Source organism: Nocardia cyriacigeorgica (assembly GCF_010858045.1).
Classification (GTDB): Bacteria; Actinomycetota; Actinomycetes; order Mycobacteriales; family Mycobacteriaceae; genus Nocardia; species Nocardia cyriacigeorgica_E.
In genome coordinates this window covers 350,885-462,198 of record NZ_JAAGVC010000001.1, presented here as the reverse complement: position 1 = coordinate 462,198, position 111,314 = coordinate 350,885, and the positions used below count along the sequence as shown (strand labels likewise).

Here is a 111,314-nt window from a genome sequence, read left to right as displayed (position 1 = left end):
CTGCCCGACGGCACCGCCGTCACCATCCGGCTCACGAACGAATCGGTCAACATCAGTCCGTCGATGGGCTCGACTCCGCTGCACCGCAACGTCTGGGCATCCGGTCGGGCCGAGGTGCAGATCCACGGCTCGCACCAGTACTCCAAGATCTACCCCGGCTACGTGGTCGGCTGCCAGGTCGACATCAGCGGCGGCACCGGAACCGGCGGCGCCAACGGAGCCACCACCTGGGAAGGCAAGGGCAGCGGCGGCGTCACCTCCGGTGCCAACCTCACCCTCGGACCCGGACAGGCCGAAACCTTCTGGCTGCTCGACCTGGAAGGTCCCGACGCCTACGGCGAGAAGAGCTACCTGCGCGGCTACAGCTTCAAGGAGCAGCAGGCCTCGGTCACCTGGGCCGATTCCACCCTCGGCCTCGACGGCTGTGCCGGCTACGCTCAGGCCCGCGCCTTCGTCGGCGTCGAAGTCACCACCAAGACCGGGCGTTCCGAACTGCGCCTGTGGGGCCAGCCCTTCAGCCTCGGCTGATCGCGCGAGCGCACCGCGAACTCGGCCCGCCGGCCGAGTCCGCGGCGACCCGCAAGATGCGCACCACTTCTGTTCAAGGGCCGTGCTGGGTCTGATCGAGACACTTGGCTGAGCCAGGGACCGGGCTCGCCGGTCTGTCACGCGATGACCAAGGAGTGTGAGTGGTGTCCGCAGAGGCCAACAAGGCAATCATCCGAAGGGTTTTCGACGAATTCGTCAACCAGGGCGATTTCTCGGTGGTGGACGAGATCTATCGCGAGGACATGATCGACCATCAGCCGTTGCCGGGAGCACCGGAGGGGCTGGCGGGCGTCAAGTACACCATCGCCGGATTGCGCGGCGGATTCCCGGACCTGAAGGTGACGATCGAGGACATGAGCGCCCACGCCGACCATGTCGTCATCCACAACACCTGGCGCGGTACGCATTCGGGTGAATTCCTCGGACTGGCGCCGACCGGCAAGCAGATCAGCGCCAAAGGGGTTGTGGTGTGGCGGCTGCAGGACGGACTGATCGCCGAGCGCTGGGGCATCGGGGTCGACACCAGCATCCTCGCCCAGCTCGGTGTCGGGAAGATGGGTCCGCGCAGCCGCGCCAGGGTGCGCTCCGTCGACGTGCCGTTGGTTCGCACCCTGCCGATCCTGCCCGGCCGGCTCGACCAGTGGCGGCAGGCGCACAAGGAGCTCAACGAGCAGCACGGCGAGCAGTACCGCGCCGCGCGGCGAGCGGCGGAGATTTCGCGGGAACTGGCCTGGTGTCGGTCCGGCCCGGACGGCGATGTGGCCATCTACCACATGGAGTCACCCGACCCGGCGCGGTCGCTGCGCGCGCTCGCGAATTCGACCGCCCCGGTCGACACCTGGCTGCGCACCACGTTGACCGAGGTGCACGGTCGCGATCCGTGGATCGAAACCTCCGTGGCCGCAGCGGAACTGGCGCACGGCTGGCAACGCTGATCCGGTCACGGAAACGGAGCCCATGGCTCGGCCATGGGCTCCGGGCTCGACCCGCTCTGCTGGCGGCTACTTGCGTGCCACCCCGAGATACAGCGCCGACGTGTCGGAGGTCAGCTTGGCCTTGAGGCTTCCGTCCTTGTTCTGCCCACGGATGGCAATGCCCTTGGGGGCGCCGATCGGGGTGAACCCGGTCGCCCGCAGGTAGTTGTCCATCTCCTCCGGGGTGATGAAATCCGCCCAATCGTGGGCACCCTTTGGCACGATGCCGAGTACCCGCTCCGGAAGCCAGATCATCATCACCCGCGACCGCATCGTCCGGTTGATGGTGTCGTAGAAGAAGATTCCACCCGGCTTCAGCACTCGATGGATCTCGCGCACCGAATCCGCCGGGCTCTTGACATGCTCGAGCACGTCGACGCAGGTCACCACGTCGAAGGTGGCGTCGTCGAACGGCAGTGCCTCGGCCGCCCCCACCTTGTACTCGATCTCCTTGCCCGTCTCCGCGGCGTGCCTGGTGGCCGCTTCCACCAGCTTCGGTGAGACGTCGACACCGGAGACCTTCGCGCCGCGTCCGTGCAGGAATTCGGTGGTGTAGCCGCCGCCGCAGCCGACATCGAGAATGCGCACACCCTCCCACCCCGAGGACAGGTACCGATCGAAGTAGGCGAACCGTAGTGGGTTGAACGATTTCAGCGGGTTCATCATCGAATCGTTGTCCCACCAGCTGTTCGCCCAGGCGGAGAAGAAGTGGTTGTCCTGCTGGACGCTGTCGGTCATGTCAGCTCCTGTCGGTTCGTTCGATTGGATCGGTCGATGTCGGCGCGATAGCGGGTGGCGTACGCGACTTGCTCCTGCTCGGCCGCGCGGAAGGCGAAACGATCCCAGGACGCCTTCATGAACCGCTCTCTGAGCCAGATGGCGGCGGGGTTCTCCCATGCGCCCATCCGCCCGATCCGCCACGCCATCCGCTGCATCCGTGCCGTGCGTGGAATGCGTTCGCGCTCATAGGAACGCAGGGCGGCGATCGGGTCGGTGGTGCCGTCGAGATGCTCGGCCAGGATCAGCGCGTCCTCGATCGCCTGGCACGCACCCTGTCCGATATTGAAGGTGATCGGATGCGCCGCGTCGCCGAGCAGGCTGACCCGGCCCCGGCCCCAGCGGCGGATGGGTGCCCGGTCGATGACGTCGTGGCGCAGCACCTGTTCGGCCGGCGTCGCGGTGAGCAGCTGGGCGACGGGTTCGGGCCATCCGCGGTGGCGGTCGGCGAGCATGTCGATCACATCGCCGCGGTCGACGCCGTGCGGCGCACCGTTCGCCACGCTCATCCAGTAGGTCCGGCCCGGCGCGACGTCGTAGTAGGTGAATCGGGTACCAGGACCGAACAATGCGCAGAACGTGCCTGGCGCCACGACCTCGGGGCCGACGCTCGCCTCACCGCGCCAGGCGATGTAGCCGGTGTAGCGCGGCGGACGATCGCCGACGAGGGTTCGCCGCACCGCGGAGTGCACGCCGTCGGCGCCGATGAGCAGTTCGCCGCGTTCGCTGCCGCCGTCGGCGAAGCGCACCGTCACGCCGTCGCCGTCCTGCTGGAATCCGGTCACCTCGGCACCGGTGCGGATCTCGGTATCGGTCAAGGCACGCAACAGGATCCGATGTAGCTCCGAGCGCCCGATCGCCACCGTTGGCCTGCCGTACTTGGCGGCGAATTCGCCCACCGGCCAGGAGCCGATGCGCTCGCCGCGCGCGGTGCGGAACTCGCAGACGGTCTGCACGGGCGCGATCCGCAGCACCTCCTCGGCGACGCCGAGCGCATCCAGTGCCAGCATGCCGTTGCTCCAGATATGCAGTCCCGCACCGCCGTCGCGCAGGTGTCGCGCGCTTTCGAAGACCACCGCGTCGATGCCTCGGCGCCGCAAGGCGAGCGCGGCGGACAACCCGCCGATCCCGCCGCCTGCGATCATGACCCGCCGAACCGCTGTGCTCATGCGAAACTCCCTGTCCCCGCGTCGGCCGGTAACGTCCGGTTCCACCCTGGCGGCAGGTGCACGAGGAAACCTCGAGCGCAGCATGATCCGAACTGGCGCAACGGGACTCGATGGTGCACTGCGGTCCAGGCCGAGGAAAGGTCGGCACAAGACACTGGTGGCCGATCACCGCTACCCATCGGAGGACAACGTGAACCACCTCAGTTACGCACTGGCCACCATGGCGATCCTCGGTTGCGCCGTCACCTACGGCACCGACACCTTCGCCGCCGTCGTCTGGCGCACCTCGCTGCGGCACCTCGACGAGCGGGCACTGACCCATCTGGTCGGCTGGGTCCACTACTACGGCGATCGGCGTCTGCCGGTGCCCGGCGGACTCGGCATGGGCCTGGCCGTACTGAGTGTCATCGCCAGCGCGCTGGCCGGACGGACCGAGGCCGCCATCGCCGGCGGTGTGGCCGTGCTGGCGCTGGCGGCGTGGATGGGCATCTACCTGACCATCGCCAAGCCGGTCAACGAAAAGTTCAGCGCCGCCGCGCGGGCCGAGCAGACGCTGCCCGACGCGCGCGAGCTACAGGCCCGCTGGGACAGCGTGATCAACCTGCGGGTGGCGATCCAGCTCGTCGCGCTCACCGGCCTCTGCGCGCAACTGTTCCTGCCATGAGAAACGGCCGGTCGGCACCTGGGTGCCGACCGGCCGTCGCGGCGTTCGTGCGGTTCAATCCCGCTTGCGGATCAGCGAGAGCCCGTCGCCGATGGTGAGCACGACCACGTCGACGCGGTCGTCGCGGCGCACATGGTCGTTGAATTCCCTGATGGCGGTGGTGGATTCGTCGAACGGCGGCTGCACCACGGTGCCGAACCACAGCACGTTGTCCACCAGCATCGCACCGCCGGGGCGCAGCCGCGGCAGCAGTTCCTCGTAGTAGTCGAGATAACCGGTCTTGTCGGCGTCGACGAACGCCAGATCGATCGAGATGCCTGGGTCGAGGGCGCGAATGGTGTCGATGGCCGGACCCATACGCAGGTCCACCCGGTCGGCCACGCCGGCCTCCCGCCAGGCCGCCGTCGCGATCGGCGCCCAGGCCGGATTCACCTCGCAGGTGATCAATCGGCCGCCGGGAGCCAATCCCCTGGCGATCGACAGGGCCGAATAGCCGGTGAAGGTGCCGATCTCGATCGCGGTATGCACACCCATCAGCCGGGTCAGCACCGTCAGGAAGGCGCCCTGATCCGGTCCGACCTGCATGATGGCCGGGCCGCCGAGCCGGGCCGTCTCGGCGACCAGCTCGTGCTGGACGGTGTCGTACAGATTGGTGTGCTCGGTGACGTAGGACAGCAGATCCTCGGTCATCCGGAGTGTCTTCATCGCAGCCTTTCAGGCATCGGTGGTGGGAATCCAGCTGCCGTGAAAACCATTGGGCACCCGGTCCGGCAAATGGACGGTGGCCATCGTCGACATCGTCTGCGCATCCAGGATCAGCAGATCACTGCGCCGCGTGGCCTCGTTGTACTGGTAGCCCATGAGCACGCCCTCGTCCTCGGCCGCGTCCGGGCGGCTCGGGACGAAGCTGAACTCGCTCGGCTGGATACCCGGGCCGAGCCGCTTCTCGATCGTGGTGCCAGCGACCAGGTCGTGTTTGAACAGCGCACCCGCCGGGCTGCCGCCGCCGAGCGCCTCCATGGTGTAGCCGTACCGGTGCTTGCGGCCGACCAGTCGTTCGTCGATACGTGGGAACTCCTGTGAGCGGTCGTCCAGGCGCGATTCGCGGACCGCGCCGGCGCGCGGATCGACGATCCAGCGATCGAGCGTGGTCGGGCCCTCGTCCGGTCCGTTGCGATCGGTGACGAACATGCGCGGATGCCGGACCACATCCAGCACCACCGTGTCACCGTCGTCGTAGGCGTTGAGCGGGTGGAACACATAGCACGGCGACACATCGAACCAGCGGATATCGGCGGCGGTGCCCTCGCGCGGCAGCAGACCGACCCGGGCGGGGTGGGCCGGATTCCACCGGGCGGGCAGCCGGTCGTTGGGCCGCATCCGGCGTCCGACCATGGCGGTGATCGGATCGGGCACCCGCACCCGGCCGATGAGGGCCGACAGCAGAAGTCGCGTGGGATAGCGCAGCGGCCGTGGCATCGTCATCGCGGCCGCCGCCTGCGGATCGAAGGTCACCGGCAGGTCGTAGAGCACGACATACTTCTCGGTCAACGAGAAGTCGTGCATCATCGGCACTCCGCGGATCGGGATGTCGACGATGCGCCGGGCGCGCCCCCGCACATCGATCACCGAGTACTGCACGATGTCGCCGCGGCCGAAGAAATGGGTGATCGCATGCAATTCGCCGGTCACCGGGTCACGGTGCGGATGCGCGGTGTAGCCGCCGGGCAGGGTGCCGTCGAAATCGCAGGGACCGACGGTGTCGAGTTCCTCGTCGAGCTCGTAGTTGGCCATACCGCCCTCGATCAGAGCCAGCGTCTTGCCCGCGTGCCCGATGACATTGGTGTTCGCGCCGAACAACTCGATGCCCGCCCGATGCTTCGGCGGGTTCGCCGGATCCGAGACGCGCACCCAGCGATTGCGGTACCAGCGTGCGTTCCCCTCCGCCAGACGCACGCCGTGCACCATGCCATCGCCCATGAACCAGTGGTAGGTCTGCGGATCGACCTCGCCGATCGGATTCGGGCCGTTGCGGACATATCGGCCGTCGAGGAAGTCGGGGATCGTGCCGGTCACCTCGAGATCGAAAGCGGTGAGTTCCTGCTGGACGGGGGCGAAATTCCCCTCCAGATACATATTCGCCATAGCGTCGTCGTCCCTCCGCGGATCAGCGGCCGAGCTGCGCCATCGCGGGCGCCGGGTAGCGCTCGCCCGCCGCGACTCCGGTGGGCGCGACGGCTTCGATGGCGGCGAGTTCCTCGGGTTCGAGCACGATCTGCTCCACCGCGACGTTCTGCACCACATGCTCCGGTTTGGTGGTTCCGGGTATCGCGACGACGTCATCCCCGCGCGAGAGCACCCAGCTCAGCGCCAACTGGGCGGGGGTGACGCCCTTGGCGTCGGCCAGCTCGCGCAGTTTGTCGACCACGGCGAGATTCTTGGCGAAGTTCTCGCCTTGGAATCGCGGTGAGACGCGGCGGAAGTCGTCGGCGGCGAGGTCGTCGATCGAGCGGATCGCGCCGGAGAGGAAGCCGCGGCCGAGCGGACTGTAGGCGACGAAGCCGATACCGAGTTCGCGTGCGGTGTCCAGCACGCCGTTGTCCTCGACATCCCTGGTGAACAAGGAGTATTCGGTCTGGATCGCGCTGAGCGGATGGACCGCGTCGGCCCGGCGCAGCGTCTCGGCGGAGGCCTCGGAGATGCCGAGATAGCGCACCTTGCCCGCGGCCACCAGCTCCGCCATCGCGCCGAAGGTTTCCTCCACCGGCACCTCCGGATCCACCCGGTGCTGGTAGTACAGGTCGAGGTAGTCGGTGCCGAGGCGGCGCAGGGTGCCGTCGATGCTCTTGCGGACATACTCGGGGCGGCCGTTGATCCGCCAGGTGAGGTTGCCGTCGTCGTCGATCTCGTTGCCGAACTTGGAGGCGAGCACCACGTCGCGGCGGCGATCGCCCAGCGCGGTGGCGATCAGTTCCTCGTTGCGGTGCGGGCCGTACATGTCCGCGGTGTCGAGCATCAGCACGCCGAGATCCAGCGCGGTGTGTATCGCGGCGATGCTCTCGGACTCCTCGGCCGGCCCGTAGGCCACGCTCATGCCCATACAGCCGAGCCCCTGCGCGGAGACGACCAGACCCTGTGTGCCCAAAGTGCGCGTGCGCATGTGAATCTCCTACCGATCAGGCCGCGACGGCACTGATGAACAGCGATATGACCGCGATGCCCTGCAGCGCGGCGCGAACGTTGATGACCGAATCCCAGGTGCGCTGCAGGTCTCTGGCTTCGGCCGGGGTGCGGCCGGCCACCGCGGCGGCGGTGAGCGCGGTGTTCACCGGCACGCTCACCCGGCCGTAGATCACGAACCAGATGCCGAGGGCGACGACGGCGACGATGCTCGCCGCGATGGCGGCCCCGCCCTGGCCGAGCACGATCGCGGTGATCGCGGTGGCCACCGAGGCGATCAGGCCCAGCGCCCCGGGGAATTTCAGGCGTTGATCGCCGTAGAGGTGGATGTAGCCCATCGCCGAGGTCAGCACCTCGTCGGAGACCTGGGCCATCGCTGATCGCTGCACCACAGCGCAGAACACGTCGGTCCCATAGATGATGCCGACCGCCAAGACGGCGATTCCGGCCAGCACTTGATGTGCCACAACAGCTCCCTCACATCGGAATGAGTGTCCGCTAGCAACGATAGATCTCCGAGCGGCGATATGTCCATGGCAGAAACTAGTGCTGCTATCTTCGCTAGCACTATGACTGTGCAAGAGCGCCGTCAGCGGGAACGGGCCCGCAGGCACCGGTTGATCGTCGACACCGCACGGCAGCTCGCCGAGGCCGAGGGCTGGGAAGCGGTGACGACGCGGCGGCTCGCCGCCCTCATCGAATACAGCCAGCCGGTGCTCTACAGCCATTTCGCGAACATGGAGGCCATCGCCAACGCGGTGGCGATGGAGGGCTTCGCCGAATTGGCGGCCACCCTGGCCGAGGCGCGCGCCGGCGCGGCGCCCGAGCAGATCGCGCACCGGGTCGCGCGGGCCTACGTGGATTTCGGCGTCCGGCAGCCGGCCGTCTACGACGCGATGTTCGTGCGGGCCACCGATCTCGCCTTCGGCAGCCCGCAGACGCCGGAACCGCTGCAGCGCGCCTTCGCCGAACTGCTGGCCGCGGTCGAACAGCTGTCCGGCCCTTACGATCCCGAGACGGACGCGGAAGTGTTCTGGAGCGCGCTGCACGGTCTGGTGATGCTCGCGCGCAGCCGTCGCCTGCGTCCGGATATGGCGGGTGAGCGATTGCGGATACTGCTGGAGCGCTTCAGCCGGATGTGGCCGCCGCGTTAGCGGTGAACAGACCGGTCAGATCCACCAAGAGATGCCTGCCGCGCTCGGCGCCACCCTTGATCCGACCGTCGAGCACCAGCCCGACCAGCCCGTGCAGATGCGCCCACAGCAGGTCGGCGGCCGCTTCCGCGTCATAGGCGGAGGCGCACAGATGCGGCGCTCCTTCGGCGATGGCCGCGCGTAGCACCTCGAAGCAGGCACGGGCGGAATCCGGTGCCTCGGAGGTGCCGAAGGCCAGGCCGGGCAGCGTATGCATCAATCGGTACAGGTGCGGATCGGCCATGGCGAAATCCCAGTACGCCACCGCCACCGCCAGCAGCGGCCCACCGCGCTCGCGCTGCACCTGCGGGCACAGCGCAGCGCCCAGTTGCTCGGCCAGATCGGCGAATCCGACGTCGACCAGCTCGAGCAGCAGCGCACCCTTGTTGGCGAAGTACTCGTACACGATCGGCACGGTGTAACCCACCCGATCGGCGACCGAGCGCACCGTGACGCTGTCGAATCCGCCGGTCTCCGAGGCGATCGAACGGGCCGCCGCCAGCAGCTCGCCACGCAGCCGCTCGCGTGCCTCGGCGCGCTCGCACGCCGTGCCCTTGATCCGCTTACCCGCTCGTGGCACTGCTCCTCCTCGGTCGCCGCCAATTTCTAACAACGGTAGACAATCGCGCGGCGCCGCGTCTAAAGTCAATTTCTAACGTTGATAGAAATCAACGTGTACAGGGGACAAGGAGTTTGCGATGCGAGTTCTGGTAACCGGAGCGTCCGGCACGATCGGCAGCGCGGTGGCGCGGGCCCTGATCGGCCGCGGCCACACCGTGATCGGCACCGTCACCGCGGCCGACCGACCGGTGCCCGCCGGGGTCGAACCGCTGGTGGCCGATCTGTTCGATCCCGCAGCGCTCACCGCTGCGGCCGCATCCGTCGACGCGGCGGTGCACACGGCCTCCAGCAATGACGAACGGGCGGGCGAGCTCGACAACACGGTCGTCACCGCCCTCATCGAGGCCTTCGCCGGCACCGGCAAGGCCTTCGCCTACACCAGCGGTCTCTGGTTGCACGGCAACAGCGGCGACAGCGTCATCACGGAGGAATCGCCGTTCGCCCCGCCGCTGGTGGTCTCGTGGCGGCCCGCGGTGGAGAAGCTGCTCGAGGAAGCGGTCGCGCGCGACGTGCGCACCATCCGCATCCGCCCGGGTCTGGTCTACGGCGGCGGGCGCGGCTATGTGCCGATGCTGCTGAGCCCGCAGAACGACGACGACGGCGCGGTGGTGCGCCACTTCGCCGACGGCAGCAACCGGTGGTCGGTGATCCACGCCGACGACCTGGGCGAGCTGTACGCCCTCGCCGTCGAGTCCGCGCCCGCCGGTTCGGTGTACCTGGGCACGCTCGACAATTCGGTGCAGGTCAAGGCGGCAGCGCAGGTTGTCGCGGCCAAGCACGACGCGCGAGTGCAGGACTGGGATCCCGCCGACGCGCAGCAGTACTGGAGCGTCATGGTCGAGGCGTTCCTGCTCGACCAGGTGGCCACCAGTGCCAAGGCACGCAAGGAACTGGGCTGGACGCCGTCGCAGCCCGGCCTGCTCGAAGAGCTCGCCGCGCTCTGACCTTCGCTCGAAAGCACGTGATATGAGCCAGAACCAGGCCACGGCCCTGGAATTCGACTATGTGGTTGTCGGCGCGGGATCGGCGGGCTGCGTCGTCGCCGCTCGGCTCGGCGCCGACCCCACGGTGACGGTCGCGCTGATCGAGGCAGGACCATCGGACGACGATCCCGAACTGCGAGTGCCACTGCATTCGGTGCATCAGTTCGGATCCGCACGGGATTGGGGTTTCGCCACGGTCGCGCAGCCGGGCCTGGACGGCCGCGTGGTGTATTGGCCGCGCGGTAAGGGAATCGGCGGCTCGTCGACGATGAACTTCCAGATGTGGGTGCCGGGGTTCCGGGCCGACTTCCACGACTGGCAGGCCGCAGCGGGACCGTCCTGGTCCTGGGAGCTCATGTCACGCCATCTGCGCCGTGCGGAACGGTGGGCGGGGACCACCGGCCAGGGCTTCGGTACCGCCGGGCCACAATGGATCTCCCCGCCCGCCGACCCCGACCCCAGCACCCGCGCCTTCCTCGACGCCTGCGCCGCGGCCGGGCTGCCGGAGCCGGCCGGCGGTCTCGCCGACCCAGCGGGCGCGGGGTCGGCACCGACCCCACTGACCCAGCGCGACGGATCCAGGTTCAGCGTCGCCGATGCCTACCTGCATCCCGCGGTGGCGCGCGGCGAGGTCACCGTGATCACCGACCGGCTCGCCCATCGAATCCTGCTGGACCACAACGGTGATGCGGTGGCGGTCGAGCTCGGTGACCGCACGGTGGCCGCCCGCCGTGAAGTCGTGCTGTGCGCGGGCACGATCGGCACGCCACAGCTGCTGTTGCGTTCGGGCATCGGGCCGGGCGAACGCCTGGCCGCCGCCGGAGTGCGGCCGGTGGTGGAACTGCCGGGTGTCGGTGCGAACCTGCACGATCACGTCATCGTCCATCTGCCCTACTCGGTCCGCGGCCCTGATCGGTTCGCCGATATCGGCACGGCGCGAGCGCGACGACTGTACGACGAGCAGCGGCTTGGGCCGCTCACCTCGAATATCGGTGAGGCGGTGGCGTTCCTCGGACCGGACGGGGCACCGGATCTGGAGCTCATCTGGTCGCCGATCGCCCTCGACGAGCAGGGGTTCGTCAGTGGACGAACGCTCAGCGTGGTGCTGCTGCGGCCGGACAGCCGCGGCAGGCTCGATCTGATCGACGCCGATCCCGCGACGCCACCGCGCCTCGACCCGGCCTATCTGTCGGCCGCCACCGATCTGTCCCGGCTGATCGACGGCTACCAGGCGGCCCGCACCATCGCCCGCACCGCGCCGCTGGCGTCGATGATCGGCGAGCCGTTGCTCCCACTACCGCGGACGCGCACCGAGATCGCCGATTTCCTGCGCGCCACCGCGACAACGGTGTTCCATCCCGTCGGCACCTGCCGGATCGGTCGCGCCGACGATGAGATGGCGGTGGTCGACGAAGCGCTTCGGGTGCGTGGAGTCGGTCGCCTGCGGGTCGCGGACGCCTCGGTGATCCCGCGCAGCCCGCGCGGGCACACCAACGCGCACGCGGTGATGATCGGTGAACGCGCCGCGGACTTGATCAGCGGTGCGGGCGATGCCGGATTCGCCCGCACCGCCGTTTCAGAAGCCGACCACGCCGAGATTGGGCACCGGAAGGGTCCTGACATGGGCTGAGACCGAGCGGGCGAACAATCGGTGCAGCTTGGGCAGCAGGTAGATTTCGGCTCCGGGCTCGCCCCCCGGCGCCGAATCCACCAGGTGCACGTCGAGCAGATGCTCCAGATGTTCCTCGGCCTCGGCTTCGGTGAGGTCGAGGGCACGGGCCACCGTCCGCGCCGACCACTGGGTGGCGGGCAGTGCGGCCAGTTCCACGAAGAACCGCTGTGTCGCCGAGCCGATCGTCAGGTAGCTCTCGGCGATTCGCGCGCGCACGTCGTGCCTGCCGTCGGTGAGTTCGGCGAGCAGGCGGTCGTCGTCGCGCAGCCGGGTGAGCAGCCGCCCCAGCGGCCAGTTCGGCCGGATCATCAGCCGGTTGCCGACCACCCGTAGCAACAACGGCGATCCGCCGCACAGGTCGAGCAGTTCCCGAGCCGCGGCCGGCTCGCGGTCCACCCGGTCCCCGGCAAGGCGGCGCAGCAGGGCCATGGACTCAGCGGCGGACATCGGATCGACCCGGATCACCGGAACACCCTGTGGCACAACGGGTCGCACCCGACAGGTGACAATGACGCCGCAATGCCCGGTGCCCGGCAGCAGCGGCGCGACCTGGGGCTCGTCGACGGCATTGTCGAGCACCACCAATGTGCGCGAACGGGCCAGCCGCCCCCGATACATTTCCGCTCGTTCGGTGAATCGCGCCGGAATCTCGTCCTTCGGGACTCCGAGGGCACGAAGCAGCCGCTCCAGCACATCGTGCGGATCGGCGGGCGATGCACCGTTGCCCTCGAGGTCGACATACAGCCGCCCCGACGGGTAGTGAGAGCGTAGCTGGTAGGCCGCGTGCACGGCGATGGTCGTCTTGCCGAAGCCCGCGGGTCCGTAGAGAACCACCACCGAGGGGATCAGCGGACCGGGGCCGGGGGTCAACGTGTCACGCACCAGTCGCACGTGGCCGTCGCGTCCGGTGAAATCGGGCAGGTCGATCGGCAGCATGTCCGGCGGGCCGGATTCCGGTGCGGTGTCGACAGGGTCCGCGGACACGGCGGGGACCGGAGCGAGCGCAGGCGGCGTCGTGGCATGGCCCTGGAGAATCGTATTGTGCGCGTCGCGCAACGCCGGACCGGGATCGGCGCCGATCTCGGTGGACAGATGGCGCCGGACGTTGTCGAACAGTTGCAACGCCTCGGAGCTGCGGCCGTCGGTGTGCAGTGCCAGCATCAGTTGTGTCGCAATCGATTCCGACAGCGGGCTCTCCACGTACGCCTGGCGGAGCGGATCGATCACCACCCGCGGCCTGCCGAGGCGCACCTCGACGTCGGCCCATTCCACCAGCGCCTCGTGCCGTAGCTGCTGCAAGCTGTGCCGCATGGCCGAGGCCCACCGCCCGCCGATACCGGACAGCGGGATGCCGCGCCACATCGAATTCGCCTGTGTCAGAAGGGCACTGCGGTCGGCTTCGGTGCCGCCCGGCTGCCTGGACCGGTCCAGCAGATGCCGGAACACGTAGAGATCGACCGTCTCCGGCGGAGTCTGGAGGCAGTAGCCGCCGACCACCCGCTTGAGTACGGGATCGCCGGCCTCGCCATTGCAGACCGCCGCGAGCTTCCGCCGCAGCCGTGCGATGTAGGTGTACACCAGATTTCGCACATCCGCGGGCGGGGTATCACCCCATACCCGATCGACCAGGACCTCGAGTGGCACCGGCCGATCCCGGTCGATGAGCAGCGCCGACAGAATTGCGCGCTGCTTCGCCGGGCCGAGATCTATCGGCGTATCCTCGACACGAAGATCGACCGGGCCGAGAATGCTGAACAACATGCGTCCCCCACACTTCTCGCGGAATAATACAGAAATATCCCGCTACGACAATGGTCTGACGATTCATCGTGCAGTGTTACCGAAACGTGAACGATTCGAAAACGTAGTGCGGCAAACCCTCCGATTTTCGATTTCGCCGCCGTCGGATCGGCGATGCACGAATTGACCATCCGCGACCGCCATGGTCACGGCAACAGTCTACCGGACATCCCGACAATGGCACGGCAGCGAACAGATGGCCACTGCGCCGAACACCACATAGTTGCCGTCTTGCACTGGTGAACACGGCCGTGATATTTCCGCAATCGTTGCCGGCGGGTTGCCCTGGGCGTCAGCGGGATTCGGGCAGATCATTTCCATCGTCCTGCCCCCTTTTCAATCGTCTTGACATCCCATGTATTTCGAATTGACCGAAAGAACTCACCTCCCGGCGACATGTCATGAGAGGTTCACCGGCACGCTCGAGACCAACGCTGAGAAAAATTCAAGGTCGCTCGATGAGCATCGACGGCGACCAAGAATCCGACAGGGGTGACCAATGGTTCTGCGTGACGAGATCCTCGTGCAGCATGTCGATCGGGTACCACCGGACACCGGCCGCATCAACGGCCACCGAGCCCGGCCACACGCCGGCACCGCGCCGAGCACCATGCGCGCGGCGATCGACGCCCTGGCCGAGCGCCGGGCCGCCGCACTGGCACCCGCGGACGTGGCGGCCGATCGTCGCCACCGCGGACAAGGCAAACTCGACCCACGCAGCCGGTTGGAGCGGCTGCTCGATGCCGGAAGCTTCACCGAGATAGGGCTTTTCGCCGAGCATCGGGCCGTCGGATTCGGTATGGAGGATTCCCATCCGGCCGGTGACGGCGTGATCACGGGGTGGGGCACCATCGATGGCCGCACCGTCTTCGTCTTCGCCCATGACGCCCGGGTCCGCGGCGGAGCGCTGGGCGCGGTGTACGCCCGCAAACTGCACCAGCTGCTGGATCTGGCCGATTCCTGCGGCGCCCCGGTCATCGGGCTCAACGACGGCGGCGGCGCCCGTATCCAGGAGGGCATCGACGCGCTGGCCGGCTTCGGCGGGCTGTTCGCCCGCAATGTCCGTGCCTCCGGGGTGGTTCCGCAGCTCAGCGTGATCCTCGGTTCCTGCGCGGGCGGTGCGGTCTACTCCCCCGCGCTGACCGACTTCACGTTCATGGTCGAGGGCATCGGCAATATGTTCATCACCGGACCCGACGTCGTGCGCGAGGTGACCGGGGAGGAGGTGAGCAGGGAGGAGCTCGGCGGCGCCCGCCGCCACGCCGACACCACCGGCGTCGCCGCCTTCATCGCTCCCGACGAACAGAGTTGCTTCGACGAGGTCCGCGAACTGCTGTCGTATCTGCCGTCGAACAACCAGGAGCTGCCGCCGCGCCAGTGGACCGGCGATCCGGCGGACCGCCGATGCGAGACCCTCTGCGACATCGTGCCCGTGGACAACCGCATGCCCTACGACATGCGGCGCGTCGTCGCCGAGATCGTCGACGACGGGGAGTACCTGGAGGTCCACGAGTCGTGGGCACGCAATATCGTCTGCGCACTGGCCCGGTTGGACGGCAACGTCGTCGGCATCGTCGGCAATCAGCCCGCCGTCCTGGCCGGCGTGCTCGACATCGACGCCTCGGAGAAGGCCGCTCGCTTCGTGCGGATGTGCGATTCGTTCAACATCCCGCTGGTCACACTGGTCGACGTGCCGGGTTTCCTGCCCGGCGTCGACCAGGAACACGACGCGATCATCCGGCGTGGCGCGAAGCTGCTCTACGCCTACTGTGAAGCGACGGTCCCACGGATCCAGGTGATCGTGCGCAAGGCGTTCGGCGGTGCGTACATCGTGATGGACTCCAAGTCGATCGGCGCCGACCTGTCGTTCGCCTGGCCGTCGAATCAGACCGCGGTGATGGGAGCCGAGGCGGCGGCCAACATCATCTTCCGCAAGCAGATCGCCGCGGCCGCCGATCCGGTGCGACGGCGGCAGGAGCTGGTGCGCGACTACGAGCGCGACCTGATGAACCCGTTCGTCGCCGCGCAGCGCGGCCACGTCGACGACATCATCGATCCGGCCGAGACCCGCTCGGTCCTGATCCGTTCGCTGGCCTTGCTGGCGGCCAAACGCGCGGCCGGACCGGTGCGCAAGCACGGAAACATCCCGCTGTGACCGCGATCCGCATCGTCGCGGGCAATCCCACCGACGCCGACCTCGCGGTGCTCGTGCTGCTTCTCTCGGCATCGACCCCCGCCGAACCGCCCGCCGCACCGACCGCTCCCGGCCCGGCCACCGCGTGGCGCACCAGCCGGGCGATTCGCTACCGGCGTTCGCCGGCCGCGTGGGGGCCGGCCCCACGTCAGCACCGGCAACCGCAGCCGGTGGCATAGAGGAGGACCCGAACCATGACTGCGATCACCGCACCACTCGACGGAACCGAGCAGATCCGCACCGGCCGGGCACCGACGATGGCGATGTTTCCCGGACAGGGCTCCCAGCGGGCCGGGATGGCCGCGCATCTGATCGACAACCATGCCGCGACAGTGAAACCCATCTTCGCGGCGGCCGACGAAGCCGCAGGATTCGAGCTCACCGAGTTGTGTGTCTCGGGCACCAAGGAACAGTTGACCCGGACCGAGGTGACTCAGCTGGCCGTCGTTGCCACCAGCCTCGCCACCTGGGAAGTGTTGCGGGCGAACGACTTCCGTCCTGCCATGGTCGCCGGGCACAGCCTCGGCGAGTTCTCCGCCCTGGTCGCCGCCGGCGTCCTCGACCCGGCGGATGCCTTCGCGCTGGTCCGCCGGCGCGGTGAACTGATGGCCGAGGTCGCGGGCAGCACCGACGGCGGCATGCTCGCTGTGGTCGGCGTGCCGTCGGCCACCGTCGAACGCCTTTGCGCCGAACGTGACGGCAGCGGCGTGGCCGAGGTGGCCAACTACAACGATCCGAACCAGACCGTCGTCTCCGGTCACACCGCCGCGCTCGAGCAGGTCGCCGCCGCGGCCACCGACGCGGGCGCGCAGAAGGTCGTGTTCCTCGAGGTCGGCGCGGCCTTCCACTGCTCCCTCATGGCCGGCATCGAGGACGAGTTCGCCGAAGAACTCGCCGCACGCCCCTTCGCCACCCCGCAGATCCCGGTGATCAGTTCGGTCACCGGCGAATTCCTGACCGACTCGGCCGACATCAGAACCATGCTGCGCCGCCAGCTGTCGCGTCCGGTGCGCTGGACCGACGTGTTGCGCAGCGCGGAGCACGCGGGCCCGGTGCGTTTCGCGGAGATCGGGCCGGGCCGGGTACTGACCGGCTTCGTCAAGAACACCTTCGATGACCGTCCGGTGTTCAGCACCGGAGACGCTCGCCGCATCGGCGCGGCGATCGCGCAGTTCACCACCAAGGAGAGGAACCAGCCATGACCGAGATCACCGCGCAGACCCTGCAGGCCGTCCGGGAAGCCGTCGCCGAGGCTGTCGGCATCGAGGTCGACGAGGCCGAGCCCGACGCCACCGTGCTCGGCGAACTGGGCGCGGAGTCGATCGACCTGCTCGACATCCTGTTCCGGATCGAGCGCAAGGTCGGGGTGAAGATCCAGGCCGCCGAGATCGCGGAACTGCTGCAGGGCGAGCTGTCCGATGAGGAGTTCGAGGATGCCGACGGCCGCATCACTCCGGCGGGTCGCGCGCAGTTGGCGCGGGCGCTGCCCCAGCTCGACCCGTCCACGCTGCCGTCGACCCTGACGGCCGACCAGGTCATGACGCTGTTCACGGTGCGGAACCTGGCCGAGATGGCCACCGCCCGCGCCGCGATGGCCGCGGACGCGAGCTGAGATGGGACCCGTACCGCCGGCGCGCAGCGACGCCACCATCTTCGTCGGCGTCGATATCGCGGGCGTCGATCAGGTCGCCTCTCGGATGAGCGAGCAGCCCGGTCTGGCCGAGCAGGTCTTCACCGAGCGCGAACTCGGCTACGCCGGCGGACGCGGGCGCCACGCCGAACACCTGGCCGCCCGCTTCGCGGCCAAGGAAGCGGTGTTCAAGGCCCTCGGCGGCGCGCTGCCCTGGCGCGACGTCGAGGTGATCAACGGTGCGAGCGGACGGCCACGGCTGCGCTTGCACGGTGCGGCGCTGGCCGCCGCCGAACGGAAAGGCATACGGGATATGGAGATCTCGCTCTCCCACACCGACGGGGTGGCGATCGCCTTCGTCGTGCTGACCACGGCATCGGCCACCGCGCGCGATGCCATCGAGCTGGTACAGGAGGCCGCACGATGAGGCTGGCCGATCGCGTCGCGCTGGTCACCGGCGCCTCGCGCGGAATCGGGCGCGCTGCGGCGCTGCTGCTCGCCGAGCAGGGGGCGGCGGTGGCGGTCAACTTCCGCAGTGGCGCCGAGGAGGCCGAGGCGGTGGTCGCGGAGATCACCGCGGCGGGCGGCGAGGCCGTCGCGCTCGGCGCCGACGTGTCCGATCCCGAGGCCGCCGCCGCCCTGATCGAGCAGACCATCGGGGCGCTCGGCGGGCTGCACGTTCTGGTCAACAATGCCGGAATCGCCCGTGACGGCCTGATCTTCGATATGAACCCCGGCGATTGGGTCGAGGTGATGCGCACCAACTTCGGCGGTGTGTTCAACTGCACCCGCTCCGCGATGGGTCACTTCATGGCCCAGCACGACGGCGTCATCGTGAACGTGTCGTCGGTGATGGGCCAGCGCGGCTGGATCGGGCAGGCGAACTATTCGGCGTCCAAGGCGGCCATCAATGCCTTCACCCAGTGCAGCGCCATCGAATTGGCGCGGTTCGGGGTGCGGGTCAATGCGGTGCTGCCCGGTTTCACCCCGACCGAGCTGATCGGCCCGGTCGTCGCGGGCGGGGCCGGGAAGAAGCTGGAGAAGCAGATACCGCTGCGCTCGCTGGCCGAGGTCGAGCAGATCGCCGAGGTGATCGCCTTCCTGGCCGGGCCGGGCTCGGCCTATATGACCGGTGAACTGGTGCGGGCCGACGGCGGTTTCGCCGCCCAGCTCGGCATCGGCCGGCTGGCATGAGGGCGAAAGGATCCGGCGCTGTGCGATTTCATCTGGTGGATCGAATCGATGCCTGGGAGGTCGGCCGGTCGGCGACCGGGCGCAAGCTCACCTCGCATCAGGAAACCTATTGGGTCCCTGATGATTCCGGACGTCCGGCGATGCCGTCGGCCCTGGTGCTCGAAAGCGTCTGCCAGACGGCGACCTGGCTGATCCTGCTGGGCAGCGAGCTGTCGCAGCGGGCGACGTTGCTCGCGGTCGAGGAGGTGCGGCAGCTGCGCACGGTGCGGCCGGGCGATGTGCTCGACATCGAGGTGCGGGTGGAGTCCATGGCCGACACCGCCGCCGTCGTCAACGGTGTGGTGCGTGTCGACGGCGAGCAGACGCTGACCGCTACCCGGATCATGTGCGGCCTCATGCCCGCCGACGAGCTGGACGATCCCACCGAAACCCGCCGCCTCGCGCGGTTGCTGAGCCGAAAGGAGCTGGTCCGATGAGACGCGTCGTGATCACCGGAATCGGAGCCGTCACCCCGCTCGGCAACGACGCCGCGGCCACCTGGTCCGCGCTGGCCGCCGGGCGCAGCGGAATCGGCGAACTGACGACCTTCGACGCGTCCGGGTTTCCGGTCCGGATAGCGGGTCTGGTGCGCGGATTCGATCCGGCGCGCGATCTGCCCGCGACCACCCGGTGGCGGCATCTGTCGCGGGCGGGGCAGTTCGGTGTGGCCGCCGCCGCGCAGGCCATCGCCCAGGCCGGGCTCGAGACGACCGAGCCGGACGGGTCGCGTGGCGTCGCGATGGGTGCGAGCGTTGGCCGTCCGGATCTGCAACTGCTGGTCGACGTCGGCCATGAGCGCGCCACCACCGGAAAGGCCGACGCGTTCCGCCGTCAGCCGCCCAGCCTGACCCTGCAGGGTAACCAGAACCTGCCGACGGCGGAGATGGCACGGCTGCTCGGTGCGAGCGGACCGATGGCAGGTATCAGTACCGCTTGCTCGGGTTCGGGACATGCTGTCGGCGAAGCGTATCGGCTGATCCAGGAGGGCGACGCCGACCTCATGCTGGCCGGCGGCTACGACTCGCTGACCACCTGGCTGGACGCGCTCGGCTTCAGTCTGCTCGGCGCGCTCACCACCGAATACAACGACGACCCCGAACACGCATCGCGGCCTTTCGACGCAGGCCGGTCCGGGTTCGTCCTCGGCGAGGGTGCGGTGGCGTTCGTCCTCGAGGAACGTCAGGCGGCGTTGGCGCGCGGTGCGACGGTGCTCGCCGAGATCCTCGGCTACGCGTCCACGCTCAATGCCTGGCGCATCACCGACTCGCCGCCCGACGGCACCGGCGCGATCCAGGTGATGGAGGGCGCGATCGCCGAGTCCGGTCTCGGCGTCGAGGGCATCGACTACGTCGTCGCACACGGCACCAGCACCCCGGGTAACGACGAATCCGAAACCGTCGCGATCAAGCAGGTCTTCGGCGAGCACGCGGCCCGCGTCATGGTGAGCGCGCCGAAGTCGATGGCGGGGCATCTCACCGCGGCGGGCGCCGGCCTCAACATGGTGGCGGCCATCGGTGCGCTCCGGCACGGCGTGGTGCCGCCGACACTCAATCTCGACAACCCCGGACGCGGCCTGGATCTGGACTATGTGCCGCACACCGCGCGCACCGCGACGGTGCGGGCGGCGCTGGTGAATGCCTTCGCCTTCGGTGGCACCAACACCGGACTGGTACTCGGAGCGGCGTCGTGATCGCGCCACCGGCGGCGGTGGACCGCATCGTCGACGTCGTACCGGGGGTGCGTGCGGTCGCGATGGTGAACGTGCCGGTCACCCTCACCGTGTTCGACACGCACTTCCCGCGCTTTCCGGTGCTGCCGGGTGTGCTGCTTCTCGACCACATCGGCGCCACCGCCCGCCTGCTCGCGCCGCCAGGACTGCACTGCCAGCACGCCGTGGGTGGTGTGCGCTTCCGGCGCTACGTGCAGCCGGGCGACCAGATCCAGATCACCGTCGAGGTGGTATCGACCGCGCCGGACGTCATCGAGTTTCGCGCCGTCGCCGAGGTGGACGGCCGCACCGCCGCCACCGTGCGATCGCTGCGACTCGGTGCTGACCTCGGCGCACCGGGCACGACAGGGGAAACCGATGACTGAACAACGACGGGTCGTGGTGACCGGTATCGGCCTGCTCACCGCGATCGGCAGCGACGCGGCTGCCACCTGGGACGCACTGCTGGCGGGCCACAGCGGCATCCGCACGATCACCGCCTACGACCCCGCGCCGCTGCGCACGCGGTTGGGCGCGGAGATCGACGGTTTCGAACCGGAGCGTTTCGCCTCCCGCAAGGCGCTGCGCATGCTCAACCGCGGCGATCAGCTCGGCCTCGCGGGGGCGACGCTGGCACTGGCCGATGCGGGCATCGAACCGGCGGGCGGACTCGGCCCCCGGTGCGGACTGTATCTCGGTGGCAACAAGGAGATCTCACGCCTGGACGACCTGATCGGCAGCATCACCAGGATTCGCCGCGAGGACGGCACGCTCGATATGCGCGTGCTCGGCGAACAGGGCGGATCGATCATGGCGCCGCTGTTCTTCGTCGAGGGGCTCCAGCCCGCGGCCGTCTTCCACGTCTCGCAGAAGTTCGGTATCCGCGGCCCGAATGCCTTCTACGCCGGTACCGCCGACAGCGGTGCCACGGCCATCGGCCGGGCCATGCGGGCCATCCGCCGCGGCGAGGCCGATCTGGCCTTGGCGGGTGGCTACGACGATGCGACGAACTGGTGGCCGATGTCGAAAATGGACGGCGTCGGGGTGCTCTCGACCGCGAACGAGCGGGGACCCGCCGCGTTCCGGCCGTTCGACCGGGAGCGCTCCGGTTCCATCCTCGGTGAGGGCGCGGCGATTCTGGTGCTGGAAGAGCTCGCCGCCGCACGAGCGCGTGGTGCCCGGATCTACGCGGAGATCGCCGGATTCGGCGCGGGCAACGAATGCCATCCCCCACCCGCACCGCATCCGAGCGGGCGCGGACTCGCGCGGGCGATCGGCCGTTCCCTCGAGGACGCCGCGATCGACCGCGACCAGGTGTCCTATGTCGCGGCCCACGGGTGTGCCACCGGCAGCGGCGATCTCAGTGAGACCCGTGCCCTGCACACCGTCTTCGGCGAGCACGCGGCCGCGGTGCCGGTCAGCAGCGTGAAGCCGCAGACCGGGCACCTGGTCGGTGGCGCGGGTGCGGTGAATGCCGCGGTGGCGGCGCTGGCCGTGCACCACGGCGTCATCCCCGGTACCGCCCATCTGGACGACCCGGACCCGGGATGCGATCTGGACTACGTCCCCGACGGACCACGCGAGGCGCCGGTGACCACCGCCCTCGCCCTGGCCAGGGGTTTCGAAGGCCAAGCGGTGTCGCTGGCCCTGACCGAGGTGAGGTGAACAGGCTGTGAGCAGCCCGAAACGAATCGTGGTCGCGGGTATCGGCGCCGTGACCTCACAGGGCCGGGGCGCGGACCGGATGTGGCAGGGGTTCCTCGACGGCCACGTCGCCATCGAGGAGGTGCGATCGCTCGACCTGACCGGGCACTCGACCGCCATCGGCGGTGAGGTCCGGCCCTGGCGCGGCGAGGCGGGGCACGCCGAATCCCTGGACCCGGCAGTCCAATTCGCGCTCGCGGCGGCCGCCGAGGCGATCGCCGACGCGCGCCTGCGCCCACCCGATGACGTCGGCGCCGCTGCCGTCCCCGCCACCCGCTGGGGCGTGGCCGTCGGCACCTGCAATGGCGGGCTCGGCACCGTGGAAAAGACCTGGCTGGCTGATCGCGACGGCCGGGCCGCCGACTGGCAGCAGTACCTGATGATCCAGCCACAGATCATCGCCGAAGCGCTCAGCGCCGAATTCGGCCTCCGCGGACCGGTGCTCTCGGTGAATACCGCCTGCGCGGCCGGTGCGCACGCGATCGCGCACGCGGTCGAGATGATCAGGATCGGCCGAGCCGACGCCATGCTCGTCGGCGGCACGGACGCCTTCAACGCGACCGTGTTCGCGGGCTTCCACAGCCTGGAATCGCTGTCGCCGATCCCGCCCGCACCGTACTCCAAGGATCGCCGGGGGCTCTCGCTCGGCGAGGGCAGCGGAATGCTGGTGCTGGTGGAACATTCGGTTGCCGTCGCCGCCGGCGCCCCTATCCTGGCCGAGGTGCTCGGCTACGGGCTGTCGGCCGACGGTCATCACCCGACCGCACCACACCCCGAAGGGGCGGGCGCCGCGCGGGCCCTGACCGCCGCATTCGCCGCTACCGGTGTGACACCCGCCGACGTGTCCTACGTCAACGGCCACGGGACCGGAACCCCGAAAAACGATTCGGCCGAAAGCAGCGCTGTGCGCCGGGCTTTCGGGCCCGCCGCCGAGAAGATCGCGCTCACCAGCGTCAAATCCATGATCGGCCATCTGCTCGGAGCGGCGGGCGCGGTGGAGGGCATCGCGACGGTCCTCGCCCTGCACGACCAGATCGCCCCACCCACCGCGGGCTTCACCGGGCCCGATCCGAAGTGCGGATTGGACGCGGTGCCCAATTCGGCGCGGTCACTGCCCATGGATGTGGCCATGTCGAACAACTTCGCCTTCGCCGGCGCCAACGCCACCGTGGTGTTCGGCCGGGAGGGCCGGCCGGCGAGCCCGATACCGGAACCGGCGATCGATCGCGTCGTCATCACCGGCGTCGGGATCATCCTGCCCGGCGCCACCACCGCAGGTGAGCTACTCGACGCCTATCGCTCCGGAACGCCTGCGGGCTATGACAACCCCGAACTCGTGCTCAGCACACTGGATTTCGACGCCGCGGCGGTCCTCACCGCGAAGCAGCGGCGGCGAATGGACCGGCTCGGCATTCTCGCCGTCGCGTCCAGCCGGATGGCACTCGACGACGGCCGGCTGGACCCCGAAGCAGTCGACGCCGACCGTATCGGCGTCATCGTCGGCACCGGCCTCGGCCCGGTGGAGAGCCTGGAGCAGTTCACCGTACCGGTCCTCGAATCCGGTGTGACGTCCGCGAATCCGGCGGTCTTCCCCAACACCGTGTACAACGCCGCCGCCGGGCAGGTCTCGATGGTGCTCGGTGTCCGTGGACCCACTTCCACCCTCACCGCGGCGCATGCGGCGGGCGCTACCGCGCTCGGTGTCGCGCACGACCTGCTCCGCATCGGTGCGGCCGACGCGGCGCTGTGCCCGGCGGTCGACGCGCTGTCCCCGTATGCGATGCGCGCCTACCGCCGCATGCCGGTGTTCGCGGACGCGCCGAGCCAGGGCTACCGCCTCGCCGAGGGAGCAGTCACCCTCCTGCTGGAACGGGAGTCGGTGGCACGGGCCAGGGGCGCTCGCATCTCGGCCGTGGTCAGCGGGTACGGCAATGCCGGCGATGGCGTCGGGATCGGCCGCTGGGACCGCGCGGGGCACGGGATCGAACGCGCGATGCGTGGCGCGCTCGACGAGGCCGGGCTCACGCCCGGCGATATCAGCGCGATCTGGGCCAATGCTGCGGGCCTTGCCACGGTCGACGATCCGGAACGCGCTGCCATCGCCCGCCTCACCGGTGGCTCGACGCCGCGCATCGAAACGCCCAAACAGATCCTCGGCGAACCGGTGGGCGCCGGCGCGCACCTGTGCGCCGCACTCGCCGTACACGATCCGGCCGGCTTCGACGGTCCGGTACTGGTCAACAGTTCGTCACTGGGCGGGACGCACACCTGCCTGGTGCTGACCCCGGATAGCCACTCTTCGACATCGGAGCACCATGACTGAATCGACCAACGTCGCGATCCTGGGTACCGGATCGTTCCTCCCCGGTGACCCCATCGACAACGACCAGCTGGAGAAACTGGTCGGGCCGTTGCCCGCCGATGTGCTCGACGGCATCCAGGTGCGGCGCAGGCATTGGCTGATCGACCCCGTCGACGGCTCGCACCGCATCGGCAACAGCCGCATGGCCGAGGCCGCGGCCCGCACCGCGCTCGACCGTGCCGGGGTCGAGCCGGCGGAGGTGGACCTGATCGTGGTGTCCACCGCGAGTCCCGAGTTCCATCTGCCCACCGTCGGCAGTTATGTGCAGCAGCATCTCGGGCTGGAACGCTGTGCCGTCATCGAGGTGCGCGCCGGCTGCGTCGGCGCGATCCAGGCCCTCGACATCGCCTACCGGCAGCTCGCCGACGGCACTCACCGCACCGCGCTGGTGATCGGCACCGAAGCCATCTCGCCCATCCTCGCGCCGATGTTCCTCGGTCGCGAGCCCGACGCGGTCCGAATGCGGGATCGGCTGACGCTCTACAACTTCGGCGACGGTGCCGCCGCCGTCGTGCTGCGCGGGGCCGCCTCCGGCCCGGTGGCACACCGATTCGGCTACGTCAACGCCTGCATGGGTGGGGCGCGCAAACCCGGCATGGTCGTCGTCGGCGGCGGCACCGACCTGCCCGTGCACGAGCAGCTGAAACGCAAACGGCTGATGGACATCACGCTCGACGCGGTGGGTGTCGCGGAATTCGGGCCGCGGATCTTCGTCACCGCCCTGCGGGAGCTCCTCGACCGCTCCGGGCTACGGCTCGACCAGATCGACGCCTGCGTGCTCCCCGAGGGCAACGCCGAGTACTTCAGCCGTGAATTCGAGGAGGCGGGACTCACGCGGGCGGACTACGACCTGCTGCAATCCCGGATCGTCGAGAATCTGACCGATGTCGGCGCCACCGGCTCCCCCGCCGTGCTGCTCGCGCTCGACGCCGGGCTCGCCGAAGGCCGGATCACTCCCGGTAGCACCGTGCTGCTGGTCGCGATCGAAGCCAGCCGCTACGTATACGCCGGCCTTGCCTTGCGCTGGCCGGGCGACGAAAGCTGAGGAATGCCATGACCACAACCTCGATTCCGGCCCGCCGATTGTTCACCAGCGAGTCGGTGACCGAAGGCCATCCGGACAAGATCTGCGACGCCATCAGCGACGCGGTGCTCGACGCGCTGATCGCGCTCGACCCGGCCGCGCGGGTGGCGGTGGAAACCATGGTGACCACCGGCCAGGTGCATGTGGCCGGCGAGGTCGGCACCGCCGCGCAGGTCGACATCACGGCGATCGTGCGCGAGAAGCTGCTCGAGATCGGCTACGACAGCTCGCTGAAGGGCTTCGACGGCGCCACCTGCGGGGTGAATATCGCGATCGGCGCCCAATCCCCCGATATCGCCCAGGGTGTGGATCACGCCTATGAGGCGCGCGTCGACGGCGCCGGCGATCCCGTGGACCAGCAGGGCGCGGGCGACCAGGGCCTGATGTTCGGCTACGCCACCTCCGACACCCCCGAGTTCATGCCGCTGCCGATCGCCTTGGCGCACCGGCTGTCTCGGCGCCTGGCGCAGGTGCGCAAGGACGGCACCCTGCCGTACCTGCGCCCCGACGGCAAAACTCAGGTGACCGTCGAATACGACGGGGACCGGCCGGTGCGCCTGGACACGGTGGTGATCTCGACCCAGCACGCGCCCGATATCGATCCGGATTCCCTGCTCGCCGCGGACGTGCGGGAGTTCGTGATGGATGCGGTGTTATCCGAACTGCCCGGTGGTTCGCTGGATACCGGCGATGTTCGGCTGCTGGTGAACCCGACCGGAAAGTTCGTCGTCGGCGGGCCGATGGGCGATGCCGGGCTGACCGGCCGCAAGATCATCGTCGACACCTACGGCGGTATGGCCCGGCACGGCGGCGGCGCGTTCTCCGGTAAGGACCCGTCGAAGGTCGACCGCAGCGCCGCCTATGCCATGCGCTGGGTCGCCAAGAACGCCGTAGCCGCTGGTCTCGCCGATCGCCTCGAGGTCCAGGTGGCCTATGCGATCGGGCGGGCGGCACCGGTCGGCCTTTTCGTGGAGACCTTCGGTACCGAGAAAACCGACCCGGCCAGGATCCAGGCCGCCATCGGTAAGGTGTTCGACCTGCGCCCCGCCGCGATCATCCGCGATCTGGACCTGCTGCGCCCGCTGTACGCGGGCACCGCGGCCTACGGGCACTTCGGCCGGACCGATCTCGACCTGCCGTGGGAGCGCTGCGACCGCGTCGATGAGCTGAAGGCGGCGGTGGCGTAACCGATCACTCCCCCACGACGGCCGCGAGCCATTCCACCAACGGCCGCTGTGTCTCCCACGCCGCGCGGATCTCCGTCGCGGCGCGCGGTGTGGGCAGCCAGTCCGGCGCGCCGAAATCGCGGTGGGCGGTGAGGGATTTGTGGCGCAGCAGCTCGATGCGTGGATGGTCGGCGGGGTAGCCCTTCGGTGTGGTTTTCAGCCGGTCCCCGCCGATCTCGTATCCGGCACGCCCGAGTTCGGCGAGGATGGCGGCCAGCTCCGCGCCGCGCACCTCGTCGTCGATGGTGGCGCGCAGCCGGGCCAGCTTGTCCGGTGTTCCGCTGTAGTACCCGGCCGCGACGAACAGGCCTGCCGCCCCGATCTGCACGTACCAGCCGACCCCGGGTGCCGCGCCGACGACCACGCCCTGGTGGGTCTTGTACGGCGATTTGTCCTTGGAGAAGCGCACGTCGCGGTAGGGCCGGAAGAGTTTCGCGGACCCGAAGTCGGCCTCCAGCTCCTCGATCAGCGCCAGCATCGGCGCCTTCACGGATTCGTCGTAGACCTGCTTGTGCGCGGCCCAGAACGTCTTCGAATTATCCGCCTCCAGATCTTCGTAGAAGTCCAGACCGGCGAACGGGAACCCACCGAAACGACCCATGGCTAGACGATATGCCCCGGGTCCGACATCGGCTCTCAGAACTTGCCGCTGTGGTGCTCGACGCGGTGGCCGAGCCGCGCGGCGAACTCCGCCACGAACTCGTCGGTCAGCGGCGGCCAGCCCCAGAAGTCGAAAGCCAGTGCGCCGAGCGCGAAGCCGGACGGCCACCGCCATTCGGTGACCGAGCTCCTGACATCGCACCGGCCGCAGCGAGCACGTCCGATGCCGGTTCGCTTCCACTGCTCGATCGCCTCGCCGAAGGGACGCCATACCTCGGGGTCGGCCTCCCACCGCTGCGGATAGTCGATGATCACGGTGGTGGCGCCGCAGCTCGGGCAGGTCGCCGATTCCGGCTCGAGCTCACCCTGCCCACCGTGGTGATCCTCGCGTCCGACGACAACGGCGACCGGGCCCGGCTGCCAGTCATCGCCCCATTCCTGAGCGATCTGCCGCCACTCCGGCCCGGGAAGGTACCCCGCGTCGACGTTCCTGCTGTACACGCCGTCACCGGACAGCTCCCGAGACAGCAGCCCGCGCGAAACCATCCAATCGACCATGCGGCCCGCCACGGCTCCCGCCTCGTCGGCGCTCACCTGCACATCGACGATCCGCTCGAAATATTCACCCATCAGCTTCGTCCCGACATTCTCATCGCCGACGAAGCTACCTAACGAACCGGCCGCGCGCCGCGTGGATCACCGGGCTCAGTGGGCACCCAGTGCGTCGAGGATCATCGGGCGCGCGGTGGCGAGGGCCTGCTGCCAGTAGGCCCAGGTGTGGGTGCCGTTGACGATGTCGACGCGCGCCGGGACGCCGAGGGCGTTGGCCCGGTCGCGGAAGATCTGCGCGGCGATCATGGTCAGCACTTCCAGGCCCATCGCGTTCACCGTATTGCCCACCCCGTACGGCAGGTCCGGTGCGCCGGGTACGCCGTTGCCGCTGGTGACGTAGATCGGCAGCCCGCGCAATCGGCCGGCCTGCACGGTGGCGTCGTTGCGGGCCCAGGCCGGATCACCCGGCGGACCCCACATGTCGTCCGGGTTGTACTGCCCTTCGTCCCACATGGCGGCGCGCATCGCCTCACTCCACATCGGGAAGGTCGGGTTGATGAAGCCGGAGAACGATCCGGCGAAACGGAACTGGTTGCGGTGGTAGGCGGCGAGGATCAGCGCCGCGTTGCCGCCCATGGAGGCGCCGACGACGGCATTGTTGCTGCGTGAGACCCCGTAACCGGCGAGAAAGTCGGGCAGTTCCCTGGTCAGGAAGGTTTCCCATTTGTAGGTGATCTGCTGGCCGTTGGTGTGGCTCGGCCGATACCAGTCGGTGTAGAAGCTCGACCGGCCGCCGACCGGGAACACCAGCGTGACATTGTCGCCGGCGAATTGCCGCAGCGCGTCGGTGTCGCTGGTCCATTGGCTGTGATCGTGTGGTGCCCGCAGGCCGTCGAGGACATAGAGCGCCGCACTCCCGCCGCGCGCTGCCCATTGCACCTGCACCTTGATCGGGCCCATGCTCGACGGCACGAACAGTTCTTCGAATCCGCCGGCCGGTGCCCGTAGCGCGGGCGAGCGGACCGGTGCGGCCGCGGCGACCGCCGCCACCGACGACATCACCAGCATTGCTATGAGCATGACGGCGGCTCTGCGAACCCATCCGCCGGCTATCCGTTCGTCTGCTGATCGCGCCACCCCGGCCACTCGCATACCTCCCACCGCATCGACTGGAAGTTACCGAAGATAACCAATTTACGCTGTCAGAGCTGGTAGAGGTGTCGCCGACGCGCCGCGGGCGTGTCGGTAATCGTCCTGGCCCGCGGACGCGGTCGGGTGCTGTCACGCAATGACACACCTCCACACTCGCCAAAGTATTTGAACGATGGTACAACTTGTACTATCGTTCAAATATCTGGTGCGAAGGATGCTGTGTCGGAAGTCGTCACCGGGACCGCACGTGCCCGCGAGTGGGCAGGTCTGGCCGTGTTGGCCGTGCCCACGGTGCTGCTCGGGCTCGATGTCACCGTGCTGTACCTGGTCCTGCCGAGCCTGGCCGAGGCGCTGAATCCCTCAGCGACACAGACGTTGTGGATCATGGACGCCTACGGGTTCTGCATCGCCGGGTTCCTGCTCACCATGGGAACACTCGGTGACCGGATCGGCAGGCGGCGCCTGCTGTTGATCGGCATGACGGCTTTCGCCGCGGTGTCGGTACTGGCCGCCTTCGCCCCGAACGCCGGGCTGCTGATCCTGGCACGCGCCCTGCTCGGGATCGCCGGGGCAACGCTGATGCCCTCGACGCTGTCGTTGATCTCCACCCTGTTCCGCGATGCGCGCGAGCGCGCGGTCGCGATCGGGATCTGGGCGACGATGTTCGCACTCGGCATGGCCGCCGGCCCGGTGATCGGCGGCGCGCTCGTCGATGCGTTCTGGTGGGGCGCGGCGTTCCTGCCTGCCGTTCCGGTCGCCGCCATCGTGCTCGGCCTCGGCCCGGCACTGCTCCCCGAGCGCGCGGATCCGGATGGCGGCGCGCTCGATCCGGCGAGCGTCGCGCTGTCGCTGGCTGCGATCGTGCCGGTGATCTACGCGGTCAAACACGCAGCCGCGGATCGGCCCGGCCCTGGCACACTGATCCTCGCGCTCATCGGCCTGGTGGCCGGCGCTGTTTTCGTGCACCGTCAACGCGGCCTGACGGCTCCGCTGTTGGATGTCACGCTCTTCGCGAACCGGACGTTCTCGGCCGCTCTGGCGGTCCTGTTGATCGGGCTCATCGGAGTCGGCGGGACCATGTACCTGGTCACCCAGTACCTTCAGTTCGTCGAGGGTATGACGCCGTTCGCGGCGGGACTGTGGATGGGCCCGCCGGCGCTGGCGATGTTCGGCGCGGCAATCGGAGCGCCGCTACTGGCCAGGCGGATACGTCCCGGTCTGATCATGGCGAGCACGCTCGGCCTGTCGGCCATCGGCTACGCGCTGCTGGCAGTCGCGGGCACCGGCGATCCCGTGCTGGTGGTCGCCGGGTTCGCCTTCGTCTATCTCGGTCTCGGCGCGATCGCCGCCCTCGGCACCGAGATGGTCGTCGGCGCCGCTCCGGCGGCGAAATCCGGTTCGGCCGCGGCGATGTCGGAAACCGTCCAAGAACTCGGCCTCGCCGTCGGCGTCGCGGCCCTCGGCAGCCTCACCACCGCGCTCTACACCGCCCGCATGATCACGCCGCCGGACGTCGCGCCGGTGGTCGCACACCGCGTCACCGACAGCCTCGCCGGCGCGCTGTCCGTCGCCGATCAGGTTCCGGCCGAGACGGTGCGGACGGCGCGGGAGGTGTTCACCAGCGGTGTGAATGCCGCCGCCGCCGTCGCCGGTATCGCCATCATCGCGGCGACCGTAATCTGTCTGGCGACACTCGGTCGGATCCGTCCGCTCGGAGATGATCAGGACGACGAAGCCGCCGGGACGATGTGCCCGATCGGCCCGGAGCCCGCAGGAGGGGAGTATGAACCAGGCGAGCGAGCCCATCGACGGGCGCAGGGCCAGGGGCAGTAGGCGGCGCGCGGAAATCATCGACGCCACCCTTGCCGTCGTCACCCGGGACGGCGCCGCCGGCGTCACCCACCGCACCGTCGCCAAACAGGCGGGCATCACCACCAGCCTCAGTACCTACTACTTCGCCACCCTCGACGACCTGCTCGTGGCGGCCCTGTCCACCGTCGCCGACACCTACACCGCGCGGATCCGCGAGATCATCGACGGCCCGGGCGACAAGCTGCGCGGGCTGGCCGAGCTGATCGTCGAATCCGCCGGTCCCGGCCGCGAACGGGCGCTCGCCGAACGCGAACTTTCCACCCTCGCCGCCCGCCGCCCCGCTCTCGCTCCGGTCGCGCTGCGCTGGCGCACCGACGTCGCCGAGCTCGCCGCGACCCTCACCGACGACCCCGACGCCATCGCGGCCGTCGTCGCCGCCACCGACGGACTGTGCACGGCCCTGCTGCTCGACAACACCGCGGCCGATGCCGATGTCATCCACCGCATCCTCAATCGCGCACTGGCGCTGCGGTGAGTGCGCACCGGCCATTTCCCTGCGAGCTCACACGCCTGGGAACCCCGGCTCCCGGCGGCGCCGGGTACGGTGTCAAAGCCCCCGATCACGGTGCGGTGTTCCTGCTGAAAAAAACTGGATGATTATCGATGAGTACAACCGCCGACAAGCTCGCCGACCTGCGCAAGAAGCTCGAGATCGCGCAGGAACCGGCCGGAGAGGCGGGGGCCGCCAAACGCGCACGTAAGGGTATTCCGTCCGCCCGCGACCGCATCGACATGCTGCTGGACCCGGGCACCTTCGTGGAGCTCGGCGCACTCGTGCGCAACCCCAACGACAAGAACGCCCTTTACGGCGACGGCGTGGTCACCGGTCGCGGCCTGGTCGACGGTCGCCCGGTGGCGGTGTTCTCCCATGATCAGACCGTGTACGGCGGCACCATCGGCGAGATGTTCGGCCGCAAGGTCGCCGCGATCATGGAGCTGGCGGGCAAGATGGGCTGCCCGCTGATCGGCATCAACGACTCCGGCGGCGCACGCGTCCAGGAGGCGGTCACCTCGCTGCGCTGGTACGGCGAGCTGGCGACCAAGATGGAGCCGCTCTCGGGTGCGGTGCCGATGGTCTCGCTCATCCTCGGCAACTGCGCCGCCGGTGCGGTGTACCAGCCGATCTGCACCGACGTCGTGGTCGCCACCGAGAGCGCGCACATGTTCGTCACCGGGCCCAAGATCATCGAGGACGCCCTCGGCGAAAAGGTCGATATGGAGGAGCTGGGCGGCGCCTACAACCAGGCCGCGTACGGCAATATCCACCACGTCGCCAAGGACGAGGCCGCCGCCTTCGCGTGGGTGCGCAACTACCTGAGCTACCTGCCGTCGAGCGCGGTCGAGCAGCCACCGATCGTGAACCCCGGCCTCGAGCCCGAGATCACCGAATCCGATCTGTCGCTGAACACGCTCGTTCCCGACTCCGACAACTCCGTCTACGACATGCACGATGTGCTGGTCCGCATCTTCGACGACGGCGAATTCCACGAGATCGGCGCGGCCGCGACCAAGAACCTCATCACCGGCTTCGCCCGCGTCGACGGACGTCCGGTCGGCGTGGTCGCCAACCAGCCGACCGTGCTCGCCGGCGCCCTCGACGCCAAGGCCAGCGACAAGGCCGCGCACTTCATCCACATCTGCAACGCCTTCGAGATCCCGCTGGTGCTGGTGGTCGACACCCCCGGCTTCCTGCCCGGCGTGGAACAGGAGAAGGTGGGCGTCATCAAGCGCGGCGGCCGCTTCCTGTTCGCCTACGTGGAGGCCACCGTGCCCAAGGTGACGGTGGTCGTGCGCAAGGCCTACGGCGGCGGCTGGGCCGTGATGGGCGCCAAGGCGCTGGGCTGCGACGTCTACCTGGCCTGGCCCACCGCCCGCATCGCGGTCATGGGCGCCGAGAGCGCCGTCGGGCTGACCCAGCGCAAGATTCTCGACGCCACCCCCGACGAGCAGCGCGCTGGGGTCCGTCAGCAGATGATCGATTTCTACAACGCGACCATCGCGACGCCGTGGATCGCCGCCGAACGCGGCTACATCGACGCCGTGATCGAGCCGTCGGCCACCCGGCTCGAGCTCCGTAAGGCGCTGCATCTGCTGCGGGACAAGCAGGTCATCCGATACCCGCGCAAGCATCACCTGTTGCCGCTGTGACCAGCGATCCGCCGGTGCCCTCCGGATGGATGCGGCACCGGCGGATCAGGCTTCGAGCCTGGCTCGGACGGCCTCGAGGCGCTGCTGGAGTTCCGCCTCGTCGATGACACCGCGAGCGACGAGGGTGTGTGCCAGCGCGACGAGCTGGTTTTCCGGGTAGGGCAGATCGGCGTAGAGGGTGGAGGTCAGCCGGTCCTCGTCGTCCCGACGCTCCTCGAGGTCGGGCACGCCCGCTGCGCCCTCGGCGCGATCGAGTGCATCGCACATCCCGTCCAGACTCGTCTTCCACGGGGGAACCAGATTGGTGACGCCATATTCGGCCGCCATGCGCGGCCATACCTGATTGCGCGCCACGATCTTTCGCAAGGGCGCGATCTCGGACTCCGCTGCCGTACTCACGCTCGGGCTCCCCTCAGTCGCCCGGATGGATGGCAGGCCGGGTGTCGGTGATGACATTGCTGGTGACGCCCGGTGTGGGCAACGCCACCCCGATCAGGCAATCGCGGGTGACGATCTCGGCGAGCTGATCCTCATCCCATCCCTCGGTGCCTTCCGGACGCACCGGCATCACCATGAACCGGTGCTTCTGGTTGGAGTCCTGCACCCGGATGGCCACATCGTCGCTCAGATACAGCCCGAATTCGGCGAGGACCTGGCGTGGCCAACGCACCATGCGCCGCCGATAGTTCGGGGTGCGATACCACTCGGGCGAATTACCGAGGATCGGTCGCGGATAGCAGGAGCACAAAGCGCAGACGATCACGTGATGCAGGGTGGGGGTGTCTTCGAGAATCTCGAATGCCGTGAAATCGCTGGGTGTTCCGAATCCGGTGGGTTCGAGCCAATCCACCCCGACTTCCTTGCTTGCCGTCATCGGTTCGGTCAGGGCGAGCGTTCTGAAGTCGGGATCGAGCCAGGCCCGCGCGACCAGATGCGCGGCCGGAGTCGGGCCGATCTGCTCGGCGAACTCGGTGAACCGGCGATGTTCTTCGGCGGTGAAAATGCCCTTCTCGATACATAATTCGCGTAGCGCGATCTCCAGCACTTCGAAGTCGGTGACTTCTTCGACCATGGGCGCCACCGTGCGTTCGTGGTCGTGATCGTGCTCGGCCATGGAATCCCTTTCTGGCACACGGTTGTTTATGCTGCGCGCTTCAACCAGCGCTCCGGGAGTTCGGTCTGGAGGGTGTCGTTCGTCGTACCGGTGTAGCCGTCCCACAATTCGGCGAGATCGAAACGGACGACATAGAACCATTCGGGTGTCGCGTCCGGGCGGTCCCACGTCTCGTCTTCGGCAGCCGGACTTTCATAGGCCACCGAGGTGATCTCTCCGGTGGCGCCGCGGACGTATTCCGGGGTCCGGGTGTACAGCAACGCGGGCATATCGCGCACGGTGACCGAATCGCCGACCCGGAAACCGGGTTCTCCCGCTCGCCCCGCGAACACCTGCGGATCACCCTTACCGACGGCACGAATATGGTGCTCGTTGCGCGCCACCTGCGAGCCGTCACCTTCGAATTTCGGCTGCGCCGCCAACGACTTTCCGGCGAGGCCGCCGTCGTAGCGCGCCCGCACCTCCTCCATCCGTTCACTCAATTCGCCGAGCGCGATGTGATGCTTCTCGACGAGAACGCGCGCGACGGCGAGCAGCCAGCGCCCGTAATACGGCAACCCCAGGTAGATGGCCCGCCCGACGTCGACGTTGCCCATCCGGCGCCGCTCCTCCGACAGCCAGATCCCACGCCAGGCGAGCACCTCACAGATCACGTAGGTGTTGTGCTCCCACACCTCGTACTGCTTGTTCTCGAACTTCATCGGCGCGTCCGGCTCCCCGCCGACGTCGTGCACTGTCTTCATATACGCCTTGAAACGCTCGTGATCGATGAGATCGGGCGGCGGCGCATCGGGAAGTTCCGGATAGGACGAATGGAGCCGAGCCACCAGATCGAGCTGGGCGGCCCGCTCCGCGGCGGTACTCATGAAGGCTCCCTTCGTAGCGGCCATGTCGAACTACTGGGCGGCGCACCTCACACGGTCGAATGTATGCCTCGTCGTTGCTGGTGGGAAGCATTCTCGGGGATTTCCCGGTACGGCCGGGACAGCTGACGAGAGCGGCGGCTGCTGATTCGACAACTCAGGAATGTTCGCGGCCGTGTCGCACCGGGATGTTTGGGCCGGACACAGCGAGAAAATCCCACCGTAAGCAACGTCGACGAACACGCCGGCCGGCCCCGGCGGAAAGGAATCAGCCATGCCGAGCACAGATGATTGGCCGGTACCCGCGAGTGGGTTGCTCGTCACCCATTTCCTCACGGTGCGCGATGTGGCGGTTTCTCGGCAGTTCTATGCCGACATCTTCGGCGGGGAGGTGGTGCTGGAGGAGAATCCGGGCATCGTGAAGGTGGCCAACAGCTGGATCATCATGAACCCCGGCGGCGGGCCCACTCCGGATAAGCCCGATATCACGCTGACACCACCCGAGCCCGATGATCCGGTATCGGCGTTCCTCAATGTGCGCGTCGCCGATATCGCCGATTTCCATGCGACCGCATCGGCCAAGGGTGCGCGGTTCCTGACCGATCCCATCGACCGCAAGGCCGAACTGCGCTGCTATATGAAGGATCCGGACGGATACCTCATCGAAATCGGTCAAGCCACCGGAATGCTGCAAGGGATATTCGCCGATCGCCCCGGGCCGCAGGGCTGAACCGGAAACCTCCCGCGAAACGCCGCGCCGCTCAGCCGACCGGCAGCGAACTCAGGACCGGCAGAAAGCCCCAGTCCATGATGCGCGCGGCATCGGCGGTAGCGGCATCCAGATCGAAGGGTGAACTGTGCAGCACCACACCCAGCAGCCGCTGCGCACCCCGGCGCGCTTCGAACATCAAGCAGGTTCCGGCGGCATTCGTGGACCCGGTCTTGATCCCCGTGGTGCCCGGGTACCGGTGCAGCAGGTCGTTGGTGTTCTCCCAGACATGCGCGCGGTTCGCCGGCCCGGCGGGCTGGTGCAGGACCCGCGTACCGACGATGTCGCGGAACACCGGGTTGCCCATCGCATGATGCCCGAGCCGCACCAGATCCACGGGTGTGGAGTAGGTGGCGAAATCGTCGGGCACGGGCAACCCGCTGGGATCGGTGAAACGCGTGTTGACCATCCCCAGGCGGTGCGCCGTGGCGTTCATCTTGCCGATGAAGGCCTCCCGCCCCGGGCCGAACGCCTCGGCCAGCGCATACGCCGCATCGCAACCCGACGGCAGCATCATCGCGTACAGCAGCTGCCGTGCCGTGAGCACCTCACCGGCGACCAACCCGGCAGAACTCCCACCATGCGCGGCCGAGGCATCGATCGCCGATTGCGGCACCGTCACCGGCCGCTCCAGATCACCCGACTCCAGCACGACCACCGCCGTCATGATCTTGGTCAGGCTGGCCACCGGAACCCGCACATCGGCCTCCCGCGACCACACGATCACCCCCGTATTCCCCTCCGCGAGCGCCGCCCCCCGTGCCTGAATACCCTCGGGTTGCATCGCGACCGGAAACGGAGCCTGACCATTCGAGCCGCCGGCAACCGGAGCCGCCGCGACAGTAGGCGCGAAAACGACGAGCACCCCGGCAATAGCCGCCGGCAGCGCGCGGACATAGGTTCGCATCGGGTCATTGTGCGGCCTGGTACTGCCCGATGGTGGGATTTCAGGCCATGACGCGATGGCTTCGCCGCTGGTCCGGGCATTATCGACTGCGATCGGCGTCCGGTTTCCGATCTCCGGGACGGCGGTCAGATGTCGATGATGATCTCGCCGTTCTCGTCCAAGCGCGACCGACGGCCGCCCGCTCGGGCACGATCAGCTTGCTGCGTCCCGGGATCCGAACATTGAGCACCTGAGTCAGGTGATCGAGCTCATCGGTCTCGAATTCCGACCGGCCGGATAGGTCACCGTGCGCGATAAATCCGGTGACGATGGTGCTCGTTCTCACGACAATGATCCGTGTGGAGAACCGAGGGGTGGAAGTCGTGGTCGCCCATCATGATTGCGCGACGCTGCGGGTCGGCGAGGTGTTTCTGAAGATCGACGCCGATCAGGCGCGTACCGATATCGAGGTCGATGCGATGGCGCGGGCACCGATCCCGACCCCGGAGGTCCTGTGGCGTGAGCCTCCTGTGCTCGCGCTCGCCGCGCTGCCCGGAGCGGCGCTCGGGCGCCTCGGGGAGCCGTCGTCGGCGTCGCCGTCGGCGTGGGTCGCGGCCGGGGCCGCCGTGCGGAGCCTGCATGCGGCGCCGCTGCCGCCCGGGCCAGGTCGCAGCGTCGACGAGTTGACGGCGCAGCTCGATGCCGAATGCGCGTGGCTCGAGGCGAACGAGGTGCTTCCCACGGCGGTGATCACCCGCAACCGTGAATCGGCCGAGGCCGTGCTCCGGCCGTGGACACCGGTGTTCACGCACGGCGATCTCCAGGTCGCCCACGTGTTCGTCGACGGCGACGACGTCACCGGCGTGATCGATTGGACCGAGGCGGCCCAGGGCGATTCCATGCACGACCTCGCCACCTTGACGCTCGGACACCCGGAGCACCTGGACCACGTCGTCGCCGGTTACGGCACAACCGTCGACTTCGAGGCCATCCGTGGATGGTGGTCGTTGCGGTGTCTGCGCGGAATCCGCTGGCTGATCGAGCACGGCTTCGACCCGTACTCACCCGGTTGCGAGGTAGACATCTTGCGAAAACTGGCGTTATGCCGGGAAATGTAGGCCACCAGCCACTTTCGGTCAGCACAATCCGTGCCGACGATCGCCCACAGGGCGCACCCGGATGAGGAAGATGCCTCAACGCCTCGCACACCGACACCGAACCTGTGGCGCCCGACCGATCGTGCGCGCCTACTGCACCGGGATCGGCGCGCCAGATTGCGAGACCGGTTTACCGCTCCCTGCGACCAGCACCCGAATGCACGAACCAGGGCAGGACCCTTCATCACCATCGGTGAGCGCGTGACTTCTTACGGCGGCGGGCTGCCCGGAGCGTACTGCCCCACGATCCACCGGCAGATCGCTTCCACGACATACCCCCGCTCGCCCTCATCGAGCGGCCGCCCCGCCGGAATGCCATGCCACCGCTCCAAGCAGGTGCGACAGCACGTCGCCGTGGCGTGCTGGGCGACGAACACCGGGTGCCCGCGATAGGGCGTCTGACGCCCGTCGTTGCGTGGTTCGGCCGGGGCCAGCCTGCGCTCGATCAGCTCCTCGGCATGTTTCCGGACGGTCGCCATACCGCGCAGATCCACCACCGCGCGATCTCGCCCACGCAGCCGGAACTTCGCGCGGAAGTGATGCTGCCCGATCCGCCGCAGCCTCGCATCCAGCTCGTCCATCACAGGTACAGACGTCCGATCACACCACCATGCTCCTCGCACGAGCATCGAGCGATCAACCCGCAACAGGCCGTGGGGACGTGCGCGAAGCACAGTGCCCCCAGGAACCCGGATTGCACCTCAGACCACTGCCTCGCTGGTCGATCGATCCTGAACGGTGATGTTGAACATCCAGCTGATCCCGAATCGGTCCACGAGCGAGCCGGCCTCGTCACCCCACACCTGTTCTGCCAAAGCCAACGTAACGGTGCCACCAACCGCCAGCTTCGCGAGGTAGCTGCGGAGTTCCTCGGCATCCTCCCCACCCAGGAAGAGCGCCACATTGTTCCCCGGCCGGTAGAACGGATGATCCGCCCTGTCCTCCGGATAGTCCCAACCCATCAACGTGTACCCGGCCGGCGTATCGAGCCGCGCGTGCATGACCTTGTCAGCCCCCACGGACTCCGCCGACCCGAAGTCCGCAGCCGTCCCCACTTCCAGTTCCCCACCGAAGACCTCTCGATAGAACTCCATCGCCTCCCGCGCATTACCGTCGAACGTGATGCACGGGTTGAGCTGAGACAGCACTTCATACTCCTTCGGTACCGACCATCGTGTGTTCGATCGGTCGTCACGTCAGGATTTCAAGGAATCGCGACACCTGGTGTCGTGATTATCGGAGTTGTTTCCTACGCGGAGATGGACCCGCTGGACCACCGCCAACAGGACCCCGAGCCGAAATTCAAGCATCGCTCGAGTCTCGACGCGTCGGAGAGATGCGTACCATGACGGCCGTGAATCGGGCTGTCGCTGAGCTGTTGGCCCCGCTGGCTGAGTCGCGTCGGACTCATTCGGTCGCGGTGGGGCGCCGGATGGCGTCTGTAGCGAAGCTGCTGCCTGGCGACCTTCGCGGGGATGCGGTTACGGCTGCCTACCTGCATGACGTCGGTTACGGCCATCCTGACCTCGGATTTCATCCGATAGACGGGGCCCGGTTGCTGCGATCACTCGGGTACTCACCAGTTGTGTGTCATCTGGTCGCGTTTCATACGGCAGCCGAGGTCGAGGCTGAAGTGAGAGGTCTGGACTCGGCCATATTCGACGAGTTCCAACTCTCTGGTGTGGCCGGGCTCGAGAAGGCCGAAGACTTCCTGTGGTGGTCCGACCTGTCGACGGGTCCGAACGGGGAGGATTTCACGGTGGATGAGCGCCTGGCTGAGATCCTGGAACGCTATGAACCGGGCGACATCGTTCATACCGCGATCACGAAGGCGGAACCTCGACTGCGAGCAGCTGCTCAGCGCGCATCGGGATCGATGTAGGGCTCGCTCTCGTTCAGCGCCCAGTCGATCCGCTTGCGCTGGCTGCGGTCCATCGCCAGGGCAGGGATCCGATCGACCGGAACCCACTCGACGCGCGTGCTCTCGCTGCTGGTCATAGGTCGGCCACCGATCGGCTCGCCGCGATATACGACGGTGAATTCCTGACGGACCTCGTCGTTGCTCGTGTAATGGATGACGTGGGTGGGATCGGTGAAGATGCCGACGATTCCGGTGACCTGGATATCCACCCCCGTCTCTTCCCGAGTCTCGCGAACAGCGGTACGAGTGAGCGATTCGCCTGGGTCGTGCGCGCCACCCGGCATGGACCAGTTGCCGTTGTCCGACCTGCAGATCAGCAGGACTTCCCCACCCTTCTGGACAAACGCGGCTGCGCTCGGGCGGACACTGTTCGCGGCCGGTGCGTTGGGGTCCTGGTGATAGTCGATTCGCCGTCCCATGACGTCAGGTTACGGTGCGGCCTGTCTTCCAGACAGCCTCGAATGAGTCCATGTAGTAGGCGAAGAGTCGTCCGCCGGGGACCTTTTGAAGATGTTGAACCGGAGATTTCGCCGCGTACGCACCGTAGCTGTGAGTGTTGACCAACAGCGAGTCGCCGAATCGGTAGATGCTGTTGTAGAGCGTGGTGCGATGCGTCCGGATATCCACCATCGGCAGGTCCATCGTTTCCCGAAGGTACTCCAGCGTCGACGCACACCGCTGCGACAACGAGGGCAAGCCTTCTTCACGTCCCCGTGCCACGATCTGCGGGGAGTCGCTTTCGCCCAGAAGGATCCGGACCTGGACGCCGGCACCGGCTTTGGTACGGACGACGCTCACGAAGTCCAGTGACTCGACGAGAAATCCTCCGGCGTAGACCAATACGTCGATGTGGTCTTCGGCTTGTTTCATCAGCGAGCGCCATACCTCCTGCGGCACCTCGGGCCGGGTCGGCCAAACCTGCACCAGTTCCGAGAGCGAAGCAGCTGCGGACCTGCTGCCGGCCAGCAACACGGGCCACAGGTAGGTTTCGTCCCGGTCGAGGACTCGAGCCGCTTTCAGGCGTAGTCCGGGGTGTGGACACCGGCCCTGCGTGATCCACCGTTCAACGGTTTTCGTGCTGACGCCAAGTCGCTCCGCCAGAGCGTGTTTCGTAAGGTTCGCGCTTGCCATTGCACCCCGCAGCCGCTCATTCGTCATAGCTACGTTCTAACCCAAAGCGTCCCTATGTGTCCCAAATCTTGGGTTATTCCGTCCCTATATGTCGCGGGATTCTTGTCGTGTCGGGGGGCAACTTCGCTCTCCGAGCCAAACAATCCAAGGCCAACACAAGGGGTTTCAATGCCAACCCTCCTCGAGCAGATCACTGCTGGACAACGCGCCCACTCGACAGCCGCATCCTGGGGCGACCATTTGGACTGTAGCCACTCGCAGCCCGGCCAGGCGGCGCCATGAACCACTCGATCGCCTTCGGCTGGATCGACGCCGACATCAGCCGTGCACCCGAATGGGATCGCGCCCAGATACACCGCCTCGCCCGCCACCTCGGGTACCGCCTCGTGTGGTCGGACGGGCGGTCGGTGCTCCGGGTAGCAGACCAGGCACGCAACGCCGCCGCAGATGTGGTGATAGTGCCCGCGCCCGATCACCTCGGCCCACTAGAACTCAACGCCGTCATGAACGTAGCCGACGTGGAAACTGTCTCCCCTCGTCTCAGCTTCGCTCGCTGGGCGTATGCGGAAGGGACGCGATGAGTACCTTCGTCGTCGCCGGTTTCGTGATCGCGATCGCCCTACCGCTACTGGTCATCGCTGCGACGATCTGGTGGCCGCGATGATCGGGGCACCGATCACCTCGCGTGCGAGTACAAGGCCGCGGAAGACATCTCCGTTCGGATACGACCGAGAGCCAGCAGGGCGGAGCTCTCCAATAACCCCCTACAGCATCGCTGCCGACGAAACGGTGATCAACCCGCCGTCCACAAGCAGATCCTGCCCGTTGATATACGCCGCTTCGTCAGAAGCCAGAAACGCCACTGCCGCCGCTACATCCTCCGGTGTGCCGAGGCGCCCGGCGGAGACCGTGGTGGCTATGGCGGATTCGAGCCCTGGTGCGGCTTCGGCGCGGAAGGCCGGGGTGTCGATGTAGCCGGGGCTTACCGAGTTCACGCGGATACGCCGATCGGTGAGCTCGGCGGCGAGGGTTCGAGACAGGCTTTGCACGGCCGCCTTGGAGGCAGTGTAGAGGGCTGCGGCGGGGGCGCCGCGATACGGGGCGAAGGATGCGTTGATCACGATCGAGGCACCGTCGGGCAGCAGGGGCAGTGTTTTCTGAACTGTGAAGTAGGCGGCCTTGAGGTTGCTGTCGAGGACACGATAGAACTCGGTCTCGTCGACCTCCGTGATGGTGTGGAACGCGCCGATGCCGGAGTTCGCGAATACCACGTCCAACCGTCCGAAACGGGCGCCGGCTTCGGCCGTGAGTGCTTCGAGATCGGGCAGGGCGGTGGCGTCACCGGCGATACCGATCGCGCGCTCGCCGAGCTCGGCGACCGCGCGATCCAGCCGCGCCTTGTCACGCCCGGTCACGATCACCGTGGCGCCCTCGGCGATGAGCCGGTGGGCGGTGGCGAGGCCCATACCACTGGAACCACCGGTGATGAGCGCGATCTTGTCTGTGAAGCGAGAGTTGTTGTGCGTCATGCCTCCACAGTGCTCGGCCGCCCGCGCGGGGAACAGTGCGCGTTTATGGTGGGTGTGGCACCACCACCCTGCGAAGGTCAGGCGGGCATCGGCACGGCGGTCCGGTGCAGCTGCCGGAGACGTTCGGTAGTCGGTGTGCCAGGGCGGGGGTTGTACAGCACCAGTTGCCATTCGGCCCGGTCGGCCACTGTCAACGTCGTGACGTCGAAGAACAACGGCCCGGCATCCGGATGACGCAGCGCGTTCACCGCCTGCTCCGGCGCACCGACCTCCTGCCGCGCCCAGAGTTCGGCGAATTCGGGGCTCACCGCACCGAGTTCGTCCACCACCCGGCGGAGTTCGGGATCCCCCGGGCAGACCGCCGCGTCGGCCCGGAACGCGGCCACCACGGCGGCCGCGTTGGCGGCCCAGAGCTCGTTCATCGCGCGATAGCGTGGACTGGTGAAGTAGGTGATCAGGCAGTTGTGGTCGCCATCGCGGTAGTCGAAGACCGCCCGCGCGGTGTCGTTGAACGCCCGCACATTCCAGTATCGATCGCGGAGTACGGCGGGCCGGCCCTCCCACCCGTCGACCAACTGCCGAATCTCCGGTGGCACCGCCGAGCGGGGCGCACAGTCCACCGGCGGTGGGTTCGACCCGGCCAACAGGTAGAGGTGCGCGCGTTCGGGTTCGCTCAGCTGCAGCGCCCGGGCGACCGCGTCGAGCACGCCGGCGGAGACCGTGATCTCGCGCCCCTGCTCCAACCAGGTGTACCAGGACACCCCGACCCCGGCGAGCACCGCGACCTCCTCCCGGCGCAGCCCGGGTGTGCGCCGCCTGCCGGACGCGATGATCCCGGCATCCTGGGGACTCAGGCGGGCGCGTCTGGTGCGCAGGAAGTCACGTAACAGTTCGCGACGGGACGGCTCGAACTCGCTGGTCATAAGCCACGACAACGCCGGTCGCGGTGGGCCTGTTCCCGGTGCGGGCGGGCGGGGCACAGTGCGGCGACCGGTAGCTTGCTCCGTGCCCCGCCGACCCGACAGCGATCCAGGTCGACCTCACGCGGGCCCGCCGAGTGGCGGGTGCTCCAGCACGCGGGGCTTGTATTCGACCAGCTGGGTGCGGCCGTCGAAGGTGCGGTGGTCGGTCATCTCGAGGGCGACGTCCGGATAGCCGTCATAGATGCGTTCTTCACCCGTGGCGCCGGTGATGACGGGGAACATCACGACGCGGAAGCGGTCGACGAGTCCGGCTCGAAGCAGGGAACGGCTCAGGCTGAGGCTGCCGATCGTGCTACGGGTCAGCCGGTTCGGGCTCATCAACTATGGAAAGGAGGCAGCGGATCGTACTGGATTTCCTGACCGACCTCACGCGCGTGGCTGCTGCCGTGCAGCCTGCTCACGAGCCATAATGCGCCGTCGATTCCCGCCGACACTCCTTGAGTACTCAGGACTTTGCCGTCTATGACGAATCGCGCGTCACGGACTACCGTGACATCGCCGCGCGCTTCGAGGGCGTCCTCGTACTTCCAGTGGGTTGCGAGCCGACGGCCCCGCCCAGGACCCGCGGCATGCAGTAAGAACGCTCCGGTGCAGACGCTCGCCACCCACTCGGCCGTGGCCGCCGTCCGAGCGATCCACTCGGTGACGACGGTGTTGTGCGGCTCCGTTTCCCGAGCCGCGCGACCACCAGGAATGAGCAGCACGTCCAGAGGCGGGTGGTCGTCGAGTGTGTGATCCGGCAGCACGCGAAGACCTTTGCTGAAACGCACCGGTTCCGGCCGTTCGGCGATCGAGACGACGCTACCGCCTGCGTTTCGCAAGATGGCCGAGGTGGTGAATACCTCCCAGGGGCCTGCGAAATCGAGTTCTTCAGCTTCGGCAAAGATGAGAATTCCGTACGTTGTCATGTTCCCCTCTACTGATCTCACGCCGCCACACCGTCCCCCGCAGGTCGCCGTCCTCCACGACCCGCGCCCTGGTGAACACGCCGCCCTCCTGCTCCAGTTGCCGGATCAGTCGGTGATGCGTGACGCATGGTCTGTTCCCGGTGATCCCGGCGGCGGACAACAGCATCGCACCGACGCAGACCGATCACCTTCGCCGGCTCACGCGCGTGAAAGGTAGGCGCGCGCAGTGGTTGTAGACCAACGGTGGCGAAACTTCGGCCACCAGTGCGTCCGCAGCGACGGCCAGCTCCGAGGTGGGGAGACCGAGCTGCGCCTCAGCGGCTGGTTTGTCTGTCATCTTTGCTCCTTCCGGGATGTGCGCACTCATTGTGTGCGTGGAAGGAGCAGCGCCCCAGTGGCGAGTTGGCCAGTACATGACAAATTCTGGCCAGCCTCTGTGCTCGACGAGGCCGGAATGATCCGCTCAATCCCTGGAGGGGCCCGTCCTCGTGATCAGGAATGGCGGCGGTGCCGCGATGGTGGCACTGCTTGCCATTCGACTGTCGAGACGTCCGTGCCGAGCGCGGGAAGTGGTAGCGCACTCTGATCACCCCGTAGGCGGCGATAGCATCGAGAGCCAGCGGACGGTGCAGATTGTTCCGCATCCAGTCGAGGATCGGGCCGCAACGAGTTATCCGCGCTCTGCGAATCGGTGTAGGTGATGAATGGCGCCTGACCTCCGTCTCGATGCGGCGGCATCACAAGACGACAATCGGTATCCGCGGCTACCTTGGCGGTGTCGCCGGGGCACATGGCCGCACCGCTCAGATCAGATCAGTTCCATCACCGGTCCTTCGTGCACCGCTCGGTAGATCGCATTTCGGATCGTATTGGCCTGCTCCGAGGTGAGAGTCCGGTCGACGGGACGCAAGACGATCCGCAGCAAGAGGTTGGCTTGGCCGTCCTTCGTGCCGAGCCGCGAACGGGCGGAGTCGGGTAGTTCGCGGTGCGGGGTCCGGCTGAGCACTTCGACGGACTCGATGACGTCGGCGTCGTCGCCGAGGGCCGTCCTGATGCGATCGCCCAGGGTTTCGGCGTCTTCCTCCTCGGCCGCGACCACGGAGATGTCTCGTCGCGCCGCCGGAAGCGGGGAGACGTGCTGCCACGGCTCCAGCGTTCGCATCTGAGTGCCGATGCGCGGGTCCTCTGCCCTGATGTAGCGGATATCAGGAATGGATTTCCGCAGCATCAGCGCCCGTTCCAGACCCATCCCGAGCGCAAGGCCGGACCATTGCTCGGGGTCGAGACCCGATCCACGCAACACGTCAGGGTGAATACGCCCGCACTCGGCGAGTTCCAGCCACTCGCCACGGTGGAGCACATCGATCTGCCGTCCACCCACCGTGTACGGGTGTTCGACCTCGGTCACGGTCCACTCGGCGCCGGGTAGGACAGTCTCGACCAGACGGCCGATCATCGAGAGCAGGTGACCATCGTCGGTGTCGCGGGTGGCGCGAATGCGCCAGAGGTCCACCTGATGCGGCTCGGCCACATGGCTGCGGTCGACGACATCGCGCCGGTAGACGAGGCCGGGAGCCACGATCAGCTCATCTATACCGGTCTGGCCTGCGTAGGCTTCGAGCGCGGTCGGGAGTTGGGCGCTTGTGTGGCTGCGGAGCATGACCGTCGGGCTGATGTACCGGGTGTAGCGGCGCGCTCGCGTGACATCGTCGGGTGCGTAGCCGAGCCGGTCGTAGTTTTCGCGCACTGGCACGATGGGCGAGTCACGGACGTATCGGACCGTACAGTCCCACTCGGTATGCAGCCCGATCACAACGGCATCGAGAAGGACTTGCATCGCGTGCTCACCCTGTGCAGGGTCGGTGAGGTCACGGATGCTCAGTGCACGGGAAAGCTGGTCAGAAGTCAGATAGTTGGCGTGCGACATGAGGAGATCTCCGGAACGGGATGCGGACTGTCGAAGGAAGGGAACTCCCCCGGCCGCGCCTGCGGAGATCTAGGCGCTACGCATGCGCATCGATGCCCCGCGGCCATGTGCCGGCCGGGGGCTACGAAATCGCTGCTGCCTGAGCACGACACCACAGTACATGACAGACGGCGGGCGCGCGAGGTGCGGGATCGGCGGCGGAAGAACCGAGATCTCGGTCACGCCAACGAATTCCGAATTCGACATCGACTTCTCTGCACGACTTCACTACTGCCATTCGCCCGGGTTCGCCGCCGCCGCGCCGGCACCAGCAACCCGCCGACATCAGATCTTCGGCACACCGAACGCGGACACCAGTCTCAGCAAGCGAGCGGAGGTTTCGGCGCACAGCCCTCCCCCGCCCGCGCAACCTCGAAACACCGCACAGCGAACAGGTAGAACCGCCCGTCCGGACGATGAACGCCGGGCGCGACCCGCGATTCGCGCTCCCGGCCGGCTGTGCGAAAAGACCGTCGGGCAGAGGAAGCCCTGCGAGGAATGAACACGGCTCGGCTGAGCTGACCGCGATTACCTTGCCGCCCGGGCTCGCTCGCGCTCCTGCACCTGCTCACGGGCCCAGCCATACCAGTCGCGGCGGAAGGCGATGAACCTTTTGCTGTATTCGAGCACCAGATGTCCGTAGAAGGAGAAGTCGTCCTCACCCCACGCGATCGCATCCTCCATCTCCACGGTTTCGGTCATCGCCTTCCCGAGGGTTTCGACCTGGTGGTCGAGGAAGCGAACAGCTGCCTCCGGCCCGAGCCGGCCGAGCAGGAACATCCGCATCATCGCTTCGTCGCGGCGCGCGGGCTTGGGATCGGTCTCGGTCAGCCAGCGCAGCAGCTCGGCGTTGCCACGATCGGTGATGGCGTACTCCTTGCGGCCTCGCGGCCCTTCCGCGGCGATCTCGACCAGGCGATCGTCGGTAAGTCGGGCGAGTTCGCCGTAGATCTGACTCTGGGTGGCGGCCCAGACATTGCCCAGCGAGGCATCGAACAGCCTTACCAGGTCGTATCCACTGGCGCCGTCCAACTCCGCGACCAGTCCCAGCACGGCGTAGCGCAGACTCATACCGCGATCCTACGACCCTTCCTTGACATGTCGAAATAGGACGGTTTATTTTCGACATGTCGCAAGTGGAATATCGAAGGTTTCACTGTGTGCGAACTCCTGTGACGATGAAGCCCGAGACTCCCGAACTCGGCGCCAATGGCGGCGATTGTGCCCAAAGGTGCAGACACCACGCCTCTCCCGCACACCAGCGAGATCATGGAGAACAACGATGCCCCCTACCAGACCAGCCTGGCTGACCGGCCACCTCGCGCCTGTGCCCGATGAGATCGACGCGTTGGACCTCGAGGTGACCGGCACCCTGCCCGACGAGCTGACCGGCCGCTATTTCCGCAACGGACCCAATCCGGCACCGGGGCAACCTAACGGGCACTGGTTCGCCGGAGCCGGCATGATCCATGGGGTGCGCCTGCGCGGAGGCCACGCCGAGTGGTATCGGAACCGCTGGGTACGCACGACCGCCTTCACCGATCGCGCGCCATTCATTCGCGAGGATGCCACCATCGACCGGGCAGCAGTGAGCGCCAATACCCACGTCATCCCCCACGGCGATCGTATCTTCGCCTTGGTCGAAGCGGGATTCCCCTACGAAGTGACTCCCGAGTTGCAGACCGTCGGCCCCTGCGACTTCGGCGGACGCCTCGACACGGCCATGACTGCTCATCCGAAACTGGACCCGAGCACCGGCGACCTGCTGTTTTTCGGCTACGGATTCCAACCGCCCTACCTGACCTATCACCGGCTGTCGGCAGCGGGACAGCTGGTCGAGAGCCGCGAGGTCGAGGTGCGGGGCCCGACCATGATGCACGACTTCGCGATCACCGAGAATTACGTCATCTGGCTGGACCTGCCGGTTACCTTCGATCACGAAATGGCAATCGGCGGTGTGACGATGCCCTACCGCTGGGACGACGAGTACGGGGCTCGACTCGGCGTCATGCCGCGCGGAGCCGGGCCCGTCCAGTGGTTCGATATCGAGCCCTGCTACATATTCCACATCGGCAATGCCTACGAACGCGACGGCGCGATCGTCATCGACGGCGCCCGCTATCGCCCCGAGGATTTCGCTGCCGTCTGGACCACGATCGGCGGCATATCATCCGCCTCCGCGGACACCCCGGCCGCCGGAGCGCGATTGCACCGGTGGACGCTGCACCCGGCCACCGGCGTGGTCTCCGAGGACAGCCTCGATGACCGCGCGATCGAGTTCCCGACGCACGACCTCGCCGTCACCGGTCGTGGCTACCGCTACCTCTACACGGTGAGCTCGGGGGCGATCGTGAAGTACGACCTCGATACCGGTCGAGCGATCATGCGCCGCGCCGAGCACCCCGGCGAGGCCGTCTTCGTTCCCGCTGAAGGCCGCCGGGCCGAGGACGAGGGTTGGCTGCTCTCGCTCGTCGGTGCCGAGCTCGTCATCCTGGATGCCCACGAGCTATCCCAGGTGGGGTCCGTGCGCCTCCCGCGCCGGGTACCCGCTGGTTTCCACGGCAGCTGGGTTCCCGACCCGGACTGAACCTTCCGCGCACAGCACGGCGACGGGCCACGCGTGGTGACGCACCCAACCCCTGGACTTCAAGCCGACTTGAAGTTGCACGATGGTTGCGACACCGTCTTCGAGACGGGGAGCCAATTGTGCCGAAACTAGATCGGATCATCGAGTCCGCGCTGTACGTCGACGACCTCGATCGTGCCCGCGAGTTCTATACCGGGATGTTGCATCTGAAACCGATACTCGACGCGGATCCGTTGTGCGCGTTCGATATCGGTGGCGACAACGTGCTGCTGCTGTTCCGCCGCGCGGGATCGCTCCAACCGAAGGTGCTGCCCGGACCGGACCTGCCGAACGGCGAAATCCCGCCCCACGATGGCAGCGGTCGGCTCCATGTGTGCTTCGCCGTCTCCGAGGACCAATTGGGCGAATGGGAAGCTCATCTGATCGCGCACGACATCCCGATCGAAGGCCGGACCAACTGGGCACGTGGCGGACGCAGCATCTACTTTCGCGACCCCGACGAGCACCTCCTCGAGCTCATGACACCGGGCAACTGGCCGACCTACTGAATCTCCCGCGTCGGAGCGGATCGCGAACCCGGGAAACCGGCCCGGACGTTCCCGGCCGGCGGCCGCCAGACCTCACGCGGGCCCGCCGAGTGGCGGGTGCTCCAGCACGCGGGGCTTGTATTCGACCAGCTGGGTGCGGCCGTCGAAGGTGCGGTGGTCGGTCATCTCGAGGGCGACGTCCGGATAGCCGTCGTAGATGCGTTCTTCACCCGTGGCGCCGGTGATGACGGGGAACATCACGACGCGGAAGCGGTCGACGAGTCCGGCGCGGAGCAGGGAGCGGCTCAGGCTGAGGCTGCCGATCGTGCTGAGGATGCCCGAGCCGTTCGCCTTCATGGCGCGGACCGCCTCGACGGCGTCGTCGCGCACCAGTGTGGAGTTGGCCCAGGTCAGTGGCTCCTCGAGGGTGGAGGAGAATACCACCTTGGGCGCTTGGGTGAGCTCGTCGACGGAGGCCTCTTCTTCGGGCCTGAACTCGTCTTGACCGTCCGGGACCTGGCCGGCGGCGAAGCCCGACATCAGGCGGTAGGTGTTCGCTCCCATCAGGTAGGTGACCTTGGGCTGCTCGCCGAGCCACGCGAGGTATTCGGGGCCCTCGAGGCCCCAGAAACCGGGCCATCCCTGGCCCGAGGCGTAGCCGTCGAGAGAGGTGATGAAGTCGACGAGAAGCTCCGACATGGTGGTGTCCTTTCTACGGTGTCACCAGCTCTGACCGATCGAGAACCACAAACTCATCGGTGGCGCCGCGAGGCAGTCGGCAACGCCGAAATCCGGAGTGGTTGCTTCCGGTCACAGCAGCTCACGAACGAGTGGTGCTCGATCGACTGCCGAGTCGACCGAGGGCGATAGTCGATTACGCACGTCCACCTGGCGGTCAGCGGCGTCACCGCTCGACTCGGCTGACGCAGCTGGAGACGGGCCTGCGGCGTGGCCGTCGAAACACCTCGCCCGCAGGCGTTTACACCACGGCCACGGCATCGATCTCGACAAGGCACCCCGGGTTCAGGCCGGCCACCACGTGGACGGTGATGGCCGGCGGCGGGTCCGCCCGGTTCCATACTTCTTGAAAGGCGGCCACGCCCTCGTCGAACGTGTGACCGTCCACCACCGCGATTCGCCAGTGCACGATGTTCGCCAGGCTCGCTCCCTCACTGTCCAGGATGGCGATCAAGTTGCGGAAGGCCTGCCGGGACTGCTCGCCGACCGTGGAGCCGACAACCTTGCCGTCGGCGTCTACGCCGTTCTGGCCGCCGATATAGATCGTCTTCGTGAGCTGTTCCACCACGACGGCCTGGCTGAAGGCCGGGCTGCGATGCAGGCCCTCGGGGTTGATGTGCCGTACGGCCATGAGTTTCCTCCTCGATCGACGAAACCTGTTAAAGCGGTTTCGGTACGACACCAGTTATAGTGGGTTCATGCGAGCGAATGCAACCGGACGGGTGCTGCGCGACCCCAAGGGCGGGTCGTTCCGGTTCGACGCCGGCGCCGTCTGCCTGGACTTCGCCCATACCGGCGGTGAGGGCGAATACGCGAAGTTCGAAAGCCTCCACGAGCCCGACGACCTCGCCGAATGGTTGGCAGCGCCGCCCCTGTTCGCGCTCCCGACGGCTCCCGTGACCGCCCGCGAGCTGACCGCGGCGAAGGCCCTGCGACAAGCGATCTGGGAGGCCGCCCATGCCCGCGCGGACGGCCGACCACTCCCCGCGAGCGCGGTCGAAACCATCAACCGCGCCGCGGCCGCGACGCCGCTGACGCCCGCGCTGGCCACGGACGGTGCCAGTGCCGAATGGGCGGCCCCGGTGCGAGCCACACAGGCACTGTCGACGCTCGCCCGCGAAATGATCGAACTACTGACCGGCCCGCTCGCGGGACGAATCCGCGAATGCGCGGGAGACAACTGCCCCCTGGTTTTCGTGGACACCTCCCGCCCCGGCGCCCGCCGTTGGTGCGCCATGGAACGCTGCGGCAACCGGCACAAGCTTCGCGCCCTACGCGCCCGCCAGGCCGAACAGCGGTGATCAGGATCGAACACCGCCGATCGCGGCGGACCGGGAACAAGTGTTACTCGATCTGAGGGTCGGTCCAGGGAGTCGATTTCGGCGGTCATCAGACAGCACGAGAGCATTGAAGCGTTGAGCCCGCAGCACTGGCGCCTGTTTCATCCGACTCGGAGACCGGCGGGGCCGCCCTTCCGACCGCCCCGCAGCGGCGCGCCGACGTGATGCATATGCCTCAGCGCCTCACGGTAGGAGGCGATCAACCCCGTCTCGTGGTATGGCACACCGATTTCCGCGCAGTAATCGCGCACGATGACTTGGGCGTGGCGCAGGTTCGGGGTCGGCATGCTGGGGAACAAGTGGTGCTCGATCTGGTAGTTCAGACCACCGAGCGCGATGTCGGTCAGTGTGCCGCCCTTGACGTTTCGGGAGGTCAGTACCTGACGCCGCAGGTAGTCGGGGCGTTCGTCGCCGGTCAAGGTCGGCATGCCCTTGTGGTTCGGCGCGAAGATGCAGCCCATGTACACCCCGAACAGCGCTTGGTGGACGACGAAGAACGCGAAGGCCTTGTCCACGGGCAGGACGACGAACAGGGCCGTCAGGTAGACGGCGAAGTGGCCGAACAGCAGCGCGCCCTCGAGGACACGGTGTTTGACCGATCGGTTTCTGAGCGCGCGCACGCCCGCGACGTGCAGGTTCAGGCCTTCCAGCAGCAGCAGCGGGAAGAACAGGTACGCCTGCGCCCTGCCGATGAGGCGCGGCAGCCCTCGGCTGGCCTTCGCTTGCTGTTGCGACCAGACGAGAATGTCGGGCGCTACATCGGGGTCGAGTTCCTCGTGATTCGGGTTGGCGTGGTGGCGGGTGTGTTTGTCCTGCCACCAGCCGTAACCCAACCCGATTCCGGCATTGCCGACGACTCGGCCGACGATTTCCGTCGGGCGACGCAGCCGGAAGACCTGCCGGTGCGCGACATCGTGCATGACCAGAGCGACCTGAGCGAAGGTCACCGCCATGAACGCCGCCACCAGCAGCGTCCACCACGAATCACCGACCAGGGCGAATGCCGCCCAGCCGGCGAGGAAGGCGAACCCGACGAGACCGAGCCGGACCGCGTAGTACACCGGCCGCCGGTCCATCAGGCTTGCCTCGCTGACCCGGCGAAGCAGTGGGGCGTAGTCACCGCCGGCGACGCCGCGCCGCGCCGGCCGTGGAGGGGACAAGGTAGGTGTGGTCATAGAGCTTCCTCGGAGTCGGGGATCCAACCCGCGCGATGCACGGCCGACCGTCGGATGTCGGTCGGCGCCCGGCCCGTAGCGGGCCCTGCGGCGCGGCGATGTCGTTACTCCGAAGCTATGCGCCCTTTTCTCGTCCTCTGTAATCCCCTGGTATGACGTCGAATAGCGCCGGGGTGTGAGATCGGTGCGCAAGAGCGCCAGCGTGGATCGAACTGACGTCCGCAACGTTCCGGAGCAGTCCGAGGCCCGATAACCCGTTCGGTACACGAGGCCGGTCGCGCAGACCTACGCCCGGGAGGACAGCCACTCGAGCGCGCGCTCGGCTCCTGACCGGTACCGCTGCGGGACCGACGGCAGGCGTTCCGCGATCACCCTCGAATCCACTAGGCCTGCCTGCAACAGCGCAGTGACGAAGTTCTGATCCTTCTCACGTAGGGCGCACAGTTTCGCTACGCACAAGTCCTCTTTGTCGAGGCACCAGCCAGTGAACTGCGGCTGGCCGGACGGGGCCGCCGTATTGACGTTACGGACTTTGACCAGCCGGTTCCGCCACCCGGCCGGGAGAGCGGAGGTCTCCAGATCGACGCCGTCGATGCTGAATCCATGGAGTTCCTCGAAAGGTGAGAACTCACCGGCGACGCCTTCGATGAGGTCGGCGAGACGCGCCGTCTCGACATTGTCATCGGCGATCGGGAGGATGTCGATCTCCATGGACATCGTCGCGTCCGCGGGGAGTTCCTCCTCGCGGTAGGTTCCGAGGATCGACTGGGAGCCCACGACGATCACCTCGGGCTTGCCGATGATCTGGCACGCGGTCCGGATGGCGTGCTCCAACTGGCGGCGGCGCATCAGCCGGCACGCAGCAACTCGGCGCGCTCATCCTGCGGCAGCAATCCACCCATCGGAGAGACCTCGCGCATCTCGATGGAGTCGCGATCCAATCCGGTGAGGACGCGATGGAGACCGGGCACATCGCCGCGTTCGATCAGTGACTCCCAGCGGTCGATATTGCGGGTGTGAGGCTGCCCGGAGACTCCGTCACGCAACCGCTGCAGGTTGCGTTCGATCCGCGGACGCCACGCTTGAAGGGTCGACCGGTTCAGGTGAGTCGAAAGCTGTCGGTGTAGCCGCCATGACCGGTGTTCGGAACGCGTGAGTTCAGGCGTGATCGGTCGCCGGACGATCTCCAGGCAATACCCCATGCAGGACAACAGCCTGGAGAGTTGTTCGTCGCTCATGTTCACCGTGCCGGAAAGGAATTGGCTGATGCTGGGTTGACGGATGCCGCTCACACGCGCCAACTCGGACTGAGTGGTGCCCGTTTCGAGCATCACCTCACGAAGAACTTCACGCCGATCCGACATACACCTAGTATAGCGCAGCATGCTATATAGCAACAGACACTATGGAGCACCCAGCACGACTCTTCAGTGCCCAAGGGTTCGTTTGCATCTCCGAGGGGGGCGCGCCGTAGAAACCTGCAGGCGACGCCCCCTGTGTGCTTCGAGGCCCTGATCCCCCGCTCAGTTCGCGTAGGCGCCGCAGGAGATGTCGATCTGCGTGTCGGTGATCGAGCGGGCCCGGTCGGAGGCGGCGAAGGCGGCGACGTGGCCGACGTCGGTGCGGGTGGCGGCACGCTTGAGCAGGGTGGCGTCGATCATGGACTGCTTGGCAGGTTCGGTTTGCGGGATGTCGGGCAGGGTTTCGGGGATGCCGCCGGTGCGCAGCGTGAGCACGCGGACGTTGTGCTGGCCGAGTTCGCAGGCCCACTGCCGGCGCAGCGCCTCGATGGTGTCGCTGCCGATCTGGACGTTGCCGAGTCCGGGCATCTTGCTGGCGTAGTCGGAACCGCCGAAGAAGAGAATGACCCCGGATTCCTGGGTGACCATGTGCCTGGCGGCGGCCTTCGTGGTGTTCAGCTGGGAGGTGAGCAGCCGGGAGATCGAGTTCGCGAAGGCCTCCACCGGGAGGTCGGCGAGCGGGCCGAACAATGCGTCCTGGGAGATCACATTCACCGAAATGTCCAGGCTGCCAGCCTTTTCGACAACGGCGGCGGCGTGATCGTCGACGGCGGACCCGTCCAACACGTCGACCACGGCGGTTTCCGCGCGGCCGCCGTCGGCCCGGATCTTGTCGGCCACGGCATCCAAGGTGGCGGCCGTGCGGCCGACCAGGAAGCAGTTGGCGCCTTCGGCCGCGAAGCTCGCGGCAATGGCAGAACCGATGGCGCCGGCCGCGCCATAGATGACGGCGGTTTTGTTGTCGAGGAGCATGTGCGTCTCATTTCCGTGTGCGGTGACAACCTGACGCGAGCGACGCTATGTCGACAGTACGACCGGCCGCATCGGTCGATCGACTGGTGTGTGGCGGCGGTGTACGGGGCCGAATGGGTAACCGGGCGCCCGGGCCTACAGCCGGAACTGCGCGAGATCAGCTCGGCGGGTGATTCCCAGCTTCGGGTAGGCCTTGTACAGGTGATGGCCGATGGTGCGCGGGCTGAGAAAGAGCCGGGCACCGATTTCCTTGTTGCTGTATCCGGCGGCGGCCAGGCGCACCACCTGCGTTTCCTGCGGCGTCAGCTGGGCGAGCGGATCGGTGCGCCGCGGCGCGGTCGGTGGGTCGCCGAGTGCGGCGAGTTCGGCGTTCACCCGCGCCAGCCAGGCCCGGGCGCCGAGCTGGTCGAAGGTGTCGAGCGCCTCGACCAGTTGAGTGCGCGCCTCGGAGCGTCTGCGGCGGCGGCGCAGCCACTCGCCGTAGACCAACTGGGTTCGCGCGCGATCGTAGGGACCGCCGTGCTTGTGGTGCTGTGTCAGCGCCGTCGCGTAGAGGTCACCAGCGTCGTCGCCGGTCGCCAGTAATGCGCGGCAGCGCGATCGCAGCGCCGACGGCAAGGCGGTTCCGACGCTCTCGGCCCACTGTTCGAAGCCGGCGAGGTGATCGCGGGCCCGCTCGCGACGACCAGCACGCACGGCCGCCTCGACGTGGTCGGGGACCGCGCGAATCAGGAAGTCGTATGCGGCGGGCCCGGAGCACACGCTGTCGAGACGGTCGAGCGCGGCCTCGAAGTCGCCCGCGGCCAGATCCGCGATGGCGACTCCCCATTCGGCGAGCGCCGCATGTGTGCGATGGGTCGCGGACAAACTCGCCCGGATCTCCCCGGCCAACGCCCGACACTCCTCTCCGCTCACCGCCGCCAGCCACACCTCGATCGCCCGCAGTGCGCCCGCCTCGATCGGCATGCCGATCTCCGCGCTGAGCGCGATCCCCTCGGCTACCGCCGATCTGGCTTCACCGAAAGCCCCGGAGAACATCTGCGCGAGCGCGGCCACTTCGAGCCCGTACGGCACCCAGTGCAGCTCGCCGATCGCACGCGCGCCCGCGATCATCTCGTCCATCACGGCGGCCGCTGCCGCGTCGTCGGCCAGCATCAACGCGCTGAACGCGGCGACCACCTTGTGCAGATCATCGACCGTATCGCCCTGCGCGGCAGCGACTTGCGCGGCCATCACCTCGACGGCTGCCGCGGCCGCACCGCCGAGCAGGTCCGCCCAGGCGATCTGGGCGGCCGCGTGCGGACGCAGCGGCGAATCATCCAGAAGCCGAAGGGAATTCAACAGCTCGGTGCCCCGAAGCAGGAGGTCACGGTCGGCCGCGTCACGCGCGCAGCAGAGCGCTTCGGCCAGGAAGAACGCCGCGCGTTCGGGATCGACGTCCGCGATCAGTTCGGCAGCCCGCAGGCTGAGTTCGGCATCCGCGGCGGGCGAGGTGCGCTCGTATTCGACCTGGGCTCTGATATGCGTTGCGTCCGCGATGATTCCGAGGTCGTCGGTGAGCGCGGCGGCTTCGGCGGCCAGCCGGGTCGCGCGGTCCGGTTTGCCCGCATCGTAGGCGGCGCGCGCGGCCAGCAGTATGCGGTTGGCCTTGCGCTCCGGGTCCACGCTCAGCCGCCCGGCGCGGTCGTATGCCGCCGAGACCGCCATGGCACCGCCCCGTGCCTGCTGCCGGCGCGCGGTCTGCTCGAGCACAGCGGCCACGCTCTCATCGGGCTTCGTGGTGGCCGCCGCGAGGTGCCAGGCGCGGCGGTCGGCGTCCGCCGGCGCGGTCAGCGCCACCGCGAACCGCTCGTGCACGGCGATCCGCTGATGGTGCGGCGCGTTCCGGTAGACGGCGGCGCGGATGAGTGGATGCCGGAACTCCAGGCGATCGCTGTCCACGCTCACCAGTCCGGCGCGCTCGGCCGGCTCCAGATCCACACCCGACAATCCGAAGCCGGCGGCGACGCCGAGCACCGTGCCGATATCGGTGCCGCTGTCGGCCGCCGCGATCAACAGCAGAGTGCGGGTGCCCTCGGGAAGGTCGGCGATCTGCGCGCGGAAGCTCTCCTGCACTCGTGAGGTGGCGGCCAGCGGGCCGACTTCATGGCCTGGATCCAATCGCCCGCTGGTTTCCGCGGCGCGGCGGGCACTACCCAGTTCCTGCAGAGCCAGCGGATTACCGGCCGATTCCGCCAGCACCCGCTCGCGGCCAGGCACGGTGAGGCCCGGCGTGTACCGATCGAGCAGTTCGGCGGCTGCGGCCTGGGGCAGACCGGTCAAGCGCATGCTCGCGATGCCAGGAGTCGGGAAGGGCACCGCGGTGTCACGCACCCCGAGGATCATCGCAACGGCGTCCTCGCCGAAACGCCGGGCGGCGAACAGCAGTGCGTCGATGGAGCTCTGATCGACCCACTGGGCGTCGTCCACGAGCAGCAGCGTCGGCGTCTCGGCGGCCAACTCCGCGAGCAGCGTCAATGTCGCGGCGCCGACCAGGAAGCGGTTGACCTCGGCCGCCTCCGCCTGGCCGAACGCCGCGCGCAGGGCCGCCGCCTGCGGTCCGGGCAGCCGGTCGATCCGATCGGTGAAGGGGTTCAGCAGCATATGCAGCACCCCGAACCCCAATTCGGCCTCGGATTCGACACCGACACCACGCAGTACCCGCATGCCCTCGGCCGCTTCACCGGCGTACCGGAGCAGCGCGGACTTCCCGATGCCCGCCTCCCCGCGGATAGCCAGCGCACGGCCGTGCCCCGCCATCGCATCGGCCAGCAGGTCACGGATGCCGACCTGCTCGACGTCCCGTCCCACCAGCATTCGGTCAGCATAATCCCGGTCGGTGGGCGCGACCGGGGTCGTCCAGCCCGCATGGGCGCCGGGCGGTCCGGAGAGCCGAGCAGTGGAATCGGCCGATTGTTCCCACCGCAGCCGCGCGAGAGCGGGCCGGGCGGCAGCGCGATCGTCGTCGCGCGCCCGACCATGCTCGCTGTAACAGCAGTTCCCGGTCATGACGAACGGCGCTCGGACCACCACCGGACACTCCGCACGACCGGAGCGACCACGAGGGCGCCTCACATTCGCCCGGACCGCGTCGTCGGAGTGCTGAAGCCATGCGTCGGTCGCCAGGAATGGCGATCGCGGACGGAAACTCGAACGGAGACATGATGACGTCGAATGAGCGGGAGATCCGGGCGCTGCTGGCGAGCCGGACCGAGGCACAGCGCTCGAAGGACATCGATCGGCTGATGACGTTCTATTCGCCCGACATCGTCTACTACGATGCCGTCGCACCGCTGCGGTTCACCGGAACCGATGAGGTGCGCCGCAATTTCGTGCGATGGTTCGACGGCTATGACGGTCCTGTCGGCCTGGAAACCCATGACCTGTCCATCGTCGCGGACCGTGATGTCGCATTCGCGAATATGCTCCACCTGGACTCGGGTAAGCACAAGGGCGGCATCGAGCTGTCGATCTGGGTGCGAGAAACCGTCTGCCTGCGGCGCTCGGACGGTCAATGGTCGATCACACACGAGCACATTTCGATCCCGTTCAGCCCGAAGAACTTCCAGATCTGGGTTGCCACCGAGAAGGACTCGCCCGTCCGGGGCGGCAGGACGATCTTTCATCTGGCCGTCAGCGGCTTGGCCGCTCGTTTCGGCCTGCGCAGACGGCTGCCGGACCGGCCACAATGATCGGTCCGAACTCGAGCGAGCACGGCCGGATGCATCCGCCGGACGGCTATACCTCGGCGCGTGAACGCGAGCACATGCCGTGCTCCGCCGGTGCCGGTCCTCAGACGGTGGCGATCACCGCGCGGATACGGTCTTCGATCTGCGTCGGCGAACCCGTGTAGTGAAGCGTCCGCAGGCCCACCTCGGCGGCGGCCGCGCAGTTGTCGGCGCGGTCGTCGATGAACAGGACCGCCCCGGGATCTGCGGCACCGGTGGCGGCGAGCGCCTTTCGGTAGGTATCGGGGTGGGGTTTGTTCATCCCAAGGCGGCACGAATAGAGGGCATCGGCCATCACCGTGCGCCAGTCGGCGGCGTCGAGAGCTTCGCTCACCGGATGAGGTGCGTTGGACAGCAACACCATCGGCAGTCCCGCACGCTCGATGCGGTGCAGCAGCTCGACGACCCGGTTGTCGGTATGGGCCCACATGGCGGCGTCGACGGCGCGGAGCCGGGCGAGCCGGACCGGGTCCGGGCGGTGGCGGAGGACGGCGTTCCAGAAGTCGGCGTCGTCGAGGGTGCCGGAATCGTAGGGTTCGCGGGCATCCCAGAACGCGCTCTGGAAACGTGCGAGATCGTCCGCCCGATCGGCAAGCTCGGCGAGCTCGCCCCACATGGCCGGGGTGGGTTGCAGGCCGATCACACCGTTGTAATCGAAGATCACCGCGTCGAGTTCCGCGGTCTGGTGCAGGGGTTCGATGGTCATCGGTTCTCCAGGACTCGTGGGGACAGGAAAGCCACGGCCACGGCGAGGGCCGCGGGCAGCAGGAGGGCGAAGGGCAGGGTCGTCGCGGTCGCCAGGGCACCGATAGCGGCAGGGCCGGCGAGCAAACCCAGGTAACCGGTCACCGCCACCGTCGCCACTGCGCGCGGACCACCCGCCCCTGCCGCGCTGAACAGCGACGGAATGGTGACCGACAGGCCGAGACCGAACAGTGCCCAACCGGCCAGCGCGACCGCGATCTCGGCGGATATCACGCCGGCGAGTAGTCCGGCAGCGGCCAGGATCGCCCCGGCGCGAACGATTTTCGGCCCCCCGAAACGGATCGTCAGCCGATCGCCTGCCAACCTGCCCGCTGCCATGGCCGCGCTGTACCCGGCGAAGGCCGCGGCACCGAGCGCCGGTGAGGCACCGAGATCGGTCAGGTGCACAGCCGACCAATCGGCGGCAGCACCTTCGCCGAGCAGGCATGCGGCCGCCAGCGCGCCGAGCAGCCAGATCCGAGCGGCCGGGGACTGTGTGCTCTCCGGTTCCGCATCGCCGTCGGGTATCCGACCGCCGAGCTCGCGGGTGATCGGCGCGGCCGTCACGGTCGCCACGATCGCGACGGCGGCGATACCGAGGAAGAGAGAGGTGTGTGACATGTGCGCCGTGGCGACGGCGATGGAGGCTCCGCCCAGCGCACCGAGACTGTAGGCCGCGTGCAGGCCCGACATGATCGGGCGCCGATACGCCCGCTCGAGGTCGACAGCAGCGGCATTGGCCGCGACATCCAGCACCCCGTGCGCGGTACCGAAGACCAGCGCCGCGGCACCGGCCGCCACAACGTTGCCGCATGTTCCGAGTAGCGCCAGACTCATCACGAAACCCAGGCCGCCGCCGGTCAACAGAGCCGGCAGCCCGTACCGGCCGGCGAGCCGCCCGCCGGCCCGCAGGCCGGCGACCATCCCGATGGCCGCGGCGAGCAGCACCGCCGCCAGACCCGCGGTGTCGAGTCCCGCCGCGTCCTGCACGGCCGGGATCCGGGTCCCCCACACTGCGGTGACGACGCCGAGCCCGGCGAAGTATCCGGTCAGGAGGGCGCGGTCCCTGGCGAGAGCACGCGGAACGGTCCGCGGGTTTCCGGGCGGCGGTGCGCCGACGATGGTCATGACAGCTCCAACAGGGTGCAGCGCGCCGATTCCCGCGGCGAATTGCGCACCGAGAAATCGACACCGGGCAGAGTGGTGTGGGCCGCCATTCCGAAATGGAGTAGGCGGCAAGAATGCGAATGGATTTCGGAGCGAATCCACAGTGATTCGTTTCGTCCGACGTTTCGGAAAACTACCAGCACACCCGGCTCCCCACCATCCGAGACGAGACGTCGTGATCCGCTTCATAATCCACCACGCGCGGCTCTGATCCGAATGGGCTGTTGCCTCGCTCAGTGGTCGTGGGCAATTGCGGCTGAACCGATTTCGCCGAACCGGATCGGACTGCATTCGCGGCCCGCTATCCCATAGCAGCCAAAAATTCATGGACCGGCAGCGGACTTCATATCTTCCGTTGAACAATGCGAAATATCGTTGCGGCTTTGATCTCGGCAGGCGCGCCGCCGATGCTCGCCGTATTCGTTACGGCCCCGCCGGCGGACGGCGCGGCGAACTCTGGCCTGCACCACGGTGGGACCGTGCGACCCGCGAGCACGGCAGTTACCGGATATCACCGGTGAGAGCGGCCAGGCGATCGGCGTACGGGCCGGTGGGGTTCCAGGTCCCTTCGAACGGGCCGAGCCGGGCGCCCTCGCGGAGGAAGCGGACCAGGTTTCGCGGCCGTGTGCGACCGAGGGTGAGCGCCGCGAAATGTCCGTCCGTCCGATCCGCCGCTTGCTCGTCCCGCCAAGCGGTGAGCAGGATCTGCCGGCGAATGGTCGGTATGCGAAGCCTCCCCATTCCCTCGAGGAAACGAGACAGCCGGAGGCGCGGTCGAGCGTATCGACGAGTTCCGCCTCGACTGGTCCGACAAGCGGTACGCGCTGCACCATGAACACGACAAAACGACTCAAGGCTCACGCTCTTCATGAGCATGAGCCTTGTATCGAGTGGAGTGGAGCTAAGGGGACTCGAACCCCTGACCCCCACACTGCCAGTGTGGTGCGCTACCAGCTGCGCCATAGCCCCGAGTGGTGTGCCGCCGGTGTTCCCCGGCTGCCTGAACGAAGTTACACCACGTGGGGACCGGGAACCAAATCGCCTCGATACGGGGGTTGAACGGCTGGTCAGGGGGCCAGGTCGGCGACCCAGTCCTGGTTGCCGACGTCGATCTTGGTGGTGCCGTCGAAGACCGAGGGGGTGGCGGCGTCGTCGTCGAGGAGGGTGGTGAGGTCGGCGTCGGCTTTGACGGCGTTGATCTTGGCGGCGTCGAGGCGGGCGCCGGTGGTGACGCAGTCCGCGGCGGCCGGGGTGGCTCCGGTGTCCCGGGCGAGGGCGGCCAGATCGTCATTGCTGAGGTCAGAGCCGCCTTCTTTGGGCTGGCGGGTGGTGAACAGGGCGTCGTGGAACGCGGCGTAGGTGGGGCCGGAGCCGTCGGCGGCGACGCATTGCAGGGCCGCGATGGCGCGGGTGGAGTAGTCGCCGCTGCCGGATTTGTCGTCGAGGAAGTTGACGAAGCGGTACCGGATGGCGAGTTTGCCTTCGTCGAGCTTCTGGGCGATTTCCTGGCCGAAGATGTGCTCGAGCGCACCGCAGCCGGGGCACAGCGGGTCCTCGAAGACGTCGATGATCTTGGTCACGCCGGGGCGGCCGAGCACGATGGCGCCGTCGGGCTGGACCGCGGTCACTACCGCGGCGTCGCGGACGGTGCCGTAGCCGTCGTTGCGGATCTCGGCCTCATCGTCCATCCAGCGGTAGGCGAGGAAGACGAGCAGCCCGATGAGGACCAGCGCGACGGCGCCCAGCGCATAGGTGGTCTTGCTGGACATCGGCCGGGGCGTGTAGTTCGACGGCGAAGTGCTCACCCGAACCACTTTGCCTCGAGTCCGGGCCGGCGGCTGCCGCACCCGCCGCACAGGCGAGTTCTATCGCCTGCCCTTCGCCTCACTGTCGGCGTGCACGACCTGCTCGACGGAGTTCGCCGCCACTCCCCCGCCCGGCCCGCCGTCACAGGTACAGGGCGCCGCGAGTTGATCGGCTTCCTCGTCGACGGTCTCGATGCGTTTCTCCACCCGCACCTCGCCGCGCCGCATCGGCTCGGGCACCACCAGCCAGGCCACCGCGGCGACGGCCAACAACCCACCGGTGACGGCCAGGCCCACTCCGAAGTTCAACCGCTCGGCGATGAAACCGACCACGATCGGGCCGAGCACCGCGCCCAGATCGGCCGACATCTGGAACCCGGCAAGCACCGGCCCACCGCGCACCTTGGGGCCGATGATGTCGGCGACGGCGGCCTGCTGCGCCGGGGTGAACATGCCGGAACCGAGTCCGGCGACGAACGATGACACCAGCAGCCAGAGCACGTCGGGCGCCACACCGAGGCCGGCCGTGCCGATCGCGCAGACGGTGGTGCCGATGATGAGGAACGGTTTGCGGCCGAAGCGGTCGGAGAGCTGACCGGAGAAGAACAGCACCACGGCATTACCCGCCGCGAACACCGTCAACGCCACCCCCGCCATGCCTGCAGGCTGTTCCAGCACCTCGACCACCAGCAGCGGCACCAGCGCCATACGCACACCGAACACGGCGGCACCGTTGGCGAAGTTGGACCACAGCACCGCCCGGTATTCCGACCGCGCGAGCCCGTCGCGGAAACTCATGCTCGCCGGCGCGGTCTCCGCGGTCTCCGGCGCGGCCAGATGCGAATTGCGCAGGTTGAAGTACACAACGGCACAGGCGATGAGCAACGCGATCGCATAGATCAAAAACGGCGCGCGTAGCCCGAACTCGGCCAGCAGACCACCGATCAAGGGCCCGGCCAGCGAGCCGATGAGGAAGCTGGTCGACCACAGGCCGGAAATGCGGCCACGCTGGTCCGAGGGCGACATCCGGATCAGCAGGGCCAGCGATGACACCGTGAACATGGTCGAGCCGATACCACCGGCCGAACGCAGCACCAGCAGCTGCCAGTAGGTCTGCGCGAAGGCGCTGGCGCCGGTCGACACCGCGACGATGAGCAGACCGCTGGTGTAGACCCAGCGCTCGCCGAGCTTCTGCACCAGCCGTCCGCTCATCGGCGCGAACAGCAGCCGCATCAGGGCGAACGCGCTGACGATCGCCGAGGCCGCCGCGAAACCGACGCCGAAGCTGCGCGCGTACTGCGGCAGCACGGGCGAGACGAGGCCGAATCCGATGGCGATGACGAACGCGGCCCCGACCAGGACCCAGATCTCGCGGGGTAGAGCTTTCGAACTAGCGGTCACCCGATAGAGCTTGCCCCACCAGTTCCTCGGCGGCCGCTTGCACCTGCTCGAGATGCTCGGGACCGTGGAACGACTCGGCGTAGATCTTGTACTTGTCCTCGGTGCCCGAGGGGCGTGCCGCGAACCACGCGTTCTCGGTGGTGACCTTCAACCCACCCAGCGGCGCGCCGTTGCCGCGCGCGCGAGTGAGCACCGCGGTGATCGGTTCGCCGGCGATCTCGGAGGCACTCACCTGCTCGGGGGCCAGTTCGGCCAGCAGCTTCTTCTGCTCGGCGGTGGCGGGTGCGTCGACGCGGGCGTAGGCGGGGCTGCCGTAGCGGCGCTCGAGTTCCACGTACCGCGCCGACGGGCTCTGCCCGGTGACGGCGGTGATCTCCGCGGCCAGCAGGGCCAGCACGATGCCGTCTTTATCGGTGGTCCAGACGCTGCCGTCCATCCGCAACAGCGAGGCGCCCGCGCTCTCCTCACCGCCGAAAGCGAGGCTGCCGCTGAACAATCCGGGCACGAACCATTTGAACCCGACCGGCACTTCGTGCACGTCACGGCCGAGCACACTCACCACCCGGTCGATCATCGACGAGGTCACCACGGTCTTGCCGATCTTGGTGAGCGCGTCCCAGCCCATTCGATTGGGCACGAGGTATTCGATGGCGACGGCGAGGAAGTGATTGGGGTTCATCAGCCCGCCGTCCGGAGTGACGATGCCGTGGCGGTCGGCGTCGGCGTCGTTGCCGGTGGAGATGTCGTAGTCGTCCTTGATCGACACCAGCGAGTTCATCGCGAACCGGGAGGACGGGTCCATCCGGATCTTGCCGTCGGAATCCAGCGGCATGAACCGCCACGTCGGATCGACCAGCGGGTTGACCACCTCGAGCTCGAGGTCGTAGCGCTGACCGATCTCCTCCCAATAGTCGACGCTGGCCCCACCCATCGGGTCGGCGCCGAGCCGGATGCCCGCGCCGCGGATGGCGTCGAGGTTGAGCACGCTCGGCAGATCGGCGATGTAGTGATCGAGATAGTCGTAGCGCTCGACGGTGGGCATGGCCTGCGCGAGGGTGCCGCGCTCGACCTCGGCGAGGCCGCCGCGCAGCAGTTCGTTGGCGCGCTCGGCGATCGCGTCGGTGGCGACGGTGTCGGCGGGACCGCCGTGCGGCGGGTTGTACTTGATGCCGCCGTCGCGCGGCGGGTTGTGCGAGGGCGTGACGACGATGCCGTCGGCCTGATGCTTGGTGCCGCCGCGATTGTGGCGCAGCACGGCATGACTGAGAGCAGGCGTCGGGGTGTAGCGGTCGCGCGAATCGATCATCGCGGTGACACCGTTGGCGGCGAGCACCTCGAGCACCGTGGTCCAGGCCGGCTCGGACAGGGCGTGCGTATCGCGAGCCAGATAGACCGGACCGGTGATGCCCCGGGTGGCGCGGTATTCCACGATGGCCTGGGTGATGGCGAGGATGTGCGCCTCGTTGAAGGTGGTGTCCAGGCTGGACCCGCGATGGCCCGAGGTGCCGAACGCCACCAGCTGCGCCGGCTCGGCCGGATCCGGGATACGGGTGTAGTAGGCGGTCACCAGACCGGGGACGTCCACCAGGTCGCTCGGGCGTGCGGGCCGTCCGGCTCGATCGTGCGCCATGCTGGGATCTCCCTTCCGGGTCGGCTGTGCCCGGCTCGTCATCAGAATCATGTGAACAGCCATTCGGTCACGGACGCGGCGGCGAACACCACGGCCAGGCAGGTCGCGACACTCAGCACGATGTTGCCGAGGGCGTAGCCGTACGCACCGTCGGACACCAACCTGATCGTCTCGAAGCCGAACGTGCTGAAGGTCGTGAGCGCACCGCAGAATCCGGTTCCCGCGCCCGCCAGCAGCCAGCCGTTCGCCCCCGCCCCGATCAATGCACCGAGCAGCGCCGAACCGACAATGTTAACGGTCAACGTCCCCAAAGGCAGCATGGAATCCCAGCGGGCCGCGACGGCGCGATCGATGAGGTATCGCGCAGGGGCGCCGAGCATTCCGCCCACCACCACCCAGATGGCCGTCATCGGCGCACCGCCGGCTGCCAGAGTTCGACATCGGACAAGGTCACGGTCACCGTGTCGAACAACTCGGCGTTGTCGTCGACGAAAGCACGCAACCGCGCGGCATCGTCGACGATCATCACCATCACCGGTAGTTGTTCGGCCAGGTCCAGCAGCCGGACGGTATGGATCCGGGAGGACGCGCCGTAACCCTCGACACCACGCCACACGCTGGCACCGGCCAGCCCGCCGTCGCGGGCCCGGCGAACGATCTCGTGGTACAGCGGCCCGTGCCGCCAGCGTGCGTCTTCGCCGAGCAGCAGTACCAGCCGCGCGGCGTGCGCCCACTGCCCCGCACCGCCGATCGCCTCGGTCATCGCTGACCCCCTTCCGTGCCGTTCACCTTGTTCACCGCACACTTCCAGTTACCCACCGCGCAGCCGCCATCCCCGCCACCACTGCCGCCAGGCAGGTCACCATCGTGGCACCGAGATAGCCGAGCCCCATACCGACGGCACCCGATTCGAGCAGTGTACGAATCTCGGCACTGTAGGTGGAGAAGGTGGTGAATCCGCCGAGCACACCGACGCCGAGGAATGGGCGCAGCAGCCTGTGGGCTACCCATACTTCGGTGATGAGAACCATCAGCACTCCCATCGCGGCACAGCCGATCACGTTGACGGCGAACGTCGCCACCGGGAACCCATCCGGACGCGTCGGCAGCCAGACCGCGAAACCGTAGCGCGCCAGCGCACCGAGCCCGCCGCCGAGCGCCACGACGAGCAGTACCCGCGGATCGGCGATCCGGGCTTCGGCCCGCGATGACACGTCCCCAACCTCCTGTCCGAGCCCGATGACCGGCCGCGCCGGCGCCCCGGCGTCCACCGTGACGCTATCGGCGGCAACGGCACCGGCCGACGGCGCGACTGCTCGGGCGGCGCCCCTCGTTGACACACCGACCGGCGCGCAGTACGAATCGACTGAGGTCTTCGCCGAAGACCCGACGCAGTCCACAGCCTCGTCTCGGAGTCGGTGATGGCCGCACCGCGGAGTTCACGAATACGGCGACGCCGGCACCGGTCCGAGCGCCACGCCGCACCCGAGCAAACGTTGAGCATACGGCATTCTCCGGCGCGTCGGGCGAGTCTGATGATCCGCCGTCTGACCCTCGCGCTCTTCGTCGCGTCCGTGCTGGCACTGGGCGGCAATCCCGCCGTGACGATGACCGTCCACCCGGCGACCGAAGGCGAATCCTTCTACTCGGCGCCCGCCGATATCGGCGAATATCGGCCGGGGGCGGTGATTCGCAGCAGGCAGGTGAGCGCCGCCGGATTCGCCGGTGCCACCGCCTGGCAGTTGGCTTTCCGCAGCACGGATTCGCGCGGGGAGCCGATTGCCGCGGTGACCACGGTGCTTGTGCCCGCGGGCGAGGTGCCGGACCGGCCGCTGGTGTCGTATCAGCCGTTCGTCAACTCGCTCGGGCCACGCTGCGCACCTTCGCATTCGCTGCTCGCCGGGACGCTGCGCGAGGCGCCTGCGGTGAATCTGCTGTTGGCTCGCGGCTGGGCGGTCGCGGTGCCCGATCACCTCGGCCCGGACAGTGCCTATGGCGCCGCGCAATTGGGCGGGCGGATCACCTTGGACGGGATTCGCGCGGTCCGGCAGTTCGATTCGGCCGGACTCGACGACAGTCCGGTGGCGCTGGCCGGCTACTCCGGTGGCGGCATGGCCACCGGCTTCGCCGCCGCCCTTGCCCCGGACTACGCGCCTGAACTGCCCATCGCCGGCGCGGCGGCGGGCGGGGTACCGATGAATCTGGGTGCGCTGGCCGGTGATCTCGGCGATCGGCCGAATCCGATGTTCGGTCTCGGTTTCGCGGCGGCGGTCGGTCTGGCTCGCGAGTATCCGGCGGTCTCCCTGGATCGGTATCTCAATCCTGCCGGGAAGGCGTTGCTCGATCGCGTCGACGACGCCTGCGCGGACGAGATCATCCGGGCCGCAGCGGGCGTCGCCACCGATGACGTCTTCACCGAACCACCCACCGAGGATCCCGCCGCCGCACCGATTCTGCGGGACAACAGTCTGGAGACCTTCACCGGTATTCCCACCGCTCCGCTGTATCTATGGCACGGCACGGCCGACCTGATCTCGGTGGCGCCGGTGCGGCGGACGGCCGAACGCTATTGCGCAGCAGGCACTCCGGTGCAGCTGGATCTGCTCGTCGGCGCCGACCATTCCGGCGCGGTTCTGCCGGGCGCGTTGCGAGCGCTCGACTTTCTGGAGGGCCGTTTCGCCGGGGCACCACCGCCGCAGAACTGCTGAGCTCCCCCGCTACCGCCGCCCCGCCGATTATCGAACCACACCGCCGTGCGCCACTGCTCGCACCGCGGATATCCGGCGACGACGCAACACGAGCGACGACTCTCGTCGGCGAGCGACCGATACAGCACTGCCGCCCGCCGAGCCGGAAGCCCTACGAGCGGCAGTACTTTCGAGCGAACGATCAGTGCGCGAGCACCAACTCCCCTTCGGCCGGCGCGGGCGCGGTGTTGGGCAGCAGCACGCCCGTCACCACGGCGCCGATCACGAAGATCGCGGTGGCCCACCAGAAGCTGGTGGTGTAGCTCTCGATCGCCGACTGCGCGATGGTGAGCTGGTCCGGGGTCCGGCCGGCCAGGTAGTCACTGGCCGCCGAGGCCGCGATGGTGCTCAGCAGCGCGGTGCCGATCGAGCCGCCCACCTGCTGGCTGGTGTTGATCGTCGCCGAGGCGACGCCCGCATCTTCGTGGTGCACCCCGGCCGTGGCGCCTTGGAACGCCGTCGCCATCGCTCCACCGAGACCGAGACCCATCAGGATCAGGCCGGGCAGGATGTGGGTGGTGTAGCCGGTGTCCAGGCCGATCCGGGTGAGCCACGCCATACCGGCCGCGGCGATCAGGAATCCGGCGCTGACCACGACCTTCGGCCCCAGCTTCGGCAGCAGCAGCGACGGTGTGGTGGTCGAGGACACGATCATCGCGGCCACCATCGGCAGGAACGCCACACCGGTGGTGATCGGCGAGTACCCGAGGGTGAGCTGCATGTAGTAGGTCAGGAACAGGAAGATCGCGAACATCCCGATGCCCATGACGAACACGGTGAGGAACGATCCACCCCTGGTGCGATCGAGCACGACGCGCAGCCGCAGCAGCGGGTTGGCGACCCGGGTTTCCAGCCAGACGAACACCGCAAGCAGCGCCGCGCCGCCGAACAGGAAGGCCAGGGTGACCGGGTTGGTCCAGCCGTCGGTCTCGGCGTGCGAGAAGCCGTAGACGATGCCGAACAACGCGGCGGTGACCACGACGGTGCCCGGGATATCGAGCTTCGGCCGTTCGGTGACGGTGTGCTTGGCCAGCAGCAGCACCGCGCCGACCAGCGCGACGGCGGCGAAGGCCAAGTTCACGAACATCACCCAGCGCCACGAGGCCCACTCGGTGAGCACGCCGCCGAGCAGCAGGCCGATGGCGCCGCCGGTACCGGCGACCGCCCCGAAGATGCCGAAGGCCTTGGCCCGTTCGGACGGTTCGGTGAAGGTGACCGTCAGCAGCGACAGCGCCGCGGGCGCCAGCAGCGCGCCGAACACACCCTGGCCGATGCGGGCGCCGACCAGCATCTCGAAGTTGGTGGCCGCGCCGCCGATCGCGGAGGCCACCGAGAAGCCGACCAGGCCGACGATGAAGGTGTTGCGCCTGCCGAACAGGTCGCTGAGCCGGCCACCCAGTAGCAGCAAGCTACCGAAGGCCAGCGCGTAGCCGGTGATGACCCATTGTCGGTCGGCGTCGCCGAAGCCGAGATCTCGCTGCGCCTCGGGAAGCGCGATGTTCACCACGGTCGCGTCGAGCACGACCATGAGCTGGGCGACGCCGAGGACGGCGAGCACCCACCAGCGCAGTGCGTGCGAGCCACGCCTGCCTGACGTCGGTTTTTGCTGCGGGTCCGGCCCGCGTTCGATGGTGGTGGTCACGTCGCCCCTCGGTGAAAAATAAACGGAGGTGGTTCCTCCGGTTAGCTGGAACGCTACCACAGTAACGGAGGAGCTGTCTCCACTTAATCCCGCCGCTGATAGCATGAGGGTGTGAATCCCGCCACGACCATGCCTCCGACCCGGCGTTTGCGCGCCGATGCCGCACGCAATCAGCAGCGCATCGTCGAGGCCGCGCGCCAGCTGTTCGCCGACCACGGACTCGAGATCACCCTCGATGATGTCGCCGAGCGCGCGGGGGTCGGCGTGGGCACGGTCTACCGCCGGTTCGCGAACAAGAAGGAGCTCATCTCCGAGGTCTTCCAGCAGCACCTCGACGAATTCGCCGAAACCGCAGAGGAATGCGTCCGCCACCCGGACCCGTGGCAGGGCCTGGTCGATTTCTTCGAGTACGCGTGCAGACATATGGCGACCAATCGCGGGTTCAGCGAGGTCATGCTGGAATTCGAAGACGATCTCGAGCAGTTCAGCTGCGTCCGCGATCGGATCAAGCCGGTCGTGGCCAGGATCGTCGATCGCGCGAGGGAGGCCGGCGCGCTGCAACCCGATGTCGTGGCGTCGGATTTCTTCGCGATGGTCCACATGGTCGACGGGCTGGCGGAGTTCGCCCGACCGGTCAACGACCAGGTGTGGCGGCGCTACATGGCACTCGCCCTCAACGGCGTGCGCACCGAACTCGTGCCGCGACGGCCGTTGTCGATTCCGCCGCTCGACGACAACGAGGTCGAGCAGGCCAAGGCCGCCCTGTGCACCGGCCGCCGCCGCTGATCCCAGCACGCTAGCAATCGCACCGCGGGTAGCGCAGGTCACAATCCATCCCTTACAGTTGGACATGTGACCAATTCGTGGATGAACTGGGCCGGCGATCAGAAGTGCGTGCCGGCGTCCGTCGCGGCTCCGCGCAATCGCAACGAGCTGGCGGACCTAGTGGGCCGGGCGGCGGACGCGGGGCAGCAGGTGCGCGTCGCGGGCTCGGGGCATTCGTTCACCGACATCTGCCTCACCGACGGGCTGCTGCTGGATCTGTCGCGGATGAACCGGGTGCTCGACGTCGACCGCGACAACGGCCTGGCCAGGGTCGAGGCCGGTATCACCCTGCACGGCGCGAGCCCGGCGCTGCACAACCACGGGCTGGCCTTCCCCAACCTCGGCGATATCGATGCCCAGACCATCGCCGGAGCCACCGCCACCGCGACCCACGGCACCGGTGCCACCCTGCAAAACCTTTCGGCCGCAGTGCATTCGGTGGAGTTGATGCGCCCGGACGGCAGTGTCGTCGAGCTGAACGAACAATCCGATCCGGACGGCTGGCGGGCGGCCCGGGTGAATCTCGGCGCACTCGGCGTGATCACCGCGATGACGTTGCGGCTGGTGCCCTCATTCGTGCTGGAAGGTATCGAGCGGCCGGTGCCGGTCGAGGAAGTGCTCGACGACCTCGACACCTATGTCGAGGGCAACGACCATTTCGAGTTCTACATGTTCGCGCACAGCCCGATCGCCATGACCAAGCGCAACAATCGGGTCGATCTCACCGAGCAGCCGCGTCCGGCGCTGGTGGACTGGTTCGCCGATATTCTGATGTCCAACTACACCTTCGACGCGCTGTGCCGACTCGGCCGAAGGCAGCCGCGGCTGGTGCCGTGGATCCACCGGGGCGCGGCCTATGCGGGCAGCTACCGCCGTCAGGTGGACCGGTCCTATCGGGTGTTCGCCTCGCCGCGCCTGATCCGCTTCACCGAGATGGAATACGCCATCCCGCGCGAACATTCGGCCGAGGCCATCCGCGCGATCAAGGAGCTGTCCACCCGCTACGACACCCCGATGCCGATCGAGGTGCGCTGGGTGGCTCCCGACGACGCGTTCCTCTCCCCCGCGGGCGGCCGCGACACCTGCTATATCGCCGTGCACATGTACCAGGGCATGGATTACGAGCCGTACTTCCGGGCCTGCGAGGCGGTCTTCGACCGCTTCGACGGCCGCCCGCACTGGGGCAAACGCCATTTCCAGACCGCGCAGACGCTGCGTGGCAGGTACCCGGAGTGGGATCGGTTCGCCGAGGTGCGCCGCCGCTTCGACCCGAAGGGCGTGTTCGCCAACGCCTATCTCGACCGCGTGCTCGGACCGATCGGCTGACGTCGCGGCGGTATCAGGTGCATCGTCGCCCACCCGGACGGCTTGGCCCGGGTGGCGCCGAAGGTGGTGAAGGTGGCGGGCATCGCGGATGGGCCGGGCATTCGCCGGCGTAGCTGTGTGGGCTCACCGACCCGGACGACATCGCAGGGCCCGGCGAACGCGCACGCTCGCCCGCATTCCAGGCGCCAGCCGAACGGCATCAGGTGCACGCGTTCGCCGCGCTCCTCCAGTCGTTCGGCGATCTCCTCGACGAGGTCGAGGGTGTCGGCCAGATGTGCGAGCAGATCCGGCCCGGACATCGCGGCGCGGCCCGCGCCGCTCGGCAGCACCGGAGACCCGTTGATCACCACATAGGCCGCCGCGCTCTGCGCGATCATCGCCTGGATCGCCCGGACGACCTCGCCCGAGGGTCCGCGCTCGCCCGGCTCGACATAGATGTGCAGTAGTAGGCAGTCGTGGAAGGTGCGCGCCACCGCGACCGACGCCGGTGCCAGCTCGACGGCGCAGGGCCCGGGGTCTACCGGCATGTATTCGAAACAGTGCCAACGACTACTGAGAATCTTCACCCATACCCCTACCGCGCGACCCTCGTCGCCCTTCGGACGCCGGACAGACGAAAATGTAGTGATGCCGGCCCCCGCGCGGTTGTCGGCGAACGCACGAACTTTGCGCTCCGGCGCAGAACGAACCGCGCGACTCGGCCCGAAACCGGACGTCGACGACATATCCTCGGCTGCACGGGCGATACAGCCGAGGCCCGGTCCACCCACGGCACGGAACGGAGTCTGTGATGGTAGGTGAGGCGGTAGTCGAGGAGGCGTCGACGGCGGACGTGGACCCTCGCGAACGTGTCGACTACTGGGCCGAGCTGGTCGACTCCTTCCAGGGTGTGCGCTTGAGCTACGAGTTCGGCTCGGCCACCGATTTCTACGGCCGGATCCGGCGCCACCGCACCGACACCTATCAGATCGTCGGCCGGGAATCCGACCCGATCGTCTACACCCGCGCGGCCACCCACATCCGCGCCGATCCCGATGACGACTATCGCCTGGTCATGCCGCTCACCGGGCGCTTCGACCTGAGCAGCGAGGGACGCAGCGGCTCGCTGCGGCCCGGGATGAGCAGTCTGATCACCATCAATCGGCCGCTGTCGTTCACCGCGTGCAGCGGCACCCACGGGCTGATCATGACCATTCCGCGCCGCGAGATCCAGCACCGGCTCAACCGTGCCGAACCACCCGCACGCCCCCTCGACCTCAGCACCGGCCTCGGCCGGGTGGCCGCGACCATGCTGACCGGACTGTACGAGGAGGCCGGCGCGCTCACCGCGGCCCAGTTCGATGCGGTGGCCGAGCGGCTGGTCGATCTGATCTGCATGCTCGCCCTCGGCTCGGCACCGACCACGGGCAGCCACCTCGGCGAGGTCGAATCGACTGTGCGGCACTACATTCGCCGTCACGCCGGCAATCCGGAGCTGTCCAGCGCGCAGATCGCGCGGGCTCTCGGCTGGTCGGTGCGCCAGGTCCAGCTCGCCCTCCAGCAGGCGGGCACCACCCCGCGCGACCTCATCCGGGAAGAGCGGCTACAGCTCGCACACGCCCGGCTGCGCAACCCGGCCTACCGGCACACCAGTGTCACCGATATCGCCCTGGGACTCGGTTTCGGCTCGGTGAGCAGTTTCAGCACCGCCTTCCGGCAGCGTTTCGGATCGACGCCGAGCAGCGTTCGCGAATAGCGTTCCGATATCCGAACCGTCTCGGCGGCAACGCTTTCCACGCGAGGACGATCGGCAGGACCGAGGCGCTAGTAACCCAGGATCCTGGCAACGAGATCGGGGACGGCGGCGCCGATGGGCTCGCGGATGACCTCGGTGGCAATGCGGTCGTAGGGCGTCGGCTCGGCATTGACGATCACCAGGTCGGCGCCGTTGTCCACCGCGAGCGCACACAGCGATGCGGCGGGCTCCACCTGCAACGAGGTGCCGATCGCCACGAACAGATCGGCCGATTCCGCGGTGATCGTCGCCTTCAGCATGGTGCGCGGTTCCATCGCCTGCCCGAACATCACCGTGCCCGCCTTGAGGATTCCACCGCACCGCGGGCACGGCGGATCGTCCTCACCAGCAGCGACCCGCTCGAGCGTCGCGGCCATCGTGGAGGTGTAGTCACAGTCGACGCAGACCACGTCGAACATGTTGCCGTGGATCTCGATCACCCGGCTGGGTGAGGATCCGGCGCGCTGGTGCAACCGGTCGACGTTCTGCGTGATGATGGTGAGCGGCCGGGCCCGTTCGAGTTCGACCAACGCGGTATGGGCGGCATTGGGTCTGGCCTGCCAGGCGGGATTGTCGCGGCGGGCCAGCCAGGAGCGGCGGCGCAGGTCCGGATCGGCGAGATAGTTGTCGTAGGTCGACAGCAGTTCCGCGATCGGGTCCTCGGTCCACACCCCGCGCGGCCCACGGAAATCCGGGATCCCGGAATCGGTCGAGATCCCGGCCCCGGTGAGCACCGCGATCCGGCCCGGACGGGTGTACCAGTCCGCGCTCACCACGGGTTCGGTGTCGTCGGCGAACACTGCATATCGTCAGGCTATCGGGCACAGCGTGCGGCGGACGCTCGGCCCCGCCGCACCCCGAGCCGTGTCACCGGTCGCCCGGTGCCGCTGCCGCGCGCCGTGCCCGATGGCGCGCTCGCGCCGATCAGCGCGGCTGATGAGCGCATCAGCGCAGCTGCGGCTTCTTCCCCGCATCGGCGAAGCCCAGCTCCAAGCTCACCGGGATGGATTCGAGCTCGAGCGCCTGGCGCAGCCGAGGCACGGCCTCATCGAGAATGCGGCGGCGCAACTGCCCGACATCCGCGTGCGGTTCCGCGGTGACTGTGAGATGCAGTTCCGGCGCCCACCGGGTGCCGGTCAGCCAGGCCGAGGCCGAACGCACATCGTCGAAGGCTTCGATATCGTCGGCCACCGGAGCCGCCACCGTCGAGGAGGCCATCACCGTCTTTCCGGCCGAGCCGTCGGCGTCGAAACGCCAGGTCTGCGATTTCGGCATCCGGAAGATCTGCGCGAGCAACCACCGCAGGCACAGCAACCCGAGGACCACCGCACCGGCGATCACCGCCCAGAACACCCAGGTGGGTGGGGCGGCCGTGCCGGGCACGAGCGTCGAGTCCGGATCGACCCAGTTCAGCTGCCCGTAATAGGCGGCCACCGCGTAGCCGCCCGCTGCCGCGCAGAGCAGTCCGGTCAGCCCGATCAGCACCCGGTTCACCGCGGCGGGCCGATTCACCTTGCTCATCGAGGTCCTCCGGCTTCGGGTCCGTGCAGTTTCGCTTTCACCCGCTTCACCGGGCGTCCGAGTTGCTGCACGCGGTCGGTGACGGTCTCGCAGATCGCGTCGGCGAGCCCGGCATTGTCGTGGCGGTCGGTCCGCGCGATCACCGTGACGGTGTCGCGGCGCACCTTCACCCGTGCCGAGGTCACGCCATCGACCCGGCCGGCACTGCTACGCAACATCGTGCGCAGCCCCGAGCGGCTGACGCCGGCCTGCATGCCGTCGTCGTGCCCGGTCAACGGCAACACCTTCGCCCGGCCCGGCAGCAATGCGATCACCAGCAGCAGCACCCCGATGAGCAGCGCCACGATCCCGCCGATCAGCACCGGCAGCTCGTTCCAGGTGATGCCGTGCAGCTCATCGGCCACCGAATCGTAGGAGACGTACTCCCTGGTGCCGGTCAGCCGCTGCACCAGCGACACCGTCACCGCGACGCACGCCGCGAGCACCGCCACCGCGATGACCACGGCCGGCCAGGCGCGCCGCGGCCTGCGGATCATCGAACCCTCCCGGCCGCAACGGTTTCGGTGGTCAGCTCGGAGACGACGATGTCGACCTTCGAGACCGTGATCCCCGTCAGTTCGGCGGTGCGCTCACGCAGATGCGCGCGGCACTGCTCCGTCACCCGGCCCACCGGCTGCGGGTAGCGCACCGGCAACCGCACCGCCAGCGCGGTGCGGTCACCGGAGACGGTGGCCTCGACCTTGACGCCGCGATCCACCCCTGGCACTTCGCCGGCGGCGTGCGCGGCGATCCGGCGCACCGCCCGTTCGCTGACAGTGGTCCGGCCGGGCAACTCGACTCCGGCCGCGTCGGCACCGACCGCGGCCGACGTCATCGCCTGCCCTTGTCCTGAGCCGACCGGACCAGCGCGGCGAGGTCGAGCTCGCCGTCGAGCCACCGGCCGACCACCAGACCGAGCGCGGCGAATACCAGCACGGTCAGGAATGCGCCGAAACCGCCGAAGGCTGCGGCGAACCCGAGCGCGATCCCTATTGCCAGGCCTATCGTCGTGGCGTTCACAATCGACTCCTCTTCGCTGGGTCCGGTCGCCGGTTACTGCACGCGCGCGGGCGGGGCGTCGGCATCGTCGTCATCGCCGGGGATGTAGACGTCGTTGACGTTGATGTTGACCTCGACCACCTGCAGGCCGGTCATCTGCTCGATCGCGGTGATCACATTGCGGCGTACCGCGCGGGCCACTTCGGCGATGGAGACGCCGTATTCGACGACGATCTCCAGGTCGACGGCGGCTTGGGTCTCGCCGACCTCGACCGACACACCCTGCCCGATACTGGCGGAGGCGCCGGGGATGCGATCGCGGATGGTGCCGAAGGCGCGGGCGGCGCTGCCGCCGAGGTTGTGCACCCCACGCACCTCGCGGGCGGCCAGTCCGGCGACCTTCTGCACCACGATGTCGGAGATGGTGGTGCTGCCGAGATCGGTCACCAGGGCGTGATCCTTTTTGGCGGGCGCCTTTTCGGTGCCGGCGGGCTCGCCTGCGGTGCTGTTGGTGGTGGTCTTGTCGGTGGTGGCGGTCATCGGTGTTCCTCCTGATTCCTTTGGGATGCAGCGGATTCGGTCCCGCACTGTGTTCGACACCCGGGCGGGGCAGTCGTCACGGGCTCATGGTGTGACCTGACCCACATGTCCTTCCTCGGTGAAAGCGGCCGCGTCGAGTTCGGTGACCACCAGTCGCAGCGTGGCCCGCTCCCATGGAGTACCCGCCAGGACCAGCCCAATCGCCTTCCCGGCCAGATCGAGCAGCGGTGGCAGGGGCAACGTCGCGGCGACGACGCGGACCACCACCGCACGCTCGGTGAGGTCGACGGCGTACTTGCGCGCATCCCACGGCCACCAGGTCGCGTTCTCCCGCACGATCGGCGTCGCAGGGCGCAGCCCGGTGATGCCCTCGACCGCCCCGATGATCTTGTCGATGACGTCCTCTGCTGCCATCACCGCTGCTCCGGTTCGATATCGAGGATCGACACCACGACCTCGTCAACGTCCTGCCCGGTCTGCTCACGCACTCGCTGAGCGACCGTCCGCTGGACCGCGCGCCCGACTTCACCCGCGTGCCGATCCCCGGCGATCACCAGGTCTACCTGCACGATCAGCCGACCCAGCTCCGTGCGCCGCACGCGCACGCCCTCCGCGGGCGCCGGATCGGTACCGAGCCAGCGTTGCCTGCCCGCCCGCATCAGCGTCGTCACCAGACCACGCACGCCCGGCTCCAACCGCACCACCCCGGAGGTGGACAGGGCGGCATGCGCGGCGACCGCCGCCAGCACGGGCGGCTCGATCTGTACCGCCACCGCACCCGCCACTATTGCTCACCTCCGGGTTCCGCCGCGGAATCCACCGATGGGTCCTGGTAGACGTCGGCGATCGTCAGGTCCAGCCGGTGCAGGGTCAGGCCGATGCGTGCGGGCAACGCCGCGGTGATGCGTTCACGCACGATCGGCATCAGCTCGGAGACCGGCGTCGGACCGAAGCGGACCGCGACCGCCAGCTCGACATCCACCAGATACTCGCCGCCGTCGCCGATCCCGGCCGGGCGCACCCGGCAGCGCCGCGCGCGTACCCCTGGCACCGAATCGGCGGCATACCGCAGCACCGTGCTGACGGCCTGCTCGCTCACCTCCACCGCGCCGGGCTCTGGCGTCGGCAGGTCGAGGGTGCGACCACGACGCACCTCGGCGCGCACCGCCGACATGATCCGCCCCACCAGATCCGGTGGCGGCGCTTCGGGCTCCTCGATCATCTGCCTGGTCGCGGCGCGCAAGGCCAGCAGACTGTCCCTGGCGGCCGCGCAATGCGGGCAGTTCAGCTCATGGGCGTCGGCGCGGCCCGCCTCGATCGCGTCGAGCCGGTCCCACACCTGTTCCAGTTCACGCCCGCACGGCAGGACATAGTCCTGCTCGGTGGTCTCGTTCACCGCCATGGCTTCATCACCTCGGACAGTTGGGCTCGGGCACGGGCGATGCGCCCGCGGACCGCGGTCGTGTTCGCGCCGACGATGTCTCCGATCTCCTCATAGGACAGGCCGTGCACTTCGCGCAGCAGCCAGCAGGCCCGTTGTTCGGGCGTCAAATCCTGTAGCGCCACATTCAACGCTTCGAGCTGGGTGTTCACCTGGGTGGCGTGTTCGGGCTGGATATCCGAACGCGGCGATTCGGTCAGATCCAGATCCGCTTCGACGTGCGGGCGCCTGGCCCGGATGACGTTGAGGCAGCGGTTGGTCGTCATCCGATACAGCCAGCCGACGAAGGCCGCGTCGTCGTTGAGCTGAGCCAATCGCCGCCACGCCGCGAGGAAGACCTCCTGCACCACGTCCTCGGCTTCGGCGCGGTCGGCCAGCATCTTCGACGCGAGCCGGAACATCTGCCCCTGATGGCGCAGCACCAGCTGCTCGTAGGCCCGGACATCGCCGTCTTTGGATCTGCTGACCAGGGTCACATCGTCCGGCGCGGTCGTCGTCTCGGTCGCGGTCACACCCACCTCCTCCGCCGCTCCTGTGTTGGACACCCGGGAATGGGCAATCGTCACGGCCGATTATCCCGTGATCGTGGTCACAGTTGGGGAGGTGCGGGATCCGGCAGCGCGTCAGCCGGCCCGGACGACGGTGAGCGCCGCGGCGAGCAACCGGCTGTCGGCGGGATCGGCGGGGTCGAGGCCGGTGAGTTCGGCGACGCGGCGCAACCGATAGCTGAAGGTGTTGGGATGGACGTGCACCTCGGCGGCGGCAGTTTTGCGGTCGGTGCCGTGGCGCAGGTAGGCGTCGAGGGCGGCCAGCAGATGGGGTCGGGTCGACAGCGGCTCGATGCGTTCGGCCAGACGGTCGCGGGCCCGGCCCGGACGGGTCAGTTGGTACTCCAGCAGCAGATCATCGAGGCGATAGGTCCCGGCCGGGCGGCCGAGGGCGTGCGCGAGCTCGGCGAGGTCGGTGGCCTCACCGGCAGCGGCGGGCAGCTGCGCCGGCGCGACGTCGCCGCCGTCCGCCGCGTAGACCGCGGTCTCGAATCGCTGTGCCATCAGAGCCGTGACCTGCTCGACGCGCGCGTCCGGCCCGCCGGGCAGCAGCACGACGCCCGCCGTTCCGTCGAAGGTGTGCAAGGCGGCACGGCCGGCGACCTCGTCGAGGATCGATTGCAGGACCCGGGCTCGGCGCTGGGCCAACAGTGTCGCCACCGGCGGCGGCGGATGGTGCTCGGACGGTACCCGCAGCGCGAGCACGCGGTAGTGCTCCTCCACCGCGATATCGGCGCGAGCGGCCGGCTCCGCGACCGGAAGGCCGTGCAGCAGAGCCGAACACAGCGCGCGACGGGCCTCGCGGTCCGGCTGGAACACCGACTGCTCCACTTCCGAATACCCCTCGTACACCACGAGATTGATGCGGCGCAGCAGATCCAGCAGATGGGCGCCGAACGCCACGAGATCGTCCATTTCCTCCGGTGCCGCCGAACGCGCCGAATCCCGGAGCAGCTGCTGAGCCGAACCGTGCACCGCATCGATCAGCAGACGCAACGGAATTCGTTCCTCGGCATGTCGGCGCACGACCGGTGCGACGTAGGAGGCGAGCTCCGCATCACTGAACTCCCGCCGTTCCCGCAGAGCGCGAAGGAACCCCCGGCCGCAGGCGAGAATGGCCGGAACCACCTCACGGAAATGGTCGTCGGGCAGATCCGCGATGGGCGGTGTCGAGCCGAGCCCCGCCGCGAGCATGCGGTCGGCGATCCCGGGCAATCCGCGGCCGATGCGGTCCAGAATCGGGGCGTTCGCGGCCAGCGGTGGTAGAGCGGCGACCATGCGCCGGATTGTCTCCTACACCTACCCCATCGGCAATTCCTGCGGCCACGGCGAGGACCGGGAGCCGAGAAGTTGTCTCCGAACACTAGTCCGGTGGCGCGAGTTGGTGGTTGCGGCGTAGTGACGGTACCGGCGATGCGCACCTAGATTTGCCTCGTCGACGCACACGCCTCGGAAGGATCGCCACGATGAGTACCGAGGCGGCGTTACCCGCCGGGGGTGAGGGGCACCGCCGGGCCCGCGGACACGCTGGTTCGGCGGATCCCTTTCCGCACTCGGGTCCACCGCTGCGCGTCGAACACGATCCGTTCTGCGTACCGCCGCCGGATATCTCCTCCGCCGAACCGGGAACCGTCATCCGCTCCCGCATCGTGCGCGTGGCCTGGTTCGGCCGGATTCCGCAGCGCGTGCAGGCCTGGCAGCTGCTGTTCCGTACCTCGGATCGGCACGGCGCGGCCGAGGCCGCGTTGACCACCGTGCTGCTGCCGCACGGCGCGGATCCCGCGCGCCCGCGGCCGCTGGTGTCGTTCCAATGCGCGATCGACGCCGTGGCCTCCAGTTGCTTTCCGTCCTACGCGCTGCGGCACGGCGCCCGGGTGATCGGGGCGATTCCGCAGCTCGAGTACCCGCTCATCGCGCACGCCCTCGCACGCGGGTGGGCCGTCTCCGTCCCGGATCACGAGGGGATGCGTGGTCACTTCGGCGCAGGCCGGGAACCCGGATATCGCACGCTGGACGGGATCCGCGCCGCGCTGTCGTTCGCGCCACTTGGCCTGTCCGAGGACACGCCGGTCGGGCTGTGGGGCTATTCCGGCGGCGGGCTGGCCACCGCGTGGGCGGCGGAGGTGGCCGCCGGTTATGCGCCCGAGATCGACCTCGTCGGCGCGGTCGCCGGTTCACCCGTCGGCGATCCGGCAGCGGCGTTCGTCCGACTGAACGCCACCGCGTACGCCGGGTTCGCCGCGGTCTACACCGCGGGATTGCGGCGCTCCTACCCCGAACTGGCGCCGATGCTGGCCGACCGGCTGTACCCGCGCTATCTGCGGCTGCTCGTGGAGGCCGAATCACGCACGACCTTCGCGCTATTGGCGCGATTCGCCGGCCGGAGCATCGACCGGAACAGCCATGGCGGTATCGCCGAACTGGTCCAACTGCCGCAGCTGCGCACGATTTTCGACGACATCCGGCCCGGCGCCACCGCACCGGAGATACCGATGCTGATCCTGCAAGCGATCCCGGACGAAGTCATCGCCGTCGCCGACGTGGACGCGCTCGTCGCCCGTTATCGCGCGGCCGGCGCCGAGGTGCACTATCTGCGCGACCGCCTCGCCCTGCATCTACCGCTGGAATTCCTGGGCGCGCCGACGATGGCGGATTGGCTCGCCGACCGCTTCGCCGGGTTCCCCCGTTCCGCGCCCGTCACCACGGACGTCTGGTCGGTTGCCGGCAACCGCAGGTCGGCCCGGGACCTGTGCCGATTCGCCGGCCAGATCGTGCGGATGCTCACTGCTCGTCCGATCGCTCACCAGCACTGATCGCGTATCCCCCCGCTACGAGGGGGACGCACCGGCGTGACGGTTGTCTCGTTGTTTGCTGCGTGCCATCGGCGGCGTTGCCGGGTCGTTATCGGTAGACCACCCGCGCGGGCGGATGAACGCCGAGAAAGGCTCGATCATGGCATTGCGACGAGCGAACAGCCCGGACAAACCGCAGATCGCGGCACATAACGGACACCGCTGCGCCGATAACGGTTTGATTGCTGGACAGCATGGGTACTCCCCGGTCATGACAGCACTGCGCCACCGACCCGCCCGGATCGTCGGCATGGAATGGGGCACCGCGCTGCTGGCCATCGCCGCCTGCCTCATCTTCACCGCCGGCATCGCCGCCCTGACCGGAGCCCTGAGCACCGCCCTCCCCGCCACCGTCGCCCTCGCCCTCGGCCTGTTCTTCACGCTGCGGATCCTGCGTCCCGCGAGCTGAGACCGACCGGCTCCCCTCGACCCACGAGGCCCGGCACTCATGAGCTCGATACGCGGCGGCCGATCGTGCCGCGAGCGCTTGTCGAGCCGACCCCCGGCATACGACGTACCTGTACCGCCGAATCCAGTTCTGCCCCTGCGGAATGCGACGTCCCAGCGACGACCACCACTCACCGCCTGTGGCAATACTCCCCGTCAAGCCACCCTTACGCTGTGATCTATGCCGCAGTCGAGTACGCCGTGGTCCCGCCTCGCGCAGGCGCAGACCGGCGTGCGAGCGAACGCCTCCGACCCGGCCGACCGAAGGGCGCATCCGAAGACCCCGGCGCACGATCCCGGCAACGCGGCAGTGCACAGCGATCCGTACCCGGCCACACCACGCACTCACTCCACGCTGCTACTCGGCGGAACCGCCACGGTGGTCGCGCTGCTGGCCGTGCTCATCGCCCTGTTCACCGGCCATCGCGCCCCGAGCACCCCGGCACCCGAAGTCGACCCGCCGCGAGCCACCGCCGCACCGGCCCCCAGCACACCCGCCCCCGCGCCGGCACCCGGTCCCGCTACCGGTCCGCAGGGGCGGATGATCGCCGTCGGCCGAGTCGCCGCCACCGACGGTGCCACCTTGCAGATCGAAAGCCTTTTCGGCACAACGACAACCGTCCGCACCACGTCGGCGACGAAGGTCCACGTCCTGTTCGGCTCCCAGGTCGCCGACATCTCCGCGGGCGCCGTCATCGCCGCTTACGGCCACAAACACCCCGACGGCTCCATCACCGCCACCTACCTGGCCGGAGCCGGACTCGATTTCACGCGGTGAGTGCCGGACGCCGGCTGGTATCTCCGGCCGGCGGGGCTACCTCGCCGCACCGATCCAGAACGGGCGGCTCATGACCGTTCGAACCGGATCACCGACAACGCCGAAGCCGCCACGCTCGGGGCGTCCACCGGGCCCGACGGATCGTCCGGATCGCAGGTGACCCAGTGCTCCAACGCCACCGTCAGAGCGCCGATCAAGGTGTGTGACAGCAACCGGGCTTCCAGGCTCCGCGGAGCCAACCCAGCGCGCTCACCGATGACGGGACGCAGCTCGTCGGCGAGATCGTTGGCCGCGACCATCCACCGCGCGCGGATGCCCGGCACCGAGGTGAGCAGGACGAAAAGGTCACGGGTCGGCACGATGTGGGCGTACCGATCGCGGCGGAACGCCTCGACGAATGCCTCGTGCACAGCGGTTTCCACCGGCTCGTGCGCCGGCCGTGCGGCCAGGTAGCCGACGAAGTCGCGGATACCGGCGACGACGATCGGGGTGAGGGTGTCCTCCTTGGCCTCACAATGCCGGTAGAAGGTCCGCACCGAGATCCCGGCCGAGCGTGCGATGTCGTCGACGGACGTCGCGTCGAACCCGCGATCGAGGAACAGCCTGGACGCAGCCGCCGCGATATCCAGCCGGACCGCCTGCCGTCGCCGGTCCGTCAGCGACAGCTCCTTGTCGATCACATGTCCTCCTCGATGTGTCTTGACACACATTAGCACTGTGGCACAAACTGGCGTTCTGTCACAGATGCGCACAGCGTGCGCACTCACCTCGCCACGAAAGGGCAGCGTATGCCCCGCACTTTCCTGATTACCGGCAGCGCCTCCGGCATCGGCGCCGCGACCAGCGACTACCTGCGCGCTCGCGGGATCCGCGTGATCGGCGCGGATCTGCGCGGGGCCGACATCACCGTCGACCTCGCCACCGACGCGGGTCGCAGTGATCTCGTCGCCCGCGCACGAGAGATGACCGACGGCCGGCTCGACGGTGTGATCGCGTGCGCGGGAGTGGCGCTGTTCGACCCGTTGACCATCCGGGTCAACTACTTCGGCGCGGTCGCGACCCTGGCCGGGCTGCGCCCGCTGCTGGCAGCAGGCACCGATCCCCGGGCCGTCGTGATCTCGTCGGTGGCTTCGCTGCATCCCACCGACGCCGAGACCGTCGACGCCGCGCTGGCAGGTGACGAGCAAGCAGCCGTGAAGGCCGCCGAGGCGGCGATCGAACGCGGTGACGGCGCGCAGATCTATGCGTCGTCGAAGGCCGCGATCGCCCGTTGGGTACGGCGCACAGCGATCACACCGGATTGGGCGGGCGCCGGGATCGCGCTGAACGCCATCGCTCCCGGCACCATCGTGACGCCGATGATCCAGCCCATGCTGGACACCGAAGAGGGCCGCCGAGCCATCGACGGCGCCGTCCCCATGCCGCTGCACGGCCATGCCCGGCCCGAGCAGATCGCTCCCCTGCTCGACTTCCTCACCTCCCCGGCCAACTCCCACATCACCGGCCAGGTGGTGTTCGTCGACGGTGGGGCGGATGCGGTGCTGCGCGGCGAGCAGACCTGGTAGCGCGCAAGGAGTTTCCGAATGACCATCCGAGCCGAGGGCAGCTGCACCCGGCCCGGCCGGTCCGGACGTCGGCATCCTGGCTTTCCGACCGGGTAACGCGTCGACCGATGAATTCGGCGGGCGGGCGGGGTCTGCATCTACAGCCGGATGTGTAGACCCGTCAGGGAGGAACTCATGAGCAAGACCGCACTGCCGCCCATCGTCGACGCCGAGACCTGGCAGCGTGAACTCGCCGCGCTGCGTGCTCGGGAGAAGGCCGCGACCAAGGAGCTCGACGCGATCGCGGCGCAGCGTCGGCGATTGCCGATGGTGCGGATGCCGGATTACACGCTGGAGGGCGCGGACGGGCCGATACGGCTGGTGGACGTTTTCGAGGGCAAGTCGCAGTTGATCGTCTACAGCCACATGTGGTTCCCGGGCAAGCAATGGCAGTGCGGCGGCTGCACCAGCTTCACCGCACAGTTCACTCGCTTGAAGTTCCTGGACAACTACGACGCCCGCTTCGTGATCGTCACCCAGGGACCGATCGATGAGGCGCTCGCCTACAAGCGGCGGGTCGGCAACAAGATGGATTGGTACTCCACCACCGACAGCTCCTTCGGCGCCGATGTGGGCGCCCCACCCAACGCGGCCTTCGCGGTGAACGTCTTCCTGCGCGACGGTGACACCGTCTACCGCACCTGGCATACCGACGGCCGCGGCGTCGAACAACTCGGCTACACCTTCGCGCTCATCGACCTCCTCCCCTACGGCAGGCAGGAAGAATGGCAGGACTCGCCCGAGGGCTGGCCGCAATCACCCGCCTACAGCGGGTGGATGGGCTCCGAAGACATCGCCGCCGCGTATGGCGAACCGGATCCGTCGATGAGTACGTGACGCGATCTGGTACCGGTGTGCCCACGGCCGATGCCCGCCGCCCCGCCGCCTTTTCCGCACCATTGCCGCACCCGATTCGTTCGGCTCTATCGAACGGGGAGTGGGCGGCGTAGATTGCGAGGACGCTGGTCGGGCCGTTTTCCTCCATGAAGGGTCGCCGTCATGAGCGAGTCCACCCGATACGAGGGGCATCGCCAGCCGTGGGCGGTGCTCGCGATCGTGCTCATCCTCGTCGCCGGCGCCTGTAGCACGGACCGGGATGCCGGTTCGGACACCACAGCCGGCGCGGACGGTCCGGAGACCGCGAAGATCACCGAGCTCATGCGCGATGCGATGGGCGAACTGGATCTCACCGCGGCGGTGTTCGGTGTGTGGCGCGGCGATGAGCAGCTCGCCCTCGGCGCGCTCGGCGATTCACCGCTGGGCGTGCCCGCGGCCGCCGACATGCGGCTGCGCGTCGGCCAGCCGATGGAACCGATGCTGTCGACGGTGCTGTGGCGGCTCGACGGCCAGGGCGTGCTGTCGCTGGACGAGCCCATCGCGCGCTGGATGCCCGAGTTCCCGCGTGCCGACGCGATCACCCCCCGCATGCTCGCCGACAGCACGTCCGGCATCGCCGACTATGTGACCGAGCCGGAATTCCTGAAGATTTTCGGCGAGAACCCCTTCCGCACCTGGACGGCTGACGAACTGCTCGCCCGCGCCGATGCCAGACCGCCCTTGTTCGCACCGGGCGCCGACTTCGCGTACGCCCACAGCGACCTCGTGGTGCTCGGTGAAGTGTTGCAGAAGGCGGCGGGCAAACCCTTGGGCGAGTTGATCGCCGAGCACATCCTCGATCCCCTGGGCATGGGTGCGAGCCGAGTGGTACTCACCCCGCAGATCGAGGGGCCGATCCTGCACGGCTACACCAACGAGCGGAACATCTTCGAAGACTCCACCTTCTGGAACCCGACCGCCTTCCTGCACAGCGGCAACATGACCTCGACCGTCGCCGACATCGGCCGGTGGGTGCGGGCACTCGGCACCGGCGAACTGCTCACCGCCGACCAGTTCCGGCAGATGATGGAGCCGTCGACGGCCGGCGTCGGCCCCCTCACCCGCGAGAAGTACTTCGCGTTCGGCGTCGTCCACCTCGGCGACTGGCTGTTCATGAACCCGTCCTATGGCGGCTACGACGGCGTCGCCTACTACGACACCACCACCGACACCACCATCGTCGCCTATGTGACGCTCGGACCGAGATCCGACGCCGCCCGCAACAACGCCGTCGACGCCGGCAGACAGATCGGCACCCTCCTGGTCCCCGATCGCCCACCACCAGCCCTCTGACCGGGAACGAACGTTGGAGTGCCCGGAGTACATCAGTCACCGGAACGAACCGCCCGGTACGGTCGCGGGTCGCGCGAGGCCCGAGCAAGGCCGCAGACACCCGGGATCCGAACCCGAGAGGGGCCGGGAGTCCGGCGGCGAAGCCTTACCGGACAGGAAACCCCTGGAGAGGGCCCGGCGACGAGCCTTACCGGGCAGAAATCCCCGGTGGGGGTCCGGGGGCGAAGCCCGCCGGGCGGGGCGTGGGGGCTTCGCCTCACAAAACACCCAGCTCCACCAAAAAAGGCGAGCGCTCTTCGCGAGCACTCGCCTCCGTTTGGTGGAGCTGCCGGGAATCGAACCCGGGTCCTCCGTCGCGTCTTCAGGGCTTCTCCGTGTGCAGTTCGCTGTGTCTCTGCTCGGATCTCTCGGTCACGCGAACAAGCCGAGATGACGATCCCAGTCGCTGTGAGATGTCCCGTCCTACTCCGCGACCGAGTAGAACGGTGAGCCCTCTAGCTGATGCCGGCACCGGGACCGAGGGCTTATCCCGGGCCGACAGAGACGCTTCGCTTAGGCAGCGAGAGCGTACTCGCGCTGATGAGAATCGGCGCTTAATTGGTTGCAACGACGCTTACGGTGGTCTCTTGCCTGCACCGACACGCTTCCCCTGAATCAACGTACGCAGTCGAAACCGTTCAGCCCCGTACGTCCCGGCACCTTGCCGGGCTAGTCATGTTAACACCTCGACGACCGGCATTCATTCCCATTTTCCGGCCGTCATCGGGCTCACCTGCTCATGCCCTTCACCCGGCGGCCGAGTTCACGAGTGACCTCGCGTTCCGCGGTGCGGCGGGCCAGATCCTGACGCTTGTCGTAGTCCTGCTTGCCTTTCGCGAGGGCGAGTTCGACCTTCACCTTGCCGTCGGAGAAGTACATCGACAGCGGCACCAAGGTCTGGTTGCCCTCCCGGGACTTACCGACGAGGCGTTCGATCTCCCGCTTGTGCAGCAGCAGCTTGCGCACCCGCCGCGGCGAGTGGTTGGTCCAGGTGCCGTGACTGAACTCCGGGATGTGCAGGCCACGCAACCACACCTCGCCGTTGTCGACCGTGGCGAAGGCGTCGACCAGCGAGGCCTTGCCTTCGCGCAGGCTCTTGACCTCGGTGCCGACCAGCGCGATCCCGGCCTCGTAGACGTCGAGGATGGTGTAGTTGTGCCGCGCTTTGCGGTTGGTCGCGATGACCTTGCGCCCCTTTTCCTTCATGACGGCTCCTCCATGACGACAACCTTAAAGCGGCGGCGCAACCGGATTATTCCCAGGTCGTTACGGCCCTGCCCGCGCATGAGCCCGGTAGGTACCGGATGTTCCGGTACCTGCCGGGCGAGCAGGTGGACGTTACTTCTGCAGCACGCGCTCGGGTTGCTGCACCGGATCGAGCAGCTCGGCCGGGTCGGATTCGCCGTTGTGCGTATCGCGCATCGGATCCAGCGCGGGATCGATGTCGATCGTGGTCCGCAGCGGACGGTTCGGCAGCAGCAGGGTCGCGAGCAGCGCGACCACGGTGGCGAACGCCGCGATCAGGAAGATGCGGCCGGTCGCGTCACCGTAGGCGGTGCGCACGATCGTGGCGATCGGTCCGGGCAGCGCGCCGATATCGAGGTTGCTGCCGCCCGAGGACGACGGGTGGATGCCGAGCTTGGCGAACCCTTCGGCCGACAGATCGCTCACCCTGGTGGCGAGCACCGAACCGAGCACCGACACCCCGATCGCACCACCGAAGGTGCGGAAGAAGGCCACCGCGCTCGACGCGGCACCGATGTTGTGCACGCTGACGGTGTTCTGCACGGCGAGCACCAGGTTCTGCATCAGGCTGCCGACGCCGAGGCCGACAACGGTGATGTAGACCGCGACCAGCCACAGGTTCGTCGCGTGGTCGAGGGTCGACAGCAGCGCGAACCCCGCGACCAGCACCAGCGCACCGCCGACGACGAAGCCCTTCCACTTGCCGAACCGGGTGATCAGTTGCCCGGAGCCGACCGAAGCGATGAGCATGCCCGCGACCATCGGGATGGTCAGCATGCCCGCCACGGTCGGCGAGTAGCCGCGCGCGGTCTGGAAGTACTGACCGAGGAAGGTGGTCGCGCCGAACATGCCGACACCGACGGCGATGGAGGCGATGATGGCCAGGCCGGTGGTGCGTTCGGTGACGATCGGCAGCGGGATGATCGGCGACTTCGCCTTGGACTCGACCCAGATGGTGGCGGCCAGCAGGAGCACGCCTGCGCCGACGTAGATCGCCGATTCCCGCGACACCCACTCGTAGTAGCCGGCCTTACCCGCGAAGGAGACCCAGATCAGCAGGATGGACACGCCCGCGGTCAGCAGGACGGCGCCGAGCCAGTCGATGGACACATCGTCCTTGCGCTCGGTGGGCAGGCGCAGGGTGCGGTGCAGCAGTACGAGTGCGATCACGGCCAGCGGCACGCAGACGAAGAAGCACCAGCGCCAGCCGAGCGGGCTGTCGACGATCACGCCGCCGAGGATGGGGCCGCCCGACATCGACACGGCCATGACCGCACCCATGTAGCCGGAGTAGCGGCCGCGTTCGCGGGGCGCGACGATGCTGCCGATGATGGCCTGCACCAACGCGGTCAGACCACCCATGCCGATGCCCTGGACGACGCGCGCGGCGAGCAGCAGATCGACGTTGTGGGCGAAGCCGGCGAGCACCGAACCGGCCACGAAGATGACGATGGAGATCTGGACCAGCGTCTTCTTGTTGAACAGGTCGGCGAGCTTGCCCCAGATCGGGGTGGAGGCGGCGGTGGCCAGCAGTGCGGCGGTGATCACCCAGGCGTAGGCGGTCTGGGAACCCTGGAGATCGCCGATGATGGTGGGCAGGGCGGTGGCCACGATCGTGGTGCTGAGCAGTGCCGTGAACAGCGCGGCCAGCAGGCCGGTCATCGCTTCCAGTACTTCGCGATGGGTCATCGCGTAGGGGTCTCGCTGTGTCACCGCCTCGGCGGAAGCCACCCCGTTGTGTTGACTAGACATCTACTCCCTGACTTTCTAGCTGAACCGGCCGATCGGCGGTCATGGTGTGTTGGACGCGCGCGACCAGTGCGTTTCTGAGTTTCTCGATGGCGACGCAGGCCTGTGCGGCCTCGTCTTCGTCCCAGTCGGCGAGCGCCTCCTGCATGCGCTTGGCCCGGGAGATCCGGATGCGCCGCAACAGGTCGCGACCGGCGTCGGTGACCTGCAGCAGCGTCGCGCGACCGTCGTGCGGATCGGCCTGCCTGATGACATAGCCTTCCGCGACCAGGTCGGTGACGTGCCGGCTGAGCGCCGAGGGGCTGATGCACAGGTGCGATGCGAGGTCGACCTGACGAATGAGCCCTGCTCCCTCCAGCACCACCAGGACGCCGATGCCACCGGGAAGGAGCTGACCTTCTTCCGGGTGGGCGATGGCTACGCGGATCGCGCGGCCCATGAGATAGAGCTCCCTGGTCAGATCCTGGGCGGTATCGCGTGACACTGCCATGCCGGTCTCCAAACCGAGAATGATTGCTTGCGGTAAGCAACTATATATTGGTTGCTTTCGCTAATCAACTAGTTTGTGGTCGGATGGATCACAGCGCAGGCTGATGGAGGGCGCCGCAATGTGCGAGGCGCCCGCTGGACACGAGTGTCGATGGGGACCTGTGCGTGATTGTGCGCGCTCGCGGGGCGCTCGGGTGCGTCTGCCCGTGCGGGTCAGCCGTCAGTTCGGGCGCAGCACCACATAGAGCATGAGCAGGGCGATGAACAGCAGCGTCAGCGCGATGGTGGAGAGGCGGGGCCGGCCCGGATGCCGTGGTTGGGCTCGGCGGCGGCTCAACCAGACGGTCTCGACGACCGGGTCTGCTCGATGCTCGCGCGCGGGGCTCGGATCGGGCGCCTCGGAGTTCGACGAGCCGCCCGACACCTCTCCGTTTTCGGAGCCGTCACCGGATGCCATGGCGTGACGGTAACCCGCCGCGTCGCAGCACGCCGGAATTCGGGCCGCCGGCGGCGCGTCCGACCGGGCGCAGCCCGAGTTGCGCGGCATCCAGCGGCCAGACGCCGCATTCCGCCTCGGCCGGACTCATCGAGCGGGGCGACTGTCGCCCCGCCACGCGATGCGGCGGTCGATCAGGCGATCCGGCGACGGAATTCCTCGGTGGACGTTCCGGAGGCCGGGTCCACCGTATGTACCCGCAGTTCGATCGCGCCGGGCGCCAGCTCCATGACCATGAATCCGAGCTGGTGGAAGCTCTGGAACTGGGCGCCGTGAGCGGTATCGGGCAGCACCCTCGGCTGGGCGCCGACGGTCTTCGCAGCGGCACCGGAGACGATCTGACGAGTGCCCTTCATCTCGGGCTGCTGCTCCAGGACCTGCAATGAATGATCGTGGCCGGACAGGATCAGATGGCAGCGTCCGTTGACGTGATCGTCGAAGAACCGCTTCACATGCACACCGTTGATCGGCTCGACCGGCAGTCCTTCGTACCGACCGGCGTCACCGTGCGGTCCGTTGTTCAGATACGGGTGGTGGGTGCAGGCGATCTTCCAGGTGGCCGGGGACTCGGCGATGGCACGATCGAGCCAGGCGCGCTGCTCGTTCATGAACTGGCCGTCGACTGCCCAGTACGGGGTGAACAGCGGTGGCAGATAGGCCGCGAGCGGGTTGAGATCGAGCACGAAGAACTCGACGACCGGGTTGCGTTCGGGGACCCGCACCGAGTAATAGCGGCTCGGCATCCACCAGCGCGGCGAGTGCGCGTGATAGCGGACCTCATGGTCGCCGCGCAGCAGCCATCCGCCGTCGCCGGGAAAGACCGAGCTGGTGTCGTGATTGCCCAGCACCATCGCCCACGGAAAATCAAGGCCGGCGTTGGGATCTTCGAACTTCGCCGCGAACTGAGGATCCTCGTTGCTGTTCGGGCCACTTTCGTAGATGTTGTCGCCGAGGCCGAGCGCCATGGCGAAGGGCTCCCGCCGATGAAGCGCCCGGATGGCGTCGGCGACCGCCCACTGGGATCGGGTGCCGGTGCCCGCGTCGCCGGTGACCAGCACGCGGACACTGTCGCCGCCGGTAGGAAAGGGGAATTTGCCGACGCCCTCGGCCACCGGCATCGCCTGTGCCGGCGTGAGGCCGACGAGCGTCAGACCGGCCGCCGCGGCAGCCGCACCGGTCAGCAGCTCACGGCGGCCGATCCGGGAGGCGCCGTCACCACGGTCCGCGCGACCACGCAAGCTCCGACCTCCGGGCTCCGACCCGCTCATGCCTGCCTCCGTCCACTTGCCGGGATGCTCACCTGACGCTTCGCAGCCATCCTGAACTACACGATCTGATCGGTCGATCTGAGGGGTCGAGATTTCACATCCCGTCGGCCGCCTGTTCGGTCGCAGGCCATGCGATCAGTGCGCGGCCAAGACCTCGAGTACCTGCTCGCCGTACTTGGCCAGCTTGTTCTCACCCACTCCCCCGACGGCGCCGAGCCCGGACAGGTCGGCCGGTTTGCGGGCGGCGATATCGCGCAGGGTGGCGTCGTGGAAGACGACGTAGGCCGGAACGCCCTGCTCCTTGGCCGTCGCCGCACGCCATTCGCGCAGCTTCTCGAACAGCGCGAGATCCTCGGGTGCGAGGTCGACCGGCGGGTTCTTCGCGGATTTCGCCGCGCGCGCGGCGCGGGTGGGGGCGGGCCGTTCGGGTTCGCGGCGCAGCATCACCTTCTGCCCGTCGAACAGCACCGCGTTTCCGGCTTCGGTGAGGGTGAGCACGCCGTATTCGCCGTGCACCGCGAGCAGACCCTGCGCCAGGCATTGCCGCACCACCCCTCGCCACTCGGTATCGCGCAGGTCGGTGCCGACGCCGAAGACCGTGAGTTCGTGATGGTCGTGCTGGAGCACCTTGGGGTTCTTCTTGCCGAGCAGAATGTCGATCAGATGCCCCGCGCCGAAGCTCTGCCCACGCTCGCGTTTCAGCCGCAGCACAGCCGATAGCAGCTTCTGCGCCGCGACCGTGCCGTCCCAGGATTCGGGCGGGTTCAGGCAGGTATCACAGTTGCCACACGGTTCGCCGCGCTGGCCGAAATACGCCAGCAGCTGGGTGCGGCGGCAGTTCACCGTCTCGCACAGCGCCAGCATCGCGTCCAGGTGCAGCTGGAGCTGCCTGCGGTGCGCCGCGTCACCGTCCGAGGCGTCGATGAGCTTGCGCTGCTGCACCACATCGTTGAGCCCGTAGACCATCCACGCGGTGGACGCCAGGCCATCGCGGCCGGCCCTTCCGGTTTCCTGGTAGTAGCCCTCCACCGATTTGGGCAGATCGAGATGGGCGACGAACCTCACGTCGGGCTTGTCGATCCCCATCCCGAAGGCAATGGTCGCGACCACAACGAGCCCGTCTTCCCGCAGGAACCGTGATTGATTCTCGGCGCGGGTGCGATTGTCCAAGCCCGCGTGATACGGCACGGCCCTGATGCCGTTCTCGGTGAGGAAGGCGGCGGTCTTCTCCACCGAATTGCGCGACAGGCAGTAGACGATGCCCGCGTCACCGGCGTGTTCGGCGCGGATGAAATCGAGGAGCTGACGTTCCGGGCGGTTCTTCGGTTCGATCCGGTACTGGATGTTGGGCCGGTCGAAGCTGGCCACGAACCGGCGGGCGCCGCCGAGGTCGAGACGCTCGATGATCTCGTCGCGGGTCTTCTCGGTGGCCGTGGCGGTGAGCGCGATCCGGGGAACGTCGGGCCAGCGTTCGTGCAGCAGCGAAAGTGCCAGGTAGTCGGGCCGGAAGTCGTGGCCCCACTGCGAGACGCAATGGGCCTCGTCGATCGCGAACAGTGCGATCTTGCCGCGTTCGAGCAGCCTGGCCGTGGATTCCAGGCGCAGCCGCTCCGGCGCCAGGTACAACAGGTCCAGCTCGCCCGCCACGTACTGGGCCTCGACCATCCGGCGCTCGTCCGGATTCTGTGTCGAGTTGAGGAACCCGGCGCGCACGCCGAGCGCGCTGAGCGCGTCGACCTGGTCCTGCATCAGCGCGATCAGCGGCGACACCACCACACCGACGCCGGGCCGCACCAGCGCGGGAACCTGATAGCACAGCGATTTGCCGCCACCGGTGGGCATGAGAACCAGCGCATCACCGCCCGCCACCACATGGTCGACGATCGCGCCCTGGTCGCCACGGAAGCTGTCGTATCCGAACACCCGACGTAGAACCTGTTGTGCCGCATCGGGTTCGGCATCGGTGACGATGCGGTGTGCGGCGGTGAGGGCGTCGGGTGTTTCCACGCGGCCCATCCTACGAGGCCACGGCGACAGCCGAAGGTCGTGTGCGAGGGCGACCTGGGCGGCATCCGATGTTGCGCACATGTGGACAACTCGTCGCTCGACGGAACGCCCCGAGACGGCGAACGCCGGGTAGCCGGCGGTCCCGGCTCGGCCTGTGCCCAGGTCCTACCTTTCCGGACCACCGATTTGCCGCGGTGGACATCCGCGAGCCCGACAGTGCGGCGGTCACGTTCAACGACGGGCAACCGCCGAAGACGGCTGTTAGGTTGTCCGGCATGGCATTCGGGATGGCGAGGGCGCGCGCCTGGGCGGCGCTGCTCGCGGTGACGGTCGCGGCCGGCCTGGCCACGGCCGGGCCCGCGCACGCGCAGCCGTTTCCGGCGATGTGCGGGGACGGGTGGGAAGCCACCACGGTCGTCGAGGGTGTCGGCAATCTGGAGAACCTCGACTCCGACGGTGCGGGCGGCTTCTACGTCACCGGCATCGTCGACGGGTTCCTCGCCCACGTGTCGGCGGTCGGAAAGTTCGAGAAGCTGATCACCGGGCTCGACAAGCCGGCGGGCGTCCGGGTGGTCGGACGATCGGTGTACTTCCTCACCGGCGACGGTATCGATGCGGCGCCGGGCACGCTCCAGCGCTACGACATCGACACCGGCGCGTCGACGGTCCTGCTCACCGATTTGAACGGGCCCAACGGCCTGCTCCTGCTGCCCGATGGCGATCTCCTGTTCAGCACCCTGGGAATGCAGCGAGCGCCCACCGGGATCGCCCGCTATCGGCCGTCCACCGGCGAATACACCGAGACCTGGTCGAACCTGCCGTTGACCAATGGGCTGGCGCTGGCCGCCGATGGGCGGTCGATCTACACCGACAACCTGACCATGCGTATCTTCCGCATCCCGCTCGACGCCCCCAACTCCCCCACCGTCGTCTCAGGCCCACCCGAACTGTTCGCCCTACCCGACGATATGGAGGCCACCCGCGACGGCGATCTCTTCGTCGCCGACCACATCGCGGGCGCGATCTACCGCGTCGACACCGCTACCGGCGCGAGCTGCGCGATCATTTCCGGCCTCATCAAACGCCCCGACCCGGTCCGCATCCCTCCCGACGGCACCACGTCGGTCCGCATAGCGCGCGATGGGGATTCCTGGTCCCTGTTCATCACCAGCATGGACGGCACCCTGCGCCGCCTGCGCCCGCCCGCGGGCATCGACCTCACCCCTGCCGACGCGACCAGGCGATAGTCGTCCCATGGCTGGTAGTCGCATGAACAGACCCGCACCGATGCTTCCCGCCACGGCGGCGGATGCCACCGACATCGCAGAGCTCCGCGACGAACTCGCGCACTGGATGCTCGCCAACGACATCCAGCAGTGGAAACCGGGCGAGTATCCACCCGAGGCGGTCGCCGCCGAGATCGCCCGCGGCGAATGGTTCGTCTGGCGCGCGGACGCCGGAGCGCTCATCGCCACCGTGCGACTGATCTGGCGCGATCCCGAATTCTGGGGCGAGTCCGACGCCGAGGCCGGGTACGTGCACGGGCTCATGGTCGCTCCGGCACACCGTGGCGAACAGCTGGGCGGGCGGGTACTGGACTTCTGTGCCGAACGCACGCTGGCTCGCGGGCTGTCGGTGCAGCGGCTCGATACCGCCGAGAACAATTCGGTGTTGCGGGCGTTCTATGCCGGGCAGGGCTTCGCCGAGGTGGGCACGGCCCCATTGCCTGCCCGTTTCCACGGCTGCGAGCGAATCGTGCTGCTGGAGAAGCAGCTCGGCCGCGGGTAGCTCAGGGCGCGAGGCGGTCGAGGACGGCCTGGTGCAGAAGGCCATTGGTGGCGACCGCATCGCCGCCGTGCGGGCCAGGAGCACCGTTGAGCGAGGTGAAGGAGCCGCCGGCCTCACGGACCAGGATGTCGAGGGCCGCCAGATCCCACAGGGAGACCTCGGGTTCGGTGGCGATATCCACCGCACCCTCGGCGACCAGGCAATAGTTGAGGAAATCGCCGTAGCCGCGCACCCGCCACACCTCATCGGTGAAGTCGATGAACTTCTCGCGCACACCGCGGTCGCGCCAGCCGGACAGGCTGGAGAAGGCCAGGCTGGCGTTGTCGAGATCGGCGACGGCGGAGACGGTGATCGGTTTCGGCGCGCCCGGATGGAAACTCGACCAGGCGCCGGAACCCGCGGCCGCCCACCAGCGGCGGGCCAGCGCCGGTGCGCTCACCACGCCGACCACCGGTACGCCGTCCTCGAGCAGCGCGATGAGCGTCGCCCACACCGGAACGCGGCGCACGAAGTTCTTGGTGCCGTCGATCGGATCGATCACCCACTGGCGGCCCGCGAATTCGGCGTCACCGCCGAACTCCTCGCCGAGCACCGAATCCTGCGGCCGCTCATGCTCGAGGATCCGCCGGATTTCCCGTTCCACCGCGAGATCCGCATCCGACACCGGCGTCAGATCCGGTTTGGCGTCCACCTTCAGGTCGAGCGCCCCGAAACGTTCCTTGGTGATCGCATCGGCGGCATCGGCGAGCCGCAGGGCGAGTTCGAGATCGGAAGTGTGCGCAGCCACCTCCGAACCTTATCCGGTCCTCTGCCGCTGCCCAGCACTGTCACCGTCTCGCGCAGCTTGTGCACAGGCCAACGATCACTGCGGGCTCGTGCCGCCGGGCGGCCGGCCCACGTCGTCCGACCGGCGACCTCTTCGACGCCCTGACACAGAACCAGTGCGATCAGCCCACCGGAACCGACCGGGCCGCCGTCAACGCCGACGCCCACCAGTGCAGCCGGTCCAGCATCGTGCGCGCCGCCCCGGCCGGCTCCTCCGGGTCCCGCAGCTGCCCGTTCTCGTCGAAGAGCAGGTAGTACCGCGGGAACGACACGTATTCGCGCAGCGTGTGCGCGTCGAGCTCGTTGAACACCTGCCGCAGCCCTTCGATGGCCAGCAGCCCGCCGCTGGCTCCGCTGTAGCCGACGAACCCGATGGTCTTGCCCTGCCATTGCGTGAAGTGCCAATCGATGGCCGCCTTGAGCGAGGCGGGGAAGCTGCGGTTGTAGTCGGGCGTGACGATGACGTAGGCGTCGGCCGCCGACAACCGCTCGGTCAATGCCGTCATTCCGGCGGGCCGGTCGGGGTCGGGGTTCATGGCGGGCGGGACGGCGGGCAGTTCGAGCGGGATGTCGTAGTCGGCCAGATCGATGACGTCGACGTCGTAGCCGCCGTGCGCGCGGGCCTGGTCGGCGAACCAGCCGGCCACCACCGGGCCGAACCGTCCGTCCCGGACGCTGCCGATGATCACCGCGAGCTTCAGTGGCGTGGTCATGCCGTTCTCCTTCGGATCGAGGTGCGACCGTGGCGGTCGCTCGTTCATCACTCTGGCCGCTATCGGAAGCCCGATGAAGACCGCGCCGAGGGTGGTAGTGCGAGGGCCACTCTCAGCGCCGGGAAGGTGGTTACGGTGAGTGGGTGAGCACCAATGAGATGGGCCTGTTCCTGCGCACCCGGCGCGAGGCGGTCACTCCCGCGGAGGTCGGGCTGCCGAGCGGGCCGCGTCGGCGCACCCCTGGGCTGCGCCGTTCGGAGCTGGCGACGCTGGCGGGCGTGAGCGTCGAATACCTCACCCGCCTCGAGCAGGGCCGCGACCGCAATCCGTCACCGCCGGTGCTGTCGGCGCTGGCCGACGTCCTGCGCCTCACCGCGAGCGAGCGAGTCCATCTCTATCGGCTCACCAAGGCGGATTCCGGATTCACCTGCATGGGCGGCGCTCAGCCCAACCGAGAGGTGCGGGCGTCCGTGCGCACCATCCTCGACCAGCTGGAACCCACCGCGGCGATCGTGGTCAACCGGCTCACCGAGATCCTGGCCTGCACCGAGGGCTATCGCACCCTGATGCGTGCCTCCGGCCAGCTCGACGAGGAACTGCCCGATCTGGCCGGTTACGCCTTCACCGATCCGCGCGCCAAGCAGTTCTTCCCGGACTGGGATCGGGTCGCCGACTACCTCGTCGCCGCCCTCAAGCAGGGCCCGTTCCGCGCGGATCCGCACATCGACGCCCTCGCCGACCGCCTCACCATCACCGCGGGGGCCGCCTTCACCGACCGCGTCGACACCGTGCCGAACCTGCCACCGGTCACCGGCATCACGCGTATGCAGCATCCCGAGGTGGGCGGGCTGCGGATGGCCTACGAAACCCTCGATCTGCCCGCCGACGACGATCAGCAGCTCATCGTCTACCTGCCCGCCGACGAGGCCACCGCCGCCGCGCTCGACGCCCTCAACGGTCGCCGCCCCGGCGCGTTGCGCGCCGTCTCCGGATAGCCTGCCCTGCGGTTTCACCACGCCGTACCGGCCCGGTAGCCTTGGACATCGTGCATCCCGACGTATCCGCCGATCTCGCCGAACTCGACACCACGCTCAAGACCGTCGAGTCGGTCCTCGACATCGAGGAGCTACGCCGCCGCATCGATGAACTCGAGCACCAGGCGTCCGACCCCGATCTGTGGAACGACCAGGACCACGCCCAGCAGGTCACCAGCGAGCTCTCGCACGCCCAGGGCGAGTTGCGCCGGGTCGAGGAACTGCGGCAGCGGCTGGAAGATCTCCCGGTCCTCTACGAACTGGCCGAAGGCGAGGAAGGCGAGGCGATGACCGCCGCGCTCGCCGAGGCCGACGCCGAACGCGCCGCGCTGCACGCGGACGTCGAGGCGATGGAGGTGCGCACGCTGCTGTCGGGTGAATACGACAAGCGTGAGGCGCTGGTCAACATTCGTTCCGGCGCCGGCGGCGTGGACGCCGCCGACTGGGCCGAGATGCTGATGCGCATGTACATCCGCTGGGCCGACCGGCACAAGTACCCGGTGGAGGTCTACGACACTTCCTACGCCGAAGAGGCGGGCATCAAGAGCGCCACCTTCGCGGTGAAGTCGCCCTATGCCTACGGCACGCTCTCGGTGGAGATGGGTACGCACCGCCTGGTGCGGATCAGCCCGTTCGACAACCAGGGCCGGCGCCAGACCTCGTTCGCCGAGGTCGAGGTGCTGCCGGTGGTGGAGACCACCGACCACATCGAGATCCCCGAGGGCGAGATCCGCGTCGACGTGTACCGCTCATCGGGTCCCGGTGGCCAGAGCGTCAACACCACCGACTCCGCCGTGCGCCTGACCCATATCCCGACCGGCATCGTCGTCACCTGCCAGAACGAGAAATCGCAGCTGCAGAACAAGATTTCGGCGATGCGCGTGCTGCAGGCCAAACTGCTCGAGCGCAAGCGGCAGGAAGAGCGCGCCGAGATGGATGCCCTCAAGACCAACGAGGGCGCGTCCTGGGGCAACCAGATGCGCTCCTACGTGCTGCACCCGTACCAGATGGTCAAGGACCTGCGCACCAACTACGAGGTCAACAATCCCTCCGCGGTGCTCGACGGTGATATCGACGGATTCATCGAGAGCGGGATCCGCTGGAGGATGCGGGAGCAGGCCAACTGATGTTCGCCTCGGGGATCCAGAGTTCGGGGATCCACGCGCTGTCGGTTTCCTCCGACGTCACCCCATGGCTGCGCTCTTCCGGCCTGGAGATCGTGCTGCTGATCTTGGGTGCGGTGCTGTTCAGCCGGTTCGCGACGTTCGTGCGCGACCGCGTCACCCGCAAGATCGACGCCGGTTTCCAGAGCAGCGACGCACTGGTGCGCACCGAGGCGGCCAAGCATCGGCACGCGCTGGCGCAGGTGGTCACCTGGGTGGTGCTGACCATCGTCTATGTGCTGGTCGGCATGGAGGTGTTGCAGCGCCTGGGGTTCGCCGTCACCGGCTTGGTCGCGCCTGCCGCGGTGCTCGGTGCCGCACTCGGTTTCGGCGCCCAGCGCATCGTGCAGGACATCCTCGCCGGGTTCTTCCTGATCACCGAGCGCCAGTACGGGTTCGGTGATGTGGTGCGGATCAACGTCACCGGCGCCGCCGACTCCGCCGAGGGGACCGTCGAAGACGTCACACTGCGGATCACCACCTTGCGTGATGCCGACGGTCAGGTGATCATCGTGCCCAACGGCCAGATTGTGAAAGTCACGAATCTGTCGAAAGATTGGGCTCGTGCGGCGATCGACGTCCCGGTGGCGGCCAGTGCCGATATCAACCGGGTGAACGAGATCCTGCACAAGGTGGGCGAAGAGGCCTACCGCGACCGCAGGCTCGAGCCGCTGCTGCTGGACGAGCCGACGGTCATGGGTGTGGAAGACCTCACGGTCGATCAGATGAACATCCGGATGGTCGCCCGCACCCTGCCGGGTAAGCAATTCGAAGTAGGACGTGAGCTGCGGGTCCGGGTAGCCGCCGCGCTGCGCAGGGAAGGTATCAGTGAGACCGCGTAAATCCACGGCGATCCTGATGGGGAGCTGGGTCGCCACGTTCGTGCTGTATCTGTTCGTCAAACCCGACACGCCCACACCGCCCGCGCCATTGGTGAATACCGTTCCGGCAGCGGTGCATACGACGCCACCGACCCCGTGACCCGCCCGAGGTCGCGGGCCTGAGATCGCCAGGATGGCGGCTCTGACCAGGGCCTGATCGCGCTCGTGAGGCAGCTCACGGGCCCCGGCCATGGGGAGGGCCATGGTTACACTGGCTCCCCGTGATCACGATGCGGAACGTCACGAAGTCGTACAAGACCTCGACGCGACCCGCGCTGGACAACATCACGGTGGATGTGGGCAAGGGCGAGTTCGTCTTCATCATCGGACCGTCCGGCTCGGGCAAATCGACCTTCATGCGGTTGCTGCTCAAAGAGGAAATCCCCACCGCCGGTGAGATCCAGGTGGCCGATTTCCGGGTGGACCGCCTGCCGGGCCGTAAGGTGCCCAAACTGCGGCAGCGGATCGGGTGCGTGTTCCAGGATTTCCGGCTGCTGCAGCAGAAGACGGTCGAGCAGAACGTGGCCTTCGCGCTCGAGGTGATCGGGAAGCGCAGGCAGTTCATCGAGCGCACCGTGCCCGAAGTGCTGGACATGGTGGGGCTCGGCGGTAAGGCCGACCGGCTGCCGGGTGAACTGTCCGGCGGCGAGCAGCAGCGCGTGGCGATCGCGCGCGCGTTCGTCAACCGGCCGCTGGTACTGCTGGCCGACGAGCCGACCGGCAACCTCGATCCGGAGACCAGCGCCGACATCATGGCCCTGCTGGAACGGATCAACCGCACCGGCACCACGGTGCTGATGGCCACCCACGACAACCACATCGTCGACTCGATGCGCCGGCGGGTCATCGAACTCGACCGCGGACGCTTGGTTCGCGACGAGGCCACCGGCGTGTACGGAGTTGATCGATAATGCGGGCGAGTTTCCTGTTCGGCGAGGTTGTCGAAGGCCTGCGCCGCAACGTCACCATGACCATCGCGATGATCCTGACCACGGCGGTCTCGCTCACCATGCTCGGTGGCGGTCTGCTCGCCGTGCGGATCGCGGACAAGACCGAGCAGTACTTCCTGGATCGGCTCGAGGTGCGGTTGTACCTGACCGAAGACGTGTCAGCGACCGATCCGGACTGCTCGCTCGAGCCGTGCTCATCGCTGATGGCCGATCTCAAGGCCACCGAGGGCGTAGAGTCGGTGCAGTTCCTCAACCGGGACGACGCCATCCGTGAGGCCAAGGAGAAGACCTTCAAGGATCAGCCGGAGCTGGCCGAGTACGTGGCCGATACGCCGCTGCCCGCATCGCTGCGGGTGAAGATGGTCGACGCTCAGCTGTATCCGACGATCTACGAGTCGTTCTACGACCGGCCCGGGGTGGGCATGGTGCGCAACGACAAGGACATCGTCGACCGGCTGGTCAGCCTGTTCGACGGGTTGCGCAACGCGGCATTCGGTCTGGCCATCCTGCAAGCCGTGGCGGCACTGCTGTTGATCGCGAACATGGTGCAGATCGCGGCGTTCACCCGGCGCACCGAGGTCGGCATCATGCGGCTGGTCGGTGCCACCCGCTGGTATACCCAGTTGCCGTTCCTGCTGGAGGCGGTGGTGGCGGCGCTGGCCGGTTCGCTGCTCGCGGTGGCCGGTCTGTTCATCGCGCGGCCGCTGGTGGTGGACCGGGCGCTCGGCGACTTGTTCGCGAGCAAGGTCTTTCCCCGCATCACCGGCGACGACATCGCGATGACGGCGTTGATCATCGCGCCGATCGGCGTCGCGTTCGCGGCCGTGACGGCCTACGCCACTTTGCGCTACTACGTGCGCGAATAAACGTGACACCGCGCCGCCGGGCGTAGCAAGCACAGGCCGGTCCACCCGCTGGGTGGACCGGCCTGTTCGCGTCGTGCGCATCCCCGTTTTGTGATACCGCACAACGACTCGGCAACAGATTCGCGAACCCTCGACGCTCTTCTTACTCTGGAGTAAGATAGCCTTACTCAAGAGTAAGATAATGGGACCACCACCCACTCACCCACCCATCCGAGAAAACAGGTGATGATGAGCACTCGAGACAGCGCGACGAAGCGACGTCCGGATTCCGGCCGGAGCCAGGATTCCGCGGTCGGCCTGAACCAACCCAAGCGGGATTGGATGGGCGCGGCGATGCGGGTGATGACGACCCTCACCGGGTCCGAACTCGCCGAGAAGTACAACTTGCGCAAGCCGATCGAGCGGGTCACCTACGAAGGCACCAAGACCGGTTTCCGCACCCTCGGCGCGGCCACCCGCGCGTTCAACAAGGTCGCGGGCGGCGGGCAGCCCAAGCGCCTGGCCACCAACGAGGCCAAGAACAAGGACTACTTCGACCTCACCCCCACCGACGAACAGCAGATGATCGTCGAGACGGTGCGCGAGTTCGCCGCCGAGATCCTGCGTCCGGCCGCACACGACGCCGATGAGGCCGCCGCAGCGCCGAAAGATCTGCTCGGCCGCGCCGCCGAACTCGGCATCACCCTGATCAACGTCCCCGAGGAGCTCGAGGGCGCGGCCAGCGAGCGCGGCGCCGTCACCAACTCGATGGTCGCCGAGGCCCTCGCGCACGGCGATATGGGCCTGGCGCTGCCGATCCTCGCGCCGAGCGGCGTCGCGGTGGCGCTGTCGCAGTGGGGCACCGACGCGCAGCAGCAGACCTACCTGCCGGCCTTCACCGGCGAGAACGTGCCGCAGGCCTCGGTGGTGATCAGCGAGCCGCGCGCCCTGTTCGACCCCTTCGCCCTGCAGACCAAGGCCGTGCGCTCCCCGAGCGGCTACCGCCTCTCCGGGGTGAAGAGCCTGGTCCCGGCCGCCGCCGACGCCGAGCTGTTCATCGTCGGCGCCGAACTCGACGGGCGCCCCGCGCTGTTCATCGTCGAGTCCGACGCGCAGGGCCTGGTGGTGGAAGCCGACCCGAGCATGGGTCTGCGGGCCGCGGGCCTCGGCCGGCTCATTCTCGACAACGTCGCCGTCGGCACCGACGCCCTGCTCGGCGACGGTGACAGCAAGCAGCACGCCGAGGACTACGCCGACGCCGTGCGCCTGGCCCGCCTCGGCTGGGCCTCGCTGGCCGTCGGCACCGGCCAGGCCGTGCTCGACTACGTGATCCCCTACGTCAACGAGCGTGAAGCGTTCGGCGAGCCGATCTCGCACCGGCAGGCGGTCGCGTTCATGGTCGCCAATATCGCCATCGAACTCGACGGTCTGCGGCTGGTGACGCTGCGTGGCGCTTCCCGCGCCGAACAGGGGCTGTCCTTCGCCCGCGAGGCGGCGCTGGCCAAGAAGCTGGCCACCGACAAGGGCATGCAGTTCGGCCTGGACGGCGTGCAGTTGCTCGGCGGCCACGGCTACACCAAGGAGCACCCGGTCGAGCGCTGGTACCGCGATCTGCGCGGCATCGGCGTCGCCGAAGGTGTCGTGCTCGTCTGACCGGCCCGTTCGTTACTTCAGGAGATTCCAACCATGATCAATCTCGAACTCCCCAAGAAGCTGCGGGCCAGCGCCAACCAGGCGCATCAGGTCGCCGCGCAGATCTTCCGCCCCATCTCGCGTAAATACGATCTCGCCGAGCACGAGTACCCGGTCGAGCTCGACACCATGGCCGCCATGGTCGAGGGCCTCGCCGACTCCGGCACCCAGAAGATCGGCGGCGCCGCGGGCGGCCGCGAGGACGACAGCGACGCGCACGCCACCGAGCTGCTCGGAAACACCAACGGCGGCAATATGTCCGCCCTGCTCAACGCCCTCGAGACCTCGTGGGGCGACGTCGGCCTGATGCTGTCGATCCCCTACCAGGGCCTCGGCAATGCCGCCATCGCGGCCGTCGCCACCGATGAGCAGCTCAAGCGGTTCGGCAAGGTGTGGGCCTCCATGGCCATCACCGAGCCGTCCTTCGGCTCCGACTCCGCGGCCGTCACCACCACCGCCGTGCTCGACGGCGACGAGTGGGTCCTCAACGGCGAGAAGATCTTCGTCACCGCCGGTGAGCGCTCCACCCACATCGTGGTGTGGGCCTCGGTCGACCGCAGCCTCGGCCGCGCGGCCATCAAGTCGTTCGTCGTGCCGCGGGACGCTCCCGGCCTGTCGGTGGCGCGGCTCGAGCACAAGCTCGGCATCAAGGCCTCCGACACCGCCGTGCTGCTGCTGCAGGACTGCCGCATCCCGAAGGACAACATCCTCGGCAGCCCGGAAGTCAACGTGGAGAAGGGCTTTGCCGGGGTCATGCAGACCTTCGACAACACCCGTCCCCTCGTCGCCGCCATGGCCGTCGGCGTGGCCCGCGCCGCCCTCGAAGAGCTGCGTGTGGTCCTGAAGGACGCGGGCATCGAACCGTCCTACGACATCCCCGCCAACAACCAGCCCGCCGCGGCCGCCGAATTCCTGCGCATGGAAGCCGATTACGAATCGGCCTACCTGCTGGCGCTGCGCGCGGCCTGGATGGCCGACAACAAGAAGCCCAACTCCCTCGAGGCTTCGATGTCCAAGGCCAAGGCCGGCCGCACCGGCACCGACGTCACCCTCAAGGCCGTCGAGCTCGCCGGCCCGCTCGGCTACTCGCAGCGCACCCTGCTGGAGAAGTGGGGCCGTGACTCGAAGATTCTGGACATCTTCGAAGGCACCCAGCAGATTCAGCAGCTGATCGTCGCGCGGCGGGTGCTGGGGAAGACCAGTGCTGAGCTGAAGTAAGTGGACGAAAAGTAGAACCGGTGCGGGTCGGCGCTTTCCGATCCGCACCGGTTCTTTTGTCTTCGGTGGTGACCGCATCTGCGGGACAAGATGGAACCGATCGGGGGCTTCGCACGTCCAAGTACGTGAAGTGGACAAATCGTCCACCGTCCGCGCACCATGTCGAGGAACATCGCATGGTGAACGATAGGGAGCGTTGGTGGCCGAAGACCTACAAGTAAAGCCCGGGGACCTGGACCGATTCGCGACCGTCATGCGTGATCTGGCCTCGGACTCCGACAGTGCCAAGCAGTACGTCACGAAGTGGTTCAACATCTCTGGCGACGACGCTCGGATATTCGCGCACGTGGCCGGCATCGCCGAACAGGTCAGGCAGAATCTGGAGGCCAATTACGACAAGCTGCGCCAACTCGCCGAGGCATCCGCGACCGAGCTCACCAAGAGCGCCGAAATGTATCGCACCAGCGATCTGGCGACGGCCAAGCGCCTCGACAGCACCTACGGCGAAGGGCAGTGATGGCGCGCCCTGGCGAAACACTGAAGGAACCCACGGCCGAAGACCCGATGCCCGGGTGGATCCCCTATTTCATCGGCGGAAACTTCGTCTCCCCTGCGTACTACCTCAATGAGGCGTCCAAAACCCTGCTGGGAGTCGACGTCTTCGGCTGGGCGTCGCAACAGGTGGCAGGTGATTGGGAGGCCGTGAAGAAGGCTTCCGGAGCAGCGGGAAATCTGGCCGCCTTCAACACCTCTTTCCACGACACGCTGAAGGCGGACTGGCAGAACACCGTCGAGAGCACCTGGCGAGGCAACGCCGCCGATGACGCGCGCAGCTACTTTCACGGGCTGGCCGGATCCGTCGAGTTCCAGGTGCGCTCACTCCAAGAGATCGAGCGCACGCTCAACAACATCAGCAACGCGATGGTCAATCTCGGCCGAGTGCTCGGCGATCTGCTCCAGGGACTCGCCGATCTGATCATCATGTGGCTGGCCAAAATGGCGGCGGCGGCAATCCAATCGTCGGCTGTCATCACCGCGCCGACGGCGGCGGCGACCTACGCTGCCGCGGCGGCCGACGCCGTGCGGATCGTCGCGAAGTATCAGCAGATGGTCAACGCGGCCGGTACCACATTCAAGGTCGTCGTCGGGCTCGGCGCGACGGCGCTTCAGCTGTCCAGCCGCCCGGTAGACGAACTCCCGGCGCTGCCGTCACCGTCCTACGATCACCCCGGAGCTTGACCTGATGCACCAGCAGCCCGACCCCACCTACGATGTCGCCGGGGCAGACCTCGGTGCGTCGCGCCAGCTGCGCAAGTCATTGGAAGCCCTGCGGTCCGCGGCACCCGGCGCCGACGTCCGCAAGCAACTCGATGACGTCATCGCGGGCCGCGTGAGCATGCGGGAATTCGGCCGGTCCGACGCGTTCGCCGGCATCCTCGACCGGGTGCTGACCCCGCAGGCGATGAACAAGTTGAGCACCCTGTCACCGGCCGAGCTGGAGGCCATGGCCGAACAGGGCCGCGCCGAGCAAGCACGGCTGCGGGCCGAGCCAACCTCAACCATCGCCCCGTCCGTGAACGATTCTGCGCCAACACAAGACGCACCGCCGTCACACCACACACCGAGTTCGCCGCGGACAGTGCAGCTGCATCCCGGTACCCGGAAACCCAACCGGGAGCAGATTGTCACCCCGGACGAACCGGACGAGGACGACCTGTACTTCCAGGAGCGCCGACAGCGCGGTTGGCTGGTGTGATGGCGACCTACCCGACCGAACGAATCGACGTCGCGGTCCCGGTTCAGCTTCGCTACGGGATGGAAACCGTCTCCGACATGCTGCGGATGTCGAACTCCCGCGAATGGCGGGATCTGTTCTCACTGGAACTCCGGCAGCCGCTGCCGGATGTCTGCAGCGAACACGGACGATCCGCCGTCGACCACTGGAAAAAGGTCATCACCTTCCGCCGAACGTCGCGCGGGGTCGAGCAGCAGGGTCTCGGCGTCACACTGCGCGGACTCGGTGCCGACTTGTTCAAGCTCGGCATCAACATTCCTCCGGTCGCCGGAGATGTGCACGGCACGTGGCCCGTCTGCGCGGCATGCGTCCGGCGCACGACGCTGTTGCGATGGCTTGCTCGCATCGTGATCATCATCGGCCTCCCCCTCCTGCCCGCCCTGTTCATCGCCAACCAACTCGGGGTCGACCGTATCCACCCCGCGTGGGTCGCGGCATTCTTCCCCGGCTGGTGCCCGCTCGGCTTGTTCATCGCCATGCTCGTGTATCAGGCCGCAGCGCAATTCATCCGGATCGGCCCGATCGAGAACCCCGACTCGATCACCATCCGCGCTCACCCCGACTTCGCGGCAGCGGTAGCGGAGCAGCGTGGTTGACCTCGCTGCGGGCGCCTGATCCGCCTCGACATTCCAGAGGCCCGCGATACCCGGCGGCTGTATCGACGGTGCGTTTTCGGACGTGGTCGCCCACGACTTCGACCGCTCTCTCGGCTGCGGCTCTGGCCTTTGATCGTGCTCACCTCTCCGTGAGACCGCGTGAGCGCGACCGCACGACGCGGTCCGGCGCCAACCCGTGCGCGGCGAATTCGCACGCGGGGGCGGGCACCGGCTCGCCCGGGTCCGGCTCATCCAGCCGCGTGAGAATCCACTGCCGCACTCCCCGCAACTGCCCGATGAGCTCATCCACTTCGGCCAGTTTCCTGCGATACACCTCCGCCGAGGCGGGGCACGAATCGCCGGATGGGTTGCCCGCTTGCAGGCATTCGACGAAGGGGCGGATCTCCTCCAGCTCGAAACCACACTCCTGCAAGGTGCGGATCTGGCGTACGACGCGGTAGTCGTCCTCGCTGTAGACGCGGTAGCCGCTGGCGTCGCGGCTCGAGCGCAGCAGGCCGCGCGATTCGTAGTAGCGCAGGGCGCGTGTGGTGGTCGACGCGCGTTCGGCCAATTCCCCGATCCGCATCCCGGTCCTTTCCGATCCGCGCGGGTGCGCGGTCACCGGTGACAACCGGCCGCGCCCGGATCTTCATCCGGGGAACCGTTCAGGTCAGGTGCTTGCGCAGAACTTCCTGGTGGGTCGGGCGGGCGGCGTCGAGGCGTTCGCGGCCGGCGGCGGTGAGTTTCAGGAAATTGGCGCGGCGGTCGAAGTCGCAGGTGGCGCGGACGACGAGCCCGGCCTTCTCCAGCCTGGTCACGGTGCGCGAGAGCGCGCTCTGGCTCAGGTACATCTCGGTCTCGATGTCTTTCATCTTGACCTTCTCCGCCTGCGCTTCGCCGCAGCGTCCGCCGAGGACCTGGAGCAGCTCGAACTCGCTGAGGCCGAGCTGATGCTGTGCCTGAAGCGCGCTCTCCAGCTCACAGGACGTGCCGTGGTAGAGGCGGAGCGTTTCGGACCACTTCGCGCAGACATCTTTGTCGGTGTCGTGGTACATGAGCCGAGGTTACCATGTCAAGGCATTTTATGCACGTGCATTACATGTGTTGACATTCAATGCGTGTGCATTTAAGTTACCTTCCGTGACCACGACAACGGCACCCCAGAACCTCACTGCTCCTACTACTTCCGAACCAACCGCGAGTGGTTGGGGGCCCAAGCTGTGGGCCATTCTGTTCGTCGCCGGTCTGGCGATGTTCCTCGACGCGCTCGACGTCTCCATGGTCGGCGTCGCACTCCCCTCGATCGGCGAAGACCTGGGCCTGGACACCTCTGCGCTGCAGTGGATCGTCAACGGCTACATCCTCGGCTACGGCGGATTGCTGCTGCTCGGCGGACGAGCCGCCGACCTGCTGGGCCGGCGACAGGTCTTCCTGACGGCTCTGGTGGTCTTCGGAATCGCCTCGTTGATCGGCGGCCTCGTCGATGACGGCGCGTTGCTGATCGCCACCCGCATCATCAAGGGCGTCGCCGCCGCCTTCACCGCGCCGGCCGCGCTGTCCATCATCACGACCACATTCAAGGAAGGCCCCGACCGCAACCGGGCCCTGTCGATCTTCACCATCTTCGGCGCCACCGGCTACGCCTCCGGCCTGATCGTGTCCGGCCTGCTCACCGGCATCGACTGGCGGCTGACCTTCTACATGCCGGTCGTCGTCGTCGCGATCGTCACGGTCACGGCTTACTTCGTCATTCCGCGCAACGTCGAAAAGGAAGAGGGCCGTATCGATTTCACCGGGGCGGTGCTGCTGACCGGCGGCATGCTCGCGGCGGTCTACACGATCGTCACGGCGCCGGAGACCGGCTTCACCCCCACCGTCATCGCGACCACCATCCTCGCCGTCGGCCTGCTGTCCACGTTCTTCGTGGTGGAGAACCGGGTGAGTCACCCGCTGGTGCGGCTGAGCATCTTCAAGGTGAAGTCGATCGTGCGGGCGAACCTGGCCGCGCTGGCGATCTTCGGCTCCTACCTGAGCTTCCAGACGATCGTGTCGCTGTACCTGCAGAACACCCTGGAGTGGGAGCCGCTGCAGATGGCGCTGGCGATGGCCCCGACCGGCATCATCGTCGCGATCCTGTCGCCGATCGCGGGCAACTTCATCGACCGCTTCGGCACCACCCCGATGATCCTGGCCGCCCTCACCTCGTTCGTGGCCGGCTACGTGTGGTTCCTGACCCGCGGCGGCAGCGCCGACCCGAACTACGCCGTGGATTACCTGCCCGCGTTCCTGCTGCTCGGCCTCGGCTTCGCACTCGGGTTCTCGGCGGTGATGGTGCAGGCCACCGAGGGCATCGCCGACCATGAGCAGGGTCTGGCCTCTGGTCTGGTGCAGACCTCGTTCCAGATCGGCGGCGCGGTCGTGCTTGCCATCGCGACCGGTCTGATCAGCGACGCCGCCACCGACGGCATCGCAGGCTACCGGCCCGGGCTGTACCTGGTCACCGCGGTCGCCGTGATCGGCCTGATCGCCTCCGCCTCGGCCGTGCTGGCCCGCAAGCAGGCGGTCGCCGAGCTCGCCTAAGCGGAACCGACAATCGAATACGACCGTGGGGTCGCCGATTCGGCGGCCCCACGGTCGTGTATTCGGGCGGGCACCGTTCTCGAACGCACCCCCGGCACGTGACCATCGACATACCAGGTCGCGAGGCCGGCGCCGTGACCTCATGGGTTACCTCGGCGTAAGCATCTCCACCGAAAAGTACGTACTTGCCGGGCCGTTCAGTGGATTCGAGACTCGCAGGGCACCGATGAGGACGAGACCTCACCGCCGGATGATCGGAGATCACATGCCTGAATCCACTCCCGTCACGGTCCTGGGCTGGGCTCGATGGGCAGCGCGCTCGCCGCGGCACTGCTCGCGGCAGGGCATCCGACCACGGTGTGGAACCGGAGTCCGGAGCGGGCAGCGGCGCTGGTGGCGTCCGGCGCGATTCAGCGTCTGCCGATCGCGGAGGCGGTGGCCGACAACCACGTGATCGTCTCGTGCCTCAGCACTTTCGCGGCCACCAGCGAAGCCCTCGCCGAGGCCGGCCTGCACGACCGGGATCTCATCACGCTGAACAGCGGAACTCCCGCGCAGGCGCGCGGATTCGCGCAGTGGGCGACCGAACGCGGGGCGCGATACCTCGGTGGCGCGATCAAGAACGTCCCGTCCGCGGTGGGCGACCCGGACACGCTGCTGTACTTCAGCGGTGACCGGGCCGTTTTCGACGAGCATGCCGGGCTCTTGCGCGTGTTCGGCGGCGAGGTCGAATTCCTCGGTGCGGAACCGGATCTCGCCGCCCTCTACGAGGCGGCCGTGGGCGCGACGCTGCTTCCCGCCCTCCTCGGGTTCCTCGAGGGAGCAGCGATACTGGCCGCGCGCGGACGCGAGGCGCGGACGATGGTCGGCTATTCGGTCAAGTGGTTGCAGATGATCGAGTCGATTCTTCCGGTCGTCGCCGAGGAGATCGACAGTCGCGATTACACCCGCCTCGGCGCCTCGGTCGAGGTGTTCCACCATGCGATCGATCAGGATCGCCAGATCAGCGCCGAATCGGGCGTCGATATGTCCTGGCACGAGCCGATGCATGAGCTGCTGCGGCGAGCGATCGCCGACGGAAGGAGCAGCCAGAGCATCACCACCCTCATCGAATTGCTGACCGACCATCGCTGACCTGCCCGCCGCCGTGCCGGTGGTGACATCCGGCCTTCCGGTGCGGACGAACACTCGCCCCGCGGTTCAGCCGAGCTGCTTGAGGTTCTTCATCGTGAAGCGTGAATTGACCCGCCCGATCTTCGGG

General features: G+C 67.9%; 120 protein-coding genes, 1 tRNA gene, 1 other RNA gene and 1 pseudogene (2 of these 123 running past the window's edge). 56 read left to right on the top strand and 67 right to left on the bottom strand.

Going from position 1 to position 111,314, the window contains the following annotated elements; genetic code table 11:
- Together GV790_RS02195 and GV790_RS02190 are read left to right on the top strand one after the other, a co-directional pair.
- Window positions 1–528, top strand: the 3' portion of a protein-coding gene (locus GV790_RS02195; RefSeq protein ID WP_163809835.1) for an MspA family porin. Its footprint begins 138 nt before the window's first position; 528 of the gene's 666 nt are visible here — the last part of the coding sequence; the start codon falls outside the window, past its left edge; it ends in the stop codon at window positions 526–528.
- Between the two features lie 161 nt (window positions 529–689).
- Window positions 690–1,484, top strand: a complete 795-nt coding sequence (locus GV790_RS02190) for an ester cyclase (RefSeq protein ID WP_163809833.1) — start codon at window positions 690–692, stop codon at window positions 1,482–1,484.
- 66 nt (window positions 1,485–1,550) lie between these two features.
- Here GV790_RS02190 and ubiG read toward each other — a convergent pair whose 3' ends face one another.
- Window positions 1,551–2,261, bottom strand: coding sequence for a bifunctional 2-polyprenyl-6-hydroxyphenol methylase/3-demethylubiquinol 3-O-methyltransferase UbiG (gene ubiG / locus GV790_RS02185; protein WP_163809831.1), 711 nt, complete (start codon window positions 2,259–2,261; stop codon window positions 1,551–1,553).
- A complete protein-coding gene (locus GV790_RS02180; RefSeq protein WP_163809829.1) occupies window positions 2,258–3,469 on the bottom strand; it encodes an FAD-dependent monooxygenase in 1,212 nt (403 codons plus the stop codon). Before GV790_RS02180 ends, ubiG begins: the two co-directional genes overlap by 4 nt.
- 190 nt (window positions 3,470–3,659) lie before the next feature.
- Here GV790_RS02180 and GV790_RS02175 point away from each other — a divergent pair, with 190 nt between their 5' ends.
- Window positions 3,660–4,133 (top strand): DUF1772 domain-containing protein, encoded by a 474-nt coding sequence (locus tag GV790_RS02175; protein WP_280213497.1) that lies wholly within the window; start codon window positions 3,660–3,662, stop codon window positions 4,131–4,133.
- Between the two features lie 54 nt (window positions 4,134–4,187).
- On the opposite strand, the gene GV790_RS02170 is transcribed toward GV790_RS02175, so the two are convergent.
- From GV790_RS02170 to GV790_RS02155, 4 genes are read right to left on the bottom strand one after another with little or no spacing between them, the layout of a single operon-like run.
- On the bottom strand, window positions 4,188–4,823 hold the full coding sequence (locus GV790_RS02170) for an O-methyltransferase (protein ID WP_218586361.1): 636 nt from the start codon (window positions 4,821–4,823) through the stop codon (window positions 4,188–4,190).
- Between the two features lie 24 nt (window positions 4,824–4,847).
- Entirely contained in the window at window positions 4,848–6,278 is a 1,431-nt protein-coding gene (locus GV790_RS02165; RefSeq protein ID WP_163809825.1) for a carotenoid oxygenase family protein, read from the bottom strand.
- 22 nt (window positions 6,279–6,300) lie between these two features.
- Window positions 6,301–7,293 (bottom strand): aldo/keto reductase, encoded by a 993-nt coding sequence (locus GV790_RS02160; RefSeq protein ID WP_163809823.1) that lies wholly within the window; start codon window positions 7,291–7,293, stop codon window positions 6,301–6,303.
- Window positions 7,294–7,309: 16 nt separating this feature from the next.
- Complete coding sequence (locus GV790_RS02155; protein ID WP_280213710.1) at window positions 7,310–7,780, bottom strand: DUF1772 domain-containing protein; 471 nt, start codon at window positions 7,778–7,780, stop codon at window positions 7,310–7,312.
- A gap of 102 nt (window positions 7,781–7,882) precedes the next feature.
- Between GV790_RS02155 and GV790_RS02150 the strand changes: the two genes are divergently transcribed.
- A complete protein-coding gene (locus tag GV790_RS02150; protein WP_163809821.1) occupies window positions 7,883–8,467 on the top strand; it encodes a TetR/AcrR family transcriptional regulator in 585 nt (194 codons plus the stop codon).
- Here GV790_RS02150 and GV790_RS02145 read toward each other — a convergent pair.
- Complete coding sequence (locus GV790_RS02145; protein ID WP_163809819.1) at window positions 8,442–9,086, bottom strand: TetR/AcrR family transcriptional regulator; 645 nt, start codon at window positions 9,084–9,086, stop codon at window positions 8,442–8,444. The two genes, GV790_RS02150 and GV790_RS02145, sit on opposite strands and share 26 nt — an antisense overlap.
- Before the next feature lie 118 nt (window positions 9,087–9,204).
- On the opposite strand from GV790_RS02145, the gene GV790_RS02140 reads away from it, so the two are divergent.
- Window positions 9,205–10,071, top strand: a complete 867-nt coding sequence (locus GV790_RS02140) for an NAD-dependent epimerase/dehydratase family protein (protein ID WP_163809817.1) — start codon at window positions 9,205–9,207, stop codon at window positions 10,069–10,071.
- A 22-nt stretch (window positions 10,072–10,093) separates the two neighbouring features.
- Window positions 10,094–11,740, top strand: coding sequence for a GMC family oxidoreductase (locus GV790_RS02135; protein ID WP_218586360.1), 1,647 nt, complete (start codon window positions 10,094–10,096; stop codon window positions 11,738–11,740).
- Here the strand turns inward: GV790_RS02135 and GV790_RS02130 are convergent.
- Window positions 11,687–13,543 carry an AfsR/SARP family transcriptional regulator gene (locus GV790_RS02130; RefSeq protein WP_163809815.1) on the bottom strand — a complete coding sequence of 619 codons (1,857 nt, stop codon included), beginning with the start codon at window positions 13,541–13,543 and terminating at the stop codon, window positions 11,687–11,689. The two genes, GV790_RS02135 and GV790_RS02130, sit on opposite strands and share 54 nt — an antisense overlap.
- 649 nt (window positions 13,544–14,192) lie before the next feature.
- Between GV790_RS02130 and GV790_RS02125 the strand changes: the two genes are divergently transcribed.
- The 13 genes from GV790_RS02125 to metK are packed head-to-tail and all read left to right on the top strand — an operon-like array spanning window position 14,193 to window position 26,684.
- Complete coding sequence (locus GV790_RS02125) at window positions 14,193–15,737, top strand: acyl-CoA carboxylase subunit beta (protein ID WP_163809986.1); 1,545 nt, start codon at window positions 14,193–14,195, stop codon at window positions 15,735–15,737.
- Complete coding sequence (locus GV790_RS02120) at window positions 15,734–15,955, top strand: acyl-CoA carboxylase epsilon subunit (RefSeq protein WP_163809813.1); 222 nt, start codon at window positions 15,734–15,736, stop codon at window positions 15,953–15,955. Before GV790_RS02125 ends, GV790_RS02120 begins: the two co-directional genes overlap by 4 nt.
- A 15-nt stretch (window positions 15,956–15,970) precedes the next feature.
- Window positions 15,971–16,978: an ACP S-malonyltransferase gene (gene fabD / locus GV790_RS02115; RefSeq protein ID WP_163809810.1), complete on the top strand. Its 1,008-nt coding sequence runs from the start codon at window positions 15,971–15,973 to the stop codon at window positions 16,976–16,978.
- On the top strand, window positions 16,975–17,388 hold the full coding sequence (locus GV790_RS02110; RefSeq protein ID WP_163809808.1) for an acyl carrier protein: 414 nt from the start codon (window positions 16,975–16,977) through the stop codon (window positions 17,386–17,388). The genes fabD and GV790_RS02110 overlap by 4 nt, the downstream gene beginning before the upstream one ends.
- 1 nt (window position 17,389) lies before the next feature.
- Entirely contained in the window at window positions 17,390–17,833 is a 444-nt protein-coding gene (locus GV790_RS02105; protein WP_163809806.1) for a holo-ACP synthase, read from the top strand.
- The gene (locus tag GV790_RS02100; RefSeq protein ID WP_163809804.1) at window positions 17,830–18,600 is read left to right on the top strand and encodes an SDR family NAD(P)-dependent oxidoreductase; all 771 of its coding nucleotides are present in this window, start codon (window positions 17,830–17,832) and stop codon (window positions 18,598–18,600) included. Before GV790_RS02105 ends, GV790_RS02100 begins: the two co-directional genes overlap by 4 nt.
- Before the next feature lie 20 nt (window positions 18,601–18,620).
- The gene (locus GV790_RS02095; RefSeq protein ID WP_163809802.1) at window positions 18,621–19,076 is read left to right on the top strand and encodes a 3-hydroxylacyl-ACP dehydratase; all 456 of its coding nucleotides are present in this window, start codon (window positions 18,621–18,623) and stop codon (window positions 19,074–19,076) included.
- A complete protein-coding gene (locus tag GV790_RS02090; protein WP_163809800.1) occupies window positions 19,073–20,329 on the top strand; it encodes a beta-ketoacyl-[acyl-carrier-protein] synthase family protein in 1,257 nt (418 codons plus the stop codon). The genes GV790_RS02095 and GV790_RS02090 overlap by 4 nt, the downstream gene beginning before the upstream one ends.
- Complete coding sequence (locus GV790_RS02085; RefSeq protein ID WP_218586359.1) at window positions 20,326–20,733, top strand: hypothetical protein; 408 nt, start codon at window positions 20,326–20,328, stop codon at window positions 20,731–20,733. The genes GV790_RS02090 and GV790_RS02085 overlap by 4 nt, the downstream gene beginning before the upstream one ends.
- Window positions 20,726–22,012 carry a beta-ketoacyl-[acyl-carrier-protein] synthase family protein gene (locus GV790_RS02080; RefSeq protein ID WP_163809795.1) on the top strand — a complete coding sequence of 429 codons (1,287 nt, stop codon included), beginning with the start codon at window positions 20,726–20,728 and terminating at the stop codon, window positions 22,010–22,012. Before GV790_RS02085 ends, GV790_RS02080 begins: the two co-directional genes overlap by 8 nt.
- A gap of 7 nt (window positions 22,013–22,019) precedes the next feature.
- Window positions 22,020–24,374, top strand: coding sequence for a beta-ketoacyl-[acyl-carrier-protein] synthase family protein (locus GV790_RS02075; RefSeq protein WP_280213722.1), 2,355 nt, complete (start codon window positions 22,020–22,022; stop codon window positions 24,372–24,374).
- Entirely contained in the window at window positions 24,367–25,458 is a 1,092-nt protein-coding gene (locus GV790_RS02070) for a 3-oxoacyl-ACP synthase III family protein (RefSeq protein WP_163809793.1), read from the top strand. Before GV790_RS02075 ends, GV790_RS02070 begins: the two co-directional genes overlap by 8 nt.
- Window positions 25,459–25,466: 8 nt before the next feature.
- A complete protein-coding gene (gene metK, locus GV790_RS02065; RefSeq protein WP_163809791.1) occupies window positions 25,467–26,684 on the top strand; it encodes a methionine adenosyltransferase in 1,218 nt (405 codons plus the stop codon).
- Window positions 26,685–26,688: 4 nt separating this feature from the next.
- Here metK and GV790_RS02060 read toward each other — a convergent pair whose 3' ends face one another.
- From GV790_RS02060 to GV790_RS02050, 3 genes are all read right to left on the bottom strand, one after another.
- Window positions 26,689–27,324, bottom strand: coding sequence for a DUF2461 domain-containing protein (locus GV790_RS02060; protein ID WP_163809789.1), 636 nt, complete (start codon window positions 27,322–27,324; stop codon window positions 26,689–26,691).
- Between the two features lie 35 nt (window positions 27,325–27,359).
- A complete protein-coding gene (locus tag GV790_RS02055; protein WP_163809787.1) occupies window positions 27,360–27,953 on the bottom strand; it encodes a hypothetical protein in 594 nt (197 codons plus the stop codon).
- A gap of 75 nt (window positions 27,954–28,028) precedes the next feature.
- Window positions 28,029–28,955 carry an alpha/beta hydrolase gene (locus tag GV790_RS02050; protein ID WP_163809785.1) on the bottom strand — a complete coding sequence of 309 codons (927 nt, stop codon included), beginning with the start codon at window positions 28,953–28,955 and terminating at the stop codon, window positions 28,029–28,031.
- 291 nt (window positions 28,956–29,246) lie between these two features.
- Here GV790_RS02050 and GV790_RS02045 point away from each other — a divergent pair, with 291 nt between their 5' ends.
- From GV790_RS02045 to GV790_RS02035, 3 genes are all read left to right on the top strand, one after another.
- Complete coding sequence (locus GV790_RS02045; RefSeq protein ID WP_163809783.1) at window positions 29,247–30,860, top strand: MFS transporter; 1,614 nt, start codon at window positions 29,247–29,249, stop codon at window positions 30,858–30,860.
- Window positions 30,811–31,374 (top strand): TetR/AcrR family transcriptional regulator, encoded by a 564-nt coding sequence (locus tag GV790_RS02040; RefSeq protein WP_163809781.1) that lies wholly within the window; start codon window positions 30,811–30,813, stop codon window positions 31,372–31,374. The genes GV790_RS02045 and GV790_RS02040 overlap by 50 nt, the downstream gene beginning before the upstream one ends.
- 128 nt (window positions 31,375–31,502) lie before the next feature.
- Entirely contained in the window at window positions 31,503–33,047 is a 1,545-nt protein-coding gene (locus GV790_RS02035; protein ID WP_163809779.1) for an acyl-CoA carboxylase subunit beta, read from the top strand.
- Window positions 33,048–33,092: 45 nt separating this feature from the next.
- Here the strand turns inward: GV790_RS02035 and GV790_RS02030 are convergent, their stop codons facing one another.
- The 3 genes from GV790_RS02030 to GV790_RS02020 are packed head-to-tail and all read right to left on the bottom strand — an operon-like array spanning window position 33,093 to window position 35,027.
- Window positions 33,093–33,446 carry an SH3-like domain-containing protein gene (locus GV790_RS02030; RefSeq protein WP_280213728.1) on the bottom strand — a complete coding sequence of 118 codons (354 nt, stop codon included), beginning with the start codon at window positions 33,444–33,446 and terminating at the stop codon, window positions 33,093–33,095.
- A 13-nt stretch (window positions 33,447–33,459) separates the two neighbouring features.
- Window positions 33,460–34,161, bottom strand: a complete 702-nt coding sequence (gene scnC / locus GV790_RS02025) for a thiocyanate hydrolase subunit gamma (RefSeq protein ID WP_163809775.1) — start codon at window positions 34,159–34,161, stop codon at window positions 33,460–33,462.
- 26 nt (window positions 34,162–34,187) lie between these two features.
- Window positions 34,188–35,027 (bottom strand): SH3-like domain-containing protein, encoded by an 840-nt coding sequence (locus GV790_RS02020; protein ID WP_163809773.1) that lies wholly within the window; start codon window positions 35,025–35,027, stop codon window positions 34,188–34,190.
- A gap of 271 nt (window positions 35,028–35,298) precedes the next feature.
- On the opposite strand from GV790_RS02020, the gene GV790_RS02015 reads away from it, so the two are divergent.
- Window positions 35,299–35,754 (top strand): VOC family protein, encoded by a 456-nt coding sequence (locus GV790_RS02015; protein WP_163809771.1) that lies wholly within the window; start codon window positions 35,299–35,301, stop codon window positions 35,752–35,754.
- Between the two features lie 31 nt (window positions 35,755–35,785).
- On the opposite strand, the gene GV790_RS02010 is transcribed toward GV790_RS02015, so the two are convergent.
- Window positions 35,786–36,700, bottom strand: a complete 915-nt coding sequence (locus GV790_RS02010) for a D-alanyl-D-alanine carboxypeptidase family protein (protein ID WP_163809769.1) — start codon at window positions 36,698–36,700, stop codon at window positions 35,786–35,788.
- Window positions 36,701–37,038: 338 nt separating this feature from the next.
- Here GV790_RS02010 and GV790_RS02005 point away from each other — a divergent pair, with 338 nt between their 5' ends.
- Window positions 37,039–37,797, top strand: a complete 759-nt coding sequence (locus tag GV790_RS02005) for a phosphotransferase family protein (RefSeq protein ID WP_309138970.1) — start codon at window positions 37,039–37,041, stop codon at window positions 37,795–37,797.
- Between the two features lie 248 nt (window positions 37,798–38,045).
- Here GV790_RS02005 and GV790_RS02000 read toward each other — a convergent pair whose 3' ends face one another.
- Complete coding sequence (locus GV790_RS02000) at window positions 38,046–38,417, bottom strand: DUF4186 domain-containing protein (protein ID WP_163809765.1); 372 nt, start codon at window positions 38,415–38,417, stop codon at window positions 38,046–38,048.
- A gap of 120 nt (window positions 38,418–38,537) precedes the next feature.
- Window positions 38,538–38,984, bottom strand: a complete 447-nt coding sequence (locus GV790_RS01995) for a VOC family protein (protein WP_163809763.1) — start codon at window positions 38,982–38,984, stop codon at window positions 38,538–38,540.
- 206 nt (window positions 38,985–39,190) lie between these two features.
- Here GV790_RS01995 and GV790_RS01990 point away from each other — a divergent pair, with 206 nt between their 5' ends.
- On the top strand, window positions 39,191–39,718 hold the full coding sequence (locus tag GV790_RS01990) for an HD domain-containing protein (RefSeq protein WP_163809761.1): 528 nt from the start codon (window positions 39,191–39,193) through the stop codon (window positions 39,716–39,718).
- Here the strand turns inward: GV790_RS01990 and GV790_RS01985 are convergent.
- Window positions 39,694–40,176, bottom strand: coding sequence for an NUDIX hydrolase (locus tag GV790_RS01985; protein WP_163809758.1), 483 nt, complete (start codon window positions 40,174–40,176; stop codon window positions 39,694–39,696). The genes GV790_RS01990 and GV790_RS01985 overlap by 25 nt on opposite strands.
- Before the next feature lie 4 nt (window positions 40,177–40,180).
- Window positions 40,181–40,915, bottom strand: coding sequence for a helix-turn-helix domain-containing protein (locus tag GV790_RS01980; RefSeq protein ID WP_163809756.1), 735 nt, complete (start codon window positions 40,913–40,915; stop codon window positions 40,181–40,183).
- A gap of 251 nt (window positions 40,916–41,166) precedes the next feature.
- Between GV790_RS01980 and GV790_RS01975 the strand changes: the two genes are divergently transcribed.
- Window positions 41,167–41,469: a hypothetical protein gene (locus tag GV790_RS01975; RefSeq protein WP_163809754.1), complete on the top strand. Its 303-nt coding sequence runs from the start codon at window positions 41,167–41,169 to the stop codon at window positions 41,467–41,469.
- A 183-nt stretch (window positions 41,470–41,652) separates the two neighbouring features.
- Here the strand turns inward: GV790_RS01975 and GV790_RS01970 are convergent, their stop codons facing one another.
- The 6 genes and pseudogenes from GV790_RS01970 to GV790_RS01945 all read right to left on the bottom strand — a co-directional run bounded on the left by GV790_RS01970 (window position 41,653) and on the right by GV790_RS01945 (window position 47,345).
- Window positions 41,653–42,417, bottom strand: a complete 765-nt coding sequence (locus GV790_RS01970; RefSeq protein WP_163809752.1) for a glucose 1-dehydrogenase — start codon at window positions 42,415–42,417, stop codon at window positions 41,653–41,655.
- Between the two features lie 77 nt (window positions 42,418–42,494).
- Window positions 42,495–43,340 carry a helix-turn-helix transcriptional regulator gene (locus tag GV790_RS01965; RefSeq protein ID WP_163809750.1) on the bottom strand — a complete coding sequence of 282 codons (846 nt, stop codon included), beginning with the start codon at window positions 43,338–43,340 and terminating at the stop codon, window positions 42,495–42,497.
- 117 nt (window positions 43,341–43,457) lie between these two features.
- Window positions 43,458–43,694: pseudogene (locus GV790_RS01960) on the bottom strand (dihydrofolate reductase family protein); the annotation flags it as partial.
- A gap of 23 nt (window positions 43,695–43,717) precedes the next feature.
- Window positions 43,718–44,308 (bottom strand): DJ-1/PfpI family protein, encoded by a 591-nt coding sequence (locus GV790_RS01955; RefSeq protein WP_163809748.1) that lies wholly within the window; start codon window positions 44,306–44,308, stop codon window positions 43,718–43,720.
- Between the two features lie 808 nt (window positions 44,309–45,116).
- Window positions 45,117–46,235 carry a PheS-related mystery ligase SrmL gene (gene srmL / locus GV790_RS01950; RefSeq protein ID WP_163809746.1) on the bottom strand — a complete coding sequence of 373 codons (1,119 nt, stop codon included), beginning with the start codon at window positions 46,233–46,235 and terminating at the stop codon, window positions 45,117–45,119.
- Between the two features lie 567 nt (window positions 46,236–46,802).
- Window positions 46,803–47,345, bottom strand: a complete 543-nt coding sequence (locus GV790_RS01945) for a PadR family transcriptional regulator (RefSeq protein ID WP_163809744.1) — start codon at window positions 47,343–47,345, stop codon at window positions 46,803–46,805.
- Window positions 47,346–47,556: 211 nt separating this feature from the next.
- On the opposite strand from GV790_RS01945, the gene GV790_RS01940 reads away from it, so the two are divergent.
- Window positions 47,557–48,861: a carotenoid oxygenase family protein gene (locus GV790_RS01940; RefSeq protein WP_163809742.1), complete on the top strand. Its 1,305-nt coding sequence runs from the start codon at window positions 47,557–47,559 to the stop codon at window positions 48,859–48,861.
- Between the two features lie 119 nt (window positions 48,862–48,980).
- Window positions 48,981–49,409, top strand: coding sequence for a VOC family protein (locus GV790_RS01935; protein WP_175585768.1), 429 nt, complete (start codon window positions 48,981–48,983; stop codon window positions 49,407–49,409).
- 72 nt (window positions 49,410–49,481) lie between these two features.
- On the opposite strand, the gene GV790_RS01930 is transcribed toward GV790_RS01935, so the two are convergent.
- A complete protein-coding gene (locus GV790_RS01930; protein WP_163809740.1) occupies window positions 49,482–50,087 on the bottom strand; it encodes a dihydrofolate reductase family protein in 606 nt (201 codons plus the stop codon).
- 280 nt (window positions 50,088–50,367) lie between these two features.
- Window positions 50,368–50,757 (bottom strand): RidA family protein, encoded by a 390-nt coding sequence (locus GV790_RS01925; RefSeq protein WP_163809739.1) that lies wholly within the window; start codon window positions 50,755–50,757, stop codon window positions 50,368–50,370.
- A gap of 67 nt (window positions 50,758–50,824) precedes the next feature.
- Between GV790_RS01925 and GV790_RS01920 the strand changes: the two genes are divergently transcribed.
- Window positions 50,825–51,427: a CGNR zinc finger domain-containing protein gene (locus tag GV790_RS01920; protein ID WP_175585781.1), complete on the top strand. Its 603-nt coding sequence runs from the start codon at window positions 50,825–50,827 to the stop codon at window positions 51,425–51,427.
- A gap of 140 nt (window positions 51,428–51,567) precedes the next feature.
- Here the strand turns inward: GV790_RS01920 and GV790_RS01915 are convergent, their stop codons facing one another.
- The 5 genes from GV790_RS01915 to GV790_RS01895 form a co-directional block, all read right to left on the bottom strand.
- Window positions 51,568–52,641, bottom strand: a complete 1,074-nt coding sequence (locus GV790_RS01915; RefSeq protein ID WP_163809737.1) for a fatty acid desaturase family protein — start codon at window positions 52,639–52,641, stop codon at window positions 51,568–51,570.
- Between the two features lie 285 nt (window positions 52,642–52,926).
- A complete protein-coding gene (locus tag GV790_RS01910) occupies window positions 52,927–53,490 on the bottom strand; it encodes a DUF6036 family nucleotidyltransferase (protein ID WP_163809735.1) in 564 nt (187 codons plus the stop codon).
- Window positions 53,490–54,005 (bottom strand): helix-turn-helix domain-containing protein, encoded by a 516-nt coding sequence (locus GV790_RS01905; protein ID WP_228815129.1) that lies wholly within the window; start codon window positions 54,003–54,005, stop codon window positions 53,490–53,492. Before GV790_RS01905 ends, GV790_RS01910 begins: the two co-directional genes overlap by 1 nt.
- A gap of 159 nt (window positions 54,006–54,164) precedes the next feature.
- Complete coding sequence (locus tag GV790_RS01900; RefSeq protein WP_163809734.1) at window positions 54,165–54,914, bottom strand: SDR family NAD(P)-dependent oxidoreductase; 750 nt, start codon at window positions 54,912–54,914, stop codon at window positions 54,165–54,167.
- A gap of 135 nt (window positions 54,915–55,049) precedes the next feature.
- Window positions 55,050–57,770, bottom strand: coding sequence for a helix-turn-helix transcriptional regulator (locus tag GV790_RS01895; RefSeq protein ID WP_163809732.1), 2,721 nt, complete (start codon window positions 57,768–57,770; stop codon window positions 55,050–55,052).
- A gap of 347 nt (window positions 57,771–58,117) precedes the next feature.
- On the opposite strand from GV790_RS01895, the gene GV790_RS01890 reads away from it, so the two are divergent.
- On the top strand, window positions 58,118–58,645 hold the full coding sequence (locus tag GV790_RS01890; protein ID WP_163809731.1) for a YybH family protein: 528 nt from the start codon (window positions 58,118–58,120) through the stop codon (window positions 58,643–58,645).
- 100 nt (window positions 58,646–58,745) lie between these two features.
- Here GV790_RS01890 and GV790_RS01885 read toward each other — a convergent pair whose 3' ends face one another.
- From GV790_RS01885 to crcB, 9 genes are all read right to left on the bottom strand, one after another.
- Window positions 58,746–59,387, bottom strand: coding sequence for an HAD family hydrolase (locus GV790_RS01885; RefSeq protein ID WP_163809729.1), 642 nt, complete (start codon window positions 59,385–59,387; stop codon window positions 58,746–58,748).
- Window positions 59,384–60,553: an MFS transporter gene (locus tag GV790_RS01880; RefSeq protein WP_163809725.1), complete on the bottom strand. Its 1,170-nt coding sequence runs from the start codon at window positions 60,551–60,553 to the stop codon at window positions 59,384–59,386. The genes GV790_RS01885 and GV790_RS01880 overlap by 4 nt, the downstream gene beginning before the upstream one ends.
- Window positions 60,554–61,488: 935 nt before the next feature.
- A tRNA-Ala gene (locus GV790_RS01875) sits at window positions 61,489–61,561 on the bottom strand.
- 98 nt (window positions 61,562–61,659) lie between these two features.
- Window positions 61,660–62,397, bottom strand: coding sequence for a DsbA family protein (locus GV790_RS01870; RefSeq protein WP_309138969.1), 738 nt, complete (start codon window positions 62,395–62,397; stop codon window positions 61,660–61,662).
- A gap of 60 nt (window positions 62,398–62,457) precedes the next feature.
- Window positions 62,458–63,798, bottom strand: a complete 1,341-nt coding sequence (locus GV790_RS01865) for an MFS transporter (RefSeq protein ID WP_163809723.1) — start codon at window positions 63,796–63,798, stop codon at window positions 62,458–62,460.
- On the bottom strand, window positions 63,788–65,428 hold the full coding sequence (pgm, locus tag GV790_RS01860) for a phosphoglucomutase (alpha-D-glucose-1,6-bisphosphate-dependent) (RefSeq protein WP_163809721.1): 1,641 nt from the start codon (window positions 65,426–65,428) through the stop codon (window positions 63,788–63,790). The genes GV790_RS01865 and pgm overlap by 11 nt, the downstream gene beginning before the upstream one ends.
- 47 nt (window positions 65,429–65,475) lie before the next feature.
- The gene (locus tag GV790_RS01855; protein ID WP_163809719.1) at window positions 65,476–65,838 is read right to left on the bottom strand and encodes a fluoride efflux transporter FluC; all 363 of its coding nucleotides are present in this window, start codon (window positions 65,836–65,838) and stop codon (window positions 65,476–65,478) included.
- Complete coding sequence (locus tag GV790_RS01850) at window positions 65,835–66,191, bottom strand: DUF190 domain-containing protein (RefSeq protein WP_163809717.1); 357 nt, start codon at window positions 66,189–66,191, stop codon at window positions 65,835–65,837. Before GV790_RS01850 ends, GV790_RS01855 begins: the two co-directional genes overlap by 4 nt.
- 31 nt (window positions 66,192–66,222) lie before the next feature.
- Complete coding sequence (gene crcB, locus GV790_RS01845) at window positions 66,223–66,642, bottom strand: fluoride efflux transporter CrcB (protein ID WP_163809715.1); 420 nt, start codon at window positions 66,640–66,642, stop codon at window positions 66,223–66,225.
- A gap of 321 nt (window positions 66,643–66,963) precedes the next feature.
- Between crcB and GV790_RS01840 the strand changes: the two genes are divergently transcribed.
- Window positions 66,964–68,136, top strand: a complete 1,173-nt coding sequence (locus GV790_RS01840; protein WP_163809713.1) for a lipase family protein — start codon at window positions 66,964–66,966, stop codon at window positions 68,134–68,136.
- Window positions 68,137–68,317: 181 nt separating this feature from the next.
- Here the strand turns inward: GV790_RS01840 and GV790_RS01835 are convergent, their stop codons facing one another.
- Window positions 68,318–69,817, bottom strand: coding sequence for an MFS transporter (locus GV790_RS01835; protein ID WP_375139358.1), 1,500 nt, complete (start codon window positions 69,815–69,817; stop codon window positions 68,318–68,320).
- A gap of 111 nt (window positions 69,818–69,928) precedes the next feature.
- Between GV790_RS01835 and GV790_RS01830 the strand changes: the two genes are divergently transcribed.
- Both GV790_RS01830 and GV790_RS01825 read left to right on the top strand, forming a co-directional pair.
- Entirely contained in the window at window positions 69,929–70,603 is a 675-nt protein-coding gene (locus GV790_RS01830) for a TetR/AcrR family transcriptional regulator (protein WP_280213744.1), read from the top strand.
- A gap of 66 nt (window positions 70,604–70,669) precedes the next feature.
- On the top strand, window positions 70,670–71,968 hold the full coding sequence (locus tag GV790_RS01825) for a D-arabinono-1,4-lactone oxidase (protein WP_163809711.1): 1,299 nt from the start codon (window positions 70,670–70,672) through the stop codon (window positions 71,966–71,968).
- Here GV790_RS01825 and GV790_RS01820 read toward each other — a convergent pair.
- Complete coding sequence (locus tag GV790_RS01820) at window positions 71,935–72,495, bottom strand: hypothetical protein (RefSeq protein WP_163809709.1); 561 nt, start codon at window positions 72,493–72,495, stop codon at window positions 71,935–71,937. The two genes, GV790_RS01825 and GV790_RS01820, sit on opposite strands and share 34 nt — an antisense overlap.
- Window positions 72,496–72,758: 263 nt before the next feature.
- Between GV790_RS01820 and GV790_RS01815 the strand changes: the two genes are divergently transcribed.
- A complete protein-coding gene (locus tag GV790_RS01815) occupies window positions 72,759–73,703 on the top strand; it encodes an AraC family transcriptional regulator (RefSeq protein ID WP_163809707.1) in 945 nt (314 codons plus the stop codon).
- Between the two features lie 68 nt (window positions 73,704–73,771).
- Here GV790_RS01815 and GV790_RS01810 read toward each other — a convergent pair whose 3' ends face one another.
- The 11 genes from GV790_RS01810 to GV790_RS01760 all read right to left on the bottom strand — a co-directional run bounded on the left by GV790_RS01810 (window position 73,772) and on the right by GV790_RS01760 (window position 80,108).
- Window positions 73,772–74,542 (bottom strand): SIR2 family NAD-dependent protein deacylase, encoded by a 771-nt coding sequence (locus tag GV790_RS01810; RefSeq protein ID WP_163809705.1) that lies wholly within the window; start codon window positions 74,540–74,542, stop codon window positions 73,772–73,774.
- Window positions 74,543–74,687: 145 nt separating this feature from the next.
- Complete coding sequence (gene amaP / locus GV790_RS01805) at window positions 74,688–75,263, bottom strand: alkaline shock response membrane anchor protein AmaP (RefSeq protein ID WP_163809703.1); 576 nt, start codon at window positions 75,261–75,263, stop codon at window positions 74,688–74,690.
- A complete protein-coding gene (locus tag GV790_RS01800; RefSeq protein WP_163809701.1) occupies window positions 75,260–75,799 on the bottom strand; it encodes a DUF6286 domain-containing protein in 540 nt (179 codons plus the stop codon). Before GV790_RS01800 ends, amaP begins: the two co-directional genes overlap by 4 nt.
- Window positions 75,796–76,137: an Asp23/Gls24 family envelope stress response protein gene (locus GV790_RS01795; protein WP_163809699.1), complete on the bottom strand. Its 342-nt coding sequence runs from the start codon at window positions 76,135–76,137 to the stop codon at window positions 75,796–75,798. The genes GV790_RS01800 and GV790_RS01795 overlap by 4 nt, the downstream gene beginning before the upstream one ends.
- Window positions 76,134–76,322 carry a hypothetical protein gene (locus GV790_RS01790; RefSeq protein WP_104359847.1) on the bottom strand — a complete coding sequence of 63 codons (189 nt, stop codon included), beginning with the start codon at window positions 76,320–76,322 and terminating at the stop codon, window positions 76,134–76,136. The genes GV790_RS01795 and GV790_RS01790 overlap by 4 nt, the downstream gene beginning before the upstream one ends.
- A 33-nt stretch (window positions 76,323–76,355) precedes the next feature.
- Window positions 76,356–76,841, bottom strand: a complete 486-nt coding sequence (locus GV790_RS01785) for an Asp23/Gls24 family envelope stress response protein (protein WP_163809697.1) — start codon at window positions 76,839–76,841, stop codon at window positions 76,356–76,358.
- Window positions 76,842–76,925: 84 nt separating this feature from the next.
- Window positions 76,926–77,255, bottom strand: coding sequence for a hypothetical protein (locus GV790_RS01780; RefSeq protein ID WP_163809695.1), 330 nt, complete (start codon window positions 77,253–77,255; stop codon window positions 76,926–76,928).
- Complete coding sequence (locus tag GV790_RS01775) at window positions 77,255–77,626, bottom strand: Asp23/Gls24 family envelope stress response protein (RefSeq protein WP_163809693.1); 372 nt, start codon at window positions 77,624–77,626, stop codon at window positions 77,255–77,257. Before GV790_RS01775 ends, GV790_RS01780 begins: the two co-directional genes overlap by 1 nt.
- A complete protein-coding gene (locus GV790_RS01770) occupies window positions 77,626–78,243 on the bottom strand; it encodes an Asp23/Gls24 family envelope stress response protein (RefSeq protein WP_163809691.1) in 618 nt (205 codons plus the stop codon). The genes GV790_RS01775 and GV790_RS01770 overlap by 1 nt, the downstream gene beginning before the upstream one ends.
- Window positions 78,234–78,794, bottom strand: a complete 561-nt coding sequence (locus GV790_RS01765) for an RNA polymerase sigma factor (RefSeq protein ID WP_163809688.1) — start codon at window positions 78,792–78,794, stop codon at window positions 78,234–78,236. The genes GV790_RS01770 and GV790_RS01765 overlap by 10 nt, the downstream gene beginning before the upstream one ends.
- A gap of 111 nt (window positions 78,795–78,905) precedes the next feature.
- The gene (locus tag GV790_RS01760; protein WP_163809686.1) at window positions 78,906–80,108 is read right to left on the bottom strand and encodes a PucR family transcriptional regulator; all 1,203 of its coding nucleotides are present in this window, start codon (window positions 80,106–80,108) and stop codon (window positions 78,906–78,908) included.
- Between the two features lie 188 nt (window positions 80,109–80,296).
- Here GV790_RS01760 and GV790_RS01755 point away from each other — a divergent pair, with 188 nt between their 5' ends.
- The 3 genes from GV790_RS01755 to GV790_RS01745 all read left to right on the top strand — a co-directional run bounded on the left by GV790_RS01755 (window position 80,297) and on the right by GV790_RS01745 (window position 82,907).
- Window positions 80,297–81,643, top strand: a complete 1,347-nt coding sequence (locus tag GV790_RS01755; protein ID WP_163809684.1) for a lipase family protein — start codon at window positions 80,297–80,299, stop codon at window positions 81,641–81,643.
- A gap of 250 nt (window positions 81,644–81,893) precedes the next feature.
- Window positions 81,894–82,091 (top strand): hypothetical protein, encoded by a 198-nt coding sequence (locus GV790_RS01750; protein ID WP_163809682.1) that lies wholly within the window; start codon window positions 81,894–81,896, stop codon window positions 82,089–82,091.
- Window positions 82,092–82,310: 219 nt separating this feature from the next.
- Entirely contained in the window at window positions 82,311–82,907 is a 597-nt protein-coding gene (locus GV790_RS01745; protein ID WP_163809679.1) for a hypothetical protein, read from the top strand.
- Between the two features lie 68 nt (window positions 82,908–82,975).
- Here the strand turns inward: GV790_RS01745 and GV790_RS01740 are convergent, their stop codons facing one another.
- Entirely contained in the window at window positions 82,976–83,587 is a 612-nt protein-coding gene (locus tag GV790_RS01740; RefSeq protein WP_163809677.1) for a TetR family transcriptional regulator, read from the bottom strand.
- 108 nt (window positions 83,588–83,695) lie between these two features.
- Here GV790_RS01740 and GV790_RS01735 point away from each other — a divergent pair, with 108 nt between their 5' ends.
- From GV790_RS01735 to GV790_RS01725, 3 genes are all read left to right on the top strand, one after another.
- Entirely contained in the window at window positions 83,696–84,472 is a 777-nt protein-coding gene (locus GV790_RS01735) for an SDR family oxidoreductase (RefSeq protein ID WP_163809675.1), read from the top strand.
- Window positions 84,473–84,646: 174 nt separating this feature from the next.
- Window positions 84,647–85,348, top strand: coding sequence for a DUF899 domain-containing protein (locus GV790_RS01730; protein ID WP_163809673.1), 702 nt, complete (start codon window positions 84,647–84,649; stop codon window positions 85,346–85,348).
- Between the two features lie 162 nt (window positions 85,349–85,510).
- On the top strand, window positions 85,511–86,680 hold the full coding sequence (locus GV790_RS01725) for a serine hydrolase domain-containing protein (protein ID WP_163809671.1): 1,170 nt from the start codon (window positions 85,511–85,513) through the stop codon (window positions 86,678–86,680).
- 317 nt (window positions 86,681–86,997) lie between these two features.
- Here the strand turns inward: GV790_RS01725 and ssrA are convergent.
- The 7 genes from ssrA to recQ all read right to left on the bottom strand — a co-directional run bounded on the left by ssrA (window position 86,998) and on the right by recQ (window position 93,973).
- Window positions 86,998–87,365, bottom strand: a transfer-messenger RNA (tmRNA) gene (gene ssrA / locus GV790_RS01720).
- A gap of 83 nt (window positions 87,366–87,448) precedes the next feature.
- Window positions 87,449–87,925 carry an SsrA-binding protein SmpB gene (smpB, locus tag GV790_RS01715; RefSeq protein WP_163809669.1) on the bottom strand — a complete coding sequence of 159 codons (477 nt, stop codon included), beginning with the start codon at window positions 87,923–87,925 and terminating at the stop codon, window positions 87,449–87,451.
- Between the two features lie 132 nt (window positions 87,926–88,057).
- On the bottom strand, window positions 88,058–89,653 hold the full coding sequence (locus tag GV790_RS01710) for an MDR family MFS transporter (RefSeq protein ID WP_175585779.1): 1,596 nt from the start codon (window positions 89,651–89,653) through the stop codon (window positions 88,058–88,060).
- Between the two features lie 55 nt (window positions 89,654–89,708).
- Window positions 89,709–90,215: a MarR family winged helix-turn-helix transcriptional regulator gene (locus GV790_RS01705; RefSeq protein WP_228806357.1), complete on the bottom strand. Its 507-nt coding sequence runs from the start codon at window positions 90,213–90,215 to the stop codon at window positions 89,709–89,711.
- Between the two features lie 207 nt (window positions 90,216–90,422).
- Window positions 90,423–90,659 (bottom strand): hypothetical protein, encoded by a 237-nt coding sequence (locus GV790_RS01700; RefSeq protein WP_163809667.1) that lies wholly within the window; start codon window positions 90,657–90,659, stop codon window positions 90,423–90,425.
- Window positions 90,660–90,832: 173 nt separating this feature from the next.
- Window positions 90,833–91,966, bottom strand: a complete 1,134-nt coding sequence (locus GV790_RS01695; protein WP_163809665.1) for a metallophosphoesterase — start codon at window positions 91,964–91,966, stop codon at window positions 90,833–90,835.
- Between the two features lie 135 nt (window positions 91,967–92,101).
- Entirely contained in the window at window positions 92,102–93,973 is a 1,872-nt protein-coding gene (gene recQ, locus GV790_RS01690; RefSeq protein WP_163809663.1) for a DNA helicase RecQ, read from the bottom strand.
- A 275-nt stretch (window positions 93,974–94,248) separates the two neighbouring features.
- Between recQ and GV790_RS01685 the strand changes: the two genes are divergently transcribed.
- The gene (locus tag GV790_RS01685) at window positions 94,249–95,220 is read left to right on the top strand and encodes an SMP-30/gluconolactonase/LRE family protein (protein WP_163809661.1); all 972 of its coding nucleotides are present in this window, start codon (window positions 94,249–94,251) and stop codon (window positions 95,218–95,220) included.
- A 22-nt stretch (window positions 95,221–95,242) separates the two neighbouring features.
- Window positions 95,243–95,761 carry a GNAT family N-acetyltransferase gene (locus GV790_RS01680; RefSeq protein ID WP_163809659.1) on the top strand — a complete coding sequence of 173 codons (519 nt, stop codon included), beginning with the start codon at window positions 95,243–95,245 and terminating at the stop codon, window positions 95,759–95,761.
- A gap of 1 nt (window position 95,762) precedes the next feature.
- Here the strand turns inward: GV790_RS01680 and hisN are convergent, their stop codons facing one another.
- Together hisN and GV790_RS01670 are read right to left on the bottom strand one after the other, a co-directional pair.
- Complete coding sequence (hisN, locus tag GV790_RS01675) at window positions 95,763–96,548, bottom strand: histidinol-phosphatase (protein ID WP_163809657.1); 786 nt, start codon at window positions 96,546–96,548, stop codon at window positions 95,763–95,765.
- Between the two features lie 160 nt (window positions 96,549–96,708).
- Entirely contained in the window at window positions 96,709–97,299 is a 591-nt protein-coding gene (locus GV790_RS01670) for an NADPH-dependent FMN reductase (protein WP_163809654.1), read from the bottom strand.
- A gap of 143 nt (window positions 97,300–97,442) precedes the next feature.
- On the opposite strand from GV790_RS01670, the gene GV790_RS01665 reads away from it, so the two are divergent.
- The 12 genes from GV790_RS01665 to GV790_RS01610 all read left to right on the top strand — a co-directional run bounded on the left by GV790_RS01665 (window position 97,443) and on the right by GV790_RS01610 (window position 107,473).
- Window positions 97,443–98,294: a helix-turn-helix domain-containing protein gene (locus GV790_RS01665; protein WP_163809652.1), complete on the top strand. Its 852-nt coding sequence runs from the start codon at window positions 97,443–97,445 to the stop codon at window positions 98,292–98,294.
- Window positions 98,295–98,344: 50 nt separating this feature from the next.
- Window positions 98,345–99,460 (top strand): peptide chain release factor 2, encoded by a 1,116-nt coding sequence (gene prfB / locus GV790_RS01660; RefSeq protein ID WP_163809649.1) that lies wholly within the window; start codon window positions 98,345–98,347, stop codon window positions 99,458–99,460.
- Entirely contained in the window at window positions 99,460–100,338 is an 879-nt protein-coding gene (locus GV790_RS01655) for a mechanosensitive ion channel family protein (RefSeq protein ID WP_163809647.1), read from the top strand. The genes prfB and GV790_RS01655 overlap by 1 nt, the downstream gene beginning before the upstream one ends.
- Complete coding sequence (locus GV790_RS01650) at window positions 100,325–100,477, top strand: hypothetical protein (protein ID WP_163809115.1); 153 nt, start codon at window positions 100,325–100,327, stop codon at window positions 100,475–100,477. The genes GV790_RS01655 and GV790_RS01650 overlap by 14 nt, the downstream gene beginning before the upstream one ends.
- 121 nt (window positions 100,478–100,598) lie before the next feature.
- The gene (ftsE, locus tag GV790_RS01645; RefSeq protein ID WP_163809645.1) at window positions 100,599–101,288 is read left to right on the top strand and encodes a cell division ATP-binding protein FtsE; all 690 of its coding nucleotides are present in this window, start codon (window positions 100,599–100,601) and stop codon (window positions 101,286–101,288) included.
- A complete protein-coding gene (gene ftsX / locus GV790_RS01640) occupies window positions 101,288–102,193 on the top strand; it encodes a permease-like cell division protein FtsX (RefSeq protein WP_163809643.1) in 906 nt (301 codons plus the stop codon). Before ftsE ends, ftsX begins: the two co-directional genes overlap by 1 nt.
- A 222-nt stretch (window positions 102,194–102,415) precedes the next feature.
- Window positions 102,416–103,825 carry an acyl-CoA dehydrogenase family protein gene (locus GV790_RS01635; protein ID WP_375139357.1) on the top strand — a complete coding sequence of 470 codons (1,410 nt, stop codon included), beginning with the start codon at window positions 102,416–102,418 and terminating at the stop codon, window positions 103,823–103,825.
- Between the two features lie 33 nt (window positions 103,826–103,858).
- Window positions 103,859–105,082, top strand: coding sequence for an acyl-CoA dehydrogenase family protein (locus GV790_RS01630; RefSeq protein WP_163809639.1), 1,224 nt, complete (start codon window positions 103,859–103,861; stop codon window positions 105,080–105,082).
- 199 nt (window positions 105,083–105,281) lie between these two features.
- A complete protein-coding gene (locus GV790_RS01625; protein ID WP_163809636.1) occupies window positions 105,282–105,599 on the top strand; it encodes a type VII secretion target in 318 nt (105 codons plus the stop codon).
- A gap of 47 nt (window positions 105,600–105,646) precedes the next feature.
- Window positions 105,647–106,321: a WXG100 family type VII secretion target gene (locus tag GV790_RS01620; protein WP_163809634.1), complete on the top strand. Its 675-nt coding sequence runs from the start codon at window positions 105,647–105,649 to the stop codon at window positions 106,319–106,321.
- A gap of 4 nt (window positions 106,322–106,325) precedes the next feature.
- Window positions 106,326–106,838: a hypothetical protein gene (locus GV790_RS01615; protein WP_163809632.1), complete on the top strand. Its 513-nt coding sequence runs from the start codon at window positions 106,326–106,328 to the stop codon at window positions 106,836–106,838.
- A complete protein-coding gene (locus tag GV790_RS01610) occupies window positions 106,838–107,473 on the top strand; it encodes a hypothetical protein (RefSeq protein ID WP_163809631.1) in 636 nt (211 codons plus the stop codon). The genes GV790_RS01615 and GV790_RS01610 overlap by 1 nt, the downstream gene beginning before the upstream one ends.
- Window positions 107,474–107,612: 139 nt before the next feature.
- Here GV790_RS01610 and GV790_RS01605 read toward each other — a convergent pair whose 3' ends face one another.
- Window positions 107,613–108,059 (bottom strand): MerR family transcriptional regulator, encoded by a 447-nt coding sequence (locus tag GV790_RS01605; RefSeq protein ID WP_163809629.1) that lies wholly within the window; start codon window positions 108,057–108,059, stop codon window positions 107,613–107,615.
- Between the two features lie 79 nt (window positions 108,060–108,138).
- Entirely contained in the window at window positions 108,139–108,528 is a 390-nt protein-coding gene (locus tag GV790_RS01600; RefSeq protein WP_163809627.1) for a MarR family winged helix-turn-helix transcriptional regulator, read from the bottom strand.
- 196 nt (window positions 108,529–108,724) lie between these two features.
- Between GV790_RS01600 and GV790_RS01595 the strand changes: the two genes are divergently transcribed.
- Together GV790_RS01595 and GV790_RS01590 are read left to right on the top strand one after the other, a co-directional pair.
- Complete coding sequence (locus GV790_RS01595) at window positions 108,725–110,053, top strand: MFS transporter (protein WP_138456816.1); 1,329 nt, start codon at window positions 108,725–108,727, stop codon at window positions 110,051–110,053.
- 306 nt (window positions 110,054–110,359) lie between these two features.
- Window positions 110,360–111,187, top strand: coding sequence for an imine reductase family protein (locus tag GV790_RS01590; protein WP_175585767.1), 828 nt, complete (start codon window positions 110,360–110,362; stop codon window positions 111,185–111,187).
- A 66-nt stretch (window positions 111,188–111,253) separates the two neighbouring features.
- On the opposite strand, the gene GV790_RS01585 is transcribed toward GV790_RS01590, so the two are convergent.
- A protein-coding gene (locus GV790_RS01585) for an Lrp/AsnC family transcriptional regulator (protein WP_163809624.1) crosses the window boundary here: on the bottom strand, window positions 111,254–111,314 show its 3' portion. It continues 380 nt past the right edge of the window; 61 of the gene's 441 nt are visible here — the last part of the coding sequence; its start codon lies off the right edge, out of view; its stop codon occupies window positions 111,254–111,256.

Excerpts from the sequence above, each read along its gene's own strand:
- ubiG (WP_163809831.1), bottom strand. The coding sequence starts at position 2,261 with ATGACCGACAGCGTCCAGCAGGACAACCACTTCTTCTCCGCCTGGGCG.
- GV790_RS02180 (WP_163809829.1), bottom strand. The coding sequence starts at position 3,469 with ATGAGCACAGCGGTTCGGCGGGTCATGATCGCAGGCGGCGGGATCGGC.
- GV790_RS02170 (WP_218586361.1), bottom strand. The coding sequence starts at position 4,823 with ATGACCGAGGATCTGCTGTCCTACGTCACCGAGCACACCAATCTGTAC.
- GV790_RS02165 (WP_163809825.1), bottom strand. The coding sequence starts at position 6,278 with ATGGCGAATATGTATCTGGAGGGGAATTTCGCCCCCGTCCAGCAGGAA.
- GV790_RS02160 (WP_163809823.1), bottom strand. The coding sequence starts at position 7,293 with ATGCGCACGCGCACTTTGGGCACACAGGGTCTGGTCGTCTCCGCGCAG.
- GV790_RS02150 (WP_163809821.1), top strand. The coding sequence starts at position 7,883 with ATGACTGTGCAAGAGCGCCGTCAGCGGGAACGGGCCCGCAGGCACCGG.
- GV790_RS02140 (WP_163809817.1), top strand. The coding sequence starts at position 9,205 with ATGCGAGTTCTGGTAACCGGAGCGTCCGGCACGATCGGCAGCGCGGTG.
- GV790_RS02135 (WP_218586360.1), top strand. The coding sequence starts at position 10,094 with ATGAGCCAGAACCAGGCCACGGCCCTGGAATTCGACTATGTGGTTGTC.
- GV790_RS02130 (WP_163809815.1), bottom strand. The coding sequence starts at position 13,543 with ATGTTGTTCAGCATTCTCGGCCCGGTCGATCTTCGTGTCGAGGATACG.
- GV790_RS02125 (WP_163809986.1), top strand. The coding sequence starts at position 14,193 with ATGCGCGCGGCGATCGACGCCCTGGCCGAGCGCCGGGCCGCCGCACTG.
- fabD (WP_163809810.1), top strand. The coding sequence starts at position 15,971 with ATGACTGCGATCACCGCACCACTCGACGGAACCGAGCAGATCCGCACC.
- GV790_RS02110 (WP_163809808.1), top strand. The coding sequence starts at position 16,975 with ATGACCGAGATCACCGCGCAGACCCTGCAGGCCGTCCGGGAAGCCGTC.
- GV790_RS02105 (WP_163809806.1), top strand. The coding sequence starts at position 17,390 with ATGGGACCCGTACCGCCGGCGCGCAGCGACGCCACCATCTTCGTCGGC.
- GV790_RS02100 (WP_163809804.1), top strand. The coding sequence starts at position 17,830 with ATGAGGCTGGCCGATCGCGTCGCGCTGGTCACCGGCGCCTCGCGCGGA.
- GV790_RS02090 (WP_163809800.1), top strand. The coding sequence starts at position 19,073 with ATGAGACGCGTCGTGATCACCGGAATCGGAGCCGTCACCCCGCTCGGC.
- GV790_RS02080 (WP_163809795.1), top strand. The coding sequence starts at position 20,726 with ATGACTGAACAACGACGGGTCGTGGTGACCGGTATCGGCCTGCTCACC.
- GV790_RS02070 (WP_163809793.1), top strand. The coding sequence starts at position 24,367 with ATGACTGAATCGACCAACGTCGCGATCCTGGGTACCGGATCGTTCCTC.
- metK (WP_163809791.1), top strand. The coding sequence starts at position 25,467 with ATGACCACAACCTCGATTCCGGCCCGCCGATTGTTCACCAGCGAGTCG.
- GV790_RS02060 (WP_163809789.1), bottom strand. The coding sequence starts at position 27,324 with ATGGGTCGTTTCGGTGGGTTCCCGTTCGCCGGTCTGGACTTCTACGAA.
- GV790_RS02055 (WP_163809787.1), bottom strand. The coding sequence starts at position 27,953 with ATGGGTGAATATTTCGAGCGGATCGTCGATGTGCAGGTGAGCGCCGAC.
- GV790_RS02050 (WP_163809785.1), bottom strand. The coding sequence starts at position 28,955 with ATGCTCATAGCAATGCTGGTGATGTCGTCGGTGGCGGCGGTCGCCGCG.
- GV790_RS02040 (WP_163809781.1), top strand. The coding sequence starts at position 30,811 with ATGAACCAGGCGAGCGAGCCCATCGACGGGCGCAGGGCCAGGGGCAGT.
- GV790_RS02035 (WP_163809779.1), top strand. The coding sequence starts at position 31,503 with ATGAGTACAACCGCCGACAAGCTCGCCGACCTGCGCAAGAAGCTCGAG.
- scnC (WP_163809775.1), bottom strand. The coding sequence starts at position 34,161 with ATGGCCGAGCACGATCACGACCACGAACGCACGGTGGCGCCCATGGTC.
- GV790_RS02020 (WP_163809773.1), bottom strand. The coding sequence starts at position 35,027 with ATGAGTACCGCCGCGGAGCGGGCCGCCCAGCTCGATCTGGTGGCTCGG.
- GV790_RS02015 (WP_163809771.1), top strand. The coding sequence starts at position 35,299 with ATGCCGAGCACAGATGATTGGCCGGTACCCGCGAGTGGGTTGCTCGTC.
- GV790_RS02010 (WP_163809769.1), bottom strand. The coding sequence starts at position 36,700 with ATGCGAACCTATGTCCGCGCGCTGCCGGCGGCTATTGCCGGGGTGCTC.
- GV790_RS02000 (WP_163809765.1), bottom strand. The coding sequence starts at position 38,417 with ATGGACGAGCTGGATGCGAGGCTGCGGCGGATCGGGCAGCATCACTTC.
- GV790_RS01985 (WP_163809758.1), bottom strand. The coding sequence starts at position 40,176 with ATGGGACGGCGAATCGACTATCACCAGGACCCCAACGCACCGGCCGCG.
- GV790_RS01980 (WP_163809756.1), bottom strand. The coding sequence starts at position 40,915 with ATGACGAATGAGCGGCTGCGGGGTGCAATGGCAAGCGCGAACCTTACG.
- GV790_RS01975 (WP_163809754.1), top strand. The coding sequence starts at position 41,167 with ATGAACCACTCGATCGCCTTCGGCTGGATCGACGCCGACATCAGCCGT.
- GV790_RS01970 (WP_163809752.1), bottom strand. The coding sequence starts at position 42,417 with ATGACGCACAACAACTCTCGCTTCACAGACAAGATCGCGCTCATCACC.
- GV790_RS01965 (WP_163809750.1), bottom strand. The coding sequence starts at position 43,340 with ATGACCAGCGAGTTCGAGCCGTCCCGTCGCGAACTGTTACGTGACTTC.
- GV790_RS01955 (WP_163809748.1), bottom strand. The coding sequence starts at position 44,308 with ATGACAACGTACGGAATTCTCATCTTTGCCGAAGCTGAAGAACTCGAT.
- srmL (WP_163809746.1), bottom strand. The coding sequence starts at position 46,235 with ATGTCGCACGCCAACTATCTGACTTCTGACCAGCTTTCCCGTGCACTG.
- GV790_RS01945 (WP_163809744.1), bottom strand. The coding sequence starts at position 47,345 with ATGAGTCTGCGCTACGCCGTGCTGGGACTGGTCGCGGAGTTGGACGGC.
- GV790_RS01940 (WP_163809742.1), top strand. The coding sequence starts at position 47,557 with ATGCCCCCTACCAGACCAGCCTGGCTGACCGGCCACCTCGCGCCTGTG.
- GV790_RS01930 (WP_163809740.1), bottom strand. The coding sequence starts at position 50,087 with ATGTCGGAGCTTCTCGTCGACTTCATCACCTCTCTCGACGGCTACGCC.
- GV790_RS01925 (WP_163809739.1), bottom strand. The coding sequence starts at position 50,757 with ATGGCCGTACGGCACATCAACCCCGAGGGCCTGCATCGCAGCCCGGCC.
- GV790_RS01920 (WP_175585781.1), top strand. The coding sequence starts at position 50,825 with ATGCGAGCGAATGCAACCGGACGGGTGCTGCGCGACCCCAAGGGCGGG.
- GV790_RS01915 (WP_163809737.1), bottom strand. The coding sequence starts at position 52,641 with ATGACCACACCTACCTTGTCCCCTCCACGGCCGGCGCGGCGCGGCGTC.
- GV790_RS01910 (WP_163809735.1), bottom strand. The coding sequence starts at position 53,490 with ATGCGCCGCCGCCAGTTGGAGCACGCCATCCGGACCGCGTGCCAGATC.
- GV790_RS01905 (WP_228815129.1), bottom strand. The coding sequence starts at position 54,005 with ATGTCGGATCGGCGTGAAGTTCTTCGTGAGGTGATGCTCGAAACGGGC.
- GV790_RS01900 (WP_163809734.1), bottom strand. The coding sequence starts at position 54,914 with ATGCTCCTCGACAACAAAACCGCCGTCATCTATGGCGCGGCCGGCGCC.
- GV790_RS01895 (WP_163809732.1), bottom strand. The coding sequence starts at position 57,770 with ATGCTGGTGGGACGGGACGTCGAGCAGGTCGGCATCCGTGACCTGCTG.
- GV790_RS01890 (WP_163809731.1), top strand. The coding sequence starts at position 58,118 with ATGACGTCGAATGAGCGGGAGATCCGGGCGCTGCTGGCGAGCCGGACC.
- GV790_RS01885 (WP_163809729.1), bottom strand. The coding sequence starts at position 59,387 with ATGACCATCGAACCCCTGCACCAGACCGCGGAACTCGACGCGGTGATC.
- GV790_RS01880 (WP_163809725.1), bottom strand. The coding sequence starts at position 60,553 with ATGACCATCGTCGGCGCACCGCCGCCCGGAAACCCGCGGACCGTTCCG.
- pgm (WP_163809721.1), bottom strand. The coding sequence starts at position 65,428 with ATGGCGCACGATCGAGCCGGACGGCCCGCACGCCCGAGCGACCTGGTG.
- GV790_RS01855 (WP_163809719.1), bottom strand. The coding sequence starts at position 65,838 with ATGACGGCCATCTGGGTGGTGGTGGGCGGAATGCTCGGCGCCCCTGCG.
- GV790_RS01850 (WP_163809717.1), bottom strand. The coding sequence starts at position 66,191 with ATGACCGAGGCGATCGGCGGTGCGGGGCAGTGGGCGCACGCCGCGCGG.
- GV790_RS01840 (WP_163809713.1), top strand. The coding sequence starts at position 66,964 with ATGATCCGCCGTCTGACCCTCGCGCTCTTCGTCGCGTCCGTGCTGGCA.
- GV790_RS01820 (WP_163809709.1), bottom strand. The coding sequence starts at position 72,495 with ATGCCGGTAGACCCCGGGCCCTGCGCCGTCGAGCTGGCACCGGCGTCG.
- GV790_RS01815 (WP_163809707.1), top strand. The coding sequence starts at position 72,759 with ATGGTAGGTGAGGCGGTAGTCGAGGAGGCGTCGACGGCGGACGTGGAC.
- amaP (WP_163809703.1), bottom strand. The coding sequence starts at position 75,263 with ATGAGCAAGGTGAATCGGCCCGCCGCGGTGAACCGGGTGCTGATCGGG.
- GV790_RS01800 (WP_163809701.1), bottom strand. The coding sequence starts at position 75,799 with ATGATCCGCAGGCCGCGGCGCGCCTGGCCGGCCGTGGTCATCGCGGTG.
- GV790_RS01795 (WP_163809699.1), bottom strand. The coding sequence starts at position 76,137 with ATGACGTCGGCCGCGGTCGGTGCCGACGCGGCCGGAGTCGAGTTGCCC.
- GV790_RS01785 (WP_163809697.1), bottom strand. The coding sequence starts at position 76,841 with ATGACCGCCACCACCGACAAGACCACCACCAACAGCACCGCAGGCGAG.
- GV790_RS01780 (WP_163809695.1), bottom strand. The coding sequence starts at position 77,255 with ATGGCAGCAGAGGACGTCATCGACAAGATCATCGGGGCGGTCGAGGGC.
- GV790_RS01770 (WP_163809691.1), bottom strand. The coding sequence starts at position 78,243 with ATGGCGGTGAACGAGACCACCGAGCAGGACTATGTCCTGCCGTGCGGG.
- GV790_RS01760 (WP_163809686.1), bottom strand. The coding sequence starts at position 80,108 with ATGGTCGCCGCTCTACCACCGCTGGCCGCGAACGCCCCGATTCTGGAC.
- GV790_RS01755 (WP_163809684.1), top strand. The coding sequence starts at position 80,297 with ATGAGTACCGAGGCGGCGTTACCCGCCGGGGGTGAGGGGCACCGCCGG.
- GV790_RS01750 (WP_163809682.1), top strand. The coding sequence starts at position 81,894 with ATGACAGCACTGCGCCACCGACCCGCCCGGATCGTCGGCATGGAATGG.
- GV790_RS01745 (WP_163809679.1), top strand. The coding sequence starts at position 82,311 with ATGCCGCAGTCGAGTACGCCGTGGTCCCGCCTCGCGCAGGCGCAGACC.
- GV790_RS01735 (WP_163809675.1), top strand. The coding sequence starts at position 83,696 with ATGCCCCGCACTTTCCTGATTACCGGCAGCGCCTCCGGCATCGGCGCC.
- GV790_RS01730 (WP_163809673.1), top strand. The coding sequence starts at position 84,647 with ATGAGCAAGACCGCACTGCCGCCCATCGTCGACGCCGAGACCTGGCAG.
- GV790_RS01725 (WP_163809671.1), top strand. The coding sequence starts at position 85,511 with ATGAGCGAGTCCACCCGATACGAGGGGCATCGCCAGCCGTGGGCGGTG.
- smpB (WP_163809669.1), bottom strand. The coding sequence starts at position 87,925 with ATGAAGGAAAAGGGGCGCAAGGTCATCGCGACCAACCGCAAAGCGCGG.
- GV790_RS01710 (WP_175585779.1), bottom strand. The coding sequence starts at position 89,653 with ATGACCCATCGCGAAGTACTGGAAGCGATGACCGGCCTGCTGGCCGCG.
- GV790_RS01700 (WP_163809667.1), bottom strand. The coding sequence starts at position 90,659 with ATGGCATCCGGTGACGGCTCCGAAAACGGAGAGGTGTCGGGCGGCTCG.
- GV790_RS01695 (WP_163809665.1), bottom strand. The coding sequence starts at position 91,966 with ATGAGCGGGTCGGAGCCCGGAGGTCGGAGCTTGCGTGGTCGCGCGGAC.
- GV790_RS01685 (WP_163809661.1), top strand. The coding sequence starts at position 94,249 with ATGGCATTCGGGATGGCGAGGGCGCGCGCCTGGGCGGCGCTGCTCGCG.
- GV790_RS01680 (WP_163809659.1), top strand. The coding sequence starts at position 95,243 with ATGAACAGACCCGCACCGATGCTTCCCGCCACGGCGGCGGATGCCACC.
- GV790_RS01670 (WP_163809654.1), bottom strand. The coding sequence starts at position 97,299 with ATGACCACGCCACTGAAGCTCGCGGTGATCATCGGCAGCGTCCGGGAC.
- GV790_RS01655 (WP_163809647.1), top strand. The coding sequence starts at position 99,460 with ATGTTCGCCTCGGGGATCCAGAGTTCGGGGATCCACGCGCTGTCGGTT.
- ftsX (WP_163809643.1), top strand. The coding sequence starts at position 101,288 with ATGCGGGCGAGTTTCCTGTTCGGCGAGGTTGTCGAAGGCCTGCGCCGC.
- GV790_RS01630 (WP_163809639.1), top strand. The coding sequence starts at position 103,859 with ATGATCAATCTCGAACTCCCCAAGAAGCTGCGGGCCAGCGCCAACCAG.
- GV790_RS01620 (WP_163809634.1), top strand. The coding sequence starts at position 105,647 with ATGCCCGGGTGGATCCCCTATTTCATCGGCGGAAACTTCGTCTCCCCT.
- GV790_RS01615 (WP_163809632.1), top strand. The coding sequence starts at position 106,326 with ATGCACCAGCAGCCCGACCCCACCTACGATGTCGCCGGGGCAGACCTC.
- GV790_RS01610 (WP_163809631.1), top strand. The coding sequence starts at position 106,838 with ATGGCGACCTACCCGACCGAACGAATCGACGTCGCGGTCCCGGTTCAG.
- GV790_RS01605 (WP_163809629.1), bottom strand. The coding sequence starts at position 108,059 with ATGCGGATCGGGGAATTGGCCGAACGCGCGTCGACCACCACACGCGCC.
- GV790_RS01600 (WP_163809627.1), bottom strand. The coding sequence starts at position 108,528 with ATGTACCACGACACCGACAAAGATGTCTGCGCGAAGTGGTCCGAAACG.
- GV790_RS01595 (WP_138456816.1), top strand. The coding sequence starts at position 108,725 with ATGTTCCTCGACGCGCTCGACGTCTCCATGGTCGGCGTCGCACTCCCC.
- GV790_RS01590 (WP_175585767.1), top strand. The coding sequence starts at position 110,360 with ATGGGCAGCGCGCTCGCCGCGGCACTGCTCGCGGCAGGGCATCCGACC.